97 protein-coding genes and 1 riboswitch (1 of these 98 running past the window's edge) are annotated in these 115,343 nt (G+C 49.9%); of the genes, 66 read left to right on the forward strand and 31 right to left on the reverse strand.

Going from position 1 to position 115,343, the window contains the following annotated elements; translation table 11 throughout:
- Nucleotides 1–23 precede the first annotated feature (23 nt).
- The 3 genes from typA (at nucleotide 24) to dtd (ending at nucleotide 3,442) form a co-directional block, all read left to right on the forward strand.
- On the forward strand, nucleotides 24–1,835 hold the full coding sequence (gene typA / locus ACI955_RS08790) for a translational GTPase TypA (RefSeq protein WP_415243465.1): 1,812 nt from the start codon (nucleotides 24–26) through the stop codon (nucleotides 1,833–1,835).
- 131 nt (nucleotides 1,836–1,966) lie between these two features.
- Nucleotides 1,967–2,938, forward strand: coding sequence for a prolyl aminopeptidase (gene pip / locus ACI955_RS08795; RefSeq protein WP_415243370.1), 972 nt, complete (start codon nucleotides 1,967–1,969; stop codon nucleotides 2,936–2,938).
- A 66-nt stretch (nucleotides 2,939–3,004) separates the two neighbouring features.
- Nucleotides 3,005–3,442, forward strand: coding sequence for a D-aminoacyl-tRNA deacylase (gene dtd, locus ACI955_RS08800; protein ID WP_415243371.1), 438 nt, complete (start codon nucleotides 3,005–3,007; stop codon nucleotides 3,440–3,442).
- 372 nt (nucleotides 3,443–3,814) lie between these two features.
- On the opposite strand, the gene aceK is transcribed toward dtd, so the two are convergent.
- The 5 genes from aceK to ACI955_RS08825 form a co-directional block, all read right to left on the reverse strand.
- Complete coding sequence (aceK, locus tag ACI955_RS08805) at nucleotides 3,815–5,548, reverse strand: bifunctional isocitrate dehydrogenase kinase/phosphatase (protein WP_415243372.1); 1,734 nt, start codon at nucleotides 5,546–5,548, stop codon at nucleotides 3,815–3,817.
- A gap of 114 nt (nucleotides 5,549–5,662) precedes the next feature.
- Nucleotides 5,663–6,697 (reverse strand): LLM class F420-dependent oxidoreductase, encoded by a 1,035-nt coding sequence (locus ACI955_RS08810; RefSeq protein ID WP_415243373.1) that lies wholly within the window; start codon nucleotides 6,695–6,697, stop codon nucleotides 5,663–5,665.
- Between the two features lie 56 nt (nucleotides 6,698–6,753).
- Entirely contained in the window at nucleotides 6,754–7,242 is a 489-nt protein-coding gene (gene rraA, locus ACI955_RS08815; protein WP_415243374.1) for a ribonuclease E activity regulator RraA, read from the reverse strand.
- 156 nt (nucleotides 7,243–7,398) lie between these two features.
- Nucleotides 7,399–7,962, reverse strand: a complete 564-nt coding sequence (locus tag ACI955_RS08820) for a hypothetical protein (protein WP_415243375.1) — start codon at nucleotides 7,960–7,962, stop codon at nucleotides 7,399–7,401.
- Nucleotides 7,963–8,154: 192 nt separating this feature from the next.
- Nucleotides 8,155–9,753 carry an isocitrate lyase gene (locus tag ACI955_RS08825; protein WP_415243376.1) on the reverse strand — a complete coding sequence of 533 codons (1,599 nt, stop codon included), beginning with the start codon at nucleotides 9,751–9,753 and terminating at the stop codon, nucleotides 8,155–8,157.
- Between the two features lie 328 nt (nucleotides 9,754–10,081).
- Between ACI955_RS08825 and ACI955_RS08830 the strand changes: the two genes are divergently transcribed.
- The 8 genes from ACI955_RS08830 to ACI955_RS08865 all read left to right on the forward strand — a co-directional run bounded on the left by ACI955_RS08830 (nucleotide 10,082) and on the right by ACI955_RS08865 (nucleotide 19,914).
- On the forward strand, nucleotides 10,082–12,265 hold the full coding sequence (locus tag ACI955_RS08830) for a malate synthase G (RefSeq protein ID WP_415243377.1): 2,184 nt from the start codon (nucleotides 10,082–10,084) through the stop codon (nucleotides 12,263–12,265).
- Nucleotides 12,266–12,473: 208 nt separating this feature from the next.
- Nucleotides 12,474–13,421, forward strand: coding sequence for a LysR family transcriptional regulator (locus ACI955_RS08835; protein WP_415243378.1), 948 nt, complete (start codon nucleotides 12,474–12,476; stop codon nucleotides 13,419–13,421).
- 224 nt (nucleotides 13,422–13,645) lie between these two features.
- A complete protein-coding gene (locus ACI955_RS08840) occupies nucleotides 13,646–14,110 on the forward strand; it encodes an FKBP-type peptidyl-prolyl cis-trans isomerase (RefSeq protein WP_415243379.1) in 465 nt (154 codons plus the stop codon).
- Nucleotides 14,111–14,426: 316 nt separating this feature from the next.
- Nucleotides 14,427–15,335, forward strand: coding sequence for a phosphoribulokinase (locus ACI955_RS08845; RefSeq protein WP_415243380.1), 909 nt, complete (start codon nucleotides 14,427–14,429; stop codon nucleotides 15,333–15,335).
- A 2-nt stretch (nucleotides 15,336–15,337) separates the two neighbouring features.
- Nucleotides 15,338–16,153 (forward strand): HAD-IIB family hydrolase, encoded by an 816-nt coding sequence (locus ACI955_RS08850; RefSeq protein WP_415243381.1) that lies wholly within the window; start codon nucleotides 15,338–15,340, stop codon nucleotides 16,151–16,153.
- A gap of 62 nt (nucleotides 16,154–16,215) precedes the next feature.
- The gene (locus tag ACI955_RS08855) at nucleotides 16,216–17,436 is read left to right on the forward strand and encodes a glycosyl transferase (RefSeq protein ID WP_415243382.1); all 1,221 of its coding nucleotides are present in this window, start codon (nucleotides 16,216–16,218) and stop codon (nucleotides 17,434–17,436) included.
- Entirely contained in the window at nucleotides 17,437–19,212 is a 1,776-nt protein-coding gene (locus ACI955_RS08860; RefSeq protein ID WP_415243383.1) for a sugar phosphorylase, read from the forward strand.
- 189 nt (nucleotides 19,213–19,401) lie between these two features.
- Nucleotides 19,402–19,914, forward strand: coding sequence for a DUF1993 domain-containing protein (locus ACI955_RS08865; protein ID WP_415243384.1), 513 nt, complete (start codon nucleotides 19,402–19,404; stop codon nucleotides 19,912–19,914).
- Nucleotides 19,915–19,947: 33 nt separating this feature from the next.
- Here the strand turns inward: ACI955_RS08865 and oxyR are convergent, their stop codons facing one another.
- A complete protein-coding gene (oxyR, locus tag ACI955_RS08870; protein ID WP_415243385.1) occupies nucleotides 19,948–20,841 on the reverse strand; it encodes a DNA-binding transcriptional regulator OxyR in 894 nt (297 codons plus the stop codon).
- Nucleotides 20,842–20,981: 140 nt separating this feature from the next.
- Here oxyR and ahpC point away from each other — a divergent pair, with 140 nt between their 5' ends.
- The 6 genes from ahpC (at nucleotide 20,982) to ACI955_RS08900 (ending at nucleotide 28,496) form a co-directional block, all read left to right on the forward strand.
- The gene (ahpC, locus tag ACI955_RS08875; protein ID WP_415243386.1) at nucleotides 20,982–21,551 is read left to right on the forward strand and encodes an alkyl hydroperoxide reductase subunit C; all 570 of its coding nucleotides are present in this window, start codon (nucleotides 20,982–20,984) and stop codon (nucleotides 21,549–21,551) included.
- Nucleotides 21,552–21,630: 79 nt separating this feature from the next.
- Nucleotides 21,631–23,232: an alkyl hydroperoxide reductase subunit F gene (ahpF, locus tag ACI955_RS08880; protein ID WP_415243387.1), complete on the forward strand. Its 1,602-nt coding sequence runs from the start codon at nucleotides 21,631–21,633 to the stop codon at nucleotides 23,230–23,232.
- A gap of 382 nt (nucleotides 23,233–23,614) precedes the next feature.
- A complete protein-coding gene (locus ACI955_RS08885) occupies nucleotides 23,615–24,343 on the forward strand; it encodes an HNH endonuclease (protein ID WP_415243388.1) in 729 nt (242 codons plus the stop codon).
- 381 nt (nucleotides 24,344–24,724) lie between these two features.
- The gene (locus ACI955_RS08890) at nucleotides 24,725–24,877 is read left to right on the forward strand and encodes a hypothetical protein (protein ID WP_415243389.1); all 153 of its coding nucleotides are present in this window, start codon (nucleotides 24,725–24,727) and stop codon (nucleotides 24,875–24,877) included.
- A gap of 220 nt (nucleotides 24,878–25,097) precedes the next feature.
- Nucleotides 25,098–25,577 carry a hypothetical protein gene (locus ACI955_RS08895; RefSeq protein WP_415243390.1) on the forward strand — a complete coding sequence of 160 codons (480 nt, stop codon included), beginning with the start codon at nucleotides 25,098–25,100 and terminating at the stop codon, nucleotides 25,575–25,577.
- A 621-nt stretch (nucleotides 25,578–26,198) separates the two neighbouring features.
- Complete coding sequence (locus ACI955_RS08900; protein WP_415243391.1) at nucleotides 26,199–28,496, forward strand: DUF6351 family protein; 2,298 nt, start codon at nucleotides 26,199–26,201, stop codon at nucleotides 28,494–28,496.
- A gap of 82 nt (nucleotides 28,497–28,578) precedes the next feature.
- Here the strand turns inward: ACI955_RS08900 and ACI955_RS08905 are convergent, their stop codons facing one another.
- The 4 genes from ACI955_RS08905 to ACI955_RS08920 form a co-directional block, all read right to left on the reverse strand.
- Nucleotides 28,579–29,643 carry a succinylglutamate desuccinylase/aspartoacylase family protein gene (locus tag ACI955_RS08905; protein WP_415243392.1) on the reverse strand — a complete coding sequence of 355 codons (1,065 nt, stop codon included), beginning with the start codon at nucleotides 29,641–29,643 and terminating at the stop codon, nucleotides 28,579–28,581.
- A 10-nt stretch (nucleotides 29,644–29,653) separates the two neighbouring features.
- The gene (gene rimK / locus ACI955_RS08910) at nucleotides 29,654–30,559 is read right to left on the reverse strand and encodes a 30S ribosomal protein S6--L-glutamate ligase (RefSeq protein WP_415243393.1); all 906 of its coding nucleotides are present in this window, start codon (nucleotides 30,557–30,559) and stop codon (nucleotides 29,654–29,656) included.
- Nucleotides 30,560–30,623: 64 nt separating this feature from the next.
- Nucleotides 30,624–31,076, reverse strand: a complete 453-nt coding sequence (locus ACI955_RS08915) for an ATP-dependent zinc protease (protein WP_415243394.1) — start codon at nucleotides 31,074–31,076, stop codon at nucleotides 30,624–30,626.
- Between the two features lie 138 nt (nucleotides 31,077–31,214).
- Nucleotides 31,215–32,663 carry a coniferyl aldehyde dehydrogenase gene (locus tag ACI955_RS08920; protein WP_415243395.1) on the reverse strand — a complete coding sequence of 483 codons (1,449 nt, stop codon included), beginning with the start codon at nucleotides 32,661–32,663 and terminating at the stop codon, nucleotides 31,215–31,217.
- A gap of 83 nt (nucleotides 32,664–32,746) precedes the next feature.
- Between ACI955_RS08920 and ACI955_RS08925 the strand changes: the two genes are divergently transcribed.
- On the forward strand, nucleotides 32,747–33,454 hold the full coding sequence (locus ACI955_RS08925) for an SIMPL domain-containing protein (RefSeq protein WP_415243396.1): 708 nt from the start codon (nucleotides 32,747–32,749) through the stop codon (nucleotides 33,452–33,454).
- Nucleotides 33,455–33,654: 200 nt separating this feature from the next.
- Here the strand turns inward: ACI955_RS08925 and ACI955_RS08930 are convergent, their stop codons facing one another.
- Nucleotides 33,655–34,440, reverse strand: a complete 786-nt coding sequence (locus ACI955_RS08930; protein WP_415243397.1) for a DUF2889 domain-containing protein — start codon at nucleotides 34,438–34,440, stop codon at nucleotides 33,655–33,657.
- Nucleotides 34,441–34,574: 134 nt separating this feature from the next.
- On the opposite strand from ACI955_RS08930, the gene ACI955_RS08935 reads away from it, so the two are divergent.
- From ACI955_RS08935 to ACI955_RS08955, 5 genes are all read left to right on the forward strand, one after another.
- Nucleotides 34,575–34,955 carry a DUF4345 family protein gene (locus ACI955_RS08935; protein WP_415243398.1) on the forward strand — a complete coding sequence of 127 codons (381 nt, stop codon included), beginning with the start codon at nucleotides 34,575–34,577 and terminating at the stop codon, nucleotides 34,953–34,955.
- Nucleotides 34,956–34,959: 4 nt separating this feature from the next.
- A complete protein-coding gene (locus ACI955_RS08940; RefSeq protein WP_415243399.1) occupies nucleotides 34,960–35,766 on the forward strand; it encodes a DUF4126 domain-containing protein in 807 nt (268 codons plus the stop codon).
- A gap of 220 nt (nucleotides 35,767–35,986) precedes the next feature.
- Nucleotides 35,987–36,856 (forward strand): OmpA family protein, encoded by an 870-nt coding sequence (locus ACI955_RS08945; protein WP_415243400.1) that lies wholly within the window; start codon nucleotides 35,987–35,989, stop codon nucleotides 36,854–36,856.
- A gap of 59 nt (nucleotides 36,857–36,915) precedes the next feature.
- Entirely contained in the window at nucleotides 36,916–38,553 is a 1,638-nt protein-coding gene (locus ACI955_RS08950) for a ShlB/FhaC/HecB family hemolysin secretion/activation protein (RefSeq protein WP_415243401.1), read from the forward strand.
- A gap of 363 nt (nucleotides 38,554–38,916) precedes the next feature.
- Nucleotides 38,917–40,110, forward strand: a complete 1,194-nt coding sequence (locus ACI955_RS08955; protein WP_415243402.1) for a multidrug effflux MFS transporter — start codon at nucleotides 38,917–38,919, stop codon at nucleotides 40,108–40,110.
- Between the two features lie 277 nt (nucleotides 40,111–40,387).
- On the opposite strand, the gene ACI955_RS08960 is transcribed toward ACI955_RS08955, so the two are convergent.
- Nucleotides 40,388–41,266, reverse strand: coding sequence for a LysR family transcriptional regulator (locus tag ACI955_RS08960; RefSeq protein WP_415243466.1), 879 nt, complete (start codon nucleotides 41,264–41,266; stop codon nucleotides 40,388–40,390).
- A gap of 125 nt (nucleotides 41,267–41,391) precedes the next feature.
- On the opposite strand from ACI955_RS08960, the gene ACI955_RS08965 reads away from it, so the two are divergent.
- From ACI955_RS08965 to ACI955_RS08990, 6 genes are all read left to right on the forward strand, one after another.
- Nucleotides 41,392–42,165, forward strand: coding sequence for a ferredoxin--NADP reductase (locus ACI955_RS08965; protein WP_415243403.1), 774 nt, complete (start codon nucleotides 41,392–41,394; stop codon nucleotides 42,163–42,165).
- A 306-nt stretch (nucleotides 42,166–42,471) separates the two neighbouring features.
- Entirely contained in the window at nucleotides 42,472–43,611 is a 1,140-nt protein-coding gene (locus ACI955_RS08970; RefSeq protein ID WP_415243404.1) for an alpha/beta hydrolase family protein, read from the forward strand.
- 158 nt (nucleotides 43,612–43,769) lie between these two features.
- A complete protein-coding gene (locus ACI955_RS08975; protein WP_415243405.1) occupies nucleotides 43,770–44,156 on the forward strand; it encodes an MAPEG family protein in 387 nt (128 codons plus the stop codon).
- Between the two features lie 5 nt (nucleotides 44,157–44,161).
- On the forward strand, nucleotides 44,162–46,909 hold the full coding sequence (locus ACI955_RS08980; protein WP_415243406.1) for a CehA/McbA family metallohydrolase: 2,748 nt from the start codon (nucleotides 44,162–44,164) through the stop codon (nucleotides 46,907–46,909).
- 159 nt (nucleotides 46,910–47,068) lie between these two features.
- Nucleotides 47,069–47,737, forward strand: coding sequence for an OmpA family protein (locus tag ACI955_RS08985; RefSeq protein ID WP_415243407.1), 669 nt, complete (start codon nucleotides 47,069–47,071; stop codon nucleotides 47,735–47,737).
- Between the two features lie 84 nt (nucleotides 47,738–47,821).
- Entirely contained in the window at nucleotides 47,822–48,295 is a 474-nt protein-coding gene (locus ACI955_RS08990) for an LEA type 2 family protein (protein ID WP_415243408.1), read from the forward strand.
- Nucleotides 48,296–48,348: 53 nt separating this feature from the next.
- Here ACI955_RS08990 and ACI955_RS08995 read toward each other — a convergent pair whose 3' ends face one another.
- Both ACI955_RS08995 and ACI955_RS09000 read right to left on the reverse strand, forming a co-directional pair.
- The gene (locus ACI955_RS08995; RefSeq protein ID WP_415243409.1) at nucleotides 48,349–49,146 is read right to left on the reverse strand and encodes a ParA family protein; all 798 of its coding nucleotides are present in this window, start codon (nucleotides 49,144–49,146) and stop codon (nucleotides 48,349–48,351) included.
- Between the two features lie 100 nt (nucleotides 49,147–49,246).
- Nucleotides 49,247–49,510 (reverse strand): DUF1145 domain-containing protein, encoded by a 264-nt coding sequence (locus ACI955_RS09000; protein ID WP_415243410.1) that lies wholly within the window; start codon nucleotides 49,508–49,510, stop codon nucleotides 49,247–49,249.
- Nucleotides 49,511–49,632: 122 nt separating this feature from the next.
- On the opposite strand from ACI955_RS09000, the gene ACI955_RS09005 reads away from it, so the two are divergent.
- Entirely contained in the window at nucleotides 49,633–50,247 is a 615-nt protein-coding gene (locus ACI955_RS09005; RefSeq protein WP_415243411.1) for a riboflavin synthase subunit alpha, read from the forward strand.
- Between the two features lie 46 nt (nucleotides 50,248–50,293).
- Here the strand turns inward: ACI955_RS09005 and ACI955_RS09010 are convergent, their stop codons facing one another.
- On the reverse strand, nucleotides 50,294–51,592 hold the full coding sequence (locus tag ACI955_RS09010; RefSeq protein WP_415243412.1) for a nitronate monooxygenase: 1,299 nt from the start codon (nucleotides 51,590–51,592) through the stop codon (nucleotides 50,294–50,296).
- Nucleotides 51,593–51,716: 124 nt separating this feature from the next.
- Between ACI955_RS09010 and ACI955_RS09015 the strand changes: the two genes are divergently transcribed.
- Both ACI955_RS09015 and ACI955_RS09020 read left to right on the forward strand, forming a co-directional pair.
- Nucleotides 51,717–51,917 carry a YdcH family protein gene (locus ACI955_RS09015; protein WP_415243413.1) on the forward strand — a complete coding sequence of 67 codons (201 nt, stop codon included), beginning with the start codon at nucleotides 51,717–51,719 and terminating at the stop codon, nucleotides 51,915–51,917.
- 272 nt (nucleotides 51,918–52,189) lie between these two features.
- On the forward strand, nucleotides 52,190–52,963 hold the full coding sequence (locus tag ACI955_RS09020) for a methyltransferase domain-containing protein (protein WP_415243414.1): 774 nt from the start codon (nucleotides 52,190–52,192) through the stop codon (nucleotides 52,961–52,963).
- 15 nt (nucleotides 52,964–52,978) lie between these two features.
- Here the strand turns inward: ACI955_RS09020 and ACI955_RS09025 are convergent, their stop codons facing one another.
- From ACI955_RS09025 to ACI955_RS09040, 4 genes are all read right to left on the reverse strand, one after another.
- Entirely contained in the window at nucleotides 52,979–53,440 is a 462-nt protein-coding gene (locus tag ACI955_RS09025) for a DUF962 domain-containing protein (protein WP_415243415.1), read from the reverse strand.
- 89 nt (nucleotides 53,441–53,529) lie between these two features.
- Nucleotides 53,530–53,898, reverse strand: coding sequence for a PPOX class F420-dependent oxidoreductase (locus ACI955_RS09030; RefSeq protein ID WP_415243416.1), 369 nt, complete (start codon nucleotides 53,896–53,898; stop codon nucleotides 53,530–53,532).
- Nucleotides 53,899–54,257: 359 nt separating this feature from the next.
- Nucleotides 54,258–54,383 carry a hypothetical protein gene (locus ACI955_RS09035; protein ID WP_415243417.1) on the reverse strand — a complete coding sequence of 42 codons (126 nt, stop codon included), beginning with the start codon at nucleotides 54,381–54,383 and terminating at the stop codon, nucleotides 54,258–54,260.
- A gap of 279 nt (nucleotides 54,384–54,662) precedes the next feature.
- Nucleotides 54,663–55,412, reverse strand: coding sequence for a glycerophosphodiester phosphodiesterase family protein (locus tag ACI955_RS09040; RefSeq protein WP_415243418.1), 750 nt, complete (start codon nucleotides 55,410–55,412; stop codon nucleotides 54,663–54,665).
- 163 nt (nucleotides 55,413–55,575) lie between these two features.
- Here ACI955_RS09040 and asnS point away from each other — a divergent pair, with 163 nt between their 5' ends.
- On the forward strand, nucleotides 55,576–56,970 hold the full coding sequence (gene asnS, locus ACI955_RS09045; protein WP_415243419.1) for an asparagine--tRNA ligase: 1,395 nt from the start codon (nucleotides 55,576–55,578) through the stop codon (nucleotides 56,968–56,970).
- A gap of 376 nt (nucleotides 56,971–57,346) precedes the next feature.
- Here the strand turns inward: asnS and ACI955_RS09050 are convergent, their stop codons facing one another.
- A complete protein-coding gene (locus ACI955_RS09050) occupies nucleotides 57,347–59,239 on the reverse strand; it encodes a VacB/RNase II family 3'-5' exoribonuclease (protein ID WP_415243420.1) in 1,893 nt (630 codons plus the stop codon).
- Nucleotides 59,240–59,597: 358 nt separating this feature from the next.
- On the opposite strand from ACI955_RS09050, the gene ACI955_RS09055 reads away from it, so the two are divergent.
- On the forward strand, nucleotides 59,598–60,983 hold the full coding sequence (locus tag ACI955_RS09055) for a PhoH family protein (RefSeq protein WP_415243421.1): 1,386 nt from the start codon (nucleotides 59,598–59,600) through the stop codon (nucleotides 60,981–60,983).
- A 160-nt stretch (nucleotides 60,984–61,143) separates the two neighbouring features.
- On the forward strand, nucleotides 61,144–61,392 hold the full coding sequence (locus tag ACI955_RS09060; protein WP_415243422.1) for a hypothetical protein: 249 nt from the start codon (nucleotides 61,144–61,146) through the stop codon (nucleotides 61,390–61,392).
- A gap of 2 nt (nucleotides 61,393–61,394) precedes the next feature.
- Here ACI955_RS09060 and ACI955_RS09065 read toward each other — a convergent pair whose 3' ends face one another.
- The 6 genes from ACI955_RS09065 to ACI955_RS09090 all read right to left on the reverse strand — a co-directional run bounded on the left by ACI955_RS09065 (nucleotide 61,395) and on the right by ACI955_RS09090 (nucleotide 68,528).
- Nucleotides 61,395–61,790 carry a gamma-butyrobetaine hydroxylase-like domain-containing protein gene (locus ACI955_RS09065; RefSeq protein ID WP_415243423.1) on the reverse strand — a complete coding sequence of 132 codons (396 nt, stop codon included), beginning with the start codon at nucleotides 61,788–61,790 and terminating at the stop codon, nucleotides 61,395–61,397.
- Nucleotides 61,791–61,883: 93 nt separating this feature from the next.
- Nucleotides 61,884–63,200, reverse strand: coding sequence for an ATP-dependent protease ATPase subunit HslU (gene hslU / locus ACI955_RS09070; protein ID WP_415243424.1), 1,317 nt, complete (start codon nucleotides 63,198–63,200; stop codon nucleotides 61,884–61,886).
- Nucleotides 63,201–63,225: 25 nt separating this feature from the next.
- Complete coding sequence (hslV, locus tag ACI955_RS09075; protein WP_368374661.1) at nucleotides 63,226–63,765, reverse strand: ATP-dependent protease subunit HslV; 540 nt, start codon at nucleotides 63,763–63,765, stop codon at nucleotides 63,226–63,228.
- 119 nt (nucleotides 63,766–63,884) lie between these two features.
- Nucleotides 63,885–64,484: an SPOR domain-containing protein gene (locus tag ACI955_RS09080; RefSeq protein WP_415243425.1), complete on the reverse strand. Its 600-nt coding sequence runs from the start codon at nucleotides 64,482–64,484 to the stop codon at nucleotides 63,885–63,887.
- 3 nt (nucleotides 64,485–64,487) lie between these two features.
- Nucleotides 64,488–66,242 carry an arginine--tRNA ligase gene (gene argS, locus ACI955_RS09085; protein ID WP_415243426.1) on the reverse strand — a complete coding sequence of 585 codons (1,755 nt, stop codon included), beginning with the start codon at nucleotides 66,240–66,242 and terminating at the stop codon, nucleotides 64,488–64,490.
- A 102-nt stretch (nucleotides 66,243–66,344) separates the two neighbouring features.
- A complete protein-coding gene (locus ACI955_RS09090; RefSeq protein ID WP_415243427.1) occupies nucleotides 66,345–68,528 on the reverse strand; it encodes a primosomal protein N' in 2,184 nt (727 codons plus the stop codon).
- Between the two features lie 213 nt (nucleotides 68,529–68,741).
- Between ACI955_RS09090 and rpmE the strand changes: the two genes are divergently transcribed.
- Nucleotides 68,742–68,960: a 50S ribosomal protein L31 gene (rpmE, locus tag ACI955_RS09095; RefSeq protein ID WP_368374665.1), complete on the forward strand. Its 219-nt coding sequence runs from the start codon at nucleotides 68,742–68,744 to the stop codon at nucleotides 68,958–68,960.
- A 337-nt stretch (nucleotides 68,961–69,297) separates the two neighbouring features.
- On the forward strand, nucleotides 69,298–70,545 hold the full coding sequence (locus ACI955_RS09100) for a malic enzyme-like NAD(P)-binding protein (protein ID WP_415243428.1): 1,248 nt from the start codon (nucleotides 69,298–69,300) through the stop codon (nucleotides 70,543–70,545).
- A gap of 76 nt (nucleotides 70,546–70,621) precedes the next feature.
- Here ACI955_RS09100 and ACI955_RS09105 read toward each other — a convergent pair whose 3' ends face one another.
- A complete protein-coding gene (locus ACI955_RS09105) occupies nucleotides 70,622–71,554 on the reverse strand; it encodes a LysR family transcriptional regulator (protein WP_415243429.1) in 933 nt (310 codons plus the stop codon).
- A 102-nt stretch (nucleotides 71,555–71,656) separates the two neighbouring features.
- Between ACI955_RS09105 and ACI955_RS09110 the strand changes: the two genes are divergently transcribed.
- The 5 genes from ACI955_RS09110 (at nucleotide 71,657) to ACI955_RS09130 (ending at nucleotide 76,294) form a co-directional block, all read left to right on the forward strand.
- Nucleotides 71,657–72,877 carry an acyl-CoA dehydrogenase family protein gene (locus ACI955_RS09110; protein ID WP_415243430.1) on the forward strand — a complete coding sequence of 407 codons (1,221 nt, stop codon included), beginning with the start codon at nucleotides 71,657–71,659 and terminating at the stop codon, nucleotides 72,875–72,877.
- A gap of 63 nt (nucleotides 72,878–72,940) precedes the next feature.
- Nucleotides 72,941–73,756, forward strand: a complete 816-nt coding sequence (locus tag ACI955_RS09115; RefSeq protein WP_415243431.1) for an SDR family oxidoreductase — start codon at nucleotides 72,941–72,943, stop codon at nucleotides 73,754–73,756.
- A 7-nt stretch (nucleotides 73,757–73,763) separates the two neighbouring features.
- Nucleotides 73,764–74,834, forward strand: coding sequence for a phosphotransferase family protein (locus ACI955_RS09120; protein WP_415243432.1), 1,071 nt, complete (start codon nucleotides 73,764–73,766; stop codon nucleotides 74,832–74,834).
- Nucleotides 74,834–75,526 (forward strand): histidine phosphatase family protein, encoded by a 693-nt coding sequence (locus ACI955_RS09125; RefSeq protein WP_415243433.1) that lies wholly within the window; start codon nucleotides 74,834–74,836, stop codon nucleotides 75,524–75,526. The genes ACI955_RS09120 and ACI955_RS09125 overlap by 1 nt, the downstream gene beginning before the upstream one ends.
- 21 nt (nucleotides 75,527–75,547) lie before the next feature.
- On the forward strand, nucleotides 75,548–76,294 hold the full coding sequence (locus ACI955_RS09130) for an SDR family oxidoreductase (protein ID WP_415243434.1): 747 nt from the start codon (nucleotides 75,548–75,550) through the stop codon (nucleotides 76,292–76,294).
- Between the two features lie 152 nt (nucleotides 76,295–76,446).
- Here the strand turns inward: ACI955_RS09130 and ettA are convergent, their stop codons facing one another.
- Complete coding sequence (ettA, locus tag ACI955_RS09135; protein WP_415243435.1) at nucleotides 76,447–78,108, reverse strand: energy-dependent translational throttle protein EttA; 1,662 nt, start codon at nucleotides 78,106–78,108, stop codon at nucleotides 76,447–76,449.
- 223 nt (nucleotides 78,109–78,331) lie between these two features.
- Here ettA and glyA point away from each other — a divergent pair, with 223 nt between their 5' ends.
- The 17 genes from glyA (at nucleotide 78,332) to ACI955_RS09220 (ending at nucleotide 106,081) form a co-directional block, all read left to right on the forward strand.
- Nucleotides 78,332–79,594, forward strand: a complete 1,263-nt coding sequence (gene glyA / locus ACI955_RS09140; RefSeq protein WP_415243436.1) for a serine hydroxymethyltransferase — start codon at nucleotides 78,332–78,334, stop codon at nucleotides 79,592–79,594.
- A gap of 128 nt (nucleotides 79,595–79,722) precedes the next feature.
- Entirely contained in the window at nucleotides 79,723–80,196 is a 474-nt protein-coding gene (gene nrdR, locus ACI955_RS09145; RefSeq protein WP_415243437.1) for a transcriptional regulator NrdR, read from the forward strand.
- Between the two features lie 2 nt (nucleotides 80,197–80,198).
- Nucleotides 80,199–81,344 (forward strand): bifunctional diaminohydroxyphosphoribosylaminopyrimidine deaminase/5-amino-6-(5-phosphoribosylamino)uracil reductase RibD, encoded by a 1,146-nt coding sequence (ribD, locus tag ACI955_RS09150; RefSeq protein WP_415243438.1) that lies wholly within the window; start codon nucleotides 80,199–80,201, stop codon nucleotides 81,342–81,344.
- Nucleotides 81,345–82,004, forward strand: a complete 660-nt coding sequence (locus tag ACI955_RS09155; RefSeq protein WP_415243439.1) for a riboflavin synthase — start codon at nucleotides 81,345–81,347, stop codon at nucleotides 82,002–82,004.
- Between the two features lie 60 nt (nucleotides 82,005–82,064).
- Nucleotides 82,065–83,198: a bifunctional 3,4-dihydroxy-2-butanone-4-phosphate synthase/GTP cyclohydrolase II gene (ribBA, locus tag ACI955_RS09160; protein WP_415243440.1), complete on the forward strand. Its 1,134-nt coding sequence runs from the start codon at nucleotides 82,065–82,067 to the stop codon at nucleotides 83,196–83,198.
- A gap of 58 nt (nucleotides 83,199–83,256) precedes the next feature.
- Complete coding sequence (gene ribE, locus ACI955_RS09165; protein WP_415243441.1) at nucleotides 83,257–83,718, forward strand: 6,7-dimethyl-8-ribityllumazine synthase; 462 nt, start codon at nucleotides 83,257–83,259, stop codon at nucleotides 83,716–83,718.
- Between the two features lie 106 nt (nucleotides 83,719–83,824).
- Entirely contained in the window at nucleotides 83,825–84,328 is a 504-nt protein-coding gene (nusB, locus tag ACI955_RS09170) for a transcription antitermination factor NusB (protein ID WP_415243442.1), read from the forward strand.
- 18 nt (nucleotides 84,329–84,346) lie between these two features.
- On the forward strand, nucleotides 84,347–85,315 hold the full coding sequence (thiL, locus tag ACI955_RS09175) for a thiamine-phosphate kinase (protein ID WP_415243443.1): 969 nt from the start codon (nucleotides 84,347–84,349) through the stop codon (nucleotides 85,313–85,315).
- Nucleotides 85,316–85,333: 18 nt separating this feature from the next.
- Nucleotides 85,334–85,810 carry a phosphatidylglycerophosphatase A gene (locus tag ACI955_RS09180; protein ID WP_415243444.1) on the forward strand — a complete coding sequence of 159 codons (477 nt, stop codon included), beginning with the start codon at nucleotides 85,334–85,336 and terminating at the stop codon, nucleotides 85,808–85,810.
- Nucleotides 85,811–85,872: 62 nt separating this feature from the next.
- Nucleotides 85,873–87,069 (forward strand): formate-dependent phosphoribosylglycinamide formyltransferase, encoded by a 1,197-nt coding sequence (gene purT / locus ACI955_RS09185; protein ID WP_415243445.1) that lies wholly within the window; start codon nucleotides 85,873–85,875, stop codon nucleotides 87,067–87,069.
- Nucleotides 87,070–87,253: 184 nt separating this feature from the next.
- Nucleotides 87,254–88,846: a TolC family protein gene (locus ACI955_RS09190; RefSeq protein ID WP_415243446.1), complete on the forward strand. Its 1,593-nt coding sequence runs from the start codon at nucleotides 87,254–87,256 to the stop codon at nucleotides 88,844–88,846.
- Between the two features lie 115 nt (nucleotides 88,847–88,961).
- Nucleotides 88,962–91,106, forward strand: coding sequence for an ATP-binding cassette domain-containing protein (locus ACI955_RS09195; RefSeq protein WP_415243447.1), 2,145 nt, complete (start codon nucleotides 88,962–88,964; stop codon nucleotides 91,104–91,106).
- Nucleotide 91,107: 1 nt separating this feature from the next.
- Nucleotides 91,108–92,286, forward strand: coding sequence for an HlyD family efflux transporter periplasmic adaptor subunit (locus tag ACI955_RS09200; RefSeq protein WP_415243448.1), 1,179 nt, complete (start codon nucleotides 91,108–91,110; stop codon nucleotides 92,284–92,286).
- Nucleotides 92,287–92,420: 134 nt separating this feature from the next.
- Nucleotides 92,421–92,579 (forward strand): hypothetical protein, encoded by a 159-nt coding sequence (locus ACI955_RS09205; RefSeq protein ID WP_415243449.1) that lies wholly within the window; start codon nucleotides 92,421–92,423, stop codon nucleotides 92,577–92,579.
- Between the two features lie 271 nt (nucleotides 92,580–92,850).
- Nucleotides 92,851–103,821 (forward strand): beta strand repeat-containing protein, encoded by a 10,971-nt coding sequence (locus tag ACI955_RS09210; protein ID WP_415243450.1) that lies wholly within the window; start codon nucleotides 92,851–92,853, stop codon nucleotides 103,819–103,821.
- Between the two features lie 398 nt (nucleotides 103,822–104,219).
- A complete protein-coding gene (locus ACI955_RS09215; RefSeq protein ID WP_415243451.1) occupies nucleotides 104,220–105,014 on the forward strand; it encodes a SapC family protein in 795 nt (264 codons plus the stop codon).
- A gap of 275 nt (nucleotides 105,015–105,289) precedes the next feature.
- Nucleotides 105,290–106,081 carry a SapC family protein gene (locus ACI955_RS09220; RefSeq protein WP_415243452.1) on the forward strand — a complete coding sequence of 264 codons (792 nt, stop codon included), beginning with the start codon at nucleotides 105,290–105,292 and terminating at the stop codon, nucleotides 106,079–106,081.
- Nucleotides 106,082–106,183: 102 nt separating this feature from the next.
- On the opposite strand, the gene ACI955_RS09225 is transcribed toward ACI955_RS09220, so the two are convergent.
- Entirely contained in the window at nucleotides 106,184–107,020 is an 837-nt protein-coding gene (locus tag ACI955_RS09225) for an REP-associated tyrosine transposase (RefSeq protein WP_415243453.1), read from the reverse strand.
- Between the two features lie 246 nt (nucleotides 107,021–107,266).
- Between ACI955_RS09225 and ACI955_RS09230 the strand changes: the two genes are divergently transcribed.
- Nucleotides 107,267–107,473 (forward strand): DUF6447 family protein, encoded by a 207-nt coding sequence (locus ACI955_RS09230; RefSeq protein WP_415243454.1) that lies wholly within the window; start codon nucleotides 107,267–107,269, stop codon nucleotides 107,471–107,473.
- A 502-nt stretch (nucleotides 107,474–107,975) separates the two neighbouring features.
- Nucleotides 107,976–108,101, forward strand: coding sequence for a hypothetical protein (locus ACI955_RS09235; protein ID WP_415243455.1), 126 nt, complete (start codon nucleotides 107,976–107,978; stop codon nucleotides 108,099–108,101).
- Between the two features lie 391 nt (nucleotides 108,102–108,492).
- Here ACI955_RS09235 and ACI955_RS09240 read toward each other — a convergent pair whose 3' ends face one another.
- Nucleotides 108,493–109,038, reverse strand: coding sequence for a hypothetical protein (locus ACI955_RS09240; RefSeq protein ID WP_415243456.1), 546 nt, complete (start codon nucleotides 109,036–109,038; stop codon nucleotides 108,493–108,495).
- Nucleotides 109,039–109,053: 15 nt separating this feature from the next.
- Nucleotides 109,054–110,931, reverse strand: a complete 1,878-nt coding sequence (locus tag ACI955_RS09245) for a tandem-95 repeat protein (RefSeq protein WP_415243457.1) — start codon at nucleotides 110,929–110,931, stop codon at nucleotides 109,054–109,056.
- Between the two features lie 289 nt (nucleotides 110,932–111,220).
- Here ACI955_RS09245 and ACI955_RS09250 point away from each other — a divergent pair, with 289 nt between their 5' ends.
- From ACI955_RS09250 to egtD, 5 genes are all read left to right on the forward strand, one after another.
- Nucleotides 111,221–112,234 (forward strand): OmpA family protein, encoded by a 1,014-nt coding sequence (locus ACI955_RS09250; protein WP_415243458.1) that lies wholly within the window; start codon nucleotides 111,221–111,223, stop codon nucleotides 112,232–112,234.
- Between the two features lie 297 nt (nucleotides 112,235–112,531).
- Nucleotides 112,532–112,646, forward strand: a riboswitch (TPP riboswitch).
- A 138-nt stretch (nucleotides 112,647–112,784) separates the two neighbouring features.
- Complete coding sequence (locus ACI955_RS09255; protein WP_415243459.1) at nucleotides 112,785–112,991, forward strand: hypothetical protein; 207 nt, start codon at nucleotides 112,785–112,787, stop codon at nucleotides 112,989–112,991.
- A 70-nt stretch (nucleotides 112,992–113,061) separates the two neighbouring features.
- On the forward strand, nucleotides 113,062–113,703 hold the full coding sequence (locus ACI955_RS09260; RefSeq protein WP_415243460.1) for a glutathione S-transferase family protein: 642 nt from the start codon (nucleotides 113,062–113,064) through the stop codon (nucleotides 113,701–113,703).
- A 193-nt stretch (nucleotides 113,704–113,896) separates the two neighbouring features.
- Complete coding sequence (locus tag ACI955_RS09265; protein WP_415243461.1) at nucleotides 113,897–114,748, forward strand: TIGR03619 family F420-dependent LLM class oxidoreductase; 852 nt, start codon at nucleotides 113,897–113,899, stop codon at nucleotides 114,746–114,748.
- 215 nt (nucleotides 114,749–114,963) lie between these two features.
- On the forward strand, nucleotides 114,964–115,343 hold the beginning of the coding sequence (gene egtD / locus ACI955_RS09270; protein ID WP_415243462.1) for an L-histidine N(alpha)-methyltransferase. Its footprint extends 583 nt past the window's final position; 380 of the gene's 963 nt are visible here — the first part of the coding sequence; its start codon is at nucleotides 114,964–114,966; its stop codon lies beyond the right edge, outside the window.

Consider the following 115,343-nt stretch of genomic DNA (forward strand, 5'->3'; position numbering starts at 1 on the left):
TATTCAACGATGAATTTCATTCCATGATTGATAAGCTGCGTAATATCGCCATTATCGCCCACGTTGACCACGGTAAAACCACATTGGTGGATAAACTGTTGAGTCAGTCGGGAACCCTTGACCGCCGTAACCAAGATTCCGAGCGGATCATGGACTCCAATGACCAGGAGAAAGAACGCGGCATTACTATTCTTGCAAAAAATACCGCCATTGAGTGGAACGGCTACCGTATCAATATTGTTGATACCCCTGGTCACGCTGACTTTGGTGGTGAGGTAGAACGCGTTCTGTCGATGGTCGATAGCGTGTTGCTACTAGTTGATGCGGTTGACGGCCCTATGCCGCAAACCCGCTTCGTAACTCAGAAGGCGTTCGAGCAAGGCTTGAACCCAATTGTAGTTGTGAATAAAGTCGACCGTCCAGGCGCGCGTCCTGACTGGGTTGTTGATCAGGTCTTCGACCTGTTTGACCGTTTAGGTGCGACTGACGAACAGTTAGACTTCCCCATTATCTTTGCTTCGGCAATCAATGGTGTTGCCGGTCTGGATCATGAAGATCTTGCTGAAGACATGACCCCCTTATTTCAAATGATCGTCGATAAAGTGCCTACGCCCGAAGTTGATGCTGAAGGCCCACTGCAAATGCAAATTTCGGCGCTCGACTACAACAGCTATGTTGGTGTAATCGGGGTTGGTCGTATTACTCGCGGCACCATGAAAGCCAATGATCAATTGATTGTTGTGGGTGCTGATGGCAAGAGTCGCAAATGTAAGCTGGTATCGGTGATGGGTTATTTCGGCCTTGAACGTGTTGAAGTGCCTGTCGGTAAGGCCGGCGAGATTGTGTGTGTCACCGGTATTGAAGGCTTGAATATCTCTGACACGCTGTGCACGCCGGGTCATCCTGACGCGTTGCCACCTCTTAGCGTCGATCAGCCTACTGTCAGCATGACCTTCCAGGTAAATGATTCACCGTTTGCTGGTAAAGAAGGTAAGTTTGTTACATCGCGGAATATCCGTGATCGCTTAGATCAAGAATTGATCCATAACGTTGCCCTGCGCGTTGAGACAGGCGAAACGCCAGACAAGTTTAAAGTATCTGGTCGCGGTGAATTACACCTTTCAGTATTGATTGAAACCATGCGTCGCGAAGGTTTCGAAATGGGTGTGTCTCGCCCGGAAGTAGTACAAAGATTAGTTGACGGCGTTATTCAAGAGCCCTTTGAACACGTTGTGATCGATGTTGAAGAGCAGCACCAAGGCTCGGTTATGGAAGAGCTTGGCTTGCGTAAAGCCGAGCTAAGTAATATGGAGCCCGACGGCAAAGGTCGCGTTAAGCTTGAGTTTATGGCTCCGGCGCGTGGCTTAATCGGTTTCCGTGGTCACTTCCTGACCATGACATCTGGTAGCGGCATTATGACTACCGTTTTCGATCACTATGGCGAAGTCAAAGGCGGCGACCTAGCTGGCCGTCAGAATGGCGTAATGGTGTCGATGGTTGGTGGTAAAACACTGAGCTACGGTTTGTTTAACCTGCAGGATCGCGGTCGTTTGTTTATGGGCCATGCAGCGGAAGTGTATGAAGGTCAAATCATTGGTCTTCACAACCGCAACAACGATTTGGTAGTCAACCCAACTCGGGCTAAGCAGCTAACCAACGTTCGTGCCTCAGGTACTGATGAAGCACTAACTTTGTCGCCGTATATTAAGCACTCTCTTGAGCAGGCGCTTGAGTTCATTGAAGATGATGAGTTGGTGGAAGTAACACCTAAGAGTATTCGTCTGCGTAAGAAATTACTGAAAGAGAATGAGCGCAAGCGCGCTCCTAAGTCTTAAGTCAGTAAACCCCTCGGCGGCCTCTCAAGGCCGCCGATTTTTTTCTAGCTTCTCCCCTCGATAGACTACTTACCGATACACCGATGACTGCGCTACACTGAATAGGTGTAATTCTCACCTTGGTTATCGCTATGCTTACCCTGTTTCCCGATATTAAGCCTTATGACACCCACCTTTTGCCGGTCCAATCACCGCATATTCTGTATGTGGAGGAGTCGGGTAATCCAAATGGCATCCCAGTATTATTCGTTCATGGCGGACCGGGTGCAGGTTGTGGTCCCAGAGCGCGATGCTTTTTTGACCCTGAGCGCTACCGTATTATCATTTTTGATCAGCGTGGGTCGGGTCGATCCGAGCCACATGCCTGTTTAGATAATAATACGACCCCCGCGCTGGTTGCCGATATGGAGCTTATCCGTCAGCATCTGGGCATTGAGAAATGGGTTTTATTTGGTGGTTCCTGGGGTTCAACATTGAGTCTTGCCTATGGCCAGGCGCATGCGGATCGCGTGCAAGCGATGATTTTGCGTGGCATATTTTTGTGTCGTCCAAAAGAGTTGGAATGGTTTTATGGCGAGGGTGGTGCGAGCAAAATTTTTCCAGATTACTGGCAGGACTTTAGCGACTGCGTTTTACCCCGAGATGGCGAAAACCGTATTCAAGCTTATCATCGCGTGCTCCATGGCGAAAATGAGTTGGCTAGAATGTCGGCAGCCAAGGCTTGGTCTATGTGGGAGGCGCGCTGTTCAACATTAAGACCCCGCCATGAAGATGCCGATCATCTAATGGGTGCGCATACTGCGGTGTCGATGTCACATATCGAAACCCATTATTTTGTCAACAATGGGTTTATGGCAGAAAACCAATTACTCAATAATATGGCGGCGATAGAAAATATCCCAGGTATTATTGTGCAGGGCCGTTACGATATGGTCTGCCCGCTAGAGAGTGCGATGGAGCTTCATCATCATTGGCCAAGCTCTAAGCTGCATATTGTCCGCGATGCCGGTCACTCCGCATTTGAACCCAGTATTTCTGATGCCTTAATTAAGGCGGGTAATGATATTGCCGATTTACTCAGCAACGGCGAACTAAGTTATTAGTGCTCTGGCCGGCTTGCGTACCAAAATTGCGCTAGCGACATTATGTAAAGACAAAGCAGAGAGAAAATGAAAGCATTATTACAGCGCGTGCGTTCTGCTAGGGTAGAGATAGATGGTCAATGTGTGGGCGCCATTGAACAGGGTTTGTTAGTTTTTCTTGGTTTAGAAAAAGATGATAACGAAGCGGCTGTGGCGAAACTGATGACGCGAATTTTGGCCTATCGAGTGTTTGCTGATGACGACGGTCGAATGAATAAATCGCTTTCTGATATTAATGGCGGGGTGTTGCTGGTGTCGCAGTTCACTTTAGCGGCGGACACCAAAAAGGGATTGCGCCCCGGCTTTTCGACGGCAGCTGAACCTGCCCGAGCAGAGCAGCTATACGAGTTTGCGCTGGCGCACTTAAGTAGCGAACACGCTACGGTGGCGAGTGGTCGCTTTGGTGGGTACATGCAGGTTAGCCTACTTAATGATGGGCCGGTGACATTTATACTGGAAGCATGACGAAGTAATATTCTAAAAATAGTTCGGTCTCTGCCAGTATCCTTGGCGTGATAGAGGGCTTCGCCGGCCTTGCTTAATAGTGTTTTAAGCGAGGTTTAAATATTGCTATGTAATTGACTGATACCAATGCTGATCTATTCGAATGGTTTTCATTAAATTATGAAGCTGCTGTGCGTATTTTTTCTGCCACACTTCGATCTGCATCAGCGATAAGAATAACGAAGTCTTAGCCAAAGCCCGTTTGGAAGAAAATCAGGACCCAGTCGGCGTACGCGATCAGCGGGCAGGGTATATAAAATCACAGGAATGGGGCGCTTGTTTTTGCAGGGGTGTGGCTTCATGTATAGGGGCGCCAAAGGCACCCCGGTGGAGTTAGCAAGTGACAGTTTGTTGGAAGCGTTGTTTTTTCCGGTAGGGGAATACGTCAGCCACGTAACCGTTGCGAATGGTTTGCTGCAGCCCCTGCCAGTATGCTGGGTCGTATAGATCACTGTGTAGTGAGTCAAAAACTTTTTTGGCGCGCTGGTTTCCAGAAAAGAATAAACGAAACTCCTCCGGGAAAACATCTTCTGGATTGACTTCATACCAAGGCTGAACAGCCATGGCTTGCTCGTCATTTTTGGGCTCTGGAAGCTTTCTGAAATTACAGTCGGTGAGTGGGCAAATCTCATCATAGTCGTAGAACACCACTCGACCATGACGGGTTACCCCAAAGTTTTTCAGCAGCATGTCTCCGGGAAAAATATTACCAGCGGCCAGTTGTTTAATGGCATTACCGTATTCACCCATCACGCTTTCAAGTTGCTGTTCGTCACAGTCCTTGAGGTAGAGATTGAGGGGAATCATTTTGCGTTCTATATAGACATGCTTAAGCAATAGGGCATTGCCGCGCACGCTAATCTTAGAGGGGGCCTCTTTTTCTAACTCAGCAAGGAGTTCGTCGGAGAAGCGGCGACGGTCAAATGCTAAATTATTAAATTCTTGGGTGTCCGCCATGCGTCCGCCGCGATCCCAGCGTTTAACCAAGCTGTAGCATTGGCGAACATGTTCTTGGCTCATATCTTTGGGCGGTGTGAATCGATCTTTTATGACTTTATACACATAGCCAAAGTCGGGGCGGGTAAATACCAGCATGACCATGCCTTTTATACCCGGAGCGATAATATAGGGTGCCTCGCTACTTTTAGTGTCATCAACGGCAAAGCGATAGAACTCAGTTTTACCATGTTTAGGCATGCCGATGGCGCTATAGAGTTCGAAGATTTCTTTGTTGGGCATAAGCCGATTTAAAAAGGCAATATACTCTGAGGGAATTGAGGTATCGACCATAAAATAGCTGCGGCTAAAACTAAATAGAATCGAAATATCGTCGGGGTCATGCAATACCGTATCGACGAAAATAGAGCTATTCTCACTGTGCAAAATCGGCAGCACAAAGGGCATACTAAAGTCGCCGCTAACAATGCGACCCACCAGGTAGGCGGCCTTGTTGCGGAAGAATAAGGACTCCAAAGTTTCCACAACGATTTCTTTGCTGGTGTTGCGAATTTTTGGAATTAATACCTGATTTACCACCTTCATGATAAAGCCGATATCACGCTCTTGGTCTTCCCAGGGGATATTGAATTCACAGTCGTTTAACATTGAGCGAACAATACCGGCAGCATTGTCGCCGTCAAAGCGGTAGCGTTTAAGTATCGAGTCGCTGGCAATCGGCGGGCGCTCGTGATTCGAGGTTAGTGCGAAGGTGTGAATATCACGGATTTTTTCGTGGTCAAAAACATGGCAATAGATGGAGTTGAAAAAGGACTGAGCAATTTCATAATTGTCATGATTTTGAATAAGTTCAGCATATTCTTGTTTTGCTATTTCCCAGTTGTCACGATTTTCAACACTGCCACCAGTGATAGTGTAAGCCGCTTCTGCGACGATGGCGCGCTTCTGCTTCCAGAGCACGAGCCGGTCGCGAATTGCCTTTTGGGCACCATGCCAGTCAGCGGCTTCAAAGCGCGCTTGGGCGCCAAGGGTGATGTTTTTGTATTCCGCGAAAAACGCATCAAAGCCATTTAATATGGCCATGGCAAGCCGGCGAGTATTAGTGGTCACGTTAGGCTGTCGTCCTGTTGTTACGGTGATGCGGATTGCGTCGGATAACTGATTAAGGTGGTCAGCCTAATATTTGGCGCTGATCACGTTAATCAGTATTTTAGCGCATATTGTTTAAAGGAAGCAGTCCGCCATGACTTCCATTGCTTCGGGTTGCGCGCAGTTGAGCAGCATAGAATTTATTTCGCCGCGCTGGGATGATGCCTTCCAGTCTGCGGCTCGTTCACGAATACGCGCTTCTGGCCCAACAAATGCAATTTCATCTACGAGTGCGTCGGGTATCGCCTTGCGGGCCTCATCTTTGTTACCGGCTAGATACAGGTCTTGTACTTGCTCGGCGGCATCGCCGTAGCCCATGCGTGAGGCGTAGTCGGTATAGAAATTTTTGCCCTTCGCGCCCATGCCACCAATATAGAGGGCAAGGAAGTCTTTGACAAAGTAACGGCAGCCATCAAGGTCGTCGCCCATGATAACGCCAACAAAGGGCGCAACATCGAAGTCGGTTTTAGCGCGGCCACTTTTTTGTAGACCTTTATCTATGCTGGGTTTGAGTACCGAGTATTTCTCTGGGCTCATCCAAACAGGGAATACGCCGTCTGCGACTTCCGCTGAGGCGGCAACCCCGGCTGGTGTTATTGATGCGGTATAAATCGGGATGTTCGGGTCGCCGTGCAAGATTGACTTTAGGGGTTTGCCGAGTCCAGTTGCGCCGGGACCTTTATAGGGCATTTGGTACATTACGCCGTCAAATTCTACTGGGCCTTTGCGCTCGAATATTTCCTTCATGATTTGAATATATTCGCGGGTGCGAGTGACGGGCTTACCGTAGGGCACGCCATGCCAGCCTTCCACTACTTGTGGACCTGAGGCGCCGATGCCGACAATAAAACGGCCGCTTGATAATTGGTCTAGGCTCATGGCTGTCATTGCCGCCATGGCGGGGGTGCGAGCCGGCATTTGCATGATGGCAGTGCCGACTTTAATTTTAGTAGTTTGTGCCAGTATCCACGCAGCGGGAGTCACGGCGTCTGAACCATAAGCTTCTGCTGTCCACACAGAATCAAAGCCTAGATTTTCAGCGTGTTTAACGGTGTCCATCGGCACTGTTAATTTTGCGCCCGAATAGCCGAGCAAAAGTCCAAGTTTCATATACGTTTCCCGCGGTCAGTTTTATTGTTTATTATTTAGGTTACAGAGTAGCGTAATTACAGTGCTATTAATGCCTGCGATGACACGATAATACCGCTTATATCTGCGTAGAGATACTCGCCGGCGTCAATCGTGGTGCCACCAAATTGGAGTTGAATATCGCAGCGACCATCACCCAGTTTTTCGGTTTTGCGCGGCACGCTGCCCAGCGCCATAATACCTATCGGCATGGTGGCAATTTCTTCAACATCGCGGAGATAGCCATAAATAACAATACCGGCCCAGCCATTATCGGCAGCGGCCTTGGCCAAATTGTCACCCAGTAAGGAGCGTCGCGGCGAGGCGCCGCCATCAACGACTAAGACGCGACCGTTACCGGCTTCTTTTACGCGCTCGGCTACTTTGGAGTTGTCTTCAAAGCATTTGATGGTGGCAACCGGGCCGTAAAAATTTTGTTGGCCACCGTAGTGATGAAATTGGCCTTCAATGACACGGACCTTGTCGCCGTATTCATCACAGAGATCTGGGGTGGATATATTATGCATGACTCACTCCTTGGCTTTGAATTACATAGAAATTCGAGGCGGTGTTGTTGATCATTGTTTTGTATCTTAATATTGGCGTTCAGTTTCTTTCGCAAAAAGACTGCCATTGCGTTCTGATCTTGCCTGCCGTGCCAAGCATTGAACCGATGGGTTTGGTTAACCCGTCATGATCTCTAGGTATGAAGCATCAATATCCGCATTAATATAAGCCATGCCCAATACGCTTAAGTACTTCAGGCGATCCGCTTTCATCAGGTCTATTTCAGGTATACCGAAACCATTTTCCTGATAAATACCGGCTAGATAGCCCATAAAGTCTTCGCCTTCCTTGAGCAGCAGTAAGCTCGCTGCGCCCACATCGGGTTTTACTTTGAGGTTCAATTCTTCTGGTAGTTTGACTGCAATCACCACGGGCTGTTCATTACCTTCAACTCGCACACTGCGGTCTCGCACCGTTTGCTCAGCCCAGTAAAAAGCTAATTGTTTACTTTGGCTTAAAAAAATCGGCTCAATCGACTCTGTATAGCTATTGCCTATTGTTGCCATGGTTTTCTTGGCGGCACTCTTCAGCGCTTTATCACCTGAGCGTTTCAAGCCCTGTTCTTTGATTGAATTTACTAGCGCCGATGATGTGCCGTGATACCAGATTTCACTGCTGGCAAACCCTTGTTCGCTTAGTAAATCGGTAGCATCTTTTAGAAAAGCAGGTGTAGCAGCCATATTTGACATCACTTAATCAGTTTGAGGTAGCAAGTATTGGGCATTCTAACGTAAAAATTCCTTCGTTTCTTTTGCGGGAATCTTAGAAGAATTCTGCGCATAAAAAAAGCGGCCTCTAAAATAAGAGGCCGCCTCTATGTCCATAACAGGACTGTGCCCCTAACTACCAAGGGCACTTAACACTAATTCAACTTAGTTGAATTGGTTTGACGTGTTGTTTGCGCCACCTGCTTTTAACGCAAGCTCACCAGCATAGTATTCTTTGTGGTCGTCACCCATGTCTGAACCAGACATGTTTTGGTGCTTAACACAGGCAATACCCTGACGGATTTCTTTGCGCTGTACGCCGGCAACATAACCCAGCATGCCTTGCTCACCGAAGTACTCTTTCGCGAGGTTGTCAGTAGACAGCGCCGCAGTGTGGTAAGTCGGTAGAGTGATCAGGTGATGGAATACGTTTGCTTCGCGTGCAGTATCTGCTTGGAAAGTCTTGATACGAACATCAGCGGCGGCAGCCAGCTCAGTGTCGTCGTAATCAGCGCTCATCAGAGCAGGACGATCGTAAGCAGAAACGTCTTCACCGGCCTCAACCATGGCATCAAAAGTCTGCTGACGGAAGTTCAGCGTCCAGTTGAAAGATGGCGAGTTGTTGTAAACCAATTTCGCATCTGGATGAACTTTACGAACGTCATCCATCATGCCTTTGATTTCGTGAACAGTTGGAACTGCAGTTTCAATCCACAGCAGGTCAGCACCAGCATTTATGGCTTCGATACAGTCGAATACACAGCGCTCATGGCCAGTACCTTGACGGAATTGGTATAAACCAGAAGGCAGGCGCTTAGGACGAACCAGTTTGCCGGCGCGGTTGAAGCAGACATCGCCTTCAGCCATGTCAGCGACGTCGATTTCTTCAACGTCTAGGAATGAGTTGTATACGTCACCCTGATCGCCAGATTCTTTAACAACGGCGATTTCTTTAGTCAGGCCAGCACCTTCAGAGTCAGTACGCGCAACAATAACGCCGTTATCGACACCCAGCTCCAAGAAAGCGTAACGCAAAGCGCGCAGCTTAGTGTGGAAGTCGGCGTGAGGTACGGTTACTTTACCGTCCTGGTGTCCACACTGCTTTTCATCAGCAACTTGGTTTTCGATCTGCAGGCAGCATGCGCCGGCTTCGATCATTTGCTTGGCCATAAGGTAAGTGGCTTCGGCATTACCAAAACCAGCATCTATATCAGCAACAATAGGTACGACGTGAGTAACGTGGTTATCTATTTGATCTTGGATTTTCGCTTCTTCAGCAGTATTGCCAGCTTCGCGAGCGTCATCCAGTGCGCGGAACAAGCCGCCCAATTCACGTGCATCAGCTTGACGCAAGAATGTGTATAGCTCTCTTACCAAGTCAGCAACAGAGGTTTTCTCGTGCATTGACTGGTCAGGTAAAGGACCGAAGTCAGAGCGCAGAGCGGCAACCATCCAGCCAGACAGGTAAAGGTAGCGACGGTCAGTTTGGCCGTTGAAATGTTTCTTTATAGAAATCATCTTCTGCTGACCAATGAAACCATGCCAGCAACCCAGAGACTGAGTGTATTTGGTTTTGTCAGCGTCGAACGCCGCCATGTCTGCGCGCATGATGTCGGCAGTGTACTTAGCGATATCTAGGCCAGTCTTGAATTTATTCTGTGCACGCATACGTGCTGCAGATTCGGGGTTAATGGCGTCCCAGCTGCTGCCGCCCTCTTGCTTAAGTGCGGCAACTGCTTGGATGTCTGCTTGTAGAGTTGACATATATGCTCCCTATTTTGTGGCGAGTTGGGTGGTTAACGTTGGGTATTCTACCCGCGGCGGCTAAATTTTTCTAATTTATAGTTATTATGCCGAGTATTCATGCTGAGAATGTGGCGTGATTGATCCTTTTTAAAGACTTATCTAGCGACACAATATAGGCGTTGAAGAGTTATAAGGTGGTACCAGAGTTTTAAGAAGCGCTTTGATGTAATTTTCACATTCACGTAGGAAATAGCAGTGATAGTATGGATAAATTTGCAGAATTATCCCTAGCTGCTAGGATAGCTCGTCTAATTATCGTTAAATTCTGTTTCAAAAAGGAGTGTTTATGTCCTCGGCTATTTCCAGAGTTCAGCACAGCGGTCTTCAAATTGCCGATGTACTTTATCGTTTGGTTAATGATGAAGTTGCTCCCGGTACGGGCATTAGTCCTGATGTATTTTGGGCGGCAATGGCAGATATATTAAAAGACTTGGCGCCAAAGAATCGCGAGTTATTGCAAAAACGTGAGCAAATTCAAGTTCAAATCGATGAGTGGCACCGCGCGCATGCGGGCAAATTTGACGCCGCGACGTACAAAGCGTTTTTAGAAGAAATTAAGTACTTACTGCCTGAACCCGCAGATTTCAGTGTTGCTACTGAGAATGTGGACGAGGAAATCGCCACTCTTGCCGGTCCGCAGTTGGTTGTTCCGGTCATGAATGCGCGCTACGCACTCAATGCGGCCAATGCTCGCTGGGGTAGTCTATACGACGCGCTTTACGGCACCAATGTTATAGCGGAGACCGATGGCGCCGAGAAAGGCAGGGGCTATAACCCGGTGCGTGGCGCTAAAGTTATTGCCTACGCTAGGCATTTTCTTGACCAGCACACCACTTTGAGTACTGGCAGCCATGCCGATGCCACTTTATACAGCGTTGTCGATGGCGCCCTGGCGGTTACCTTGGCCGATGGCAGCATCAGTGGTTTGCAAGACCCGTCTCAGTTTGTGGCTTACTTGGGCGAAGCTCAGGCGCCTAGTAATATTTTGCTGGTCAATAACGGCCTGCATATTGATATTCAAGTTGACGACCAGCACCCCATTGGTAAAGACGACGCTGCCCGGGTAAAAGATGTTGCCTTGGAGTCTGCCCTGACCACCATTCAGGATTGCGAAGATTCTGTTGCCGCCGTCGACGCCGACGACAAGGTCGAGGTATACCGCAACTGGGCCGGTCTAATGAAGGGTGATCTTCAAGAAGCCTTTATGAAAGGGGGCAAGGAGCTTATTCGGACCCTAGCCGCTGACCGTGTATTTACCGCGGCGGGTGGTGGCGAAACTATATTACACGGGCGCAGCTTACTGTTAGTGCGCAATGTTGGTCATTTAATGACCAATGGCGCGATTATCGACGCCGACGGTAACGAAGTGCCAGAAGGCATTATGGATGCCATGGTGACCGTGCTTGCGGCTATGCATGACCTGAAGCAAACCGGCGCATTGCGTAATTCTCGCGCTGGTAGCGTGTATATCGTTAAACCTAAAATGCATGGCCCTGAAGAAGTTGCCTTCGCCGCTGAATTATTTTCTCGCGTTGAAGACGCCTTTGGTCTGGCTCGCAATACCTTAAAAATCGGCATCATGGATGAAGAGCGCCGCACGACAGTGAATCTAAAGGCCTGCATCGCAGCAGTTCCTGAGCGCGTTATCTTTATAAACACCGGCTTCTTGGATCGCACTGGTGACGAAATTCACACCAGCATGGAAGCCGGTCCCTTTGTACGTAAAGCAGATATGAAGCAGCAGGCGTGGATCAAGGCTTACGAAGATTGGAATGTTGATATCGGTTTGGCTTGCGGTTTAAGCGGACACGCTCAGATTGGTAAAGGTATGTGGGCAATGCCCGATGAAATGGCGGCAATGATGGATGCCAAAATTGGTCACCCACAAGCCGGCGCAAATTGCGCTTGGGTACCTTCGCCCACCGCGGCTACCTTGCACGTAATGCATTATCACCAAGTAAATGTGCTGTCGGTGCAGGAGCAATTAGCCAGCCGTCAGCGTGCAGCGCTCGATGATATTTTGTCTATACCCGTTGCCCAAAATCCAAATTGGAGTGCGGAAGATATTCAGCAAGAGCTCGATAACAACGCGCAGGGCTTGCTCGGTTACGTGGTGCGCTGGATTGATAACGGCGTAGGTTGTTCCAAGGTGCCAGACATCAATGATGTTGGATTAATGGAAGACCGTGCCACTCTGCGTATCTCTAGTCAGCATATCGCCAACTGGTTGCGTCATGGTATTTGCACCGAAGCACAGGTGCTTGAGACTTTGAAGCGTATGGCCGCCGTGGTTGATGGTCAGAACGCAAGTGATGCGGAATACTCCCCCATGGCGGCTAATTTTGACGGCAGCGTGGCATTTCAGGCGGCCTTAGAATTAGTCTTAAAAGGTTGCGAGCAGCCCAGCGGTTACACCGAGCCGGTTTTGCATCGTCGCCGCATAGAGTACAAAGCAAAACAAGCGGGCTAAATAGCTTAGCTACCGTTTGCTGTAACAGTTCCTGTCAGTGAGGCTTGGCCCGGTTTTACCGGGCCTTTTTTATTTTCGGCTGTGTACTTTGGGGCTCCGCTGGGTATCTGTCGTGCGCTAGCTGGTGTTTGAGGAGCTGACTGGCAGAGTCTAGAAAAAAACCTCATAATCACTGCAAATTATAAAGTTAAGCGGAGTTATTTTTGTTATGAATCTGTCACGTGTTGACCTAAACCTGCTTGTTTACCTTGATGTCTTGCTGCGGGAAAAAAATGTTACCCGTGCCGCCGAGCAATTGGGGATTACTCAGCCGGCATTGAGTAATGGTCTGCGACGACTGCGTGACTTGTTTAACGACCCTCTGCTGGTAAGAACCAGCGAAGGTATGACTCCGACCGAGCGCGCCCTAGAATTGCAGCCGCAGGTGCGCAATATTTTGTCATCGGTCGAACAGGCGGTGTTGCCGGTATCAGATTTTGAGGTGACAGAAAGCACGCGGGTGTTTCGGATTATGGCCAGTGACTATGCAGAGTCGACCTTGCTGGCACCGCTATTATTCAAGCTGCGGGACGAGGCGCCGAATATCACCTTAGATGTTCTTACGCCCAGTGATGTTACCTTCCAGGATTTGGAGCAGGGCAAGATCGATATGGCGATTAACCGCTTTGATCGCCTGCCGCAGTCTTTCCATCAAGCCACCGTCTGGCGAGATAGCTTTTCGTGCCTAATGAGTAGTAATAATAAGGCCCTCGCCAATTTCGATATGGATGCGTTTTTGGCGGCACCGCACATCTGGGTAAGTAAGACGGGTATGGGTGTTGGCCGAGGCATGAGTCAGCGCGATAGCCAACGTCTTGGCTGGGTGGATGAGGCCTTGGCTGAGTGTGGCCACGAACGCCAAATTCGAGTGTTTACCCGCCATTATCAAGTGGCGGCACTGCTGGCTAAGCATCCAGACTTGATCGCCACGCTGCCGACCCAGGTCGCTCGCTTGTATGACGAAGACCCGCGTTTGGCGACGCGCAAGCCGCCATTTATGATTATTCCCATTGAGTTGAAGTTGGCGTGGAGTCCGCTGCTGCAGCACGACCCCGGTCATATTTGGCTGCGCCGTCGCATTGTTGAGGTTGGTCAGGAAATCACTAATCCAGATTGAGTTAGTTCAAGAATTTATCTGTCGACACGGTGGAAAACCGTGTGAGTCGTGTCTGTTCTGCCTAGGCGTCCACTAAGTCTTAGTCAGAGCTAATTTCGGTATGGCTCGTCGATAACAGTGAATACGGCGTTAATATCGGCCAATTTCTAATAATTTATGGCTCTTGCGTGACCTCGTCGGGCAAAACTGTCATGCTTAACGGCTTACTTTAACGGGAGTCTCCCATGATTATAGCGAATGATTGCGTAGTGGCATTTCACTACACCCTGACTGATGAAAGCGGTGTTGAAATTGACACATCAAAAGGTCAGGAGCCATTGGCATATATACACGGCCAAGGCGGCATCATTCCGGGACTTGAACGCGAATTGGCGGGTAAAACCATCGGTGATGCGATGAAAGTAACGGTACAGCCAGCAGATGGCTACGGTGAGCAAAATGCTGAATTGATTCAGCCAGTGCCCCGCGCTGCGTTCCAAGGTGTCGAGCAGATTGAAGTTGGTATGCAATTTCAGGCTGAGGGCGCCGGTGGTCAAATGCAAACAGTGGTAGTCAAAGAAGTCGACGAAGAGAATGTCACTGTTGATGCCAATCACCCCTTGGCAGGCCAAGTACTGAATTTTGATGTCAGCATTGAATCAGTGCGCGCTGCAAGCGAAGAAGAATTGGCCCACGGCCACGTTCATTAATTTCTTCTGATGCTATATGCGAGCGTCGCTCTGGCGCTCGTTTTTTTTAATATTTAAAATTTGGCAATAAACCTGCTTATTAGAGGTGGCTTCTCGAGCCGAAATTTTGATCTCTGCCAACAAAAAAGTGCAGTCAGTCAGTGGGCTTACCTCTATACGGCGCCGCTGGAGCGCGCTTGTTATTAGCAATAGACCGGCTTGAGCGGCGTGGTGACACAGTAAAAGAACAGTAATGTCAGAGGCTCAATTTGCTTTGGGACTTGGCGGGCAATATGATCTAAGGTAAAGATAAATACGCTCGCTTAGGAGGGATGTTTTGGCTAGCGTCACAGATAATCTGAATATATTTCTCGAAAGAGAGTGCTTGCCCGATAGCTATCGGGAGCAGGCACAAAACAGTTTTATTCCCTTTGTCGAATCGCTTCGTCCCCTGTTGGGAGTCCAGAAGCATGTCCCCGTATTGGGTATCCATGGTTCTCAGGGTAGCGGTAAATCCACCCTCGCAGAATTTATTTATTGGTATTTACATGAGGGCGACGGGCTCAATATTGCGCTGCTGTCCCTAGATGATTTCTATCTCCCTTTGGCGCAGCGCCAGCAGCTAGCCAGCAGTATTCATCCGCTATTGCGCACCCGTGGGGTGCCAGGTACCCATGACGTATCTTTAGCCTTGGCGACCATTGCCAAACTTCGCTCACTGAGCTCAGATCAAGTGTTGCAACTCCCCCGGTTTGACAAGGCCCGCGATGACCGCTCACCTAAATCTAGTTGGCCAGAGGTGCGTGGGCCAATAGATTTAATTGTATTTGAAGGTTGGTGTGTGGGCGCTAGCCCGCAAATGCCCAATGAGCTGGCGTCGGCAATGAATGACTTGGAGCAGCGGGAAGATGCTGACGGCGGATGGCGCCGATATGCGAACACCTGCTTAGCTGGTGATTATCAAACCTTGTTTTCTGAATTAGATTATTTGCTCATGTTGCGTGCGCCGAGTTTCCATTGTGTTGCAGATTGGCGGGGCGAGCAGGAGAAAAAGTTAGCTCAGCGTCAACACGATGGTGCTTCAGCGCCCGGCTTGATGGATAGTGCCGCGATACAGCGTTTCATCCAGCACTACCAGCGCTTAACAACACATTGTTTAAATACCCTGCCAGCCAGCGCAGATTGCGTGATGTCTTTGGGCTCGCATCGAGAAATTTTGACTGTGCAGTATCGAGAGGGGAAATGACGGTGGCCTTGGTAAAAAATATCATTTTCACAGACCTTGATGGCACGCTGCTGGACCATGATAGTTACTCCTTTGCGGCGGCGGGGCCAGCATTGGCAGTCATCGCAGAGCAGTCGATTATCTGGGTGTTAAACACCAGTAAAACCTGCGCAGAATTACTCCCGCTCTCGCGGCGTCTTGCCAATCCCTATCCCTTTATTATCGAAAACGGCGCCGCAGTGGTTGTTCCCCCTGGATGCGACTTTCTGGCCAATGTAAAAATGGAGGAAATAGACGGAGCGCGTCATAAGCGCTTTGCCCCCCATCGCCGCGACATTGTTGCGCTTATCCACGGTTGGCGAGAAGAGAAGGCTTACCGTTTTTCAGGCTTCAGCGATTTTGATGCTCCCGCCCTACAGGACATCACCGGACTGAGCATCACCGATGCTGAGCTGGCCTTGCAGCGCGATTACTCCGAGCCAATTTGCTGGCAGGACACAGAGGAGCAATGGCAGCGGTTTAGCGCAGACCTACAGGAAGCCGGTTTGCAGGCTCTGAAGGGGGGGCGCTTCTATCATATTATGGGGCCGGCAAATAAGGGCTTGGCGATGTCGTGGCTGGTTTCTTGCTTATACCCCACAGGTGCCAAACCACGGGTGATTGCCCTGGGTGATAGTGGCAATGACGTGGCCATGTTGGCCACTGCAGATGTTGGTGTGGTGGTGAGGTCTGATCATCACGCGCCACCAAAGATAAATGATCCGCATGGCAGCATTTTGCTTACCGAGCAGTGTGGCCCTGCAGGATGGAATGAGACCTTGCTAGCATTATTAAAGTGATACGGATTACGAGCTATGCTTAGTAATCTGTATTGAAACGATAAAAAATAAACGAGATTGTTATGGCCGACTTTTATCAGAATGGCATTGTCACTACCCTTCACAATTTAGTTGATAGGCCGATTGAAGACCTAGAAGCCGAGTTGCTAGGTTTTTCCAAGCGGCGGCCTATGGCGTTAATTTTGCCGTCATTGTTTTCCGAATTAGAAGGCTCGGCATTGCCCGCCATCATCGATGAAATTGCCAAAGTAGATTATATCGATGAAATTATTATCGGCCTCGATCAGGCGAACGAGGAGCAGTATCGCCACGCATTAAAATTCTTCAGTCGGCTACCTCAGCGCCACCACGTATTATGGAATGACGGCCCGCGGTTGCAGGCAATTGATCAGCGCCTTAAGAGTCGGAGTCTGTCACCGGCAGAGCCAGGTAAGGGCCGCAATGTATGGTTTTGTATTGGCTATATACAGGCGTCTGGGCGGGCCGAGGCAGTCGCCTTGCACGACTGCGATATATTAACGTATGACCGACGCATGCTGGCGAAATTATTTTATCCGGTTGCCAACCCGGGTTTTAACTACGAGTTTTGTAAAGGCTATTATGCCCGTGTTGCCGATGGAAAAATAAATGGCAGGGTAAGTCGTTTATTAGTTACGCCCTTGATTCGCTCACTCAAAAAAATATTTGGTTCCTTAGATTATTTAGATTATCTCGACAGTTACCGCTACCCTTTATCGGGTGAGTTTTCTATGCGCAAAGACGTTTTGAATGATCTAAGAATCCCAAGCGATTGGGGGCTGGAAATTGGTGTATTGTCGGAAATGTACCGGAATTATTCGACCAACCGTTTGTGTCAGGTTGATATTGCTGATGCTTATGATCACAAGCATCAAGAACTATCTGAGGAAGATGATGCTGGTGGCTTATCTAAAATGTCTATCGATATTGCCAAGGCGGTGTTTCGAAAGCTGGCAACTAATGGCGTAGTATTTAGTAGTGAAACCTTTCGTACTATTAAAGCAACCTACTATCGTGTGGCCTTAGATTTTGTAGACAGTTATCGCAATGATGCGGTGATGAATGGCTTGAATTTAGATTTACATCGCGAAGAGCAGGCGGTCGAATTGTTTGCTCAAAATATTGTTAAAGCCGGCAATATGTTTTTAGAAAACCCCATGGAAACTCCCTTTATTCCAAGCTGGAATCGAATATGCAGCGCTGAGCCAACGCTGCTGGACGACATGATGGCGGCCGTCGTTGCCGATAATGAGGAATTTTCTTGAATGACAGATTTATCGCCACAGCAGCATCTGCGTGAACGGCTTAGCGCCCATCTAGAGGTTTTATATCCCGGCCTCGATAAGCTGTCGCTGCTGGACGATATGATCACCCTCATGGCCTTAGATCATCGGTGTTTTATGCCTGAAGCGCATAAAAATCTGTGGACTGAAAGTGATGCCCTAGTGATTACTTATGGTGACACTATCATGCGAGACGGCGAGTGGCCGCTGCATACCTTGCATGATTTTCTTCGCAAAGAGTTGCGCGGTTTAATTAGTGGCGTTCATATTTTGCCATTCTATCCCTATAGTTCTGACGATGGTTTTTCAGTGATCAACTACGTCGAAGTCAATCCCTCACTAGGCGATTGGAAAGACATTAATGCGATTGCCCGCGATTTCGATTTAATGGCAGATCTAGTCATCAACCATTGCTCAAGTCGGAGTGTGTGGTTCGAAAACTTTAAGCAGCGCCGCGATCCAGGTATGGATTATTTTGTTGAAATGGATCCCGCTACAGATTTAAGTGACGTTGTTAGGCCGCGCACCAGTCCGCTTTTAAACGAGGTGCAAACCTTAGACGGCAAGCGTCATGTTTGGTGTACTTTTAGCCATGATCAGGTTGATCTTGATTTTCAAAATCCGACGGTGCTGTTGGAGTTTATAAAAATAATTCGCTATTACCTTGATATGGGTGTCAAGATTTTTAGGCTCGACGCCGTGGCCTTTTTATGGAAAGTGCCGGGTACAACAAGTTTGAATTTAGAAGAAACCCACGAGGCGGTGCGGCTGCTTCGAACCTTGATAGAGCATGCGGTGCCTGAAGCCATTATTATTACTGAAACTAATATTCCGCTGCGGGAAAACCTGGCCTACTTCGGCAACGCCAACGAGGCGCATTTAGTTTATAACTTTTCCCTGCCGCCGCTGTTAATTAATACTATGGTCAGCGGCAGTTGTAAGGCTTTAAAAACCTGGATGATGGGAATGCCTGCCGCGCAGGATGGCACCACTTATTTTAATTTTATTGCCTCCCACGATGGAATTGGTCTGCGCCCGGCAGAAGGTTTATTGGATGACACTGAAATTAATCAGTTAGTCACACTTATGCAAAAGAGCGGTGGTCGGGTGTCTTGGCGGGCTCTGGCAAATGGTGAGAATCGCCCCTATGAAATTAATATTAGTCTCTTTGATGCAATGCGCCGTCACCTGCACGCTGAAAACGAAAATGATGGCGAAGATGGTTTTCAGGAGCAGCGTTTTATCTGTGCGCACGCATTGATGTTAGGTGTTCAAGGTGTGCCGGCATTTTATATTCATAGCTTATTGGCAACCGAGAATGATGAAAATCGAGTGCTGCACACCAGTCATAACCGCTCGATAAACCGCCATCAATGGGTAGCCGATGATCTTGAATCGCAGTTGGGGACTAACAGTCATCACGCCCGGGTGTTCAAGGTGTTAAAGGAGCTTATTGCACTGCGCTCCGCACAAGCGGCATTTCACCCCAATGCTGCACAGTATCCTCTGCACTTGGGTGACAAAGTGTTTGGTATTCGCCGCGAAAGTCATGCCAGTGGCGCTGCGATTGTGGCGGTCTATAACATCAGCGCTGAGCCCCAAAAGATCTTGCTGACAGACTTAAATTTAGATGAGTCGGCGCACTGGCTAGACATCTTAAATGATGACGCGGATTTACGAAGCCAGGCAAGCCTTGCCCTTGAGCCTTATGGCTACTGCTGGCTACGTCGCTGCGATAAGGTAGATGCGGCTAGTTAAAATGTGAAATGTTTGGTATTAGTCCGTGATTCTGCTTTTATGCGCAGGCAAAATCACCGCCGATAGCGCTGTTGCTTTCGCGTTTTAGAAATAAAGCACTTTGGGCTATTGAATTGCGCCGTGTCTCCCCCCAACTCTTGGCTGGCGCTAGAGAATAAGAGTTCAATTCATTCCCTGAGGTGATCAACTATGTTTTACGACCTTACTGTTGTACAAGCCAGTAAAATGCTGGGCAGTTTAAAAACGATGCTGGAAAAAGCCGCGTTATTTGCCGAGGCCAAAAAAATCAACCCCGAGGTTCTGTTAACTTCGCGCTTAGCGCCCGATCAATTTTCCTTGATTCGCCAAGTACAAATTTGCTGCGACACCGCCAAGCTCGGTGCGGCAAGGCTCGCAGGAAAGGCAGAAAGCGCACCAAAACATGAGGACACCGAGACTACTCTAGAAGAATTGTATGCTCGCATTGCGTCAGTGCAGGACTATTTGGCTACCTATAAAGAACTCGACTTTGCAGATACCGCAGCACGCGAAATTAGTCTGCCTTGGTTAGATGGCAAAAAAATGCTGGGCAGTGCCTTTGCCATTAATTTTGTCGTTCCCAATCTCTACTTTCACGTCACCACCGCCTTTTCAATACTTCGCCACAACGGGGTAGACATTGGTAAGCTGGATTATCTGGGTAGCATTCCCTTCCTAGATTAAATGGCAATAGCACGGCTTGTTAAAGGGCCCGTGCTATTTTATATAGTCGGCCATTGAGGTTCTAACGGAAGCTACCATGGCTCGCACGCATTCCATGCGAGAGTAATTGGGTCGCACCAGTAAACAAATTTCTCTGCTTGGCACGGGCGCCTCAAAGTGTGTGTATCGCAGCCCGTGTTCCCCTTCTTTTATAGCCAATTCTGGTATCAAGGTGATGCCCATGCCGCTGGCGACCATATAGCGCAAAGTCTCTAAACTCGTCGCCTGAAATCGAGAATCCTCCTTTGCACCAGCAGAGAAACAATAGCCCAGAGCCTCGTCACGTAAGCAGTGCCCGTCTTCAAGTGTGAGTACCCACTGTCCGTTTAAGTCTTTTAAGGAAAGGGCATCGCCTTGCGCCAAGGGGTGGTTAACGGTCGAGGCTAATACCAAGGGTTCATCAAACAGGGTATAGCGCTCCACGTTTTCCATATTGTCTAGCCAGCTCAGAATCAACACGTCGAGCTTGCCTTCATCTAGCTGCTTTAGCAGCACATCGGTTTGATTCTCGTGCAGAAAGAAATTGACATTGGGCAGTGCGGCGCTGAGCTTGGCCATAATGTGTGGCAATAAATACGGCGCGACTGTGGGTATTAAACCGAGATGGATATCGCCGCTTAGGGGGTCGGACAATGTCTTGGCAGTGGCCTCAAAATTTTCAGCCGAGAGTAATACTTGCTGCGCGCGTATCAGCAGCGCTTCGCCAGCGGGGGTGAGCATGACTTTTTTGCGATGGCGCTCAAAGAGGGCTAAGCCGAGCTGATCTTCTAGCTTCATGATCTGCCCGCTGAGGGTGGGTTGGCTAACAAAGCAGGCATCGGCGGCCCGGCCAAAATGACCGTGCTCGGCAACAGCCTCAAAATATTGAAGATCACGAATCTTAATCACGGCATTTCCCGTCTGTCATTGGTTAATCCTATCAATATCATAATAACGATCGATTAGATATGAATATTGCCCTTCAGTAGTATCACTCTCGAGTTTAAGCCAAATCATCTTACTTTTACTAAAACGTCAGGAGTGACAATATGTTTCCAACCATCATCAATACAAAAGTACAGCCCTTTAAAGCGACGGCTTACCACAACGGCGACTTTGTTGACGTAAGTGATACCGATCTGCTCGGAAAGTGGTCAGTTCTTGTGTTCTACCCTGCTGATTTCACCTTTGTATGTCCTACTGAATTAGGCGACATGGCAGATTTCTACCCACAGCTGCAAGACATGGGCGTGGAAGTGTATTCAGTATCAACCGATACCCACTTTACCCACAAAGCGTGGCATGACACATCTGAAACCATCGCCAAGATCCAATACCCCATGATTGGTGATCCAACTGGCAAGATTGCACGCAACTTTGGCGTGATGATCGAAGAAGACGGTTTGGCATTGCGCGGCACCTTCGTTATTAACCCAGAGGGCGAAATCAAAGTTGCTGAACTGCATGACCTTGGCATTGGCCGCTCAGCTAAAGAGCTAGTGCGTAAAGTACAGGCTGCTCAGTACGTTGCTGAACATGATGGCGAAGTATGCCCAGCTGCATGGCAGCCAGGTGAGGCGACATTGTCACCTTCACTAGATCTAGTCGGTAAAATTTAACACCCCTGTTGGCCCCGGTAACGGGGTCTTTTTTAGAGTAAAAGCTTTAAACCTAATTTCAAAATTTGCGGGAGCCACCATGTTAGATGCGAAAATGAAAACCCAACTGGAGGCCTACCTCCAAAATTTAAAAACGCCGGTAGAGCTGGTCGCCTATCTCGATGACCAAGATAAATCTCGAGAACTTGAAACCTTAATGAGCGACGTATCGGCGCTATCTACCCTAGTGTCTGTTATTCAGGGCGAAGACACCGGCGCGCGCCGTCCGGCAATGGGCGTGCGCTCGGTAGCAACTGGCACAGAAATGCGTTTTGCTGGTGTACCACTTGGCCACGAATTTACTTCATTGGTATTAGCTGTTTTACACAGCGGCGGCCACCCAATGAAAATCGATAAAGACTTAATAGAGCAAGTCCGTAATCTCGACGGCGAATACCACTTCGAGACCTATATTTCATTGAGCTGCCAGACCTGTCCCGAAGTTGTTCAGGCACTGAATATGATGGCGGCGATTAACCCGCAAATCAGTAATGAAATGATTGACGGTTCACTTTTCCAACAGGAAGTAGAGGATCGCAAAGTCATGGCGGTTCCCACTGTGTTTATGAATGGTCAGCAGTTTTCACAAGGTCGAATTACCTTGGCTGATATATTGAAAAAAATTGACAAAAATGCCGGTGCACGCAGCCTTAAAAAACTCGATGAGAAAGGCGTGTTTGATATGCTTATCGTGGGCGGTGGTCCAGCTGGCGCATCGGCGGCCATTTACGCCGCGCGTAAAGGTATTCGCACCGGCGTGTTGGCCGACAAATTTGGCGGTCAATTATTAGACACCGTCAGCATTGAAAACTTTATTTCATTAACTGAAACAGAGGGCCCAATATTAGTCGCCAACCTAGAAGCTCACATTGGCGCCTACGATGTTGATATTATGCGTGGTCACAACGCATCTGCGCTGAACGTGGCAGAAGACGGCAGCATAGAAATCAGTGTTGAAGGCGGCGCAGTATTGCGCAGCCGCTCGGTGCTGCTAGCTACCGGCGCTCGCTGGAGAGAAATGAATGTACCCGGCGAGCAGGAATACCGCGGCAAAGGTGTGGCCTACTGCCCGCATTGCGACGGCCCCTTGTTTAAAGGTAAATCCGTAGCGGTAATTGGCGGTGGTAATTCAGGTATAGAGGCAGCAATTGACCTTGCCGGAATAACCGCGCACGTAACGGTATTGGAATTCGACAGCAAATTACGCGCAGACGACGTGCTGCAACGTAAGGCGCGGACAATGAAAAATATCGAAATTATCACCAGCGCCCAAACCACACAAGTGCTCGGCGACGGCCAGCGTGTTACCGGTTTGCAGTATACAGATCGCAAAACCGGCGACGTGAAGAGCGTCACCCTAGCGGGTATATTTGTGCAGATCGGCTTGATACCCAACACCGAGTTTTTAAAAGGCAGTGTGGCGTTAACACCCCGTGGTGAAATTGAAATTAACGCCCGCGGAGAAACATCGATACCCGGCGTATTTGCGGCCGGTGATGTTACTACCGTGCCTTTCAAGCAAATAGTGGTTGCCGTCGGTAGCGGCGCAACCGCGGCGCTGGGTGCCTTTGATTACCTCATCCGGCAAATCGTTGATGAGCCGGTTGTATCAGCAAGCGCTGAGGAAGGGCAGGCTGCCTAACGCGTACCCCAAAACGCTCAGGCTACAACCAATAGCGGGCCTCTCATCATGAGAGGCCCGTTTTTTTTGTATGGAGTAAACAACGCAAAGCGTCACCATCCTTAGCCCAGCCCAGCCCAGCCCAGCCCAGCCTTGCCGTATCGACGGTCATTTACTAATACAATGACTGGCGGGGCACAACGTTGCGCTAATTAATAGTACAGCGCCAGATCATCATTAATTAGTAGGCACTTGATTGGGGCGGCATTTATGGTTTTAGCATGATTGCACATGTGGGTATTGTGTGGTCTAGTTCATGCCTATTATTTGTTTGATAATAGCAAGATTTGGCAGAGCGGATTTGCCCATTTAGCAGGCTCGCTAAATAAAGGAGTATGCGGGTTTGAGTGCCGGTGATTTCAAACAGTGGTTACTACAAACTGGTAAATCCGTTAGGTCCGCGCAAAGCTACTCTGGCGCGATTAATGGTTCTATTAGCCAATGGGCAAAGGATGCTGGATTAATACAATCCAACTTGAGTGATATTGAATCCGCTATACAGTTTGTAGCTCTAAGTGTAAAAATTCAGCAACAACCTATTTTTCAGCAGAGAAATGCTACCGGCAATAATATGTACGGCTCGGCTATTAAGCTCTATTTGCGATATTTAGAGGATGTCACTGGGCAGGCTATCACTGATGATATTGATCAAATCCTTGGCGATAACAGAATTCCAGTAACAGAAAAATCTACTTTAATTAGCACCCGTATCGGCCAGGGCCAATTCCGCAAATCTTTAATCGAATACTGGAAGGGGTGCTCAGTAACGCAGCATCAGAATACGCGGATTTTGATCGCTTCACATATAAAACCTTGGTCAAAGTCTGAACAAACAGAGAGGCTTGATCCGTTTAACGGTTTATTGCTTTTACCCAATTTAGATAAAGTCTTTGATCTTGGGTATATAACATTTGACGTGTCAGGAAAAATAAGAATCTCAGCCCAACTGGAGAATGCTGCGGGTTTAGGTATACAGCCAGATATGATTGTGAATTTGACGGTGCGGCATCATGAATTTATGGCATATCACCGTGATGTTCAATTTGAGAACGCGCTAATGGGATATGTGTGAGGTAAGAAGAGCTCTGCACAACTATGGGGTTTTTGTAAAAAACAATTTTTTAATTTCATTAATCTGTAATAGACAGCATTCCGTAGCTCATTTTTGTCTGTAGGCAAGATGCTCTCTGCCTACAGATGCATCTTCCGGAGTAAGACAAATATTTTTCGTCCGCCAGTAGTTTCGTGAACGTTGAGATAACATAGACGCGATTCGTATTTTTGCCAAGCGGCGATAGTGTACTTGCCTATACCCAAGGTTGTATTTGATTGCGCATAACGGGGTTTCAACCCTCGCACGAGTACTGGCTTTTATATACTCCAGCTACTCCTGAAGGTTGTCAGTTAATATGGCGCGACTGCTTGGCTGTAAGGCAATACGGCAATCAAAGTCGTGCTCTTTAAATTACTCATGCTTGTGAATGTCGGTATAGCCCGCATCACCCTAGACACTCTCTTCTCCGCCATGAAAGAGCTGCTCTGCGGCGCTGAGGTCATGGGTGTCTACCGTATCGAAGATCACCTTGCCCAGTTTGTGGCGTTCTAGGTATGTTTGAAGAAAATGAGTCTTATCTTGCGCAATTTTAATAGACGTAAAATTAAGTCAGTCTAAATTAAGGTATTTTAATGTTGGATTAAATGTGAAGTTGCGTAGAATTTGTGAGAATGCCTCTTAAATTAATTTCCGCATATGTTATGTCCTAGATAATTACGTTATTGGGCTTCTTAAATGGCCTACGATATAAGGCAAAGATAGAGAGAAAACTATGGCACTAGCGATCATCATGATCTTGTATGTCTGCGTTGGCGTTTTGGCTGCGGTTGGTTCGATGTATTTCTCCTACCGTTTTGTGCCGGTTCGGTTCGAGGCCGCGGTGTATGGCGTGTTTCTCATTTTTATCGCTGTGTTCTATCTTGCATTCACTTCCTATTTTGGCGATGAGTCGGCATGGCGACTCGAAACGACAGCGATTTTTGCCTTTGCTATTTTGGCTTGCCTCGGCATAAAGTTTCCAATGTTGCTGGTCGCTGGCTATGCACTGCATGGCGCGTGGGATCTACTTCATGAGATTCATCAGCACAGCGGAGCAGACGTGTTCGGCGGTAGACAATCCACGCAGGTGCCACTCGCTTACGGCGCATTCTGTGCAACCTTTGATTTAGCTGTGGCGACGTATATTGTGTATCGACGCAATGACTGGCTTGCAGCTTGGGCATCATCGCCAACAAGGAATGCTACTGTATAAAAGGCTGTCGTTCCGGTATTTTTTGTCAGCGCGTTAGGTGTTAAAAGTAAAATCCCCTCGCTAAGGTAATTCTGTTTCTAATCCTATCTATGGTAGAGCAACTGCCGCTGTAAGCCTCCAGCTCTTACCAAGGCTAGTGTGATGATACATATAAAGTCGGTCTAGCTTCAAAAGACCTAATTTAGGTACTGAAGTACCCATATGGGTCTTTTGTGGGTGAGGTTTCGTGACTACTTTCGGTGATGCGTTATTTACCAAAACACAACGGCCAGTATTGGGCTTAGTTCGTAAATCCTTCGGCGCTGTTTATCTTGCTTGATATGCTTTGCAGACATTGGGTCAGCAAATTCAGTCGGCTTTTTTATGGTTTATGGGCAAAAAATACAGATAGTAAAAACGGCGATATTGATTTGATGTTGGCCAGTGATACCGCCTCGTTATTCCAATCCCTTGAATAATCAGCGCTTTCCGCTTATCGCTATGAACCCCGCTTGTTTTTCTTTCCCGTTCTATACTTCTTTAACACTATGTAAGTTGACACTGCACATTTTCGCTATAAAGTATTCTAGTGATTTTGTTTAGTACAACAGTTCGCCTGCGTGCGAGCAGAGGGTATTAGCAGTGAATAAGAAAATAATAACGGCTCTTGTTGCCTTGGCCTTGGCCGGATGCGGCGGCAGCTCCAGTAGTTCTAGTGGGTCAGCAGCTGGCCCCGGAGACGCGGCGGAAGACACGGCTCAGCTTAGGGTATTGTCGAACCGGCCTGACTTGGTGTCGGCAGGTGATGTGTTGGTGGAAGTGGTTTTAGATAATGCCGCGGCGGCGGACGAGTTGGTATTGCTGCGTAATGGCAGCGATGTCACCAGTGTCTTGCAAGCGACGGCAGATAATCCGCTGCGCTTATTGGGTGTGGTTGATGGCTTGGCCGTGGGTGACAATACCCTCAGCACCAATATTGGCAATGACATTACCGTGGTGAATCATCCCTCGGGTGGGCCGGTCTTTACAGGCCCTCATATTCAGCCTTGGACTTGCCAAGATACCGCCACCGATGAGGATTGTAATCAGCCGGCGGAATACAAATGGTTGTATAAATCGACCAATCCGCAAAACGGTGGTTTGCAGCCCTACGACCCGGAAAGCCCGCCAGACGATGTGGCGATGACCACTACTGATACCGGCGAAACTCTGCCGTTTATTGTGCGTCAGGAAATTGGCTATCAGGCGCGGGATCAATACACGATTTTTACCCTGCAAAAACTGGGAGAAGAGTGGACGCCGGTGCAGCCTCAGTCGCAGTGGAACCGCCGTTTATTAGTCACCCACGGCGGCAATTGCCGTGGTGATTACGATACCGATTCACCGAAAACGGATGATTATTCCGGCACGATTCCTGAGAATCCGCTGATCGACCAGTCTTATATTACAGCGCTGGGATCGGGCTGGTCGGTGTTGTCTACCGCGCAGTTGAATCTTGGTCATAATTGCAATCTCAGCTATCAGGCGGAATCGCTAATGATGGCGAAAGAGCGCTTTATAGAACAATACGGCGAGTTGCGTTACACCGTGGGTACTGGCTGCTCTGGTGGGGCAATTACCCAAAATATGATTGCCAATGCCTACCCCGGTCTTTATCAGGGTTTGCTAACCACCTGCACCTACCCAGATGTGATGAGCACGGCGACGCAGTTTGCCGACTACCATATCTTGCTGCGTTACTTTGCCACTAATCAGAATGACCCGGCGCCCACGGCTCGCGACGGGACCGTCTTTGCGGTGTCTCAGCAAAATGAAATTTACGGTCATCGCAATGGTATTGTGAATGCCTCGCTTGCTGACTCGGCGCTGTTTGCCGACGCGGTAAATCCGGCATCTAGCTGTGGTGGGATCACTGCTGAAGAACGTTTTGATCAAGACACCAATCCGAGTGGTGTGCGCTGTGATGTGCTGACGTTTATGCAGAATATGGTTGGTGGGCGTGAGCGCTTCCCCGCTGAGGATCAGCTGCGTGATCATTGGTCGCAAATTGAAAAAGATCTGGGCTATGGTTTTGCTGGTTTCCCGCTGGGTAATGAAGGCGTGCAATATGGTTTGCTCCCGCTGCAGCAAAGTCTGATTACCCCGGATCAATTTTTAAAGCTGAACGTCAATATTGGTGGACTTGATCCGAGCTTAAATATTACTGCCGAACGCTTAAAACCAGATTATCCCGCACTGCCCAATGCCTATCGCACCGGCATTCTGAATACCATCGTAAATATGGATACCGTGCCGATTATTAATATGACCGGGCCTGATCCGGGCGCTGCCCACGACAGTGTGCATGGCTATTGGGTGCGTTGGCGTCTTGAGCGTGAATTTGGCAACCGCGACAACTTTGTGCACTGGGGTGGTTTGGCGCCGTTGATTGGTGACCCGAGTTATATGAACCAGTCACTGTTCGCTATGGCTCTGTGGTTGGATGCAATTGAGGCAGATGGCAGCGATACACCGCTGGCGCAAAAAATTGTCGCCAATAAGCCGGCAAGTGTGCAGGACCAGTGCAGTGGTGTACCCGGTCAAATGTGTCCAGAAGAGCTTATGCTGGTATTTGGTACGCCGCGCACCCAGGCGGGCGCCGACAAGTATGGTGATCAGGTGCAGTGCCAGTTAAAGCCGTTTAGCCGCGCCGATGATTATGGTTTGGGCAATGCTGCATGGCAGGAAGCGGACTGGCAGTTGCTAGAGCAAACTTTCGCCGGCGGTGTCTGTGATTGGTCGAAACGGCCATTGGAATGGCAGCGGACGATTACCTGGCTGAAGTATCAAGACGATACCGGCGATGTAGTTACTGGCGGTGAGCAAATGACGCCGGCAGATTTTCCCGCTGGTTGGGCTAGTCCCGCCTTTAGTAAGACTTGGACACCGGGTTGGCAGTAACCGTAGTTCCTTCGTTAGAATATTAAGCAATAGAAATTGATGGGGCCCTGGTAAAAAGCCAGCTTGGCCCCATTTTTTTCACTTAGCCCGCAATGGGTGGGTGGTCGTCGTAGTCATCTGCGATGGGGTAGATTTCCGGCTCAAAGGCTTCTCTAAAGGCATTAACCTGTTCCAGCGCTTCTTCGATATCGGCCTTGTATTTGGCAATGTGGAAGAGTGCGTCGCCTTCGTAAACGAGGGGCAAAAAAGTTCGGCCAATCACGATACCGTCTTCACTGGCGAGTATTTCTACATCAGAGCTACTGTCGCCAATGGGGTCTGAAATAATAGCGAGTACCGAGCCCTTGGTGACAAATGCGCCCAGTGGAACCAGCGCGCTTAGCGTCCCGCTGCCGGTGGCCCGCAGCCATGCGGACTGGCCGGTAATCATACTGCTGCGTTTGGGTTTTTTGCTTCGCGATGCGGGTAGCATACCGATATGGCGCATGACATTGAGAATGCCGCTGACGCCGGCGCGAATGGCAACTTCGTCAAAGCGCAGGGCTTCTCCGGCCTCGTAAAGTAAGACTTGGATATTGTTTTCGCTGGCGATTTCTCGCAGCGAACCGTCGCGAGTTGACGAGTGCAAAATCACCGGTGCCCCAAAACTTTCGGCCATGGCGAGGGTGCTTTTATCTTTAATGTCGGCGCGAATTTGCGGTAGGTTGCTGCGGTGTCTCGCGCCGGTATGTAAGTCGATGCCGTGGGTGCATTTCAATACCACGTCATTGAGAAACGTGTGAGCCATGCGTCCCGCCAAGGAACTCTTGGGCGAGCCGGGAAACGAGCGGTTCAGATCGCGGCCATCGGGTAGGTAGCGGCTGTTGTTTAAAAAGCCATGTACATTAACGATGGGAATGGCGAGCAGTGTTCCGCGTATTGAGCGCAGCGCCTTGTGTTGCAATAAGCGCCTAACGATTTCTACACCGTTTATTTCGTCGCCATGAATTGCCGCGCTAACAAATAGCGTTGGGCCTTCTCGGTGGCCGCGTATCGACTTCACCGTCATGGATAACTCGGTGTGAGTATAGAGCTTGGCGACCGGCAATTCGATCTGCTGGCGAGTACCGGCAAGAATATCGACGCCGGCTATAGTTAATTTTTTCATGGTGGCGTTTTCAGCCTGTTCCTCGAGTTTTGTTTTTATTTGGGCCAGCATTTTCTTCAATGAATTTTATGATTTCAACGGCCACATTTTTCTTGCTGGCGGTTTCTATACCCTCTAGACCGGGTGAAGAATTAACCTCCATGACTAAAGGCCCACGAGAGGAACGTAAAATATCTACGCCGGCAACATTCAGCCCCATAATTTGGGCGGCTTTAACGGCGGTGGCGCGTTCGGCAGGAGTTAGGCGGGTCAACTCGGCGGTGCCACCTCGGTGTAGATTAGAGCGGAATTCGCCACTCGCGGCGGTGCGTTGCATGGCCGCAACCACTTTCTTGCCAATCACTAGGCAGCGAACATCGGCGCCGCCAGCCTCTTTAATAAATTCCTGTACAAGGAAGTCGGCCTTTAGCTCGCGGAAGGCGTCGATAACGCTTTCAGCCGCTTTAGCGGTTTCTGCCAGCACAACTCCGCGTCCCTGGGTTCCTTCCAGTAGCTTAACGACTACCGGCGCGCCGCCCACCAACTTGATAAGTTCTTTGGTGTTGTGAACGTCATGGGCGAAACTTGAGATGGGCATGCCGACGTTCTTGCGAGACAGCAGCTGCAGCGCGCGGAGTTTATCCCGCGAACGGCCAAGCGCGACTGATTCGGTGAGACTGTAGGTGCCAAGCATTTCAAATTGGCGGATAACGGCCAGACCATAGGGCGTAATCGAGGCGCCAATACGGGGGATAATGGCGTCAAAATGCTCTAATTGCTCGCCCTTATACCACACGATGGGTTCGCGAGAACTGAGTTCCATATAGCATTTCAGGGTGTCCAGTACGCGCACTTCGTGGCCCCGTTCGGTGCACGCTTCAACTAGGCGACGGGTTGAATATAGGCGTCTATTACGTGACAGTATTGCTATTTTCATATTGAGTTTATCTCGATCTTACTGCGGATATATTGGCTGTGGCGTGCTGTGATTCGCCCAAGGCCTATTTAGTTCCCGGTATTTCCGGGGGATTCTGGCTAACACAGTAGGATCGACCGGGATCTACTGTGTAGCGATTTTTCATTGCAGTGCGGCCAACCAACATGCGGAACATCATTTCAGAGCGCCCTGCCAAGGTCATTTCTGCGGTGAAATGTTGTTCGCCGATGCAAATAGTGGTTTCAATAACATAGCGCATACTGCGGTGACCGCCAGAATCGGTGACTTGGCGATAGTCCTTTACGCGCGCTTTGCAAGGCACTGTAGTGCTGTCTTCGTGCTGTAAGGGGTGGACCTTGAACTCTACCCACGGCTCGCCGTCGATGTCGAATTTTTCAATATCGAAAGCGTGAAGTGAGGAGCTGCGAGCACCGGTATCAATCTTTGCCTTGATACCGGTGATTCCTAGGTCAGGCAGGCTGATCCATTCGCGCCATCCCAATATTGTCTGTGCCAAACCGTACCCCTGTTAGAGAGAACTTAAGATGGCAAGCATAGCGGCTTGGAATGTCTGGGAATAGCATTTTGAAATGGTATTTTTGCAGAGCAGTGCTAGCGTGAGCGGGGCGCCAGCACTGCTTATGGGGCGAAGGGTTTATTTTTTGATCATGGTATTAAGGGTCTTATCACATTTTTCGCCATAGGGCGGCAGCATGCCACCTAGTTTTTGCAAGTTGATGCTGCTTTGTTTATATACAGCCTTGGCATGACTAAAGGTTTTGAAGCCGTCGAAGCCGTGGTAGCTGCCCATGCCGCTGGGGCCAATCCCGCCAAAGGGTAAGTCTTCGCAGCTAACGTGGAAGATGACATCGTTAATGGTTACGGCGCCGGTGACAGTTGAGTCCAGCACGTGGCGCTGTTCCGCGCTGTCTTTGCCAAAATAGTAGAGTGCCAGAGGCCGAGGGTTGGCGTTAACGTAAGCGATGCAATCATCTACGGTAGTATAAGTTTTGACGCAGATGATGGGTCCAAAGAGCTCTTCTTGCATAACCAGCATGTCATCGCTGGGGTTTATGACCAGGGTGAGCGGCAGTTTGTGAGTACCTTGCTGCTGACTGAAATCTTCATTAGCGGGGTTTATTTCGCGAACATCGCCACCTTTCTGGCGAGCATCCTCTAAGTAGCTCAGTAGGCGTCGGTAATGGCGCTCATTGACGACGGAGCTGTAGTCCGGGTTATCCAGAAGATTGGGGAATAAATTGCAAATATAAGTGCTCGCCTCGGTGGTAAAGTCTTCCAGCTGATTTTCCGGCACAAATACATAATCTGGGGATAGGCAGACCTGGCCTACATTGAGAATTTTACCGGCAAAAATGCGTTCTACGGCGTCTTGCAGAGGGTAGCTTTTGCTAATAATTACCGGCGATTTACCACCTAATTCCAGGGTAACTGGCGTTAAGTTGTCCGCTGCGGCCCTCAGAATATGACGGGCGATACTGGTTGCGCCGGTAAAAATAAGATGGTCGAAGGGCAGAGCTGAAAAGCTGGCGCCGACGTCTGGTCCGCCATTGAAGACGGCTACCTCGTCGCTGGAAAAGTATTTGGCGGCAAGGGTTTCTAAAAGTGCGCCGGTTTGTGGCGTCACTTCTGAACACTTGATCATGGCGCGGTTACCGGCGGCGAGTACGCCGGCCAGTGGCGCGAATACGGTGTTGAGTGGGAAGTTCCAGGTGCCAATAATCCCGATGACGCCTTTGGGTTGGTACTCGACTGAGGCCTTGCCGCCCATTAAGTTCATGGGGACTGGCGCTTTACGTCGCTCAGTCTTCATCCATTTTTTAAGATGCTTCTTACTGTGTTTTAGGCACTCAATGGTTGCATAGATGTCAGACATCAGTGACTGATGGCTGCTGCGGTGGCCAAAGTCCAGTGCCAAGGTTTCGACAATCACGTCGCGATTATCAAAAACCAGATCAATGGCGCGTGATAGCCGGTCGATGCGTACTTCGGCACTGACAGCGCCCTCTTTGATGCTGAGTGCTCGCTGGTTGTCGAGAGTGGCGCGCATGGCTGAAATCACTGAGTTTTCGTTGAGGTTAGTCATTGTATTCTCCCTGTCGTACTCGTTAATGTTATTGGTGTGGCCGTTATCGGCCAAGCGTGAAAAGATAAATAAGGAATGTGCGAGTGAAAAGTCGGATGGGTATTAATTTTATGCGCGATATTGCGTTTGTCATGTGCACTTTGCTGCCGGCGTTTGCCACAGCTGCCACCTTGCCGAACGAGCCCCATGTGGTGGTTGCTGCGCGCGGCGAAGTAGAGGCTTTGCCGGATATTGCGCGTCTGCAGTTGCAGATTTCTGAAACCCGCGCTACCGCGGTAGATGCCAAGAACACCGTGGACGAGCGCACTGCTAAAGTCTTGGCCGCAGTGCGCGAGCAGGGAGTGCAGGAGGCTGATATTCGCGCCTCGCAGATTCGCATTTATCCCGACTACGAATGGCAAGATGGTAAGCGTTTGCTGCGTGGCCAGCGAGTAGAGCGCAGTGTTGACTTGACCCTGAATGATTTGAGTCGCTACGGCGCGGTGCTTGATGGTTTGGTTCGGGCGGGGATCACAGAGTTGGGTAACGTCAGTTTTGATTTGTCCAACCGCGATGCCCTGATGGCAGAGGCTTTGCAGGCGGCGATGGCCGATGCTAATACCAAGGCAGCGGTCTTGGCGGCAGGTTTTGGACGTCGAGTTGCCGGTGTTTATCACATTGATGAGGCTGCGGCGGGACCGGTTCGTCAAGAGCGCATGCTTATGATGGACGCTAAAATGAGCGCGGCGCCGATGTTGCTGGGTAAAGAAACCGTGAGCGCGAGTTTGAACGTGGTGTTCTTGCTGAAGTAATGCCGCGCCGGCGGTCGGTCTTGAGTTGTTTAAAGGTCGTCCATAAAAAAAGCACCCATAAAATGGGTGCCAAGCGGGGGTGCTACTATGGAGACCTTTAATGATGGGGTTAGTCACTAACAGTGAAGTTAGGCTACCCGTAGTAGTGCCGCGAAAATATTCGTAATTATGCGTACACATGTGACTTCTTTCGAAGTGGCTCATCTCAATGTTGGCTCAGAGAAAGTAAGCAGTTGCGTTGGGGTGTCACTAAAGTCGCGAGTGCTGCCGGCGGTGCGCCTGGCGACCTCGATTTGCGGTGAGCTGTAGCTAAAGCAGACGCCCAGCATCACATCGCTGTGTTCAAGGGCAGAATCGCCAGCTTGGGCGTCAATGTTATAGCGCCTGGCACTGGATACAAAGTAGCCTTTTTGCAGCGCAAACGCTGCCTCTTTAGCATCCTCACTAAAGGCCTTGTTCGCCCATTTACTAAAACCTTTGTATAGCACCTTGCCCGCTAGGGCTGCGGGCTGCTGGATTCCCCAGTTTAAGGTTTGCCAGCTGTGAATTAACTCGCCGTTGGCAAAGATCTCCGCACATACGGCCTCGTCACTGGGCTGGTCCTCGATGCAAATGTCGTATAGCCACTCTGCTTGTTTCCTGCTGGCATGACGAATAGCCATAAGTGCTAAATCTAGCAGGTGAGTGCAATTGCCGCCGGTGTCGACCTGTGGAATAAGTTCTTGGATATCTTCACACAGTGCTAGGCCGATAAGATTGCGAATGGGCTTTACAGCACCGGGGCAGGTGTCAAAGGGGATGCGGATGACCTCGCTTTGAATGTCGGTGACGTGTGCGCCATCGTGGGTGATTGTGCAGCGAAATGCGTGATTGGTATCCTCAAGCTCGCCAAAAACGGAGTTGCCGGTGGTCGATAAACGGATACGGCGTCGATAGCGACCTTGACCGTAATTCGGGTTTTCGGGGTAGTCTGTTGCCGCTGGCATACGTGTCCTCCACAATAAGATACGATATTAGCGTCTTAGTGACTAAAGAGAGTGACCGTTGCGGTCTATTTCAGTGACGGTTTCGGTCATCTCGATGTCGCTCTATAACATTACACAGTGAGATGGTGACTTTCATGGTGATATTTTTAATCTATTTGATGTTGTCTTGGCTGGGTATAGGCGCATGGCTGCTATACGATCCCGGTGCCTTAGAAGCTTATGCGGGGGTGGTGGCATTAACGCCTACTGGCGTAACAGAGTTGCGGGCGATGTACGGTGGTATGGAGTTAGCCATTGGCTGCGCGACTTTGCTTGCCCTGCTGCGGCCCCACTGGCGCTGCCACGTTTTGTTTTTAAATGGCGTTATTCTCGGCGGTATTGCTGCTGGTCGCTTGGTGGGAGTTGCACTGGACGGTAATATATCGGTATATACCTCAGCAGTATTGACCTTTGAGCTGAGCGCAGTGGCGATATGCTTGCTCCTAGCTCGTGGATTGCAGCGAAGCGGAGAATAAGACAGTGGAAGAATATCAGCAGCTAATTGGGATTATCTCCCTAACGATGGGGGTGGCATGGGCGAGTGGTCTTAATCTCTATGCTGCCATTCTGGTGTTAGGTTTTGCTGGTTCGACCGGCGGTATTGAGCTCCCTGAAAATTTGCAGATTGTGCAGGACCCAGCGGTGATGTTGGCCGCGGGATTGATGTACGCGGTGGAATTTTTTGCCGACAAAATACCTGGCGTCGATACCGGTTGGGATGCCTTGCACACCTTCATTCGGATTCCGGCTGGCGCCTTGCTCGCCGCCAATACGGTCGGCGATGTTACCCCCGCGCTGCAGCTTGCGGCAGGTATCGTTGGTGGCTCGGTCACGTCGGTAACGCATGCGGCCAAGGCCAGTACGCGAGTGCTAATTAACACTTCTCCGGAGCCGGTTAGTAATTGGCTGGCGTCCATCTCTGAAGACGTCGCGGTTTTTGGTGGCCTATGGTTGGCGCTAAATCACCCGGTGTTGTTCTTGATCGGCTTTATTGCATTCTTATTTTTGCTTATTTGGTTATTGCCAAAACTGTGGCGGGGGATAGCGCGAATTTTTCGCAAGATTGGTCAATGGTTGGGCTTGGCGGAGGAGACCCGCGAGGCAATAGAAGATCCTTCTGCACCTAAGAATTCGGCGCTGTATCCGGCGTCAACAGCAGCGCTATCAAGTCAGTCGCTGGTGGATGCTCTTCAGGGGCTGCAAGCTATGCATAAGTCTGGTGCCCTGAGCGATCTGGAATTTGAGCAAGCGAAAGCGTCGGTGATTGCAAAACATCAGCTGGCATAGCGTGTTATTTTGTGATCATGGTCACAAAACACCTTCCTGAAAGACGCCCTGGCGTGAAAAGGGGCATCATCGCGAATAAACATCATGCGCTGCTGTAATAAATGCGATTTAATCTGTGCGGGGCCTGCTCATACTAATATCAAATAGTGTGATCGGGCCCTCGTTAATTTACACGCTGTATCACGGAGGTGAGGCGGCGTTCAGGGGTCGAGTTGTCGAGATGATGGAACATAAAACAAATTATTCATATATAGCGGCATTATTCTTCGCCGTGTTGCTTTTCGGCGTGCCGGCTCACGCTGGTTTGTTGCGAGACGTACTGACTCAAACCGGTATTCTTGCCATTGTGACACCGGTGACGACAGCGGTGGGAATTGAGCTGGACGATACGGTTACGACCCTAGACGGTGTGGTTGGTAGCGTCCTTGGCGGTGATGGCGCGATGACGGACTTTAGTATGTCGGCACAGCAAACCAGTAATTTATTGGCCATGGATGCGCCGGCTCTGTCCGCGGTAAGTAATGTTGTCGCAGTGGTCTTTGCGCCCGAACCCGCTGACGATCAGCCGGCTTTATTTCCCCTTGTTAACCTTGACCCAGTGTTTGTGGTGGGACAAATTCAGACCAAGACATATCGCTGCAGTGATGGCGATGGCGACGGTATTTGCGATCAAGATGATCAGTGTTTAAAAACCCCGGCAGGGATCAAAGTGCTCGGCAACGGATGTTACCTCGACGGCCCGCGCGGAGTGGCGCTAGAGGGCGTTTATTTTGCTAACGACAGCCAAGAGTTGAGTGTGATGGCGCAGCAAGTTCTCCGCAATGTTGCCGAAGTGATTCGACAGTCGTCGGCGAATCTTATTGAGGTCGGCGGCTTCACCGATAATGTCGGTAAGTCAGATTATAATTTGCGTTTGTCGGCGGCGCGGGCAATGGCTGTCCGTGATTATTTATATAGTCTCGGCATTGAGCGATCACGCCTGCAGGTTAAAGGCTACGGTGAAAACTCGCCACGAGCCGAAAACACCAGCGCAGAAGGGCGTGCTAAGAATCGCCGAGTAGAATTAAAAATAGTAGAGCGCAACCAATAGCGAATCATGATGTGGCGCGTTCTGTCGCGCCGCAGTCTAAATGTATTAGGAGAATATGAATGGCAATTGATCTGCCTCCCGTCATGCCGCCGCAATTGGCGACCTATACTCAGATTGAGGCCGCAGCCCAGACCAATGCCGAAGCGATCACCGCAATTGTGGCCGGCATTACAATGCGCGTTATGGGTAATAAATATTTATCTCCGACTCAAATCACATCGATATTAGCGTCAGCAGAAACGCCCTCTGCGGCGATCACGGCGTTAACGCGACGTTATTACAATGCGGGTTATTTGTTGGTGAGTGTCAGCTACTTTCGTGTTGATGACACCGTTACCGTTTTAGTGAACCAGTCCACGGTAAAAGGGATGCGCGGCAATGCTGCGATTACAGCGCACTTCAATGGGCTTATTGGCGACCCCGATTTAAGTTTGGCCGAATTTGATCGCGCTCGCGTTCTGGCAGATTTGCAGGCGCAGCGTGCTGGGCTAGCGTATAGCATTGCGTATGAGCAGCACTACGACAATCAGGTTATTCTCGATTTTCGCGAAGTGCCCGTTGATGATGTCGACGCCACTGATGTGGTGCTGGAAATGAATAATAAGGGCAGCCGTTTTCTTGGCCGTTACTTTGGTTTAGCGGGCCTGCGACATCGCTTTGATAGCGGCACCGAAGCGAGCTTAGCTTACAAAACTATATTCGAAGATTTGGGCGAGGCGGGTGACGGCGAAGGTTATGAGCAGCTTGATATTAGTATTGAGCATCCGTTCACCTTCGGTTTGTATGGTGTAGATGCCACGCGTATTCAATACCAACGTCAGCCAAGGGTAGCGACTACCGGGGGTGGCGGGCTTGGCTTTTGCTTACCACCATTAATTGCTTGCACGCCTGCTGCCGGCGGGACGGTGGTAAATCTTGATGCTGAAATCGACATTGTTACTCTGTCTGGTGAACAGGTGCTGTACAGCAATCCCGTTCGACGCTGGTCGGTGTTTGAGCGTCTTGAGTATGTTAACTCCGAGATCCAATCTGACGTGCAATCCCAGCCCTTGCTAGATGAGTCATATCAAACCATCGAGTTCGGGGCTAAGTATTCAGTGCGCGGTGCACTGGCAGATGCGCCCTCTTATTTTAAAGCACAGCTATCAGTAAGGGCGGGTTTTGGTGATGGCGGCAGTTTAGAAACTGATAGCAGCGATGGGGTTGGGGTAGGCCAGCGATCGGCAGAATTTTTCATGCTGCGGCCAAAGTTGGGCTATAAATTTGCTCTGGCCCCGCATTACGAATTAGCTGTCAACCTAGATGGTCAGTTCGCAGATGACACCCAGCTGCCACAGCAACAGCAATATGTCTTGGGGGGGATGAACAGTCTTAGTGCGTATTTGCCGGGTGTATTGATTGGTGACAATGGCTATTTCGTGCAGACAAGCATAACCGCCAAACACCGGGTTTGGGGCATGCCCTTGGAAGCGTCAATTTTCGCCGAGTACGGTGCGACCAGCTTCAATGGCGTGTCTGGTGAATTGGCGTCGGCGCAGGCCTTGGCGGATGTCGGTGTACGTTTGAGTGCCACACTTGCTTATGGCTTTGAAACCGAGCTCGTGGCGGCGACGCCGCTGCTGGATGATGTGGTCGATAAAGCACGTCTTGATGCCTTAAAAGCTGATTTTTTTTGGCGTTTACGCTGGACCTTCTAAGCCGCTCTTAGCTTATCAATGCTGTTACTGTTATTTATGTAAACGTATTTATTTTCAAACCGTGGTCTAATGGCATCTACTGTATGGCGCTCAAATAGCGCCGCCGAGCAGAGTGTAATTAGGCTATCGCGCCGACGATGTGATCAATTCATTATTTCTTTTCCGTGCTGAGTCTCACTAATACACAGCGACCGTGCTCGGTGCTGGCTTTGCAGTTTGAACACTGCTGCCGTTGTTGTTCATGGGCCGCCTTTCAATGAGTCTATGTCTGTGAGCGAAAGACCGGTGTTCGTTTTAGTGGATAGAGAGATTCGATCTAACATTGAAATTTCGTCTTTCGAATAATATTAATATGGAAACTTTATGACCCCCTCTCTGCCGCCGATGCGACTAATAATTTCCTTGGCGCTTATTTTTGCTCTATCGCCATTGGCTATCGACATGTACCTGCCGACGATACCCGCGATAGCGGGAGAGTTGGCAGTGCCTGTGCAAGATGTCGCTATTACGGTCAGTCTGTATATTTTGGGCTTAAGTTTCGGTCAGTTCTTTGGTGGTCCAATCAGTGACTATATTGGACGGCGGCCGGTGCTATTCATTGGTCTGGTTATTTTTGCGCTGGCAAGTCTGCTTATCGCGTATACAGATTCCCTAGAGGTGTTTTGGGTCGCGCGCTTTGTGCAGGCTTTAGGGGGTGGTTGTGCCGCCGTCGTGGTACCCGCAATTATTCGCGATCATACCGAGGGTCAGGCTACCGCCAAGCTATTCTCACAAATCATGCTGATTACTATTATCGCGCCGGCAATCGCCCCAAGCATAGGCACGTTTTTATACAGCGTGAGCGGCTGGCGTATAATATTTATCGTGCTGGCAGCGTACGCAGCGCTGGTTTGTCTTATGGGCGCTATTTTCATACGCGGCACGCCTAAGTCATCAGTGGTGGATGATACGCTGGCGCAAGATGGCTTGTTGACGCGCTACCGCTTTGTTTTGAGTAATACCACTGCAATGCGGTATTTATTCTCTCAGGCTTTAGCCTTCAGCGTTATGGTGACTTTTTTAGCGAATGCGGCGCTAGTATATATTCACCAATATGGCGCCACTGAAACCCAATTTGCGATGTTGTTCGCTGCAAATGTGGTGACATTGGGTGTTGCCAACAGGGTCAATAATTATTTATTGAATACCATTCCGGCGCCGCGAATTTTGCCTAAAGCGATGATGTTGCAATGCGTGGCCACCGCGGGATTATTGTTCATTAGCGACTTTACTCCTCCGCTGTGGATAGTTGCGCCTTTGATCATGCTGAGTATTGGTGCTCTTGGCGGTGTCATGGGTAACTCGCAGGCGAGTGCACTGCAATTTTTCCCCAAGCACAGTGGTATTGCGTCGGCCTTGCTCGGCAGTGCGCAATATCTCATTGGTGGGCTTATCAGTGGCGCGTCTACTTTATTTTTAAGTGATAAAATGTGGCCAATGACAGTTACGATGTTTGTCGCCGCCGCTGCCGCTTGGTGGATCGTGCCGAAACCTAAGCCTAGTCAGGTGTCAGCGTAAAATACTTGAGTGATAGTGATTATTTGTCAGCGACAGCAAAGATACTTGCTACTATAGGACGGTTCATATGAGTGAAAGTCGTTTTGTTTGGACTCGCAGGCGGTGGCCATAGTAGTTCTTGCGACGTCTTATGTGATAGCGAGGTCGAGGTGTTGGGCGGGTAGTCGCGACTGTTGGTATTTGGCCCAGATGCTCGCTGGTTTGATCAATAAGTCTTGAGTCACTATGCTTATTTCCCGTCCCAGTTCCCGTTGTATATCCCCATTTAATATCGCACTTAGCTATTTTGACAAAGCTCCAACCAGCGCAGAATTCCTTCGCTGCGGTATTTTTGACGGTGCAGAATAAAGTAAAAGTGGCGTTTGAAATCACGATTGGCAGCGGTGAGCGGTATTAAGCGGCCACTGTCGAAAGCTGCTTGCAATGATAACGTTGAAAGGCAGCCGATACCTAGGCCGGTTTCGACCGCGCGTTTAATTGCTTCGGTGTGCTGCAGCTCGAGGCGAATATTCAGTTCTGGTAATAGCTCATGAATGGCGCGGTCAAAGGCTTGACGGGTGCCTGAGCCGCCCTCTCGTAGAATCCACTGGGCAGAGAGTAAATCTGCATCAGTGAGATTTTTTTTGCTGGCCAGAGGGTGCAGGGGACTGCAGAAGATTTGCAGCTCATCTTCTCGCCAGCGTGTCACTTCTAAATCTGGGTGGTGCAATTCGCCTTCGATCAGACCGATATCCAAGTCAAAGTTTAAAACCTGTTGACTGATGACCGCGGTGTTGGCGACATTGAGTTTTACTTTGGCTGCGGGGTAGCGGTTTATAAATTCGGCCATGATATCGACCGCCAGGTAATTGCCAATGGTAAGCGTGGCGCCCACCTTAAGCTCCCCCACCTGATCGTGGCGGCGGAAACCCTGTTCTAATGCGAGTGCTTGATCTAGGAGCGCCTCTGCCTGTGGGCGCAGCGCGCGACCTAGTTCATTAATTTGTAGACGTTTACCAATTCGGTCAAATAGCTGTATCGAGAATTGCTGCTCAAGATCTTTGAGCGCACTAGAAGCTGCCGACTGGGACATAGAAAGCTGCTCTGCAGCCCGGGTTATGTTCTCGGTGTGGGCGGCGGCTAGAAAAACTTCGAGCTGGCGTAGGGTATAGTGCATATTTGCAAAACCGATATGAAAAATCATTATAAGTCATTTTGCCGATAGCATAGCTTTCCCTTACAGTATTGGCAAGCCAAAGAAGTAGTGGCGGATATGGCGCTAATATTGAGGAGAGGTTTGCAATGAGTAATATAGTTTCTGAGCGAGTGACCAGCGTACATCACTGGAACGACACTTTGTTTAGTTTTAAGACGAGCCGTGATCCATCGTTCCGGTTTGAAAACGGCCATTTTACTATGATCGGTTTAAAGCAGGGCGATCGCCCCTTGATGCGAGCTTACAGTATTGTGAGTGCAAATTATGAGGACGAGCTTGAGTTCTTCAGCATTAAAGTAGCCAATGGTCCGCTGACGTCTAAGTTACAGCAGATCAAGGTGGGTGATGAAATTTTAATCAGTCGTAAGCCTACCGGCACCTTGGTGGCAGCCAATTTATTGCCAGGTAAAAATTTATACCTTCTCAGCACGGGTACTGGTTTGGCGCCTTTTATGAGTATTATTAAAGACCCGGAAGTATATGAGAAGTTTGAGAAAATAGTGTTGGTGCACGGGGTGCGTTATGAGAGCGAGTTGGCTTACCAAGATTTCATTCGCAATCATTTGCCGCAGCATGAATATTTTGGCGATATGATCCGTGACAAGCTGGTGTACTACCCCACGGTGACACGTGAGAAGTTTCAAAATCAGGGGCGTTTGACGGATTTAATTCGCACCGGTAAGTTGATGCGAGATGTGGGCTTGCCCGCGCTTAATACCGAATCTGATCGGTTTATGATTTGCGGTAGCCCGAGCATGCTCAAAGACACTTGCCGCCTGCTCAAGGCGGCCGGTTTTGAAGAAACGCGTGGTGGTGAGTATGGGCATTTTGTGATTGAACGTGCTTTTGTAGAACACTAGACGTCTTTTTACGCGGTTTTTTAAATTCCTTCTTAAGCCCCTTGATAGGGGCTTTATTCTATGTGGGCGGCATGAGATTTGGTCGGGCCGCTTAAAGTAATTCCTCCTTGTTCTTCCTTGTCTGACACGTCCTTAGACGCGACTCACTATCCTGTTGCTGCCTCATCATTAACGATGCTAAATGCACAGCTATCGGCGCTAAGGTATTAATTTCATTATTTATAAGTTGATTAGGGCTTTATTGTGGAGTCCTGTTAGCAGACTTGATAACTTAGGGCTTGGAATTGGTCTGGCTACGAGAGCGCTATGTTTAAAAAAATCTTATTATCCCTGCTGGTATTGCTGCTTGCTTCCGGTGCATACCTGCAGTTTGGCAATCTGCCCCAGCCCTTATCGGCGGATACCGAGGGTAGTCGTTGGCTAGAAAAAGGCATTTACGACGTCAGCTATTTCGATGTTGAGTTGGTCGATGATACTCGTCCCACCCAGAAAAACGGCGAGTATCTCGGGAGTAATGAGCGTCAGTTGCAAACTCGAATTTGGTATCCCGAGGACTTACTTGGTGCGGCGCCTTTACTTATTTATAGCCATGGTTTTATGTCTTCGCGCACCGGCGGCAGCTATCTCGCTGAGCACTTTGCTAGTCACGGATATATTGTTGCGGCGATGGATTACCCGCTCACCACGATGGGCGCGCCTGGCGGACCATTGGTAAAAGATGTAGTTAGTCAGCCCGGTGATGTTAGCTTCTTAATCGACCAGTTTGTGTCATGGAATGCGGATTCTGGCAATCAGTTTTATGAGCGTATTGATGACAGGCATATTGGTGTTATGGGTTTGTCTTTGGGTGGTATGACGTCGACTTTGGCGACCTTCCATCCTCGCAGCGCTGATTTGCGTATTTCTGCGGCGGTATCGATTGCGGGTCCGGTCTTTATGTTTGGGCCAGCTTTCTATGATTCTAGAGATGTTCCTTTCATGATGATTGCGTCGCCGATAGATGCCATGATTGATTATCAAACCAATGCGGCGACGATTCTACCCAATGTCAAAGGCGCTGTTGTAGTGACTATGAATAACGCCTCTCATACAGGCTTTGCGTCGCCGGGTCGGTATTTGAGATGGTTTGAAAATCCGGATTCATTGGGCTGTGGCATGTTGACGCGTGGTCTAGAAAAAACCTCTGACGAAAACTGGGCCAGCGAGTTGGGTGAGTCTGAAGAAGGTATTTTGTTATCGCCGCAGACGGCGCTGTGTACTACTGATCCGCTGCCGCCGACAATGAATCCTGTGCGTCAGCAATGGTTAACTACGCTGGCGGTGTTCCCGTTCTTTGAATCACAATTTGCCTTGAGTGAGTTGCGTCGCCAGGAGGCTCGTGATTATCTCTTCAGTACTTTTTCTAGTGAAATTCCTGAAGTGAGCGTTGCGCGCGCAATAAAGTAAGGACTTGCGATGCCAATGCTGACGTCCCAAGGTTTTTGGTACCGCAGCGCGGGGTGTCAGCTTATAATGTTGACGCCGCCGCCAATATTCGAATGTGACGGCTTTGGCAATATAAAATCGAGAAGTACTAATAATAAAATACTAGGGAAAAATAGAATATGACAGTTGCGTTCTGGTGTGTGTTTATTGCATGTTTGCTTCCCATAGTAATCACCTGGGTATGTGGATATTTTCGTGCCAAACAGTTTGGTAAAGTCGATAACAAGCATCCTCGCCTGCAATATGCCCAGCTTGAAGGCCCAGGCGCGCGCGCCTACGCCGCGCAGCAAAATGCTTGGGAAGCGCTGCCAGTATTTGCGGCAGCGGTGATCATTGCACATTTGGCGGGAGTTGATCCGGCCAAGTCGGCGCTTGCCGCTCAGGTGTTTATTGTTGCGCGGGTTTTGTATCCCATTTTTTACATTGCCAATAAGGATGTGCTTCGCTCATTGGCGTTTATTATTGGTCTGGGTGCTTGCATCGCTCTATTTGTCATGGCGGCATAAAACCAATGATTGCAGTAATGCAAAAGTGGGCGAGGGTATTGTGCTTGCCTTTGGGGCTAGCTATTTGTCTCACTGGCTATGCCACAGCCCAGACTGAGGATGATACTGGTCTTGCCACGATGGAGGAGTTTTTGCCGGTAGCGGAGGCGCCGCTACCGGCATCCCTGCTTCGCGCCGAACAAATTAAGCTGGAAACCTTCGATAGTTTCCCCCGGGGTGGCCCAGACAGTATTGCTGGGCTGGGTGATTGGTGGTTGTCCAACGGCAAAATTTGCGTGGCTGTTAGCGATGTTAACCATCACGCGGGCATTGTTGCCGGTGGTGGCACGCTTATCGATGTTGCGCATTGTGAGCGCGGTAATGACCAGTGGACTTATGCGAATATTTTAACGGGGCTGGCAAAGGAAGCCGCTATTCCGGTTTCAAAAATCACTACGCTAATAGAGGGCGATCACGCCGATATTATTACTGTGGGCGAGGGCGATGGTATTCGTCAAACAGTGACCTACCGTTTGCGAGAGACTGGTGAGGAGCTCGAAATCAATGTGCAGATAGAGCGCATTGGCGAAGGTCGCCCGGTACAAATGAGCGGCTTGTTTACCCTGTATTCGCAGCGCGCATTAACGCCCTTCAGTCTGTCTAGTTATATTCCAAATGCCACCCTGGGTTTTCAGCATCCGGCCATCGACCGCAATAAAGTGTCGTCTCTGCTTGGCGGCATGATGCCCAGTGACTGGAATATTTTGGTGGGCGCCGATACCTATGACAGCAAGGTGAGTTATGGGGTGCAGCTGGGGTCTGCCGAGTTGATTAAAGCGAATGGCAGCCGCCAGCCATTGCCGCGGTTTTTGGCCGTATTTCCTGATTATAGCCTGCACGGCTGGATGACCCGTCCTTTATGGTTTCAAAGCGAGCGGCTGACTTGGCTATCACTGCTGCAAAACCAGTTTATGGATTTAGAGAAAGGCGAGCAGATGCTTGCTAAGTTCAAGGTGTTGTTGGGCGATCGTGCGGATGTGGCATCGGTCACTGATCAAATCTACAACGGCCCGCGAATACGAGGTTACGCCAATAATTTTGATGTATCGGTGGCGGTCTGGGACCAGGATGATCGACCTGTAACCCAGGGTCGAGTCGCCGCCGATGGCAGTTTTAATATTCGCCTGCCTAAACATGTGCAGTGGATAAAAATGCAGGCCACTGCGCCTTGGGGGCAAAAAATTAGTCGCGAATTGTCGCTAGCCGACGCGCGCAACGATAGCGGGCGATGGGTCTTTCGGAAAAATGGTGCGTTGCGCTTGCCGCGAGATATGCCAATGAGCCTGTATTTCTTTGGTTTTGGGAATACTGATACACCGGAGTTTGGTAATGACTTACTGGGCTTTACCGAGCAGGGGCTGTCGCTGCCTGGCATGATGCGCCGCAACCGTATTGATTTGGCCGGTGTTGATTCAGATTTAGAGCAAGTTAACTTGCCGCCTGGCCAGTATCGAGTTCTGGCTGCGCGGGGCATGGAATTCGATGTAAAGGAGTATTTGCTTACTGTTGTTGCTGGTAAAACAAGCCAGCTTCCTATCATCCCTCTAAAGCAAATTTGGTACGGCGGTGATTGGCGTTCAGCCGACTTGCACGTCCACAGCGGGGCAAGTTTTGACTCGGTCTTACCCTTTGATGAGCGCTTGCGAAGTTTTGTCGCGCAGGGCGCCGAGGTCTTGGTGGCCAGCGAGCACAATCGCTTGGTTGATCAAAGCGGGCGCGTTGCAGCGCTGGGCTTGGAGGGTAGAGTGCAGGTTATAACCGGCAGTGAACTCACCGGTATGTCGCGCACAGCCAATGCACCGACTACGGTAGGTCACAGTAATGTCTTTCCATTAACGGCTAGGCCAATGGAGTTTGCTGGCGGCACTCCGGCGGTAGAAAACCGCGCCCTGCGTGAAGTGATTGCCGGTGTTCGCGAGCAAGCGCCAAACGCACTATTCCAGCTGAATCATCCACGGGCGGCCAATCCGATTGATGCTGATTTAGCCTTTTTTGATCACCTGTCGATTGGTAGAAGTTACGATCCAGCACAGGCCTTAGACAGCGTAAATAATGGCAGTTTACTGCTTCCAGACCCGGTCTCGGGTTTTCGCGATATCGATTTTGACGTCTTAGAAGTGCTCAATGGGGCCGAGTTTTCGGTGTACTCGCAAATTCGTGATGACTGGTTTTCGATTCTGAATCAAGGCGCGCGCCGCGCCGCGACTGGGAATAGTGATTCCCACGGGATTCGCAGCGTGGTCGCCGCGCCGCGCACTTATGTCTACGTTGCCGCTTCGAATAATCAACTACCACTCGATGAGAGTGCCTTTGTAGGCGCTGTCCGAGATGGGCATAGCTTTATGACTACCGGCCCGTTTCTGGCAGTAACACTTCGCGATGATTATTCAGATGCCGGCATGGGCGATACGTTTTCGGGACGGCGTGGTGAGCTGCATATTCAGATAGATGCGGCGCCGTGGGTGACGGTTAATACCATGACGATTTGGGTTAACGGGGAAATTTATCGGCAGTTGAAGGTGGCGGTTGGTGATCACAAGGTCATTGAGCTTATCGTCGACACTGATTCCTATGTGGTGGTTGAAGTCAGTGGCGACCCTGGCGAGGTGTATCGCGCGCTCATGCCCGACTTGGCGCCGCTGGCATTGAGTAACCCTATATATATTGATGCAGATGGCAACGGGGAGTGGCAGGCACCTAAGATAATGAACTAGCCTTGGGGTGGAGTTGTCATAGTTCCCATAAAGTAAGCGTGAAGAGTTCCGGGCTGCGGATGAATTAATGCTGTGAATATTGGCATGTTTTTTTTGATAATAGCTGTGTCATGATCGTTTCATGGCACATAGAAAGATAACGGATAAGGGGATTCATCAATGAAAATGTCTATTAATATTAGTCGTTGGACGACATTGCTGACAGCAGTTGTTTTCGCAACAGCGTGTAGTATCGATCCGTATACTGGCGAAGAGAAGACCAGTAATACTGCCAAAGGTGCTGGCTGGGGTGCTTTGGGCGGTGCCGTTTTAGGGGCCGCAGTAGCAAGTAAGAAAGATCGCAAAAAAGGTGCGCTACAGGGCGCAGTAATAGGCGCGGCCGCCGGTGGTGGCTACGGTTATTATATGGATCGTCAAGAAGCAAAACTGCGCGCCCGCCTTGAAGGCACGGGTGTTGGTGTGCAGCGCGTTGGCGACACCATTAAACTCATTATGCCCGGCAACGTGACTTTCGATACCAGCAGTTCTGCTATCAAGGGTGGCTTCACTGACGTCTTGGACAGCGTTGTGTTAGTAGCCAAAGAGTTTGATAAAACGCTGATGCAAATTAATGGTTACACAGACTCTACCGGTAGTTTCCAGACCAACCAGTCACTGTCTGAGCAACGCGCAGGTAGCGTTGGTCGCTATTTCATGAATCAAGGTGTGGCATCAAGCCGCATTCGTACTTCAGGCTATGGACCGCGCGATCCTATTGCAGATAACAGCACTGCATCGGGTCGTGAGCAGAATCGTCGCGTGGAAATTGAGATGTTGCCAACTCAATAAGCAGCGACATACACCTGAAAGGGCGTCATCAGTGGCGCCCTTTTTTTGTCTGGCTACTATGTTCACTGGCTTGGGGCCTTAAAAATGATAAACACACTCTATAGATCTGGAATGGTTTTCCTTGCTGTTTTGGCACTCGCCGCCTGTGCGGGATTCAATCCCATTGAAAAGCCAAAGGTATCTATTACCAGTATCAAAATGGCGCCGGTCATTGGTTTCCAACAGAAGTTATTAGTCGGTTTGCAGCTCGATAACCCCAATGGCTTCACCATTAACCTTGCCCGATTGCGATATACCTTGGAGTTACAGGGGCAGTCTCTGGCGGGCGGCAGTTTAAATGAAGCGATCAGCTTACCGGCAAATGGTCAGACTCAACTGGTGGTTCCAGTAGAGGTGAATTTACTCAGCGGTATAGGCGTATTGAGTAAGATCTTAGGCAGTATGCAATCTGACCTTGATTACAAACTCAGCCTGACGGCGGCGGTTACCAATTTTGGCCTTGGCGATATTACAATCAACAAGGTGGGTAAGGTTGGAATCGGGACTGCGACACCCTAAAGAGGCTGGATTGATAGTCCGCGGCAGGATGGCTGCCGCTGCGAGATAGTAGCTTAAGCGCTTTTAGCGGATTTATTTTTCTTACCGCTATCTAGCGTGTCATGAAGACTGACTAGCTGCTGGGTGAGTTTATGCGACGGTGCGTAGTGAATCAGTGGTATCTGCCTGCTGCGAGACTCTTTCATCTTGACCGAGCTGCTTAGATATTGATCAAAGATTGGCAGGCCGTCAGCTTTCATACTTTCGACAAGCTGGGTCGGCAAGCTGGCTTGGGCTTGAAACTGGTTAACGATGATGCCTTCGAGCTTCAGCTCTGGGTTGTGGTCTTCGCGAATTTCCTCAACCGTTTCCATTAAACCAATCAATGCGCCCTTAGAAAAGCTGTCGCAATCAAAGGGAATGATTAGTGAGTCGGCGGCGATAAGGGCCGAGCGGCTATAAAAGTTTAAGGCCGGCGGGGTGTCGATGTAGATATGCTCGTATTCTGCTTGCAGCTTGTTCAGCGCATCGCGGAGTTTATAAATTTTGTGGCGAGTTTCTAGTTCGCGCTCGATCACCGCGAGTTCAGGGTGAGACGGCATTAGATAGAGATTGTCGAATTCGGTTTCGTAAATACAGTCGCTAGCTTCTTTGCTTTTGCCGAAGAGCGATAGCTTTTGCTTAAAGAAATCTGCGGCGTTGTCTTCAAGGTCGCGAAACTGGGGGCCGATTAAGTATTCGCTGCTATTGCCTTGGATATCAAGATCGATAAGCAGCGTTTTATGGCCTTTCCATGCGCTAATTGCCGCCAAATTACAGCTTATGCTGGTTTTGCCGACACCGCCTTTTTGATTAAAAATTACCCGCTTCATTGTGCTACCCTGACAGAGTGTTGCTGGGAAAAAGTAATCCTAGCAGCTCTAGTGCCAAGGCGCTACGACCGCAATTTTTGAGGTATCTTGGTCGGGCTATTCAGGACGTTGATGGGGGTTTTTTACGCATCCATTCGCGGGTGCGCAGAACGCCAAACAGTAATACTACAATATAGCCTTCTACTGGATTACTGTAATCACGGTGAATATCCTTTCTAAAGACTAGGCACTCAAGAACGTGGGCGACAAGTATGGCAACACCACCCCACATCAGCCACTGGCTATTCTCACCTAGCAGGGGAAACACGAAATTTACCAGAAAGGCGATCCAAAAGCCGAGTTGGCCAATTTTCAAAATTGTCATTATAAAGTGTGAATCCTTCGTTATTTTTTTGGTGGCTGCATAATGCAATATTAATTTTAGGGCTTCAAGTTTTGTTATAATCTAGTCGCGTAACTTTCCATTTAAATAGAGGCAATTGATTTATGTATACGGGAATTGTGCATGGTGCTTACCCGCTGGCGGCGGTAATCCATAAGCCCGGCTTGCACCAGCTATTTATCGACTTGCCGCCGGTACTACTTGAAGACCTCGTCATTGGCGCTAGTGTTGGTTTAGATGGCGTATGTATGACCGTGACCAGTATTGATGGCGCGCGGGTGTCGTTTGATGCCATGCAGGAAACCCTGTCATTGACGACCTTGGGCAAGCTAAATGATGGCGACATCGTTAATGTCGAGCGCTCGGCCAAACAGGGGGCAGAAATCGGCGGCCATAATATGTCTGGCCATGTCGATGGTTGTGCAGAGCTGATTGCTGTTGAAAAGTCTGAAAACAACTGTACGCTGAGCTTTCGTCTGCCTCAGACTTTAAGTAAGTACGTGTTTAGAAAAGGCTTTATCGGCATCAGTGGCTGCAGTTTGACAGTGGCTGATTACCAGCGTGACGAAGCCGAGTTCACAGTGTGGTTAATTCCAGAGACGCTGCGGGTGACCGGCTTTGCAAATAAGCGCGTGGGTGATTGGGTGAATATTGAAGTGGATCGCCAAACCCAGGTTATTGTCGATACCGTCGAGCGAGTATTGGCTGAGCGGGAATAGTATAAGGATTACCGCCAGTAAGGTTCACTGGCGGTAATTGCGCTTATTATGCTTCTTCAGGCATTAGGCCATTGATTCGCTCTAATGCGTCGACGTACTCGGTGACTAAACGGAAAATCACGGAACGGGTTGATTCAACGTGGTTGATCTGACCGACGACCTGACCGACCGGGTTAAAGGCCACTTTTTGGCAATCGCCGGCTGAGGCATAGCGTGCGGTGCGGCGAATACCATCACCACTCACCAAGCCCTGCAGTGGCATCCCGAGAGCGTCTGGTGTGTCAGTGCGTTCCCAAGCTTCGGTCCACTCATTTTTTAGCATACGGCAGGTTTTCCCTGTCCATGCACGTGAGCGCACAGTGTCTTCGCTAGAGGCGGCCAGCAGAGATTCTTTTTGCGCAGGTTCAGCGTGCGCTTCTTCAACCGTCAACCATAATGAACCGGTCCACACGCCCTCACAGCCCATGCTCATTGCTGCCAGCATTTGTTGGCCGTTCCCAATGCCGCCAGCGGCTAGCACCGGTACAGGCGCTGCAGCAGCGACGGCTTGCGGCCATAATACCACCGAGCCAACATCACCAGCGTGACCGCCGCCTTCACCACCTTGAGCGACAATAAAGTCTAGGCCAGCATCTTTGTGCGCTTTGGCTTGCTTAACACGACCGCAAAGTGCCCCGACCAGCCGGCCACTGTCTTGAATTAACTTCACTTTGTCGGCAGGCGGGGTGCCCAGTGCATTGGCAATCAATTTGCATTTAGGGCGGGTTAGCGCCTCCATAAGTAGTGGGGTGGCGGTGGCTTCAGTCCAGCCAAGCAAGCCCATGTTACTGGTGCCGTCCGGCCATTCGGGCACGCCGGCATCGGCTAATAATTTTTGAGCAAAGTCGATATGGCCTTGTGGGACCATTTTCCAAAGTTCTTTTTCAAGATCTTCTGGGCTCGTATCGCCCATGCCTTCGTATTTTTGCGGAATGACAATATCAACGCCATAGGGACGGTCACCGATATGCTCATCAATCCAGTCTAATTCGGCCTTTAGCTCTTCCGGAGAAAATCCGACCGCTCCTAAGACGCCAATACCGCCGGCTTTACTTACGGCAACCACAACGTCACGGCAGTGGGTGAACGCGAAAATAGGGTATTCAATGCCGAGCTTCTTACATATTTCGGTATACATTTTTGGCCTCTGACTTATTTTGGCGCGGAGTACACGGCGCCATGAGTTGACTTGATTAGTATTGCGGACGCCCTCGATGCCGACAATGGCGTAAGTAATCAATCGCCATTGACTAAAAAGATCAGTATTCTCTGCCTCAGGGCCTGATAATTTTGACAGTGTCGACAATCTTGAGGCTTATAAGCACTAAATTTAGGCTCTTACTTGCTTTTGAACTTGTGTGTTCGGGCGGTGCATAGTAAAAAGTGTGATTACATTCTCGTACTCTCCCTTATAGGAATTTCGCTTAAAAATGGAAAGAATGCCCTCCATAAGCGCACGTATTTTACTTTTACGAATTCGTCATCGCGCGCTGGACACGGAAATCACTGAGCTGGCTTTGAATCCCTACCAAAATCAGCTGTTGTTGCAGCGCCTAAAGAAAGAGAAATTGCGTATAAAAGACGAGATACAGTGGTTAAAAGACGAGCTTATTCCTGATCTAGATGCGTGAACCGACAACAGCAGCACACCTTGTGAGATATATCTCACAAGGTGTGCTGCTGTTGTCTTCTTTCACTACCTTGGCAGTTCGTCATAATTACCGTTGTCAGGAAGACATGAGCATTCAAAGGAATGGGTGCGACATTGGATGTCGAAATTCTAAAAGCCGGAGCCGATGCTCTGGCTTTTTTTTGTATTGAGCTTTCGCCCCTGCTTGCCTAAGCTGCTCGTCTTTAGTCCCACCCTCTGATGACGGCCATTCTATGGTCGCATGGTTGATTGATGACAGATCGTAACTTTGACGGTATCGCCGAACGCTTTAAAAAAAATATCTATGGCAATGCCAAGGGTGAGTTGCGGCTCGCCCTGTGTTGGCGCGAGCTGGTTGATAAGTTACCCGCGCTTAGCGAGGGTCGGTCAATGTCGGTATGGGACGCTGGTGGCGGCTTGGGGCAAATGAGCATCCGCCTAGCAGAACTGGGGCACTCGGTGTTGCTCAATGATATTTCAGCCGACATGTTGGAGTTGGCGCGTAAAGATATTGCCGCGGCGGGTTTAGCTCCTCAGCTTGATATTCGCAAGGCATCCATCCAGGCAATCAGCGCTGCACAGAAACAATCCTTCGATTTGGTGCTCTGCCATGCAGTACTTGAGTGGGTAGCTGATCAGGAAGATGTCATCTCGTCGCTAGTGGCAGGAATGCGCCCCGGCGCTCATTTATCGCTGATGTTTTATAACTTAAATGCGCTTATTTTGAGCAATATGGCCAAGGGCAATCTCTACAAATTACGCGATAGGGATTTTGCCGGGCATCCCGGCGGACTTACGCCGCCGGGGCCGTGTGAGCCGCAACGGATTATTGAATTATTACAGCATGCCGGCCTTGAAATTGTTGCTAAGCGCGGTATTCGTTTGGTCTACGATTTGATGCCTAGGGCGGTGCGAGCTCAGCGAAGTATCACTGATGTGCAAGCCCTTGAGTGGCAGTACGGAGCAGACGAGCCTTTTTGCTCCCTGGGGCGCTATGTGCATTTGCTCTGCCGTCTACCAGAGTAGAAGTCTAGCGGGTGGCTAGGCCTTGCGAAAGCGAATGCCGAGCTTGGTGTATAGCGCGCCTAAAATCCAAAGTGGACCAATCAATAAGAACAAAATATCAGTAAAGAATGAGGGCTTTTGTGCTTCTTCTTTGTGGCCAATGAATTGGAAAATCCACGCGACAATCCAAACGGCAGCCGCGGGAATCCATAGCGGGAATGCCACATAACTTTGGTAGGCCATAATGCCGGCGGCCAACAACACTACTAACGGCAGCATGCCCATCGCGAGTCGCCCCGACAAATAACCATAGAAGAACATAGTGCCAATCAAAATCACTTGGCCTAGATTAAATGCCGTCGCAGGTATTTGTATCAGCCACAGCAATGCAACAGTGCAAACAGCAATTGCTGGAACGCACCAATAATGAATGCGTTTATTGCGTGGATTCTGGTGGGAGTCATTATATTCGTCTAGCCATTGATTCAGGGTGCGCACAGGCAATCTCCGTTGCTGTATCAAAACGGCTACGTTAGGCGAAGTCTCAATGTGGGTCAATGACCGCAGCGACATGACAAAGGGGTAATTTAAGTCAGATCTATACGAATGAAGGCGCGCTTATTCTTGCGGCCACTAAGAGCAGAGGTCATATCTAATAGACGCATTTGAAAACCGTATTTTTTGATTAGTAGGCGGTGTGCGATTTTACTTTCCGCTGCGTCGATTAAATAGGCATTGCCATTACTAGACTCGCCAAGCGGTTTGCCGATTACCGTACACGGGCCAATTTGACACTCGCTGAAATTGCGCAGGCGCTTAACCTTACCGGCGTTCCCCGCTGAAAAAACATACAGTGTGTTGTCGTCACCGGCACACCAAACTGGTGTTGGGACAAAACTGCCGTCGCGTTTTTTAGTGCTAAATAAGATATAGCTAGATTGGTATAGTGCTGTCATGGTGATAGATCCGCGGGATATTGAACATTGCATAGTGTGCTTTGTGTGTGAGTGTCTTGCAATAATTCTGCCAGCAGAAGGAAGTCATGTTTTCGGTATTATGAGTGGTATTTGAGAGTATAAGTTTAAGCGTAGAAAAAAGAGGAATTGCCGCCGATGGTTGGCGGCAAATTGTACTTCATGTCTGGGTGTGGTGATGGGTATGTGGGTAACTCAGACGAGTGTGGCGATACAATAAAATAAGCCTGTAAGGACGATGGAAATCAGGCTAAATTTTGCGCTCTGTTGAGCAAGGTCGCTTATAGTGCACGCAGTAATAATGTGCGGTGTCATGTTGATATTCTCCTGATTGGTGGTATTTAAATTAGGCCTGCAAAGCAAGATACTATGCCTACTGTAACAATGGCGATGAAGCTGTATTGAGCTGCTAATTCTGCAACTGCGCTAGCGTCGTAGCCTTGTACTGCTTGTTGTAATTGACTCATTGTATTGCTCCATTTATAAAGTTTTGTTGGTGTCTTAGCGACGAAGTAATTATACAAACAAGCAAGAAATATTTGGGTTACATAAGCCGTGTCATAGTAGTTACTAAATACGGTTTTCCGCCATTTTTTAATCTTTTGGACAGATTTGGTAGGGAGTAAAAACAAGGACTTAGCGTATCTATTAACAAATATTTAAGCAGCGGTTAAGTGGCGGTAATGATGGCGCGTGGGTTAAATTGTTGTAATAACTAGAAAAGTTACTAGGTCGTGGCGATGTTTTTATAAGTCTGACACGGCTTTTAAGGAGAATTCTTTGAGCAGTTCGCCAATCAGAAAGCTTTCTACGGCGACCGCGCCACGTGCAAACCAATCCTCGGCCTCGGCTTTAGTGCCCACCTCGTAAATTAGGATCGGCCAAGGCAGTACGCTGAAGTCAGCGCTGCTAGGTACACAGTTGCGGTCACAGAATACAACTTCGGGTTTGAGTTCAGTCAGTGCCGCAGACTGCCAGTCAGGCCATGCGTCAAAAACGGTGCCAAAGCGCTGCCAGCCCTCGTGACGAGCAAGGTGTAGCGCATTCAATTCAAAGCTAATAAGAATGCATTGCGAGGCGACTGGGCGCAGGGTGTTAATGATGGCATCGACGACGATCTGTTCGCCAAAGTGCGTCAGGCTCTCTTCCTTGATTTCAACGTAGGCGTTTATCTTGGGCTTGGCCTGAAGTAAAGCCACAATGTCGCTGAGCCGGCACATGGGATTGTCTTGAAATGCCGCGCCTAAGCGGTCGCTTTCGGCGGCGGAGAATGTATCGAGCTCGGCGGCGGTATATTCCCAAATTAAGCCTTTGCGCTGGCACATACGCATCAAGTTGGCGTCGTGGAAGACAAACGGAACCTGGTCTGCGCTGAGTTGGATGTCGAGTTCGATATTAACGGCGCCAGCTTCAATTGCCTTTATAAACGCGATGAGGGTGTTTTCAGGGTAGTGTTGACGCCAGCCGCGGTGGGCCACAAAGTTTTCTGCTCGCATAGCGGTTTCGTCGCAAATGGAATTTTGCAGTAGTATCCAATTTATTCTGGTCAGAATAAAGCGAGGCAGGCCTAATCTGATTAAAAGACAGCGCTAGCTATGACTATTGCTATTGGCGCAGCACGCATATAATACGGCCTTAGCCTAATTTTTTGGAGAACATATGTCTGCAGTATCGATAAAGGCCTTGTTGGCGGGGCAGTGTGAACCGGGGTGCGAGGTAACAGTAAAGGGATGGATTCGGAGCCGTCGAGATTCCAAGGGTGGCTTTTCGTTTTTGGCCGTCCACGATGGATCTGCGCAGGCAGCGATACAGGTTGTCGCGCCCGGTGAAATGACGAATTACGAGGCCGAGATTTTAAAGTTAACGGCGGGCTGTTCGGTTATTGTCAGCGGCGATTTGGTCGCCTCGCAGGGCAAGGGTCAGAGTGTCGAAATCCAGGCCAAGCATATTGAGGTCTGTGGCTGGGTAGATGATCCAGATACTTATCCTATCGCGAAAAAACGTCATAGCTTCGAGTATTTGCGTACGGTGGCCCATCTTCGGCCGCGCACGAATACCTTTGGCGCAGTGACACGGGTGAGAACCGTACTCGCGAATGCGGTGCATCGCTATTTTTACGAACGGGGCTTTCAGTGGATTAACTCCCCGCTGATTACGGCGAGTGACTGTGAGGGCGCCGGCGAGATGTTTCGTGTCAGCACCTTAGATTTAATGAACTTACCTCGCACCGAAAGCGGCGGCATCGATTTCAGCGAAGATTTCTTTGGCCGCGAAGCCTTTCTCACGGTGTCTGGCCAGTTAAATGCCGAGGCCTACTGTTTAGCTATGTCTAAGGTATATACCTTTGGACCCACCTTTAGAGCGGAGAACTCAAATACTAGTCGCCACCTTGCCGAGTTCTGGATGGTGGAGCCTGAAATCGCTTTTGCTAACCTCGACGATGATGCTGCGCTGGCGGAAGATTTTTTGCGCTACCTACTGTCCGAGGTATTAGAGCACTGCGAAGACGACCTCGCCTTCTTTAATGAGTTTGTGGATCAGGGCGTGTTAGCTCGTCTCCAAAAAGTGGCCGGCACCAGCTTTGAGCGCATGGACTATAGCGAAGCGATTAAAATACTGGAGAAGTCTGGTAAGAAGTTTGAGTTTCCTGTCCGCTGGGGGGTAGATATGCAATCCGAACATGAGCGCTACCTGTGTGAAGAGCATGTTGGCGGCCCGCTGATAGTGACCAATTACCCCAAGGACATAAAAGCATTTTACATGCGCATGAACGACGACGAGAAAACTGTTGCGGCGATGGATGTGCTAGCGCCAGGCATTGGCGAGATTATCGGTGGCAGTCAGCGTGAGGAGCGTTTAGATGTGCTTGAGCGACGCATGGCGGAGCAAGGCCTGGGTGGCTTGGAGTGGTATCGGGATTTGCGCCGCTATGGCACGGTGGCCCATGCAGGTTTTGGTTTGGGGTTCGAGCGTCTATTAAATTACATTACCGGCATGGACAATATTCGCGATGCTATTCCCTTTCCTCGGACACCAAAACATGTCGATTATTAATGCGCCTATAGCTTGGTATATTAGCGTTAGCGCGCCTAATGTTCTAAAGAAATGGCCTAGGTTTCATCTGCAAGTAAATTGGTCAATGTATAGCCGGGCAAGGCTTTGAGAAAATCTGGCTGCGAGTTGGGGTAAGTGGCGATGATGTTGGTGAGGTTGCCAAAATAGCGGAAAGTGTTCGAGAAGATATTTTAAATCGCTAGGGTGTCTGACTTCTAATGGGTCCTGATTACCAGTCCTCAGGGCTTCTAGTGTTACCGCTTTCTGGTCTCAGCGGCTGGTGAGTGCAGTGAAGCAGTAACTACTCAACTGTGGGCTTTAACCAGCCCACAGTTGAGTCGTTCTGACTTATTTGAAACACCGCTTAGCGTAGTGACTACGGGACCAGCAAGAATATCAGTTTACGTTGGAAGTCATCTAACTCTGATGTTTTAACTTTAACCAGTTGGTCGAGTTGAAATACACTTTTATCGTTGAACAGCCGCAGCGTGTTTGCGTCGAAACTTAATTTTTCTGGAATAGTGCGAGCTTCAACGAAGCCGCTAATCCCATTATCAAGCAACTCAACAGTAAAGCCACCGCCATTAACGTGAGCAATGCGAGCTTCGTAAACCGTATCTGAGGTATTACTTGCCAGATATTGATACTGCAGCCATTGCTCCATTTGCTTACTGGCCTGGCGACCGTTGCGAATAGTCTCTTGCAGCTTAGTGAGCTCGGTATCGATGGGCAGACTTGGGCTCTCCTCGTCGAGCTTGGCGCGAATACAGCGCTGAACTAGCAAGTCGCTATATTTACGCAGCGGCGAAGTAAACGTAGTGTAACGTTCTAAGCCGAGTCCAAAATGCGGTTTTGGCGTTAGGCTAATATCCCCCGGCTGGAGCATGCGGGCAAAGATACTACGCAGAGGGAGTGAAGATTCACTGCTATCGCTAGCCTTAATAAGCGCCTTATAGCCCGGCAGTGCGCTTAAGTCGCAGTCAGCCAAGCTGGGTATTTCTTTGTTGATGACCGCGCGTATATTGTCGTAGCGGTCTTCTCGCAGGCCGGCATGACAGATATACACCGCCGGCGAATCTGCTAGCCATATCGCGGCGCTGCGATTGGCGGCCAACATACACTCTTCAACTAGGCGATGCGCGTCATTGCGCTCGACCTTAGTAATACTCTCAATTTTGCGTTGCTCGTTGAGCTGGAAATGAAAGTCCGGCTGCTCCGGCATAATGATATGGTGTTCGCTGCGATATTTCCTCAGAGCTAAGCTCGCCGCGTATAAATCTTTTAGACCGTCTTGATTTAAATCCATCTCACCGTGAAGGTGGGCGTGTACATCGTTGTAGGTCAATTTGGCGCGCGAGCGAATACGCGCTTCGCTGAACTGAATGTCGCTGATCTCACCATCGGCGCTTACCTGAACGCTACATACAATCGCAGCGCGGTCTTCATTGGCCATTAATGAGCAGCTTCCCTGCGATACCGGGTTTGGCAGCATGGTTTGGGTGAAGCCGGGTAAATAGACGGTGTTGGCGCGTTGCTTGGCGGCAATATCTAGCGGGCTATCTGGGGTAATGAAGGCGCCGGGATCAGCAACCGCGATATGTAAAGTCCAGCCATTATCGTTGGCTTGTGCCCAGAGTGCGTCATCGATATCACGGGTTTCTGCTGCATCGATGGTGACGAAGGGGATATCGAGCAAGTCTTTGCGGGTGTCGGCGCGAATATCGTCGCCAATACTGCAGTCTTTAGGCCAGTCTCTGGGTAATTTGAACTTACGTTGAATGTACTTGCCTTCAATGCCGACGGTATCGGGGCTGCCGATGTTCTCTAAAACTTTGACTTGAGACTTGCCATCTTTGAACGGGTGTTGGGCAACTTGGCAGTAAAGGAAATCACCCTCGCTGCATTTTTTACGCTGTGACGGCGGAATAAAAAGCAGCTTATTGAAACGGGGTAAATCCGGTTCGATAAAGTGACCCTGGCCGCGAACGACGTAGCGACCAGTAAAGCAGTCTAAGGGGCTCTCTAGTAGCTTTTCTAGCTCAGCCTTGAACTTACCTTTGTCATCGGTAATAACCGTGATTTTAACGCGGTCACCGGGGAAAACCCGCTGCATATCATCTGGAGCGAGAAATACATCGCGGCCATCATCGAGGCGGACAAATCCAAAACGTCGCTGGCTACCGCGAACTTCGCCTTCACCTTGGTCTTTAGATTCTATAATTTTGGATTTCAGCTGATTTAGCTGCTGCAGGGCATTTTTGTCGAACATGAATCAATGTTACCTGTATTCGGGGCGCGAAAAAGGGGTACAGGGTAGCGGAAATATGAAGCCGAGTCTTCCGATATAAGCGCGATAACGGTTGACAATGATGGCCATCGCTTTTAATAATTAGGCTACGTTGTGTTGTATGGATCGCTATATTGCCGTCACACGTTCAATGCCTTCGGGCATACAGTCACCATACTTTTGCGCGCGGCATCCACTCAAGCTCGCGACCATCGCCCTGCGCTCCGCGACATGGCGGCCTCTTTCCCCTGATACCTCCCTTGTCTGGTTTCGTAAACTTGCTTTTTTATGGCAGTAGCTGGCGCCAGCTTTCTTTTATGTTGTTAACAGAGAGTGCCCTATGGAAAAAGTCTATGTGCTTGATACCAATGTTTTACTGCATGATCCAATAGCGATAAATGCCTTTCATGAGCATCGGGTGGTGATTCCGATGACCGTGTTGGAGGAATTAGATCACATTAAAGACCGGCGAGACAAAGACGTCAGTCGCGAGGCGAGGATAGCGATCAATGCTATCGATAAAATTCTATTTAATGCCAGCCCCAAGGCGATTCAGGAGGGGGTGCCAATTCCCAGTGCGCTCGGTGGCGAAGAGACCGGTACTTTGGCCATTTTTCCTGATCAATTAATTGACCACAACGTACCCGCACCCTACCTTGATGGCAGTCAGCATCAAGCAAACGATAACCGTATCATCAATGTCGCACTGAATTTACAAGTGAAAAACCCTAATGCCTATGTGTGTTTGGTAACTAAAGACATCAATATGCGATTGAAGGCCAAGGGTTCGGGGCTGGAAAATGTAGAGGATTATCGCAAAGACCGCGTACTTGAAGATATTCAGTACATGGCAAAGGGTTACGAGCATTTGCCCGGTAGTTTTTGGAGTCAAGTAGACAAGGTGGACACTCTTAGAGATGGCGGGCAGACCTTGCATGTATTGAACCGGGAGGTGCTCCCTAAGGTGCACATCAACGAGTTTCTTTATGATGATAGCGGCTTCGTCAGCATGGTGCGGTCGGTAGATGAAGAAAAGCTAGAACTGCTGGACTTAAGTCGAGACCAGCTGATGAATCAGCGTATGTGGGGGCTGAGTCCGCGTAACTTTGAGCAGGCCATGGCTTTCTTTTTAATTTCTCGACCGCACATAGATATGACCGTGCTAACTGGGCCTGCGGGCTCTGGTAAAACCCTAATTGCGCTCGCCTATGGACTGCACGCGATTTTAGAGGAAAAGCGCTTCGATAAAATGATTGTGGCGCGGTCTACGCCGCCTATAGCCGAAGATATCGGCTTCCTGCCCGGCACGGAGGAGGAAAAAATGGCGCCTTGGTTGGCGGCGTTTGAAGACAATCTTGAAGTCTTACACGGCACTGATGAGTCACCCTATAGCAGTATTGAGTATGTTAAAGACAAGGCCAATATTCAGTTTAAGTCCTTGAATTTTATGCGCGGCCGCTCCTTCAATAATGCCTATATCGTCATTGACGAAGCCCAGGGGCTGACCCAATTTCAGCTTAAATCTATTATTACCCGGGTCGGGGTGAATTCTAAAATTGTGGTCTTGGGTAATCTCGCCCAGATTGATAACCAATATATATCGCCATTAACTTCGGGGCTTACCTATCTTGTTGAAAAGAGTAAGAACTTTGAGCACGCGGGGGTGATGCATGTGAACGGTATCGAACGTTCGCGTTTAGCTGCATTTGCAGAGGAAAATTTGTAGGGCAGTTTCGATATCTTAAAATGGTGGTGGCAAGGCGCTTCGCGCTCTTGCTGCGTAATCGCACTTTTCCCGTCTGTCAATACGGTGATATGCGCCTGTTCCCAATCATGGTCGTGGCGTATGTTTGTAGTTTTATAACCTTGGTGGCGTCGGTGAGACTATGAGATTTATTCAGGGGCAGCGTGAAGCGCGTCCGGCGATTCCTGACGATGCGCTTGAGTTGCTAACATACATGCAAAAAGCATCCTTGCGCCGTATAGAAAACTTTGGGTGGACGCTTAAATTTATTCGTCAGCCGAGTTTTGAGCCGCCGCTAGTGGTGGTCGAGAATTCAACGGGTGTGAATATCGGCGTATTAGAAGAAGACGGCGGTGTGAACCTCAGTCCGCGGATTATTTTGCGTGATTAAGCCTAATTGAAAAATTTGACGACCTGCTCATCGGGGTCGCGACTGGCATTATTTTTCTCGAGCTTTTGCAGATACGCCTTCCATAGAGCCTCTTGCTGATCACACAATTCCCGCAAATACGTCCACGAAAAAATCCCGCTGTCATGCCCATCACTAAATACTAATTGCAGAGCATAATTACCAACTGGAATGAGTTCAGTGATCTCTACCTTAAGCTTGCCAGTCTGCAGCGTTTCTTGACCCGCGCCGTGACCGCGCACTTCCGCAGATGGCGAGTGTACGCGAAGAAATTCGCTGTTCAGTGAGAACTGCTCGCCATTGGCGTAGCTGAGTTCTAACTGTTGAGACTGCTTGCGAAATTTTATATTAGTCGGATTAGTTTGTGGCAGGGCGGTCATATCGATTTACCGGGGTCGACAAGAATTAGGTCTAAAGAGCGATGCGCACCACATAGGCCTGGGGTGCAGCATCGCCAAGTGTAAAGCCGCAATTTAAAGAATAAAGCGACTCAAGTCTTCGTCTTTTGCTAATTCACCGAGTTGTTCAGAGACATATTCTGCGTCTATGGTGACCGCTTGTTTGTCACCGGCATCGAATGAAATAGTTTCTAATAAGCGTTCCATAATCGTATGCAGGCGGCGGGCGCCAATATTCTCGGTGCGCTCGTTTACTTCCCATGCAGTTTCAGCAATACGCCGAATACCATCTTTAGTAAAGTCTATTTTCAGACCCTCGGTGGCGAGTAGTGCTTGGTATTGCTCTGTAAGTGAGGCGTATGGTTCGGTAAGAATACGCTCAAAATCTTCAGGCGTGAGTGCCGATAGCTCTACTCGAATAGGCAGGCGACCCTGTAGCTCGGGTATTAAGTCTGAGGGTTTGCTCAGGTGAAATGCGCCGGAAGCCACAAATAAAATATGGTCAGTGCGGATGATGCCGTGCTTGGTGCCAACGGTGCAGCCCTCTATTAAAGGAAGTAAATCTCGTTGCACACCTTCGCGGGAAACATCGCCGCCGCCAGCTTCTTGGCGTTTGGCCACTTTGTCAATTTCGTCAATAAAGACAATACCCGTTTGCTCAACGGCTTCCAGAGCACGTGTTTTTAGGTCCTCTTCATTGACTAATTTTGCCGCCTCTTCATCTTGGGCCTGCTTTAACGCTGACTTGACCGTCATGCGTCGGGTTTTCTTTTTTTCACTGCCGAGTTTAGAGAACATACCCTGCAGTTGGCTGGTCATTTCTTCCATACCCGGTGGAGCCATGATTTCTACGCCAAGCGGTGTTGCGTTTAGCTCGATATCGATCTCACGCTCATCTAGCTCACCCTGACGCAGCTTTTTACGGAAAAGTTGGCGGGTATTGTCGCTGCGGTCTTCGCCACTGCTGTCGCCTCTAGCCGACGGGAGCAGGATGTCGAGTATGCGCTCTTCGGCAGCATCGGCGGCCCGGTGGGCTACCTGCTCCATCGCTTGCTCGCGGTATAGCTTTATTGATACATCAACTAGGTCGCGAATAATGGATTCGACATCGCGCCCAACATAGCCAACCTCGGTAAACTTAGTGGCCTCTACTTTGATAAAGGGCGCATTAGATAGCTTAGCCAAGCGGCGGGCGATTTCCGTTTTACCGACCCCGGTGGGGCCAATCATTAAAATATTTTTGGGGGTGATTTCGTCGCGCAGTGATTCTTCCAGCTGCATACGGCGCCAGCGGTTGCGCAGGGCAATCGCCACAGCGCGTTTAGCGTTGTTCTGGCCGATAATATGTTTGTCTAGTTCGTGAACAATTTCACGGGGTGTCATATTTGACATCAGATACTCCGAGGGCGCCTTGGCGCTAGTATTCCAGTGATTCGATGGTGCGACTGTGGTTGGTATAAATGCAGATGTCGCCGGCAATAGTCAGGCCTTTTTCTACAATATCACCCGCACTTAATTCGGTGTTGTCCATCAGCGCGCGCGCCGCCGCAGTGGCAAAGGAGCCGCCAGAGCCGATCGCAATCAGGTTGTCTTCTGGTTCGATAACGTCACCATTGCCGCTTATGACGAGGGTGGTTTCTTTGTCCGCGACAATTAACAGCGCTTCCAATTGGCGCAATGAGCGTTCGCTACGCCATGCTTTGGCGAGTTCTACGGCTGCTCGCACTAATTTACCGGAGTGCTTTTCAAGCTGGGCTTCAAATAATTCAAAGAGCGTAAATGCGTCAGCAGTGCCGCCGGCAAACCCTGCTAGAACTTGGTCTTTATAAAGGCGGCGGACTTTGCGGGCGTTGCCCTTCATAACCGTATTGCCCATGGTGACTTGGCCGTCGCCGCCGATGACAACGTGATTGTTACGGCGAACGGAGAGAATTGTGGTGCCGCGAAACTGTTCCACGCGGGACTCCTTATCATTAATAAAAGGTGGATTTTTTAGGGGACGGTGACATTTCATCCCTACAGGGATGTGGGGGCGCCCCTGACTATTTCAAGGGCGCCTTGCCTGGATTGGAGTCGCTATTTTTTCTGGCGAATAACCAGGGTATCAATGCTTTCGTTGATGAGTTTGCTACGTGCATCGGTGAGGGTGTTGTGGGATTGAAAGGGGCCGACATACACACGGTGCCAGCGATCGCCGTTGGCTTCTACAGATTCCACCTTAGCGTCTAGGCCAAGTAGCAGGATTTGTGCTCGGCGGCGATCTGCATCGGCGCCTTGCCGAAACGAGCCGGCCTGCAAGATGTAGCGGTCGCCGCTGATGTCGGGCTGATCTACTGGGGGCTTATCGGCTTGCTTTACTGAGCTTTTAGGTTTGGGCGCGGAGCGTGCTTCGTCGGTCACAATCACTTCGCGTTCGGGCAGCACCGTGAAAAAATCAAATTTGGTATTGGAGGTCACATCTTTGCGGTCTTGCTGGGCCTTTTCCTTTGCCGCAGCAGCTTTGCTCTCGGCCAACTTAGCCTCGCGCTCAGGGTGTTTACTGATGATGGTGGAATACACCAGCACCGAGCAAATAATACCGGCGATAAAGCCAGTGCCTAGCAGGACAGAGGCGGGAAGCCCCTGCCGGCTGGGGCTGCGAGTTGCGCCTCGGGTGGTCTTTTTCTGTGTTGCCATGCCTTACATTTCCTCTGGGGAGGATACCCCCAGCAGTGTCAATCCATTGCGTAATACCTGCTGTACGGCGCAAGCCAGCGTAATCCGGGCATCTCGTACAGCGATTTCCTCACCCAGCATCTTGTGGGCATTGTAATAGGTGTGGAATTCACCCGCTAATTCTCGCAGGTAGTGCGCGAGTGCGTGGGGCTCAAATTGCTCAGCCGCACTTTTTAGTATTTCTTGATAGCGCGATAATTTAACCAGTAAATCTTTTTCAACATCGTGACTGAGTGCTGATAATTGCTTAAGCCCAGTTTCAGCGGTCCAGGTTTCACCCTGATCCTCTAGCTTGCGCAAAATGCTGGCAACCCGCGCATGGGCATATTGAATATAATAAACCGGATTGTCTTTGCTTTCTGACTTAGCCAGCTCTAAATCGAAGTCGGTTGCTTGGTCGGCCTTACGCATAATGTAGAAGAAGCGCGCCGCGTCATTACCCACGTCCTCACGCAATTCCCGCAGGGTGACAAACGAGCCCGAACGCGTAGACATTTGCAGTTGCTGGTCACCGCGATACAGCGACACGAACTGAACCAGCCGCACGACCAATCTGTCAGGGTCTATATTCAAGGCCTGCAAGGCAGCTTTTACACGGGCGATATAGCCGTGATGATCCGCTCCCCAAATATTGACCACGGTGTCAAAGCCGCGCTCAAATTTATTCAGATGGTAGGCGATGTCAGAGGCGAAATAGGTGGTTTGGCCGTTGTCGCGTTTTACCACGCGGTCTTTGTCGTCGCCAAAGCGAGTGGACATAAACCACAGGGCGCCATTGCGCTCTTCAATAAAGCCGTTTTCTTGCAGCTTGCTAATGGCGCGTTCAACTTGATCCGGCGCTTGAGTAAGACTGCGCTCAGAAAACCACTCTTGAAATTCAATGCCAAACTCCGCGAGATCACTGCGGATGTCACCGATAATAGCGTTTAAGCCTTTGTTAAAGACAATGCTGTAATTGTCACCGAGCAGGGCTTTGGCGTTTTTGATAAAACCGTCAATGTGCTTCTCTTTATCACCGTCGGGGCCGTCCGCGCAGACATTGGCAAGGGCATCGCCGGCGCTGTGGTGCAAAATTTTGCCATGTTCGGCTAATAGGTCGCGGCCGTAATCGGCAATGTAGTCGCCCTGATAGCCATTGCTTGGGAAAGTAATGGCTTCACCGCAGGCCTGCAAGTAACGCAGCCATACGCTGGTGCCCAGAATGTCCATTTGGCGACCGGCGTCATTGATATAGTATTCGCGGCAGACGTCATAGCCTGCAGCTTCGAGCATATTGGCAACACTCGCGCCGTAGGCCGCGCCGCGACCGTGGCCGACGTGGAGTGGGCCGGTGGGGTTGGCCGAAACAAATTCTACTTGTACTGATTTGCCGCGCGATGCTTGGCGCCCAAAATTATCGCCCTGCTCGAAAATATCGTGCAGAACATGGAAGTTACTCTCTTCAGTGACGAAGAAATTAATAAATCCGGGGCCGGCGATTTCTACTTTGACGATATCGCTATTGTCGGGCAGTGCCTCAACAATTTGCTGGGCGATCACACGGGGGTTGGATTTTAATGGTTTTGCCAGCGTCATCGCGACATTGCAGGCGAAATCGCCATGGGCTTTATCGCGGGTGTGCTCTATTTGAATGGATGCCACCAAGTCGTCTGGCCAAGACTGAGCCGCACGCAAGGTCTGCAGGGCCTGTTCAATATATTGGGCGACTTTCTCTTTCATCGTGTGGCAGCAGCTCTTTGGTCAAAACAAGGCCGCGTATTATCACCGTTTACGAAGCTCGCCGCCAGTGCTGGGGGCGCTTGCAGTGGTTTTGATTGCGCTTTAAAAGAGATCGATAGGGTCTACGTCGACTGACCAGCGCAGATTTTGCGGTTTGCTTAATTGGTCGCCAATATGACAGGCGGTATGTAGCTGCCTGTGTAGCACGCTGCGACGTTCGGCCTGCAAAATGAGTGCGGCTCTAAACCGACCCGCTTTTCGGGTCATCGGCGCCGGCAGTGGGCCGACGATACTCCAGCCGGTGTCGCCCGGAGCTAGCGAGGCTCTAAGGCGTTCTAAAAACGCTTCGGCGCCCTCCAGAGAAGTCGCATCTGCGCGGATCACGGCACTGAAGCTAATGGGTGGCAGTGAAAATAGTTGGCGCTCGGCCAGTAATTGGCGGGCAAAAGGTTGATAGCCATCGTTGACTAAGGCTTGCAGCGCCGGATGTTCAGGGCAGTGGGTTTGAATGTAGACGGTACCGAGTTTATCTGCGCGCCCGGCGCGCCCGGCAACTTGCACGAGTAGCTGCCCGCTTCGCTCTGGGCCGCGAAAGTCGGCACTAAATAAGCCGCCATCAATATCTACAATGCCAACCAAAGTGACATCGGGGAAGTGGTGGCCTTTGGCTAGCATTTGCGTGCCCACCAAAATACAGGGCTTGCCGGTGCGAATATCATCTACCAGTGATTGCATGCTGCCTTTGGCAGAGGTGGTGTCGCGGTCTATGCGAATAACAGGCACCTCTGGAAAATGCCGCTTCAAGCTAAGCTCAAGACGTTCGGTGCCGGGGCCTTGGTAGATAAGTTGGTGATGGTGGCACTGAGGGCAAATAGTCGGCAGGGCTTCGCTAGCATCGCAATGGTGGCAGCGGAGTTCGCGGCGGCCAAAGTGGACCGTCATTTTGGCATCGCAGGCTTTGCAATTTGCCAGCCAGCCGCAGCTATGGCATTGCAGCTGGGGCGAAAATCCCCTGCGGTTTAAAAAGATAAGCGCTTGGTTACCGGCGGCTATTGTGCGAGTGGTGGCGTCTAGCAATGATTTGCTAAGGCCTTCATCTAGTGACTCATTGCGAATATCGAGTAGGCGAATTGCGGGGGCGCTGGCACCGCCGGCACGCTCTCGTAATTCCAATAATTGGTAGCGATTTTGGGCGACGTTATGCAGGCTGTCTAAGCTGGGCGTGGCGCTGCCCAGGACTACGGGGCAGTTATGATCGGAGCCGCGTTTTACGGCAATGTCTCTGGCGGAATAGCGCCAGCCGTCTTGTTGTTTGTAAGAGGCATCGTGCTCTTCATCGACAACGATTAGCCCCAAATTATTAAAAGGGGTAAAAACTGCCGAGCGAGTGCCGAGCAAAATTTGATGTTCGGCTGATTCGATTTTGCGCCAATTTTGAAACCTCTCGCCGTCACTTAGCCCCGAGTGCAGGGTGCTGACGCAGCCGGGAAAGCGTTGTTCAAAGCGCTGTAGCGTTTGCGGTGTGAGGCCAATTTCAGGAATAAGCACCAGTGCCTGTTCGCCGCGCGCGAGGCAGTATTCAATAGCCCGCAGGTAAACTTCCGTTTTGCCGCTGCCGGTTACGCCATCGAGTAAAAACCGGTCGAAGTGGCCAAGTCGTGCGGAAATGGCGTTAACGGCCGCATCTTGCTCACTATTTAAAATCGGCTTATCCGCATGCATATAACTGCCGTCGGCAACTGGCGCATTCGCCTTGTTCAGATAGCCGCCGTTAATGAGGGGGTTGAGAATATTATTGCTATAGCCTAAGTCTTTGATCTGGCGTCGGGACAGCTGCCCCGACTGCTGGATGACAGCAAGTAGACTCCGCTGCTGGTGCGCGCGTGCCGAAAGCGGCGGTAATTGCTTAATCTCCGCGCTGCACTGCCAATATTGAGCTGGTTTTTCTTTGGCTTGCTCGGCTTTGCGCAGGGTGACGGGCAGCATCTGTTGAATGCAGTCGCCAACCGGGTGGTGATAGTAGTCGGCCGCCCACTGCCCAAGCTGAACAAGGTCTAAGGGCAGTGTCGGTTTTTCGTCCAGCACTCTCAGTACGACTTTCATCTTATTAATAGGAATATCGTTGCTTGAATCGGTGGCAATAATCACCCCCACTAAGCGTCGTGGACCGAAGGGTATGCTCACCCTCATACCGATCGCGGGCTCCTTTCCTAAGCTCTCTGCCCACAGATAGTCGAAGCCTCGGCGCAGGGGGCAGGGGACGGCAACAGTGACAAATCTTGGCATGGCAGAGCGGTTTCAATGCAGTAAAGAGTCACAGTGTATAAGAAATAATGGGCGGGTAAGAGTAGCGATTTTTTCCTAGGTCGCGGCGTGCTTGCTTATTGAACAATTTCTGTTAATATTCGCCGCCTGAAATTCAAGCTATTTTTGAGGCTTGTCAGCCCTGCGCGGTGCCCGGCAAAAGATCGGGTGGCGGCGACCATTGAGGAAAGACCCATGAAAGCAGATATCCATCCTAATTATGTTGCTATCAACGTAACGTGCAGCTGCGGTAACGCCTTTGAAACGCGTTCTACCCTCGGTCAGGCACTTCACGTTGACGTATGTGCATCGTGTCACCCGTTCTACACTGGTAAGCAGAAAATGCTAGATACCGGTGGCCGTGTTGATAAGTTCCGCAAACGTTTCGGCAGCCGCGGTACCGCTAAAGCGTAATATCGCCTTAGTGCTTGGTGGTCTGCGATTGCAGCCACGCAAAGAAAGTGCCCGGTTAAGAATTTGACCGGGCATTTTTGTCTACAGCTTTTGGTTTTTTGGCATCTAGATTGGATGTCGCGATAGCGGCGAGTATACTTTCGCGTTATTGGATCGCTAGTGCAAGGCATGACCCTGTATCTGCGCTTTTTACAGCGCGGCTAAATGTTGTCTGAATACTCGAATCTTCTTATTTAGCTGTAATGCAGCGTTGTCACACTCCTGCTATGGTAGGCGACGATACTTTTACAACCGCTTTTGCACCCTTCTGTGAAAAGCGAAAATCGGGAAATAAAGAATGTCCAAAGATGTGAAGCAAGCGGCTCTGGATTACCACTCTCTCCCCACGCCGGGCAAAATTGGCATTATGCTGACCAAGCCGGCTGAAACCCAGTACGACCTGTCGCTGGCATATAGTCCAGGGGTGGCGGAGCCTGTGCGTGAAATCGCAAGAGACCCTATCAATGCCTATAAGTACACCAGCAAGGGTAATTTGGTCGCGGTAATTTCTAATGGCTCGGCGATTTTGGGCTTGGGTGATCTCGGTCCGCTGGCAAGTAAACCGGTTATGGAAGGCAAGGCGCTGCTCTTTAAGCGTTTTGCTGATATAGATTCGATTGATATCGAAGTGGATGCCGAAGACAGCCAGTCATTTATCGATACCGTTAGGCGTATTTCAATCACCTTTGGCGGCATTAATTTAGAAGATATCAAAGCACCAGAATGCTTTGAGATTGAGCGCGTTTTGAAAGAGCAGTGTTCCATTCCTGTTTTTCATGATGATCAGCACGGCACTGCCATAGTGACGGCGGCGGGTTTGTTGAATGCCTTGGAAATTCAGGGCAAAGATATTGAAACGGCAAAAGTTGTTTGTCTGGGCGCGGGTTCTGCGGCCATTGCCTGTATGAAATTGCTGGTTAGCTTGGGTGCGACCTACAAAAATATATATATGATCGATCGTAGTGGTGTAATTTATCCCGGTCGCGCTGGCTTGAATAAATACAAAGAAGAATTTCAAAACGATACCAATGCGCGGACCTTGAGCGATGCGATTAAGGATGCGGATGTGTTCGTCGGGCTTTCTGGTCCCAACTTGCTAAGCGCCGAAATGCTGTTGTCTATGGCGCCAAAACCCATAGTGTTTGCGTGTTCAAATCCCGACCCTGAAATTGAGCCGGAGTTGGCCCTGTCAGTGCGCGATGACTTAATCATGGCGACCGGTCGTTCTGATTACCCGAATCAGGTTAATAATGTATTGGGCTTTCCGTTTATTTTCCGTGGTGCTTTAGACGTACGTTCAACGGCGATTAACGAGGAAATGAAAATTGCGGCAGTTCATGCAATTCGTGAACTGGCAAAAGAAGACGTACCGCAGGTGGTTCTCGATGCCTGTGGCGTGGAAGAGCTTATTTTTGGCCCGAACTATATTATTCCCAAGCCGGTTGATCGCCGTCTATTAGGCCAAGTTTCTGCTGCTGTTGCTCAGGCTGCTATTGATAGCGGTGTGGCACAATTACCGTATCCTGAGCATTACCCCTTAAGCTAAGCGTCACTAGCGTAAAGTAAAAGCTGTCCAGCATAGATGCGGGCGGCTTTTTTTATGCCCTTAGATTGGGGCTTTCTCAACGGGTTATCTTATTGCCGTTTTGGGAAATAATCGTTTGAATGCACGCTCTCAGCCATTCATGTGCGGCATCGTTATTAGCGCTGCTATGCCAGTACATCATCATCTCTAGTGCCGGAATTTTAAGGGGCAGCGGCATGATGTGCAGCGGCAAAAATTGTTGGAAGCGCTGGGCTAAATGCTGGGGCAGGGTCAGTAGTAAATCAGATGTGGCAGCAATATGGCTCGCCGAGTAATAGCTTTGGCCGCGTAAAATAATATGCCGATTTAATCCTTTGCGGTTTAGGGTGGCGTCTTCTAATACCGTGCCGCGGCTGCGTCCCGACACGGTGATATGCCCTGCATTTAAATACTGTTTCAAACTTAGAGGCTGCTTCGCCAGTGGATGATCTTGGCGCATTAGCACGCATAAACTATCTCTAAATAAAAATTGCTGTTGGATGCCGCTGTCCACCGGCTGTGGAATATCTATCGCCATAGACACTTCGCCGCTGATCAGTTGGCGGCTTAACTGATCCCGCACCAAGCGCTGACTTTGCAGGGTAATAGCTGGGGCGTGCTGCTGTAGTAGGGAGATTAAATCGGGCAATGCCACAAACTCGATGGGATCGCCCATGCTGACAATGAACTGACGCTTCGAGGTGCTGGGGTCGAACTCTTGCCCTTTGTGCAGGCTTTCTTGCAGGGTCATTAGGGAGTTGGCAATATCTGCGGCGATGCTATCAGCAAGTGGGGTTGGTGCAATGCGGCGGCCACGACGCACAAATAGCGGGTCGTCAAAGTGCTCGCGCAGTCGTGACAGAGCGTTGCTCACCGCGGGTTGTGTAATGTGCAGATCTTTAGCCGCCTCGGTGAGAGAGCTGGCGCGGTAGACCGCGTCAAAGACTTTAAATAAGTTTAAATCCATAGCCAAAATTACCACTAGAGCCATTCAATACATTCATACTCGTGATTATAGTTCATTTATAAAATAAATTAGACTGATGTATTGTGGGGCGCTATCTTTAGCCGGATAACTACAGGAGAGCCAATCATGGATTTTAGCCATAGCCCGCGTTGCCAAGAATTGATCGATCAAGTCCGCGCCTTTATAAAAGACCGCGTAGAACCCTTAGAAGCCGAACTATTGCCGGCAATGCTCGCTAGTACCAATGGCGGGGATTGGACAAAGTGGAAAGTTGATCCAAGAATTGAAGAGCTCAAGGCTGAGGCCAAGGAGTTGGGCCTGTGGAATTTCTTTTTGCACGATGCCGAACGCGGTGCTGGCCTGTCCACCCTAGAATACGCGCCCCTGGCAGAAGAAATGGGCCGATCGCATATAGCGGCGCAAATTTTTAACTGCAGCGCGCCAGATACCGGCAATATGGAAGTGTTGTGGAAGTACGGCAGTGAAGAGCATAAACAGCGGTGGTTAGAACCCTTGTTAGAAGGCAAAATTCGCTCAGTATTCTTTATGACTGAGCCCGATGTCGCTTCTTCAGACGCAACGAATATGGAGGCCTCCATTATTGAAGATGGTGACGACCTCATCCTCAATGGTAAAAAATGGTGGTCATCCGGTGTCGGCGATCCGCGTTGTGAAGTCGGTATTTTTATGGGAGTGAGCAACCCTGAAGCGGCGCGCCACAGCCAGCACTCAATGGTACTGGTGCCCATCAAAACCCCGGGCGTAGTTATAAAGCGCATGTTGTCGGTCTTTAATGCCTATGACGAGCCAGAGGGTCACGGCGAAGTCTGGTTTGAAAATGTACGGGTTCCCAAAACAAATATGATTCTGGGTCCCGGTCGCGGTTTCGAAATTGCCCAAGGGCGTCTTGGGCCCGGCAGAATACATCACTGCATGCGCGCGCTGGGCGCGGCAGAGAAAGCCCTAGAGCTGATGGTTAAACGCGGCATGTCGCGAGTTGCCTTTGGTAAACCGCTGATTAAATTGGGCGGCAACCAAGAGCGGCTGGCTAATTTGCGTATTGCCATCGACCAGGCGCGTCTGCTGACACTGTACGCGGCATGGAAAATAGACAATGTTGGCGCGCTGGCGGCTTTAACTGAAATTTCAGCGATCAAAGTCGTAGCGCCGAATGTATTGCAAGACGTGGTTGATGCGGCTATTCAAATGTACGGTGGCGCTGGGGTATCAAACGATACGCCGCTGGCTGGTATGTTGGCTATGGCGCGAGTGCTGCGCCTCGCCGATGGCCCAGATGAAGTCCATCGCGGCTTAATTGCCCGAAGGGAATTAGCTAAATATAAATAGCAAAATTAGCTAATTTGGTAGAAATAAGCCTTACAACAAACATAGCGCGGGAGCAGGGTAGCAATGGGGTCTAAACGAGTTTTTATCACCGGTGGTGCGTCGGGTTTAGGGCGCGCCCTAGCGAATCGCTTTGCAGATGCCGGATACTCGGTATGCATTGGTGATGTTGATGATGGTCGCGGCGCAGAGGCACTGGCCGAATTAAAAGCCAAAGGTACGGCGCATTATGTAAATTGCGATGTGACTCATGAGAGCGCCCTGCAAAGCGCAGCAGATTGGTTGCAGAGTAATTGGGGCGGCGTAGATGTTGTTATCAATAATGCCGGCGTCGCATCTGCGGGTGGTATTGGCGAATTTTCTATGGACGACTGGGAGTGGATTGTAAACATCAATCTGCTCGGCGTTGTGCGCGGCTGCAAAGTGTTCACAACCTTGATGCGTGAACAGGGCAGCGGCCATATCGTTAATATCGCCTCGCTCGCGGGCTTGATTTATCCGCCCAAAATGGCCTCTTACTGCGCTACCAAAGCGGCGGTCGTGGCGCTGTCTGAGACCATGACCTTGGAGCTAGACCCCGACAATATAAAAGTCTCGGTGGTGTGTCCAAGTTTCTTTAGAACTAATCTCGCCGAGTCGGTGCGGGCCTCTGACCCAGACAGCCAAGCTGCAACCCAGCGCTTGGTAAACAAGGCCAAGCTCGGCGCAGAAGAAATTGCCGGACGCGTTTTTAACTCTATAGAGAAAGGTGAATTCTATATTCTGCCTCATCCTGAAGGTCGTTCGATATGGCGTTTGAAGCGCTTACTGCCGTTTAAAATCTATCGCGCCAGAATGTTGAAACAAACCGCGCGAATGATGACCAAACGGCGCAGGAGCTGAGTGCGAAATGGCGAACAAGTCAGTGATCGACGTCGCGGGTAAAGTGCGCAGCGGAGAAGAGCTTGATATTGCAGCAGTAGATGCATGGCTAAAACCGCGCATTGATGGCTTGTCTGGCGAGCCCCTAGTAACGCAATACAGTGGCGGGGCCTCTAACTGGACCTACCGTTTGGAATACCCCAGTCACGATCTTATTTTGCGGCGACCGCCCAGGGGCACCAAGGCAAAATCTGCCCACGATATGGGGCGGGAATTTAAGGTGCAATCAGCCTTGGCGCCGGTCTTCCCTTTTGTGCCAGAGATGCTCGCCTTTTGCGATGACTCTTCTGTTATCGACTGCGATTTTTATGTCATGCGCCGCATTGAGGGCTTAATTCCCCGAGCCAATATGCCAAAGGGTTTAGAGCTGTCTAGCAGCCAAACGCGCGACTTGTGTTTGTCGGTGGTTGATAAGTTAGTGGCCTTGCATCAAGTCGATTACGATGCCGCCGGCTTGGCATCACTGGGCAAGGGCGACGGGTATTGCGAGCGCCAAGTAGGTGGTTGGAGCGGCCGCTATCAAAAATCTAAAACCTGGAATGTGCCTAGCTTTAAAAAAGTGATGGCGTGGCTTGCTGAGAACACTCCGCAGGATGTGCGCAGCTGTGTTATCCACAATGACTTCCGCTTCGACAATGTGGTGCTTAATCCGGAGCAGCCCTCAGAGGTGCTGGGTATTCTAGACTGGGAGATGGCAACCCTTGGCGATCCGCTGATGGACTTAGGCAGTGCCTTGGCGTACTGGGTGCAAGCCGATGATGATAAATTGTTGCGCAGCACCCGGCGCCAGCCCACGCACTTACCGGGCATGTTAAGCCGTGACGAAGTGGTAAGTTATTATTGCGACAAAATGGGCTTAAGCACTGACAAGTGGTGCTTCTATGAAGTCTTTGGTCTGTTTCGCTTAGCGGTCATCATTCAGCAAATTTACTATCGCTACTACCATAAGCAGACTAGCAATCCGGCCTTTAAAAACTTCTGGTTAATTGTGTGGTATCTAGATCGTCGCTGTCAGCGAATTATTCGGGAGCAGCGCTAATGCCCGCCCTGTATTTAATTCGTCACGGTCAGGCGTCATTTGCCGCAGCAGATTACGATCAACTTTCCGAGCTCGGTGCCCAGCAGTCGCAGCACTTGGGTGAGTACTTTGGCGCCCAAGGGGTGAGCCCGGATACCGTCATTTGCGGCGGCATGAAGCGTCACCGTCAAACGGCAGAGCACTGCCTAAAGGCTTTGAAACTCGCGCCTACGGCGGTCTCGTGGCTGGAAGACAGTGACTGGAATGAATACGATCACACTGGTTTGCTAGAGGCCTATACCGTATTGCCTGGCAAAGCTGATGAGTTAATGACTGATATGTCGGGAGAAAATCCTCGGGCCGGATTTCAGCGCCATTTTGCTGCAGCCATGACGCGCTGGGTTAATGGTGGTCATGATCAGGACTATACGGAATCTTGGAGTGAGTTTTGCCAGCGAGTGGCGCGCGGATTGATGGCTGCGGCGGAGGGGCGCAAGGGGAATGTCTTTGTGTTCACCTCGGGCGGCGCGATCTCGGCAGTGTGTCGTGATTTGCTGGGTTTAAGTAACAGCAAGACCGCAGAGTTGAGTTGGCAGCTGGCCAACGCCGGATATACCAAAGTGCTGGCCGGTTCAGCGGGAATAAAATTAGCCAGTATTAATGAACACAGTCATTTTGATGGCCGCCATCGCGAGCTATTAAGTTATCGTTAAATTATTATTCCAGGAATTCTTATGCGTAAAAATATACTCATTACCGGTGCCAGCTCAGGTCTAGGTGAGGGCATGGCTCGCGAGTTTGCAGCCAAGGGCTGTAATCTAGCACTTTGTGCAAGGCGCTTAGAGCCAATGCAGTCTTTAAAGGCTGAATTAGAGGCGTCGAACCCGAGTATTAAGGTGTTTATTCGCGAACTAGATGTGTGTGACTATCCGCAAGTCTTTGAGGTGTTTAACGCTTTTCGCGAAGACCTTGGCAGTCTCGATCGGGTTATTGTCAACGCCGGTATGGGCAGGGGTGCGTCCTTCGGTACCGGCTATTTTGAGGCTAATCGCAAGACCGCAGAAACCAACTTTGTCGGCGCGCTGGCCCAGTGTGAGGCGGCCTTGGAAATCTTCCGCGCTCAAAATAGCGGTCACCTAGTAACGATATCATCCATCAGCGCAGTGCGCGGTATGCCCCGCGCCATCAATATATATGCGGCTACCAAGGCCGGCTTGCGCACCATGACCGAAGGTATTCGCGCCGATTTATTGGGAACGCCGATTAAGGCTAGCTGCATATTGCCGGGCTTTATCCTTACCCCGATAAACTCTGATTTGAAAAAAGCGCCTATGCGGGTAGATTTGAAAACCGGTTGTAAAGCGCTGGTGAAAGCCATAGAAAGAGAACCCGCCGAAGCCAAAGTGCCGGCTTGGCCTTGGGTGCCGGTGGCCCTGGCAATGAAGTATTTGCCGCTGTCAGTTGTCGCCAAGATGACCTAAGTGGTTATGGGTTTTCGCAGTTTTGTGCGGGCGGAGAGACCGTTAAATACCCGGATAAGTTTGGTCTTGTCGTCTTGCAGAAATAAGCAAATCTCAGGCATTAAAAAAGGCGGGGGCACCTAGTGCTTCCCGCCTTTTTATTGGCTAATTTATTATTTTAGCTTTTTATATTTTACCCGCTTTGGTCCCGCGTTCTTACCTTTACGAGCCACAAAATCTTCGTGGTATTCACTGTAATTACCCTCAAAAAACACAATATCGCTATCGCCTTCGTAGGCCAGAATATGAGTCGCAATGCGGTCGAGGAACCAGCGATCATGGGATATCACCAACGCGCAACCGGGAAAGTCCAATAGCGCGTCTTCTAAGGCGCGCAGGGTTTCAACGTCCAAATCGTTTGAGGGCTCATCGAGGAGCAATACGTTGCCGCCTTCCTTGAGTGTGCATGCTAAATGCAGGCGGCCACGCTCACCACCGGATAGCTCACCGACTCGTTTTTGCTGGTCGCTGCCCTTAAAGTTAAAGCGACCGAGATAGGCTCGTGAAGGTACTTCGTAGCTGCCTATGCGCAACATATCTTGGCCTTCAGATACCGCCTCCCATACAGTTTTCTTGTCGTCGAGGCCGTCGCGCATCTGCTCGACCGAAACCAGTTTGACTGTTTCGCCAAGGTCGATGGTGCCGCTATCTGGAGATTCTCTGCCGGTAATCATGCGCAGCAAGGTCGATTTACCCGCACCGTTGCCGCCGATAATACCGACGATGGCGCCTTGAGGAATCGACAAGCTCAGATCGTCGATCAGCAGGCGGTCACCATAACTTTTGCTAACGCCGTTAACCTCTATGACCTTATCGCCAAGACGCGGTCCGGGTGGAATATAAATTTCATTGGTTTCGCTGCGGCTTTGGAACTCCTGAGAATTCATTTCTTCAAAGCGAGCTAGGCGCGCCTTGCTCTTGCTTTGGCGACCTTTGGCGTTGCTGCGTACCCACTCTAATTCTGCCGCGATGGTCTTTTTCCGCGAGGCGTCAGATTTTGACTCCTGCGCTAAGCGCGCATCTTTGGCTTCAAGCCAGTCAGAGTAATTGCCTTCGTATGGAATGCCGCGACCGCGGTCTAATTCCAAAATCCAGCCAGCCGCATTGTCGAGGAAATAGCGGTCATGCGTAATAGCGACCACTGTGCCGGGAAAATCACATAAGAAGCGCTCTAGCCAGTGCACTGACTCGGCGTCCAAATGGTTGGTGGGCTCGTCCAATAACAGCATGTCGGGGTTGGAGAGCAGTAATTGGCATAGTGCGACGCGGCGGCGTTCACCGCCAGACAGGGTGGATACGGCGGCATCCCAGGGTGGCAGGCGCAGTGCGTCGGCGGCCACTTCCAGTTTGTGGTCGAGATTGTGGGCGTCGGTGGCCTGAATGATGTCTTCTAGCGCCGCTTGGCGTTTGGCCAATGCGTCAAAATCCGCATCCGGCTCGGCATAATCTGCGTAAACCTTATCAAGTTCGGCGAGTGCATTTATAGCCTCAGCCACACCTTCTTCGACGTTGCCGCGCACATCCTTGCTGTCATCTAAAGGTGGCTCCTGCGAGAGGTAACCTATTTTAGTGCCAGGCTGGGGCCGAGCTTCGCCGTTAAATTCGGTGTCCAAGCCCGCCATTATTTTTAGCAGGGTAGATTTCCCAGACCCGTTTAGGCCGAGTACACCAATTTTGGCGCCGGGGAAGAAAGACAATGAAATATCGTGCAGAATTTCGCGCTTGGGCGGGACAACCTTGCTTACACGGTTCATGGTAAAGACGAATTGCGCCATGCTGACTCCTGACAAAGCACTAAGTCGCCGAGACTCGGCGACAATTAAATAGGCGAAAAGGTACCGAAAGTGGCGCTATTGCGCAATGTTTTGTCGAGTTGAAGCTCGGCTCATCAAAAATTAACGTTTGAGTATGCGCGAATGGCATTAAACGGTGCCGAATGCGCGCATTTATTGTACAATGCGCGGCTTTTCAAAGCCTGTGTATGCCTCGGGGGTAGTGATGTTTAGCAAAGAGATGACAATTGCCGGTTTCGACGAAGAAATCTGGTCTGCGATTCAAGAAGAAGAAGTGCGTCAAGAAGAGCATATCGAGTTAATCGCATCTGAAAACTACACCAGCCCGGCCGTTATGCAGGCGCAGGGAACAGTGCTCACCAATAAATACGCTGAAGGTTATCCCGGCAAGCGTTATTACGGTGGTTGCGAATTCGTCGACAAGGCCGAAACACTGGCTATCGACCGTGCAAAAGCCCTGTTTGGTGCAGATTACGCCAACGTTCAGCCACACTCTGGCTCACAGGCCAATAGCGCGGTGTATCAGGCGCTGATGTTGCCAGGTGAAACTGTGCTCGGTATGAGCCTAGATGCCGGCGGTCACTTGACCCACGGCGCCAAGCCGAACTTTTCGGGCAAGACCTACAACGCTGTTCAATACGGTTTGAATAACGAAACCGGTGAAATCGACTACGCCCAAATTGAAGCTTTGGCGCTAGAGCATAAGCCCAAAATGATCGTGGCAGGTTTCTCTGCTTATTCCGGTATTGTCGACTGGGCTAAATTTCGTGAAATCGCCGACATGGTCGGCGCTTACTTATTGGTCGACATGGCCCACGTTGCGGGCTTGGTTGCTGCAGGCGTGTACCCAAATCCCATTAAATATGCCGACGTGGTTACCACCACCACCCACAAAACCTTGCGGGGCCCCCGTGGCGGTTTGATTTTGGCCAAGGCCAATGAAGCCATCGAGAAAAAACTTAACTCGGCGGTATTCCCCGGTGGCCAGGGCGGCCCGCTGATGCACGTGATTGCGGCTAAGGCTGTGAGCTTTAAAGAAGCCATGTCGCCTGAGTATGTGGTTTACCAGAAGCAGGTTATCGTCAATGCTAAAGCCATGGCTAAGAGATTTATCGAGCGCGGTATTAATATCGTCTCTGGCGGTACTGAAAACCACCTAATGCTAGTTGATCTGATTGGCAAGTCGTATACCGGTAAAGATGCTGATGCAGCGCTGGGCGCGGCGAATATTACCGTTAATAAAAACGCCGTACCCAATGATCCCCGCTCGCCGTTTATTACCAGTGGCCTGCGTATTGGTACGCCTGCGGTAACCACCCGTGGCTTTAAAGAAGCCGAGTGTGTTGAGCTGGCTAACTGGATGTGCGACATTTTGGAAGCCTTGGAAGCTGGCGATGCCACTGCCAAGATTGACGAAGTGAAAGTCAAAGTATTAGAGGTCTGTAAGCGCTTCCCCGTTTACGCCTAAGGAAAGATGGTCGAGGGGCGGCGCTGTGCGCCGCCCTTTTTTAAAGCGAGAAATCGCGTGCTGGAATATCGAGTTTAAAAGCGCGTGTGCTAGACTTCGACCGAGTCCCCAGCCCTTGAGGCCAAATCATGCGTTGTCCGTTTTGCAGTTTTGACGATACTAAAGTTATCGACTCCCGGCTAGTAGCTGAAGGTGGTCAGGTTCGTCGTCGTCGCGAATGTCTGTCGTGCGCCGAGCGCTTTACAACCTATGAGAGCGCAGAGCTGTTAATGCCTAAAATTATCAAAAGTGATGGCTCACGCGAACCGTTTGACGAGGTAAAGCTGCGCTCAGGTGTTTTAAAAGCACTGGAAAAACGGCCGGTTAGCGTTGAACATATCGAAGCTGAAGTTAGCGGTATCAAGCGTCGCTTACAGGCCACTGGCGAGCGCGAAATTGATAGTCGCGACGTTGGTGAGCAAGTTATGGAGGCATTAAAAGCTTTAGATCATGTCGCCTATGTTCGCTTTGCCTCGGTCTATCGCAGCTTCCAAGATTTAGACGAGTTTCGTGCTGAAATTGACCGGCTATCTGCAGAGCCGCGTGCAGAGCTTAGTGAGTAGTCGTGACCTTTAGTGATGTTGATCGGCAGATGATGGCGGCGGCCTTGCAATTGGCCGCGCGCGGTCGTTATTCCACCAGCCCCAACCCTCGCGTGGGCTGTGTGATTTGCCGTGACGGCAAGATCATTGCCCAAGGTTGGCATCAGCGCGCAGGCGACGGTCATGCCGAGGTGAATGCCTTGGCACAGCTAAGTGATACCCGCGCGTCCACCGTCTATGTCACCCTTGAACCCTGTAGTCATCAAGGGCGCACGCCGCCCTGTGCAGACACCTTAATCAACGCCGGCGTAAGCCGCGTTGTAGTCGCCTCTGAAGATCCTAATCCACTGGTTGCCGGTCGCGGTATTGCACGTTTGCAGCAAGCCGGCATTCAGGTCGATGTCGGATTGATGAAGGTGCAGGCAGAGGCATTAAATGTTGGTTTTATGCGCCGTATGCGCGGTGGTTTGCCGTGGTTGCGTTTAAAGTCGGCCAGTAGCATTGATGGCAGAACGGCAATGGCTTCCGGCGAAAGTCAGTGGATCACCGGTCCCGAGGCGAGAGCCGATGTGCAAAAATTGCGGGCTCAAAGCTGCGCGATTCTGAGTGGCATAGAAACCATTTTGCATGACGACGCCGCGCTCACAGTTCGGCCACAAGGCTTTTTAGCAGATGACCCGGCGGCACTAACGTCAACAGAGCCATGGCGCCAACCACTGCGCGTGATTGTCGATTCCGCCCTGCGCACACCGCCAACGGCAACCCTGTTTGCGACCGGCGGCGAGCTGGTGATTGCCACGCGGGTGACAAATATTAAACGTCACAAGCCACTGATTGCGGCGGGGGCAACTATTATTGTTATTGACGATGACGGGCTCGGCAAAGTCTCGTTGCCTGCAGTGATGAAGTATTTGGCTGCGCGCAACTGCAATGAAGTGTTGCTAGAGGCGGGCGCGGTCTTAGCCGGTGCCGCGCTGCGAGCGGGCCTGGTTGATGAATGGTTTTTGTATATGGCGCCGTGTTTAATGGGCAGCAGCGGTCGTCCATTAATAGATTGGCCGATGACGGCGATGTCAGAGCAGCAGGCCATCGACATCGTAGATATTCGCGCTGTCGGTAAAGATTGGCGAATACAGTGTCGCGTTCCTAACCTTTTAGAGCTGCCGTAAATGTTCACTGGCGTTATAGAAGCGCGCGGTACTATCGCCGCCACTGAAATGTGCGGTGGCGATATGCGCCTGCGAATTAGCAGCGCTAGCCTGCCGATGGTCGACGTCAAGCTCGGCGACAGCATTGCCACCAATGGCGTGTGCTTAACGGTGGTTGCCATCGTGGGCGATGGTTTTTGGGCCGACGTGTCAAACGAAACCCTATCGCTGAGTACGTTCGCCACAATTGAGATCGGTCAAGCGGTAAACCTAGAGCGGGCGATGTCGGCGAGCAGCCGTTTCGACGGCCATATTGTTAGTGGTCATGTTGATGGCGTAGGGCGCGTGTTAAGTTGTAGCAAGGATGCGCGCTCTATTCGGCTGAGCATCGGGGTACCGGCTAATATTTCGCATTATATTGCGACCAAGGGCTCGATCTGCGTGGATGGTGTTAGCCTGACCGTGAATAAGGCCACCGGCAACGTATTTGAATTAAATATTGTGCCGCACACTGCAGCGGAAACTATTATTCAGTACTACCGTGTAGATGCAGAACTTAATTTAGAAGTCGATGTGATCGCGCGTTATCTTGAACGATTATTGCAGGCAGACAAGCCTGCGGGACGCGGAGTTTCAATGGCCAGTTTGGCCGACAATGGGTTTTTGACAACGCGGACATAAACGCGTCAAATATTTCTAATTCTAGCGGCTCATTTAGCGCTACGAAAAAGGCAAGACAGCATGGCAATGAGCAAAATAGAAGATCTCATTCAGGATATCCGTCTGGGTAAGATGGTTATTTTAATGGACGATGAAGATCGCGAGAACGAGGGCGATCTGGTGATGGCGGCTGAGTGTGTGCGCCCACAAGACATTAATTTTATGGCCAAATTTGGTCGCGGCTTGATTTGCATGCCAATGACTCGCGAGCGCTGCAAGCAGCTTGCGCTGCCCCTGATGGTAGATTGCAATGCCTCGGGTTTTGGCACCAAATTCACCCTCTCTATAGAGGCTACTCACGGCGTGACCACCGGTATTTCTGCCGCCGATCGCTCCCACACAGTAAGAACCGCAGCGGCGCGCAATGCGGTGGCAGCTGATATTGTTCAGCCCGGTCATATTTTCCCGCTGATGGCCGAGCCCGGTGGGGTTTTGAGTCGCGCCGGTCACACTGAGGCCGCCTGTGATTTGTCGCGCTTAGCGGGCTTTGAAGCGACGGGTGTTATTTGCGAAATCATGAACGAAGACGGCACCATGGCGCGCCGCGCAGATCTGGATATTTTTGCTGAAGAACACGATTTAAAAATGGGTACCATTGCTGACCTGATTCACTATCAGGTGTTAAACGAGCAAACCATAGAAAAAATTAGCAGCGGCACAATTGCAACTGATTTTGGCGACTTTGTCCTGCACTCCTATAGAGATTCAGTAGCGGGTGAAATACATTTTGCAGTTCAAAAAGGTGACGTCAGTGCCGACACGCCAACATTGGTGCGGGTGCACTTGGGCTCGTCGGTGCGCGACCTTTTGCAAACGCAGTCGCCGGGTTCTACCACGGGCTGGAATATGCATCGCAGCTTAGAAACTGTCGCTAAACACGGTGGGGTAGTGGTGTTACTGGCAAACCGTGAAACCCCAGAATCAATCTTGGCCGAACTAGGTATTGCTCAGGGCACCAAGGCGCCGCTGCAGGGTGATAGCATTCAGTATAAAACCACGTATTTTAATATCGGCCTAGGCTCACAAATCCTGCGTGATGTTGGCATAGGCAAGATTCGCTTGATGGGTGCGCCGGTGAAATATAATGCAATTTCTGGGTTTGACTTAGAAGTCGTTGAATTTGTCAGTCCCGATAATGTTGTCGCCAACAGTTGATTGAATATTATGAGTCGTCGACGCTGTCGATGGCTGTAAATGAGAAAGGAAATAAAAAATGAAAACTATCGAAGGTAATTTTGTTGCGGTAGCCGGTAAATTCGCCATTGTAGTAGGTCGCTGGAATAGCTTTGTAGTTGAAAGTTTATTGGACGGTGCACTAGACACGCTGCGTCGTCACGGTGTGGCAGACGATAACATCACTATTGTGCGTGCACCGGGTGCGTTTGAAATTCCGCTGATATGTCAAAAAGTGGCAGAAAGTAAAAACTATGACGCCATTATTGCGCTGGGCGCTGTTATTCGTGGCGGTACGCCGCACTTCGAATATGTTGCTGGCGAATGTGTCAAAGGGCTAGCGCAGGTGACTATGCAGCACGGTGTGCCGGTTGCATTTGGTGTGCTGACCGTAGATACCATTGAGCAAGCGGTAGAGCGTGCAGGCACCAAGGCAGGTAATAAAGGTGAAGAGGCGGCGATGTCCGCTATTGAGATGGTTAGCCTTCTCAAACAGTTATAAATTTTGTTAGAAAGCTGAGCGCAAGTTCAGTATTGTTTCGTACTGCCCTCAGGCGGTAGTACGGTTTTTTAAGTGTGGTTTTATCCACTAAGCATGAGAATATTTTGTGGCAAATCGTCTTCAGAACCCATCCCGAAATCAGCTAGCGGCAGACCGGCGCAAGGCGCGCCATTATGCAATGCAGGCTTTATATCAATGGCATATGGCCGGCCAGGCATTGAACGAAATCGAAGCGCAGTTCCAAACTGACTACGATATGACTCATGTCGATAAAGAATTTTTTCACGACCTAGTACATAATATTCCCGCACAGTTAACGGTATTGCATGAGCTCTTTGATAAGCACTTAGATCGTAAAGTGACTGATCTAGATCCTATCGAATTGTGCTTGCTGCGCATGGGCTCCTATGAATTACTGCGCCGTATTGATGTACCTTATAAAGTTGCCATTAATGAAACTATTAATCTTGGCAAGCGCTTTGGTGCCACCGACGGCCATCGCTATTTGAACGGCATACTTGATCGTGTCGCAATGGAGTGCCGCGCGGTTGAAGTGGCGGCAGAAAAAGGCAAATCCCCAAAAGTTAACAAGCCGGACGACGCAGAATAGTCTGCGGATACAGCTATTATGCCGGCATCAGAATTCGACATAATTCAACGTTACTTTGGTGAGGGCGCCGGTAAAATTATTGGCGCCAGCACCGATGCAGTTCGCTGTGGTATTGGCGATGACTGCGCGGTGTTATCCCTACCTGTTGGCCACGAGCTGCTGCTGTCGGTAGACACTTTGGTCGAGTCGGTTCATTTCCCTGTTAATTATTCGTCGGCATTACTCGCCCGTCGCGCACTTGCGGTCTGCGCCAGTGATCTAGCCGCCAGTGGTGCATCACCGCTGGCTTTTACTTTGGCGCTAACGCTGCCCGCTGTTGATGAAGATTGGCTAGGTGCTTTCTCGGTATCGCTAGCTGACGCCGCTGCCGAATTTGGCATGGTCTTAGTGGGTGGAGACACGACCCGCGGCCCCCTGTGTTTAAGTTTGCAGGTAATGGGTTCGGCCCCTGCTGGCCAAGCTCTATTGCGAAATGGCGCTCAAGTGGGAGATGTCATTTTCGTGTCTGGTAGCCTAGGTGACGCCAGTGCGGCCTTGGCATTTTTAAATACCGAGCCTGCCGAGCTGCAGGCAGATCAAGCTGATCTTTTAGCGCGCTACCACGCGCCAGTACCGCGTTTGGTCTTGGGCCAGAACTTGCGTAATCTTGCCACTGCCGCTATCGACATTTCCGATGGTTTAGCGGCAGACTTAGGGCATATTTTGAAGGCCAGTGGTGTTGCCGGCGTTGTGCGCATGCAAGACCTGCCCTTGTCGGCGGCGCTGCTTAATCATGGCTCCGCACTTGACGCTGCACTAAGCGGCGGTGATGACTACGAACTTTGTTTCACGGTGCCGGCATCGCGTTGTGCAGATGTGGCACTGTTAAGTGTTAGTTTAGGTTTGGCTTTAAGCGAGATCGGTTATATTGAGGCGGGTCATGGATTGCGCTGCATAGATGCGCAAAATAAAATATATACACCCGCTACTGGTTACCAACATTTTTAAAACTCGGCTCCTTAAATTATGGCGACAAAAATTCCAGTTTCACTATTAAAAAATCCCATACATCTACTTTCGATAGGCTTTGGGAGCGGCTTGGCCACAAAGGCGCCGGGAACCTTTGGTACTCTAGCGGCGCTGCCGTTTTGGTTTTTGCTTCAGCACTTGTCACCAGCCAACTACATTATTGCGCTGCTATTAGCGTTTGCAGCGGGGGTCTATTTTTGTGGCGAAACCGCAAAAGCCCTAGGTGTGCACGATCACGGCGGCATTGTCTGGGACGAATTTGTCGGCGTGTGGATCGCCTTGTTTTTAGTTCCGCCCAATATTTTCTGGGTCGCTTTAGGCTTTGGTTTATTTCGCCTATTTGATATCTGGAAGCCCTGGCCGATTCGAGTATTAGACGCCAAAGTACACGGTGGCTTCGGTATTATGATCGACGATGTATTGGCCGGCGTTTACGCATTTTTAATTTTGCAGTTGTGCTTTGTATTAACTTAATCCCAGATCTTTTTCGCGAGGGCTGCTGAAGCGCGGCGTCATCGAATGTTAAGAGGAATAGTATGATTACTTTAGGCACGCCATTTAGCAGCAAAGCATGCAAGGTTTTACTTTGCGGCGCAGGTGAGTTGGGTAAAGAAGTCGCGATTGAATTACAGCGCCTAGGGGTAGAAGTGATTGCCTGCGACCGCTACGAGAACGCGCCGGCCATGCAAGTGGCAGATCGCAGTTACACCTTTTCGATGTTAGACGGCGCCGAATTACGCCGGGTGATCGAATTGGAAAAGCCTGATTATATCGTGCCAGAAATAGAAGCCATCGCCACAGACACTCTAGTGGAGCTAGAGCGCGAAGGCTTCAATGTGGTGCCAACCGCACGCGCAGCGCAGCTCACCATGAACCGTGAAGGTATTCGTCGTCTAGTCGCAGAAACGCTGGAATTACCGACCTCTAGCTACCGCTTTGCAGACAGCAAAGAAGAGTTTGATATCGCCATTGCCGAAATCGGTTTGCCCTGCGTTATCAAGCCGGTTATGAGTTCTTCAGGCAAAGGTCAAAGTTTAGTAAAGCGCTTAATTGATGTTGATGCGGCGTGGAGTTACTCACAAGAAGGCGGTCGCGCCGGTGCGGGCCGAGTTATTGTTGAAGGCTTTGTAGATTTCGATTACGAGATCACCCTCTTAACTATTCGCCATCGCGGCGCGCATGAAGACACCGACACCAGTTACTGCGCGCCTATTGGCCATTTGCAAAAAGACGGCGACTATCAGGAATCTTGGCAGCCACAGCTTATGTCTGAAAAAGCCCTGCAGCGTTCAAAAGAAATTGCCGAACAAGTCACCACCGCGCTGGGCGGCTGGGGTCTATTTGGTGTTGAGCTGTTTGTTAAAGGCGATGAGGTTATCTTTAGTGAAGTCTCGCCGCGGCCGCATGATACCGGTCTGGTCACTTTGATCTCCCAAGACCTCTCAGAATTCGCACTTCATGTCCGCGCTATTCTGGGTTTACCCATCCCCAATATTCATCAAATCGGTCCGTCCGCTTCCGCAGTTATTTTGGTGGAAGGTGAATCTAAGCAACTCACCTTTGGCAATTTGGAGTTTGCCCTTGAAGCGCCAGATACCCAGCTGCGCTTATTCGGTAAGCCAGAAGTGAGCGGTAAGCGCCGCATGGGCGTGGGCTTGGCTCGGGGAATAGATATAAAAGAAGCAAGAAAAAAGGCATTAGCCTTGGTAGGCGCGGTGACACTCATTCTTTAATTCTTCGATATAGCCTTTTGCCCTGTTAAATAGTGGTTCCTTGCCTGCATATAGTGTGTCTGCTATCATCCGCGGCTTTATTTTCAAGCTAATTCATTTAAGTTAGTCCTTGGTCAATAGCGCAAAGTATCAAGCCTACTCTTTATGGTTATGGTGTTTCTCCCCACGTTATAAGGGCACTTTTGTGTTGCATAAAAAAGGGAAGTTCGCATTGAATATTTTGGCAATGATCAATGGCCGAGGCGCATCAATCAGCAAGACCTCCCTAATTCTCAGCGTCCTTATTCTGGCTGCGTGCTCTACTACCCGGGATGCAAATATCGATCGAGACGGGTTGATACAAAGCGAGCTAGTTCGTCCAAATTCAGCCTCACAAGAAGCGTTGCCCGCGCCGGTCTCTGGTATAGAAAACACAAAATCCACCTACTATTATTCAGACATTGTCGGTGCGGACGCGATAACTGAGGCCGCTGGGCTCACTGACACCGCGCCCGATGGGTCGTCAGAGCCAGATATATCGCTGGGCGGTTTAGATGACGGAATACGGGTTCAGGGCGTGCGCAGCGGGCTGGGCGACACTCTCACCTTTGAAGAAGCGCTATCAGTTGTCTGGCAGGATCACCCCAAAGTGATTAAGGCGCTAACTGAACTGGAAGCAACAGATTACGATCTTAACGGTGCAAAAACAGGCTACTACCCCTATTTGTCGGTGACCTCGACCGAGGCCAGTAATGATGCCTCCAGTACGCAGGTAAATCTTGTCCAGCCAATTTGGGATGGCGGGCTAACGACTGCTCAAGTAAGTGAGTCGAGGGGCTTGCAAAAGGCAGCGATTGCCAGCTTAAATCAAGTGCGTTTGGATCTTGCTGTTGAGACCTCAGAGGCCTATCTCGGCGTCTTGTTGGCTGAAGAACAGGGGCGCCTTTGGGGGCGTTACATGGCGAGCTTAGAGGGCCTGCTTAACGCGATCAAGCGCCGGGCGGATATGGGCGCATCGCCAATGATTGATATACAAACCGCGGTTTCTCGTCTCAGTCAGGCCAAGGCCGGCTTTGCTGCCAGCAAGTCAACACTGCTGACGAATCGATTACACCTGTCCTCGCTATTACACATTCCTTTCGACGAACTGCACTGGCCCGGCGGTTCTTACCGTTTGACAGACGCTGAGGTAGGGCTTGCTAGGCAGCAACTTAACTTTACTGCACACCCTGCGGGGCAGGCGGTGCTGGCAGATATCGAAATTCAGCGCGCCAGAGTCAAAGCCTCCAAGGCGGCATTATTCCCAACTGTCAGCCTGCAATACAGCAATCAGCTGGATCAGTCTGCTGGTGATTTCACCCCAGATTCTTCCACCCAGTTAGTTTTGCAATATAACACCGGCAGCGGTTTGCGCGGTGTATCAAGCTATCAGGCTGCTGAGCATCGTCTGCGTGGCGCTTTTCAGGATTTGGCGTTTGCACGTCGCGATGTCGGCGATATTATCTCGACGGCCTACGCCGAGCGCGAAGTTAGTTTGCAGCAGTTTAGTGCTCAAGTAGAAGCGGCCGAGTCTTCGGTTCAGCTGGTAGATAGTTTTTTGCGACAGTTCAAGGTTGGGCGTAAGCAGTGGATCGAAGTGCTCAATGCCCACCGCGAAGCACACGAAGCTCTGCTACAGATTTCCGTTATTAAAAGAAGCTATTGGTCTGCGAATATGCGGCTGGCGATCCACGGCATGGTCTGGGGTCGGATAAGTAATTTGGTGCCGCCAACAGATATTGATTTTGAAACACAGTGATGTTGCTCTAATCGGCCGAGGGTATGTCGATTGCTCGCCGTACTCGCTTCGGGTCTTCATTGGTTGCCAGCGTTCAATAAATACAAATAGATAATAAAAGAGGTAGCTGCGGCTTATGTCAGATCAAGACGCTAATGCACTGAACGAAAGCTTGGGTATTCGGGCTTTGATCGCTATGGCAGAGTCGCGAGGCCTGCATGCCTCGCTGCATGAGGCTGAGCAGGCGTGGGGTGGCGTCACGGTCAAAGAAGACGGCAGTCGTCTTGCCGCCTGTTGGGCCTTTTTATACAAAGGGTATACCGCAGCATTTAGCCCGGTACGCCTGCTATCCAACTCGCAATTGCCTGCGTGGATTATTGGCGACACGTGTGTCGGCTTACTTAGAAAAGTCGCATCGGGCGATGAGCCTGCTCAGGTAGAGTGGGTGGACGGCTCAGTAGTGCCTAGCGACTTTGAGTTTGACCTTGCCTTGGTGCCCGTTGCGCCGCTTTTGGGTGCGGGCGAATCGTACCTACCCAAAAAAGAAAGAGGGCCGGCAACCAAGGCTATCGTAGAAGGCCTCAAGGCCCACAAGGGCATATTTTGGCGTGTCGGTATAGCCTCAACCTTTATTAACCTCATTGCAGTATTGTCATCGCTTTTTGTGATGCAGGTGTATGACCGAGTGGTACCAAACTTTGCCTACGCCACTCTGTGGTTTTTGGCTAGCGGTGTGGGCCTCGCTTATCTTATTGACCTAATGTTCAAGTTTGCTCGTCTAAAATTGATGGATGCCTCAAATAAGCAGTTAGATGAGGCAATTTCGCTTTACATATTTGAAAAATTGCTCAGTCTTAAGCTGGATCGTCGCCCCTCTCGCCTAGGTTCGCTGGTGGCGCAGGTGCGCGACTACGAATCCATCAAAGCGTTTTTTTCGTCTACCACCTTATTCGCCATTGTAGATTTGCCGTTTATATTCCTGTTCGTCGGGGTGATCTACTTGATCGCTGGGCCGGTCGCCATTGTGTTGGCTGTGTTCATATTGGTGTGTTTGCTCGTTGGCATTATTTCATACAAGCCAACGGCGCGCCTTCAGCAGGAAAACAACGACGCCATCGTGCGTCGTCAGGGCATGTTATACGAGGCCGTGGCCGGTGGCGAAGTGATTAAGAGCCAAGGCGGCGAAGGTAAATTTGCAGATGCTTGGCTGGTTGCCACGCGGGAAACCAGTGATCGTGCAGAGGCATTGAGTGGTGTTACCGGCACCGTGCAAATCGTCACCTCCTTTTTTCAGCAAGTTTCTTACGTGTGCATCGTTATTATCGGCGTCTACGTCATCGAGACCGGCGAACTCACCATGGGTGGTCTGATTGCCTGCTCTATTCTTGGTGGGCGTGCATTGGGAACTATCTCCAATATATCTGGCGTTTTACTGCGCTGGCACCATGCTAAATACTCCCTCACTATTCTAAATCAATTACTGTCGTCTGAGAGTGATGATAGTCCTACGCGCCAGTCCAATGTTAAGTCCGAGCCGTTGGGCTTGTCTATGCATGACGTCGTATACGCCTACCCCGGTTCACAGCTTCCTGAACTGGTAGTGCCGGGCTTAGAGATTCCCGCGGGCTCTCGCATCGCGGTATTAGGTCGTAATGGCAGCGGTAAATCTACCCTGCTTAAATTGCTAGCTGCGGTCGCTACACCCTCCAAGGGCGATGTGCGAATTGCGCATATGGACTACGAAGAGTGCCGCCCAAGCTGGCTGCGTGAGGTGGTAGGCTATTTGCCTCAGGAGCCTCGGCTGTTCTCCGGCTCGCTGCTAGATAACCTTGCCTTAGGTATGAGCACCCCGTCGGAAGAAGAGATTTTTGCCGCGCTAGAAAAAACCGGTTTAGCTGACGCAGTAAATGCTCACCCCATGGGTTTGCAACTACAGATTTCTGAAGGTGGTATGGGTATGTCTGGCGGACAGCGCCAGCTTGTGGGCTTGACCCGTATGCTGCTGCAACAACCCAAGATTTGGCTGCTTGACGAGCCCACCGCCAGCCTCGATAGCCGTGTTGAGCGAAAAATCGCCGACGCCGTACAGTCGCTGCCCAGCGATGTGACTGTGATTTTCACTACCCATAGCCAGTCATGGCTGCGCTACGTTAGTCGCGTAATACTGTTAGACGAAGGTCAAATCAAGCGCGATGTCAGCATAGAAGAGTTTCAGAAGATAACAGAGCAGGCCCGGCGGGCTAAGCCTAAGAGCAATGTAGTCAACGTGGGAGAGGTGTAAAGTGCGTAAGGAAGATCTGTTTGCCCGTGCTAGGCCGCTAGATGTGGGCCGGTTTGCCAAAATGACCATCATGCTGTCGGTTGTCGTTGTCGCGGTTGGTGCGTGGGCCAATTGGGCGCGCTTAGATGAGCAAGTGCGCGCTGTGGGTAAGGTTATCGTATCCAGTCGATCTCAAATCATTCAGGTTGTGGATGGTGGCGTGTTGCAGGCATTGCACGTTAAAGAAGGTGACCATGTGCAAGCAGGGCAGCTATTAGCAGAGCTTGATCGCGCCCGCTTTGCCGCCAGTGCACAAGAGACGCGCTCCAAAGCCCTTAACCTGCGCGCTAACTCCGAGCGTTTGCGCGCAGAGTTGGCCGGCAATCTTAAAATCACTTTTAGCTCAGAGGTGCTAGAGGACAATCCCTTGGTTGGTCGCCAGACTAGCCTTCATCAACGTCGTCTTCAGCAGCAGCGTGAGCAAGAGCAAAGCTTAAGAAAGTCACTGGCTTTGGCGAGCGAAGAGTTAAATTCACTAGAAGAGTTGTCTAAAACCGGTGATGCGGCTCAAAGTGAGCTATTATCTGCTAGAAGACAGGTAGTTGATTTGCAGGCGGAGTTGGCCAACAACAAAAATGAATACCGGCGCGACGCCCAAGAGCAGCTAGCCAGTACCCAGGGCGAGCTTGAGCAGGTTGTGCAAGTGTTAAAGCAGCGCGACGAAGCACTCGAAGCTACCTACATTACATCGCCAATGAATGGCACGGTAAAAAACGTGCAAATCACCACCATGGGGGCAGTGTTAAAAAGCGGTGACGAAATAATGCAGATCGTCCCAGCGGACGAGCCTTTTTTGGTGGAGGCGCGGGTGTACTCAAAAGATGTCGCCTTTGTGCGTCGCGACCTGATGGCTAATGTGAAATTAGATGCCTACGACTTCACTGTCTACGGTGGATTGCGGGGCAAAGTCATCTATGTAAGCCCAGACACCATAGAAGAAGACCTAAAGCAGAACGAAGATCCGTATTATCGTGCGCTAATAGAGATTAGTGAGGTGCCGGAGCACGCCAGAGAAGAGCAGATTGAGATTATCCCCGGTATGACCTGCACGGTAGAGATTATTACAGGTAACAAAACGGTTGCTCAGTATATTATGAAGCCATTGCTTCGCGGCAGTGCTGCAGCCCTTACAGAGCGATAATTGGTGATCGTCTAGCCCCTCTATTTAGTTAGAGGGTAGTTAAGAACAGAGTAAAATAAGAAAGAGTAACAAATGCGCTATTGGTGAGTGTTGGTCCTTTTTAGTGCGCGCTTTAATAGTGCTGTAGCATAATAATGCTAAAAAATGGTGCAGGCGGTTCTGATGTTGGGCTACTTTTTGCAAGGGCTCTGCTGGGGCGCCGTAAGTATTTAATCCCTAATAAATTGAATGGTTTTATCCAGTCGGATGCTGCGGCTGAATTGCTCACGCCTGAACTTAATGAAAGTTATTAACGTTTGGTGGTAAGGGTTTGTTGAAAAAAAGGTGGTGATTATTAGCAAAAGTTCAAAAAAGGTCTTGACGCTCATTAAGGCCTGACGTAAGTTTGAGAAAAATTCTTGGAATAACGAGAGTGTACAGTCGTTGTTTTTGTGGGGAAAAAAATAATAATTGAAAGACGCAGTAGCCAGTAATCTTATAAAAAAAATAGAGCATGGAGCTTTTTAGAATATGAAAAACGAAACCGCTCGTCCAACAAATAATAACGGTAGCCAGGAGAAAAAAATGAAAGAGCTTGACAAGAATGATGTCATCGTAAGTGGTGTGGACGGGAATGCTGTTGATTCATTATCTACTGACTTGGCCGACCTAGTTGCAGCCCAAACAGACAGCGCAGAAGAAATTCAGCTAAGTTTGGACAAAAAAGAGAAAGAGCTGGACGACAGCAAACAAGTTGATGCTAAAGATGGCGTTGACGTTGCTGCAGCCGATAGCGGTCTAGCTGCTATGATTATGGCAGAAAGCGCGGGCTCGCCTTCTGTTGGCGGCGGCGGCGCAAGCGCGGACGGCGGTCTAAGCACAAATGGTAAATTGCTGATGGCAGCTGGCGCAGTGGGCGCCGCAGGTATAGCCGCAGCGGTTAGCGACGGTGGCGGTAGTGGTGGCGGTTCAGCAACGGATGGCGATAGTGGCCCGGTTGTAGACCCAGCGCCAGCCACTCCAGAAAAGTTCACTTTAAGAGAGGCATTCACTGCTTCTGAAACGATCGATGTTGAGCCAATTACTAAAAATATCACTTATATTGGCTTTAATCCCCATCTTCACGGTGAGTCTGGTGTCGACAATCAAGACGGTAACAATGCGTCTGACGCATTCCCTGATGAAGATGCAAATGCGCAGGGCAATGACAATAATCTGACCAACGAAGGTCCACTTGACGGCGGTATTCCGCTGTATGACCTCGATGCGAATTTCAACCCTGTTCTCTCAGGCCAGTCTTCGGCTGCCGTTGTGCAGAAAGGGCTCATGTCTTACATCACTGATTTGACGGGTGTAGACTTTGTACAGCTTGGACTAATCAATGTTGCCAATGGTGAAGATGCCGGCAGCACAGATCTCTTCCCTGATCTTTCAGATATCACCCTGAGAAACAATGCCAACGGCACTCAAACCATCACTGTTGTGTTGTCTGACGGAACCGAAAATACCGCAGAAGTTCAAATCAGTGATCAGTATTTCACACTGTTAAGCAACTTGCTGTTCGACTCTGAAAATAATCTTCGCCTGTACGAGCAAGAAGTTACTTTTTATCCGCAAGTACCGGTTACCGTTGACGGTGTTACTTTCTATCAAAATCTCGTCCAGTACGAGAGTGGCGGCGGCGTAAGAATGCCAATCATTCTTACTACCACCCAAAATAATGGTGGTACCGAGGAAAGTGGTCTGACCTCAGCGGGCGACGACCTGATTGAGGTAGGTCGTCTTGACCTGCTGCATGGCGCATACATTGATGGCGGCGCTGGCAACAACACCTTGGAAATCGACGCCAAAGGCTACTATGCGCAGCCTAAAGAGCTGTTGAACATCCAGAATATCTCTATTGAAAATCTGCCTAATGTTTACACCAATGGCCCAAATGCAGATGACACCACTTATCCTGATCTCGCTGACGTAAGTAACGGCTACACAAACTCGATTGTCGATCTGTCTCGTGCAGGCGGCCTTGAGTCTTTAACTATCAGTGAAAGCAACTTCCAAGGTCTTAGTGATAGCAGTCTCACTGCTCTTGCGGGTGACCTGACGGTTGCAGGTATTAGTGGTACTGCAACGCTGAACTTAGATGGCGCGTTCAGCAGCAATGATTACGCATTCCATTTCCGAGATACGCCTGATGAAGGTGTAAATCTGATATTGCACAACGTTAACTTTGACGATGGTGATCTGATTTTGGCGCATAATTCGCCAACGCTGAACATCGAGTCTGCTGGTGCCGGCAACGTGCTTGAAGGCACTGATTTGTCTGGTGATGGCGTCAACAGCGCTAACCTGACTACCTTGAATATCTCTGGCAGTGCGAAGCTGTATATCAGTGAATCAATTGCCGATGCCTTCGCAGAAGGTACTCCTGCAGTCATCAACGCCGCTACAAACACGGGCGGTGTTGACCTAAGTATGAACGGCTTTACCGATGAGCTAGTCTTCACTGGTACTGCTGAAGCGGATGATCATCTAACTGCCATCAGTTCATCTGGGGGTCGCAATGTATCCATTACCGGCGGTAATGGCAGCAATGAATTCAATGTTGAAACAGCTGGTGATATCACTATTACTACTGGCGACGGCGCTAACGAAGTTCGCGCTCTCTCAGCTAGCAACGATAGTACGAGCGGCAACGAGCTGGAAGGCACAGTAACCGTAACCGCTGGCGACGGCCAAAACGACATCTCAGTATCGTCTTCAGACGCGTTTGTAATTACTGCCGGCAATGGCGACAACCGCATTGAGGCTCAGGGTGGCACAAATGATGACGTAGCCGCCCTTCCAGTAACGGAGATAGACTTATCCGCTATCGTGCTGGGTGATGGTCATAACGAAGTTACAGCTGCGGGTCGATTGTTGGCAATCACAGCCGGCAATGGCGGTAATGAAATTGAAGTCCTCGCCAATAATCTGGAAATTAATTCAGGAACCGGCAACGACGTAATTTTTGCAGCTGCTATCCCTGTGTTCGCTGGGGTAGGTTATAAAAGCGCAGTAATCCGTATCGCTGACGGCGATAACCAGATAACTGTTGGCGAATATGAAAGCGTTGATGTCGTAACCGGCGCAGGCGATGATGCCCTGACCGTTGAGGGTGGCAACATCAACTTCGGTGAGAATGGCAGCGAACTGAGCGGCGCAACTGGTACCGAAAACGGCGAAGAAACCCTGATCGTTATCGACCTAGGCTTGGGTAACAACACCCTAACTCTGGGTATCGATGGGCGTACCGGAGGCGTAACTGCGGTTGATGGCTCGAGCATCACCGGTGAAAACATCACCCTGGTTATCAACAACAGCAGCGACCTAATGCGCGCAGACATCTCCGGTGTCACCGCGGTGCAAATGGGCGACAGCGATGTTCTAACTTTGAGCGTTACTCAGTTCTTGGCCATGGGCGGCTCAACAGCTTTCAGCTCCATTGGTTCGTCTTTCGGTGCTAATTCGGTTATTAACCTGGTTGTAGATCAAAACACCTCCCTAGATGCCTTGAATGTAGACGCTTTACCGCGCTCCTTTGACTTCTCCTTTGAAGTTATGGACGGCGTGACTCTGGTCATGACTGCCCAGCAATTGCATGAGCGCGTGACTAATCAAGGTGTTACCGCATTTGTAGATGCGAATGGCGATTTTGCCGAGGGTACTGTTCGTATCAATGATGGTGCTTTTAACTTCGACGAAAACGATGCTATGAAGGGTGGTTCTATCCATCCCGTGGCTCAAAATACGCTGAATGTATTCGTTACTGAGGGACCCAACGGTTATGCTCGTCCTGCGGACGTTGTTTACTTAACTCGGGCTTTAGTTGATACCGATACTGATGGCCCTGTGCTGAACCCATTCGCTACCGAAAACACTTTCCTTCGGATCACGGGTAACGCAGGTATAACATTTGAGGCTGTTGCCGGTGCGGTAGACGAGTTTGGTCAACCGAAGCCTAATGCGGGTGATTCAATCTTGCTGGGTGACTCTAATGGAAACGGCATAGCCGACCTTAGTGATGCTGAGTTCCTTATCGACTTCTCAAGTGTTGGCGGTGTAGTCCAAGGTCTAACCTTTGATAACTTTAACAACGTAACGGCTATTTACGGTAACGGCGGCGCTCGCGTTGATGTGAAAATGCTCGATGACGTGGCGACTAAAGGCGCAGGCCTCGTTTCTCAGGGCGTAAGCACCTTTGTAGTTGTTGATACTGTCGGCGACAATACTTTCTGGACTTGCTCAACCACGCAAGATCTGGAAGTCTTGGGTATCCAAGGCATGTTTGGTGACACCGTGACCTTCGGCAACACTGAGCGCGGCGTAGACTTCTTGATGGAAGTAGAATACGACAAGCAGGAAGGCTACGTGGTCGGTACTCTGAACGGCGAATTCGCACGACCAGGCGCAGACGCAGTAGTGAACGTGGTTGGTTTGAGTGCCTTGCCAGCTGGCGAAACTCAAATGGTCGCCGGTATTGATCTCGAAAATGCTGATAGCGTTACCGTCAATGTTACCGGTGGCAACACAGAGATTCTGACCTTCTCTAGCGACAACGGTTCTGATGCAACCTTGTCTTTAACAATCAATGCAGATGCCGATCTTGACTTCCCAGAGCTGTCAGCAGCGGTGGAATCTGTTAATGCTTCTGGCGTTGCTGGTGTGTTGACCACCTCTATTGATGCTCTTACCACCGATGCTGGTCTTGATTTCGTCGGTGCAGCGGGCGGCACTAACTTGACTGTTGAGAACGCTGGCGTTGATGCTATAGATAGCATTGGCGGTGTAGGTCCAATTGCACTGACTATTATTGATTCAGTTGATCTAACTGAAACTGCATTGACCAACGTTACTTCTATTACCTTGAGCGATGCCTCTGACCTGGCGCTGACTTTTGACCAGGCGGAAGCTATTGACGCAGCGAACTTTGCTGTTGCTGAAGGTGACGCAGCCGACCTGATGTTGGTGGGTCTATCTGACCAACTGTTTGCTCTGGCCAGCTACGATGTTGACGGCACCCTAGCTATCAGCCTGACTTTGGCCGATGACCCAGTGGTAACGCTAAACCCAGGTACAGATCTAACCGGTATTGCAGCGCTGGAGATTCCAGAAGGCACTACTCTTAGCCTGACCATGGAGCAGTTCCAGCAGCTGAACGGTAGCGGTACTCTGACTGGCCTTGGCAGTGTTGTTATTACTGACGTCACCCAAGCTTCTGTTGGTGTAAATGGTGAAGATTTAAATCTTGATGATGCGGATCTTGGTGTCGATAGCACCGTTACTCTGAATCTGGCTGAGTCTGTCGACCTGTCTGATGCTGATCTTATCGATGGTGTTTCACCTGCTCCATCTGTTGATACTTTCAATATCGGTGCTTTCGAACTGACGTTGGGCGACATTCAGGATGCTGACGGCGTTGCTGTTATCGGTGGTGTAGATAGCATCTTGAAATTTACCGACACCTCAACCGCTCCGTTCGAGTCTATCGATGCGTCGGGTTTCTCTGTTGACTTCTTGTTTTACACCAACACGATCACGGACGGTGGCAACCGTAACATCGATGACATTTTTGCTGGATTGGCTGGCAGTATCGAAAAAGTCAGTTACTTCGGTGAAGGCAATGTTGTAGCGATAGATCAAGTGGCGACAATTCAAGAAACTGTTACCGTTACAGACTCCTTGGCTTTCAACCCATCATCGCCAGGTGTTGAGCTGAATAGCCTGACTCTGAATATGCAAGGTGGTACTGAAATTGCCGGTAACCTGCGTGTTTCGACTGGTGATAAGTGGGGCGATACCGACGGTGATGGTTCTTTCGATGCGGACGAATTCGAATTGGTTCGTACTTACCTGCGCGAATTGACTATTAATTCAACAGGTGCGGTTGATGTAGAAAACCTGCTTTCTGGGGTTGCTGCTAACGTAATCACGGGTCACATCACGCCAGATAGCTTCATTGGCGGTCAAGATAACAATCTGTTAAGTCTGACCATCAACGCGGCGCAAGACTTTATTCTGGAAGGCGATGTTGTTCTTAACTCCAATGTTGGTGCTGACGGCGATAGCTTTGAGTCAAATGACATCGAAGACGCGACTGGAACTATCACCATTACAGGTACAGCAGACGTTACCCTGGGTGGTATTGACTCCTCCGATGTCGATGTAGTTTCAGTAGTTGTAAATAACACAGGTGCTGGCAACGTCTTTATTACTCTAGACGATGGCGATATTGACGCAACTGATGCACTGGCCTTCACTGGTTCTAACATCAATCTGACAATGGCGGGTGTCTTCGATCTGTCTAACGATGATCTGTCGGGTGTCAACACCATTACTCTTGGGGCTGGTTCAGACTTAACAGTATCGTTCAGCCAGCTTGTGGCTATCGGTGCTGCTAACATCCTGGGTGGATCAGGTACTGAAACACTGACTATCAATGGTTACGATGGCACGCTTTTCGACTTCACCAGTATTGATGTTGCTATCGAAAATGTTGCGCTAGTCTCCGACGGCAGTGATGTCACAGTGGATGCGGCTACCAACCTGACCGGTGTCGATAGTATTGATGCGAACGGCGGCAGTCTGACAATGACAGCTGCGCAGTTCCAGCAACTGGATGGCGCGGGCACAATAACCAATGCGGTCAATGTGACTATCACTGGTCTGACTCAGGCTGATATAGATGCTGGTAGCTTCGACCTTTCAGACGTAACCGCAAGTGCCGATGTTAGGGTTGAAGTGGCTGAAGATGTCAACTTGAATATAACTGACGATATTGAAAACGCGACTCGGGTTACTATTTCTGACTTCCACCTAGGTTTGGCATCACACGTCCAGGCTGATGATTTGGTAGTGAGTGGTGGCGCCACTTCTATCGTGTCTTTGCTGTTTGATATCGACTTCGGTGTAAACGGTGAAATCGAAGCCGCTGGTTACACTATTGGCACATTGCGCGCCATTGCTGAAACTGTGGCTGGGCTGGATGTTGAAGTCGTGTTCGATAACCTTGCTAGCAGCGTAACGCTAAGCCTCTTCGAAACAGCTGAAGAAGTGGGCTACGTTTCTGCAATTAACCGTATGGTTGTGATTGAAGATGGTGTTGCTGTACCAGGCAACCTGATCTTTAACGGTCAAGACGACAGCCGCGAAATCCGTAACTTGACGATCACCTTCGAAGGCGATGCCAACGATGGTCGTACTGCGGAAGAAGATCAGGACGGTAATCTGTTGGGTTCTGTGATTGAGGGCGACCTTATTCTTGATCGCACTCAGGAAGATCCTGATTTGACGCCGATCAAACTCAAGACGCTGACCCTGATCTCTCAAGGAGCAGGTGATAGCAATGGCATCGAGGGTGATATCAACCCATTCGATACCGATGGTGTAGGTCCAAATCTAGACAACAATCTGCTGAACGTTATCATTAATGCAGATTCTGAGTTCACCATTGGTGGCGATATCCTGTTCAGCTCGACTGATGCAGACGATGATACGGCTACCGTGACTGTAAACGGTGATGCCGATGTCTTTGTTCAGAAGTTAGATGTTTCTGACGCTGAATTGACTGACTTGGTTATCAACGTCAACGGTGCAAGCACACTGACAGTTACTGGCGCTTCATCAGCTATTGTTGGCTCCGCTGAAACTGTGACTATTAGTGGTACCGGTAATGTGGTGCTGGGCACAGTAGGTGAGGGTGTTACCGACGACACTATCTCGACTGTTGACGCCTCCGGCTTGTCAGGTGATCTGACAATGGATGACGTCACCGACGTCGACGATGCCGACTTCACCTTTACCTCAGGTACTGGTGTGACCACCATGACCTACAGTGATGCCGATCCTATTGTTGGTGGTGGTGAGCCCGGTATTACGCTGGACTTCACCAATGCCGCTGCGGGTTCAGAACTGCGTCTTGATGCGGGAATAAATGGTGCCGCTGCAGATTCGATCTTCAACGTGCTCGCTGGTGCGAATACCACCATCTACATTGATGCAACAATGGATCTGTCAGGCTTTGCAGCTTCACTGCCAACGGGTTCAACCATTGTGCTAGCCGATGGCGCTACGTTAACACTGACTGCTGACCAAGCTAATGGCCTGACCATTATCGCGGGTGATGACACAGGTGTGGCTGGATTCAACGGTGTTGTGAACATTGTTAACCTCACCAATGACACAAACCCAGATGATCCAAGTGACGCCTTTGATCTGAGCGGTATCAGTGCAGATGTTGCCGGTACCATCACTCTGGATCCAGTCATTGGCGATGCAGACGTTACTCTTGACAAGGCTACCGACCTAGGCTTCTTCAGCGTAACGCTGTACGACGAAAGCGGTGCTAACGATTCTCTAGCTGGTCAGACCATTCGCTTCCAGAATGTCGATCAGGCCGAGCGTGCCATTATTGTTACTGACACTGGCTCTGCCGCGTCTAGCTCTACCAATGTGGTATGGCTGTTCACCGATGATCTACTAGGCACGCCAGTCAACACAGATGATTACGATGGGTTGTTGGGCCGTTTGTTCCTAATGGCTGACTTTATCGACAACAATGGCGGTGACGTAGAAGATACCTTCACTACTTTGCCAAGCGCCATACTGCGTGTGCCTGCAGACAATCTGAATGCAGTGAACGTATTGCTTCTGTCGACTAGCATCTTCCGTACAGTTGAGATTGAGCATTTTGAAACTGTCGGTGACTTGATCTTTGATGACTCAGGCATCGATCCTGAAGAGCACATCCAAAGCGTTACCTTGCGCCTCGGCGGTGAAACAACGGTTGGCAACATCGTAATTGATGATGTCTTTGGTGCTAACGTAGATCCAGCTTCTGTGTCTTTCGACGGTGTGACCATTGTGTCTGAGCGCGCGGTGACAACAGACGATGCACTGGCAAATGAGAACTTCGTTAATGACAATGACGGTATCAACGAGTTAGGTGAATTTGTTCAGCCAGACAACATCAACACTGTTGGCAACATCAGTGTGGGTGGTGGCGCAGCTGAAATCGACCTGTTGACAGTGACGCTCGATACTGGTGATTTGACTGTGCTGGGTGACTCGTCCGCTGGTGAAGGTGCAGACCTAACCGTTGGCAATATTATCTTCGATAGCGAAGTGGCAGGTTCAACCGCCACTTTGGTGTTACAGGGTGCTAACAAAATCACTGCCGGCACCATCGACTGGTCCGACACTGAAATCACCACATTCACCATGAACGTGGGTAGCTTCACTGGCATCTTCGACCCAGTGCTCAATGCGGGCACCTTGGGCGAAACCTTCATTATCGAAGAAGGAGGGCTCTCAGCTGGCGTCGGTACCATCATTTATGATGATGTGACCGGTGATGAGTTGAGTGTGATCAACGCGTCAGGCAGCAATGAAAACATTACCATGAAGATATCCAATATCGACGGTAGTGATGACCTCATGAATGACGCCTTCACTTACCGCGCCTCAACTGGTGTCAATATCATATCTGTTGATGGAGCAACATTGGGAGACGGCGGCGTTTGGCACTTCGACTTTACTGGTGCTGCTACTCCAGATAGTACGCTGACGATCACTGACAGTACGGTCTTCACCCCAACCGCTGATCCGGCGGATCCGACCACGCTGCGACTGACTAACGTCAATCTTGTGATTGAAGGTGATTTAGACTTGAGCCAAATCACTCTTGATATCACTGGTGGAACAATTGTTGTGCCAGCGGGCCTAACGCTGACTCTATCAATCGACCAGATTGCTGATCTTCTTGCTGACGGTGTATCTGTAACCGGCAGCGGTACAGTCGTTGTCGAAGGCGAAGTTAATACCGATGTTGATACCAACCCGGATCTGGATTTAAACTTTATTCGAACGGTGGGCATAGATCTGTCGAATCTGACGGATGCCGGTGTAGCTCTTACACAATCCTTCCTAGTCGATATTAACTTGAATATCTCTGGCGCGATCAATGATGGTGGTTTCCTTGTAGGCTTTAACGTGGTCGGCTCTGACTTTAGCGACGACATTTACGGTAGTATTCTAGATGATACCTTCACCATGGGTCTCGGTGATGATGCTATTTTTGGTTTCAACGGTGATGACACATACATTGTTGATGCTGGGGTTGACAAGACCTCAAATTTGGGTGCTGGAGCTGATGTGCTGATTGTCCAAGCAGGCGCTGAACTTGACGCATTGGTGTCTGGCGTTAACTCCTTTGTAGCAACAAATGAAACTAGTAATGACGGTATCGCGACGATCACTGCTCGAGCTGGTCATGGTGATGCTACTATCGATGTATCGCTAGCAGGTGGTGCTAACGGCTTTACGCTGGTTGGTAACCCTGATGATGCCTCTACTTTGGTTGGTAGTGATCAAAACGACGTGATTGTTGATGGTGACGATCCAACTGTTGCTCAAACAACTGTAGATATACTCACAGGTAATGGTGGAGATGATACATTCCAGTTTGCTGTTAACTTGGGTAACACTACAGTGTTGGCGCAAAACACAACTCAGGTGAACGTCGACCAAGAAACAATTACTGTTACTACGGCAGAAACAACAGTTACTGGTGATGAGGTGTTGGTGGTTGCATACACCATCAATGGCGCAACATTCAGTGTTTTTGTTGATCTGACTGCTGGCTCTGGCTTCGACCCCACGGTTGATACAGATATTGCTGATGCAATTGCTGCTGCGTTAAACGGCAGTGGCGCCTTCATAGGCTCGGCGACTAGGGTTGGTAATGTGGTTACAGTTACGGCTGATGGTATCCGCAACTTGGAAATCACTGGTATTGACGCAGGTAGTAGCACCAATATTGATGAGATTGTATTGACTCCGGGCGAAGGTACTGACGTTGCGCAGGTCACTGAGTTGACTTCTACGGGTGACCCAACTGATTTTGACCAGTATTCTGTTCTGGCAACTTTGGCTGGAGGCGGTACTACGATAGCAGGTGCAATGATTGCGTTTAATGACATTGAGACAGATGTTGTGAACGAAATAGCAGTTGACTTCAATAGCAATGCAGCTCCAACCACGATCGGTGTTACTGATTTTCTGGATGCCGATAGTCTTGTGCTCTTTAGTGATGAAGATGCCGATAATGGTGGCTTCACACTTGAGCTCGACAGCACAGCGGCCTTTGGTGGTTCTAGTTCAACGGGTGTGATTGCTGATTATCAAACCTTAGACATCATCACTGACTTTACTAGCGGAGAAGATTCTATCTCCTTCGGTCTATTGGTCGGTCCGGGTAATTATGCAGAAGCTGCTGAAGAAGCTAATTACGCAGATGCGCTTACAGCAGCAAACTTGGCATTTGATGGCACCCTACAGTACTACTTGACCTCGGCAGCTGAGTTGGATGGAGATAGTGATCCTCTAACTGGACTTGTTCAAGGTCAAGAAGGAGCCGGTATCCTGTTCGTTGATGCTAACCTTGATGGATCAGCTGATTTAGCGGTTCTGATGTTAGGTATTGAAAACACTAGCTTCATAGGGACTGACATTGTTGCATAATTGCTAAACTAAGTAGTCTGACCGCTGTTAAGGCGGTCAGATAAAACATAACCCTCAGCTTGTGCTGGGGGTTTTTTTTAGACTTTTTCCGGGAAAAGAAGGGAAAGCGGAGAAGAGTTCGGTCGGAGAAGGGGTCAGGTCTATGATTTGTGGTTGTGAGTTCGTCGCAGCGGATATCATTGCCTGATTGTAGAGCCTAGTATTCTGACCGCTCACAAGGCGGTAAGACCTAAAGATTCCAAGCCTCTGCCTATGAGGAGGCTTTATTTTTCGATGTTTCTCTGTTTGGAGTGGCTTAAATAATATGAGGCCAACCTTGATTGTCCTATTGTGTGCAAGCCTCTTCGCTATGCCGTTATAATACTAGAAGACATTTCATTGCGTAGTAAGGAATCATCGTGCCACAGCTGCAAGCCGTAAAATCTTCCCTACATAGCCAATTTAGCTGGTTACCCTTTAGCCACTATCTCTTTGCCGCCGCCGACAACGTTGTGCCGCTACTGGTAAATGAATTTAAGCAAGCAAGTGCGGTGTCGCCTATTGCTTTCAGCAAAACTAAAGAGGGATTTAACCCCGTTTTGATGATGGGTTTAAAAGAAAAAGACAATTTATTGGTTACCGCTCAGGGAGAGTGGCTGGGGAGTTATGTGCCGGCTTACTACAGAAGTCACCCTTTTTGCATGGCTATAAATCAACGTGGAGAAGCGCTGCTGTGTTTCCACCAAGATTCAGAATGTGTGCTAGATTACCTGCCGCCGGAAGGGATGGGTAAGCACTTTTTGGTGGAAAAAGAGTTGTCGCCGGAGCTCAGTGAAATTAAAGATTTTTTACAGACAGTAGAAAATACCCGCATGGCGAGTAATGCGTTTTGTTCCAGCTGTGAGGACTTGGGTTTATTCATCCCCTGGAAAATAGAGCCCAAACCCGATGCCGAACCGTTAGCAATCAATGGTCTTTACTGTATCGACGAAAACAAACTCAAGTCCTTACCGGTCGGGCAAACAAAATCTTTAGTAGATAGTGGTGCAATGGGTGCAATGTATTACCACCTAAGTTCTTTGCATCTTATCAATCACCTAGTACTGTTAAAGGCAAAGCATGAAGATGCTGCTGCCAAGGAAATAACTTCTTCGGTATCCCCAGATCTCTTCACCAGTGCCAGAGATAACGATCTCGTCGACTTAGACTGGTAAGCATAAAATTGAAAGCGGGCGGGAAGAGCGGTGCGGGAAGAACTCCGGTCTATGATTTGATTGTTAGGTGAGCCGGTTGAGCGCTAGCGCTGGGGAGAAAACGCGCGGGCGTTTGCTTGCGACAATTACGATCTGCGTAGCCGTACCGCAGGCTGCCGGATCAAATTACATTGCTCGAAACGCTGCTAAACTTGCAGCTAGAATAAGGCGTTAGACTCAGTCGCAACGCCTTATAATCTGTGCTGATTTATTCATTTTTAAATTGGGTATTGCCCGTGCCGCAATTACATGCCGTTATTTCTTCTTTGCATAAACAACATTACTGGCAGCCCGTTAGCCATTATCGCTTTGCAGCAAAAGATATCTACGCCCCGCTTACCATCAATGAATTCAAGCGAGCGGCGACTGTCTGCCCCATTCTTTTTTTGAAAAAAGACGGCATTTACCAGCCGGTGATGTTGCAGGGGCTGGATAATCAACAAAATCTTTTGGTAAACGACAGCGGTCAATGGATTGCCAGCTATGTTCCAGCCTACTATCGCAGCCACCCTTTTGCTTTTGCGAAAAACGAGGCCGGTCACTCCGTGCTGTCTTTTTATCATGACTCGGAATTTGTCGACACCTACTACACGCACGGTAGCGCGGCTCACCCGTTTTTTGATGGCACGACTCTGAGCGCAAAAACAGAAGAAATTTGCGACTTTCTTATTAAGATTGAGTCCAATTGGCTTACCACTAAGGCCGTGTGCGAGTCGCTTCAAAAAATGGATTTGTTTCGGCCCTGGTCCTTCAGCGCTGTGATGGGTGAGGAAAAACGTCAGATATCCGGCTTGCATTGCATAGATGAGACAAAGCTTCGAGCGCTGCATGGCGATGCTTTGTATGAATTGCAATCGACAGACGCGCTTCGTGCTATTTACAGCCATCTACTTTCCACACAATTGACTGACCGATTATCAGAACTGTACCAGTCTCGCCGCAGCCAAAGAGACGCCCCTGCAGATTCGGTATCCCCAGATCTCTTAAGCTGTGTTAGAGATAACGGCCTCATCGACTTAGATTTGTAAGCACCAAATTGAATGAAGCTGGAAGGGGTTAGGTCTATGATTTGAACTGGAAGGGGTCAGGTCTATGATTTGTGGTTTCGAAGAAACTGGAAGGGGTCAGGTCTATGATTTGTGGTTTCGAATAATCCCGCCTATTGTTGAGTAATGTAACCCAAAATGGTCGCCGATTGTCTTGAGAGTAAATGCACCGGTTTTGTGAGCCATTATGATAGCCTCATTGCGGCAAGATGCAGGTTTGTCGATGTCCTCTAAGGAAATGGGCACTGGCTGGTGCTGCGGGGCGGGAATTTCAGGACTCTTTGCGCTTTCGTGTATACGCACTTTCATTTCCGCGACAAACACGTCGTCACCGAGAAAAACCTGTCCTTGAAGCCCTTCCCACAGTTTTTCAGATATGCCTGCCCCTACAAACTGCTTGTATCGCGCCACCGCCAGGCTCGCCTTAGCGGAAAAAGCATTGAGTAACTGCCGAGTCTCCAGATATTCCGGGGCGACCGCATTACCGCAAGTGCCGTGATAGCTGCTCCATGGCCAGTCAGTCACTTGCGCCACCATTTTGGCGCGGACCGGGTTTAAGACAATATAGCGAGACACCTGAAGAAAATAAGCGTTCTTGTCCACCAAGATGGCTTTAAAGTGCCCTTGAAAAACGTGGCCCACTCGCCCATGTGCGCGATTGAGCCGTTGGGTATATACGCCGTTAAGCTGGCGCATACCCTGTGAAAGGGTGGCATCAATGGTTTCAATCAACAGGTGGTAGTGGTTACTCATTAGACAATACGCGTGGCAACGCCAGTGATATCGCTGGCAAACGTCGCCCAGCAAGGCCAAAAACATCTCCCGGTCGTCATCGGTTTCGTAGATATTTTCGCGGCGATTACCGCGAGAAGTAATGTGATAAAAAGCGCCTGCAAACTCAAGCCGCAAGGGTCTAGACATCAGCGACAACCTCCGTGTTGGTCACTATTAAGCTCAGCATAGCAAAGCAATTTGGACTCGACAAAACCTACTCTTGTCACAAATCATAGAACTGACCCCAATCCCTGCACTTGACTTCAATCCCTGCACTTTTAGTTTATAATGGCCTTGATAAATTAGGCTCTGACCCCATTCTTAATTATAGGGCCGGTTTGTGGCGATATGCTGGCGATCTCGGATTCAATGTAACCTTTTATGGAAATGCTCATGACTGATAAAGCACAAATGGCAACGATAGACGGTAAAGAATACGCCTTAGATTCTCTGACTGATGTGGCTAAGAATCAATTGATGAATGTGCGTGTTGCAGACCAGAAAATTGCCAACCTGCAGCAAGATTTGGCGATGTATCAAACGGCGCGCAACTCCTACGCTAAAGTGCTTAATGAAAATCTGCCTAAAGATTCAGAATAAATTCAACGGCGCGGGGCGGGCAACACTGGTTTGCCCATCGCTTCCCTCAATACTGCCGCCTACCTCATAATTCTTGTTATTGCCTTCTGGCCCGCTCCCCTGTCTTGAGGGATGTTCTAGCGATCTAAATCACCTCGCCTAATGCGATTCTGTTGCTCGTTAAAAACGAGCGCAAGCTTGTTAAATTGATATCGCATAGCGGCATCGATTGGGCCGCAATTAGCTGGATTTAGAATAAAGACATTTACCAAACTGGCGATCCCCTAGCCATCAGTGCGGCTCTACTGGCCTGTGACGATGACGGGAGTTCTAAATCTCCTATCCCTTTCCCCGTTAGTGCATCAATAAACTATTTAGGTCTCTGTCGTTGGGCCAAATACTGAATGCACTGGTTACGATTTCTGCGGCAGACGGCGTAAGCTAGCTAGCGACAGGAAATGTCGGGGGCAGCGGGTTTACAAGCCTGTGTGATGTCACGGTAACCTATTTGGGGCGCGAGCAAGTGACCGTGCAACCCGGGACATGCGAAACATATAAATCCCCTACCGCCGAAGGCAATGGAGTGTCGATGCAGTGGATGGGGGTGGGCAATGGTATACCGGTGATGGTGATGAAAGCGTTTTGGTAAGCGCGTCTGCCAACGCGAGCCCTGTTTCCGGACTCAAATGGTATTTGTCGTCGAATAAGCCCCGATTCGGTGCTGTTTTATGCCTGAGAGTAGAGTGCGAAGACACGTCTGAGCTTTATGTGATTCGGCCTTGGATGAGTAAACGGGGCGAGCGCAACATTTGACAAGACGTCAATATTGCTAAGATCTAACGGGGCTGTTGCGTAAGAGGTCACCAGTTACTTAATAAGGTGTTATGAAGTAGTGATGCTAAGTGAGTTCCAAATCTTTCTGAGCACTATAGTCTGCTTGTACAACCCACATTGTTAAAACGCTGCGGATGCCTCGCTAAATAATGCAATACCGAATCCAGCTTTGGTGTGCAAATAGGTGTTCTGTTTTCTGACGGCACTTAGTGTATAGCCAGCGACGGCTTTGCGCGTGTGCTGGCGTCAGCGGGGTCGACCCACGGGGGAAAGGGAGTTGTTGGCCAAAGTGCTATTTGATAGCAACGCAGCAGCACACATAGCCACTGCCTGATCATGACGCTGGGGAGCGGCAGAGCGATCAAATTGTGTTGATGATCGACAAAACGGAGTTCTAGGGCATTGCCGTGGTGGCTGATGTTAACAGTTTCTGGTAAGACGTATGCGTTGCTATTGGGCCGCGCAATAGGAGTTTCTGGTGGGTGTACCGCATCCTGCGCTGCAGACTGGGCAAAACTGTGCAAGGCGTTGGCGTGTTCTGACCCACGGTATTGTGGGGCATCGACAGCTTTGATTAGCTCTGGTATTAGCTGCTTGAGTAGGCGCTGGGTTAGCCATATTGCGGTGGTGCTCCGCGCCTTGTCGCGCGGTTCACCAATAAGGCAGAGGCGGTCTTCAACTGGCCTAAACTCGGTTGTGAAGCGACCAATCTTTAGGGCGGTTTCGGGCATGTTGACCACATTGATGCGCATGGCTATACCAGTAATTTAAACCGTAATGGCATTGGGGTCGTCCATAAAGTCAAAGCCGGCTAAGAGGTTGCCTGCTAGGTCGGCAACGCTGTTGTCGGCGATTGCCAAGTCAATGAGGCTGCCATCAACAAGGTCTGCCTGAAAGCTAAAGGTCGCGGTATTGCCATCGATGCTGTCTAGTATGGCCGCGATACTGTTGTCGTCCTGTAAGAAAGTGATGCTGGTGGCATCTAAGAAATCAATGGCCTCAGAGAAGGTGAGGGCGACAGTGTCGTCGTCAGCGTTGGCGATAAATTCCGTCAGCGTGGGACTGCTAAGGTCAACAGTGACCGAAAGCGGGAGTGAGCTTGCCAGTATGCTCCCGTTTTGACTGGCGGTGGCGCTAAACTGGTAGCTGCCCTCATCTAAGTCGCTTGTTAGGAAGCTGTATGTGCCAGAGTTTTCACTGTCCTCGGTCGCCATGCCTAAGGATTGCTCTCCCGATAAAATCTCTACGTCAGCCCCTGTAGCGCTAGTGACAATTAATGTCATGGCTTGCACTTGGGTAAGGCCGTCGTCGTTAGCGGCACCGCTGTCATCGGCGGCGCTCAGTGCCAATGTGGTTTCGACGTCGTCGTCAATAATGGTGCCGGTGACGATGAGAGGGGCGGCTAGTTGCGTGCTGTTGAAGGTCAACTCAATCGTTTCATCGCTTTCACTGAGAATGTCGCCAAGTATATTGACCACGTAATCTACGGAGGTTTGTCCAGCGGTCAGTGTGACGGTTTCGGCTAGGGGCGAAAAATCTTCTTCGGCGGTCGCGCTGCCGCCACTCTGGCCGACGCTCAGTATCAGATCCTCTGGCTGGGCGCTGTCGATAGTGAGGGTAAATACCATGGCGGTGGTATTTTCTGCGCCTTCATCAACGCTCACATCATTTGCGGTCACGGTTAGTATGCCTTTCACATTGACGGTTACGGTTTGTGTGCTTTCGCTTTCACCGTCGCTGACGATGATCTGAAAGCTGTCTTCGCCGGTAAATCCGGCATCGGGGGTATAGGTAAAATCACCGTTTGCATTCACCGCATCCACACTGCCGTTTTGCGGGGCGTTGCCACCCTCACCGACGCTAAAGTTGAGAGTGTCGTCGTCAATATCGGTGGCCTCAACATCAAATGCCAAGGCGATGCCGGTTTTGGTGCTTAGTTCGCGGTTGGCGGCAACTTGGGGGGCGTCATTCTCTGGTGTGACTGTAACGTTGACTGTAAGGGTGTCAGTGGCGCCGGAGGGGTCGCGAACTGCGATGATAAACGAGTCGTCGCCGAAGAAATTGTCTTCAGGCGTGTAGATGAATTGCGCGTCTTCGTCACCTTGGGTGATGGTGCCGTTGGCGGGGTCGCTCCGGCTAAAGCTGAGTGAGTCTCCCTCGGCATCCTCTACGTCGACAGTAAAAGTGCTGCTGCCATCCTCGGCCACCGAGTCCAGTGTCAGGGTGTCGGTACTAAACTGCGGCGCGGTGTTGTTGGGTGTGTTGTTGCTATTACCCTCACTGTCGTCGTTGTCAAGGGCATCAAGCCCTGTAATCAGGGCAACGCCGCCGAGCGTCCATACCCATCCCGGCAAGCTGTCGTCATCTTTTAGGTAGTCGGTCACCGGGCGTGGGCGTGCGAACCCGTTGTCGTCTAGTTGCTCGACGTTGGCATCTGCCGCCGGACTTTCTGCTGCGCTGTTGGCTGCAAGCGTGTCGGGAGTTTCTTCGGGTTCTTTATCGTCCTGCTGCTCTTGCTCTTTTTTTTGCTTTAGCGGATCGATGTTGTCAGTATCAGGAAGATCGGCCTGAGCGGCTGCGGCGACGTCCAGTGGCATGCCTTTCGCTGTTTGTGGGCTGTGTTGAGTGTTTGCTGGCGTGTCCATAGTGTCTCCGCTGGGGCGTAAACCGGCGGGCTGCGTGCCTAGGTTGCCTATTTTTTACGCCATTTTAATTGCGGGAGATAGTAGCAAAAAAACTGTGATAATGCTTGCCGAACCCCGTTTAGATCGCCACTTCTCCCTTTGGACAAGACACTGGATGTGGGAATGCGCTACTAATTTTAGGGATTATTAACTAAGATATGGAATATGTTGCTGATACTAGCAGGATAAAGTGTAAGGTTAGGCTCGATATGGAATTTTAACGCATTAATAAATGATAAAAAGGGATGCTATGCGATATTTAGGACGTGTCTTACTTCTTTTGGGGTCGCTAGCTGCGGCATCAGGTTTAATAGCTCAGGAGCGACAGTGGTATATTAATGGCGGAGTTGGTTATCAATTTTTTGATAATGATCGGGATTTCGACGACACCTCTGCTGCAGTGATTGGCGTAGAAGCTAAGCTTACTGATAACTGGGGTGTGGAGCTGGCGACGATTTACAGTGAGCCAGACAACAAAAATAACAACAGCAGTTTGGATGGCCAGTTTGTTTCAGGTAGTTTGAGCTTACTTCGCTATTTCAACGTTAATACTAACTTTGTACCCTATTTGGCTACGGGAGTGGGGTCGGCGGTTATTCAGTACGATAACAACCCTGTTGATGACGAAGATGAGTACACTCAATATAACTTAGGCGGTGGTTTTCGCTACGCCTTAAGTGAGAGTTTATCGCTGCGTACTGATGCTCGCTATCTGCTAGACGACGATAATGACTATACCGGCGGTTTAGTTTCGATAGGCTTAAGTTATGCCTTTGCATCTGATAGTAGGCCTGCTGTTGCGCAAGTAGATACTGATGGTGATGGTGTCATTGATCGCAATGACCGCTGCCCTGAAACACCTGCTGGTCGTCAAGTAGACGAGTTTGGTTGTGAATTTGTGCTTAAGCAAGCTGAAAGCATTAAGTTAAAAATTAACTTTGCTTACGACTCTGACGTGGTTCCTGCCGCGTATATAAGTGAGCTGAAAAAAGTGGCTGACTTCATGAGGAAGTTTGGGGGTGTTAGTGCTGTAGTTGAGGGGCATGCCGATAGTACTGGTTCTGATGCGTACAACAAGAAGCTTTCTCAGCGCCGCGCTGATGCTGTTCGAAATGCTTTGATCGGTAACTACGGTATTGCAGAAAACCGTTTGAGTGCGGTGGGTTACGGCGAGGAGCGTTCGATTGCCGACAATAAAACAGATGAGGGTCGACTTGCAAACCGTCGTGTTATTGCGGTAATGCAGTCTAAAGCGGTTGAGTAAAGTCTGAGTATGAAGGCGGCTTTCGGGTCGCTGTATCGCTAATAAACCCCAGTGTATGCTGGGGTTTATTGTTTCTGCTAGGTGCAATTTCTTATTGCTCTTGTTTCTTAATTCACACTTTATTAATAAGCTTGCCCATCACTGATGGTGTTACGTTAATCAGTGCGTATTTATGTTTATTTTATCGGCGCCGCAGCTATTCAATTTACCAACTGTTGAATCAAGACCGTTAGAGTCCTTGGTAAGAACGCTCTACTTTATACTTCTTGCTAGCCTATTCCCTTAACCGTGCACTATGCATTCTTGTCGGGGTGTCCGCGCAGGTTTTTTGCGCAATGTGGCTGAGATCGTTTTGAATCGCGTATTACCTGATCTGGATAATGCCAGCGTAGGAAACAAGGTCTTTTCAATATGAGGCTTGCTGCCTTGCGTTGATTTTGGCGCCGATCTGAATTTCAATCTACGCACCGATCTTATTTTCTCCCTTTGGTTTTATTCTTCAAATCAATCGTTTAAACGTTTTACGTTTCTGCGTGAAGAGGGAAAGATTATGAGTTCATTGGACTATCCATTACTACGTGATACCGCGCGTGTAGACGCCGCTTCTGTAGAGCCGTTGCCTGGCTCATGCAAAATCAATGTTCAAGATAGTCGGGCTGATATTAGAGTAGAGGCGCGTGAAGTCAAACTTACACCGGCGGCAGTAGAGTGTGCGCTAATCGGCGGTAAATCTGGTAGCCCGCTGTCTGCGTACTGATTATTCCGATCGTTCCTCGCGTACTATAATGTATGTGTCCGGGCGAAAATAAATAACAGAGTAGAGTTTTATGCTAAAAATTCACCACTTGGGTATGTCTCGTTCAGATCGCAGTATCTGGTTGGCAGAAGAGCTGGGTTTAAAATACGAGTTGGTAAACCACACTCGCAATCCAAAAGCCTTTCGAGCACCGCAGTCTTTATGGGATGTCAGCCCCATGGGTAAGGCGCCAGTGATTGAGGATCGGGGTCAGACTATTCCTGAGTCTGGAGCCATCGTCGAGTATCTTCTCGATAATTATGGTGAAGGCCGTTTGCGACCTGAGCGCGGTACACCGGCGCACATCGATTATTTACACTGGATGCATGCGGCGGAGTCGACCTTAATGCTGCCGGTAATGATCGATATGCTCAGCGGTATGACGGCGGCAGACTCACCGGGCTTAACAGGCTTTTGTGACGGCGAGTTTAAAACCGTTTTCACCTATATGAACCAGCTGCTTGCTGCTCGCGATTATATTGCCGGTGAGTTCTCTGGTGCCGATATTATGGTGGCCTTCCCATTAATGATGGCGGAATCACCCATGTTTGCACCTCCCGGCCAGGACAAGGGTCAGGCGTTTATTGCCTACCCTTCGATTCAAACGTATTTAAATCGTCTGCGTGCTCGGCCCGCTTGGGTGAAAGCCGCAGCGGTTTTTAAGGCCGCTTAAATCTGCGTCACAAATTAGAATGCCGCCTAGGGAGCGATAGTAAAGTATCCCGGCGGCCTTTTTTATTAAGCCGCCTAAGTGTCTTGTCTCCAGTTAGTTGGTGCATTATTAGCCTCATCAAAGTGGGGTATATAAGCGGTTACAGCGGTGTTTTAAACTCTAAGCATATGAAATAACAAGAAGAGGCGATCATATGCATCTCGGCTTTAGCTCAATGAACACCGTCAATGATCAAGATCCGGCAACGCTGGCACGAATACTGGAAGACGCGGGCTTTGAATCACTTTGGTATGGTGAGCACAGCCATATCCCCCGCTGTCGAACCACAGCGTACCCCCCTGGCGGTGAGTTACCTGAACCCTATAAAGAAATGATGGACCCTTATATTGCGCTGATGGCTGCGGCCTCTGCTACGTCTACCTTAAAATTGGGAACCGGTATCGCCCTCTTAATGGAGCGGGAGCTATTTTCTCAGGCCAAGACCATCGCAACCCTCGATCGGCTGTCGGGTGGCCGAGTCATTATCGGCACCGGTGTGGGCTGGAATCAGGAGGAGTTTGAAAACGTTACCAGCCTGCCGTGGCAGCGTCGCTATTTGGCCATGAAGGAAACCGTGGCGGCAACGCGAGTATTGTTTAGCGACGCCGCCCCAGAATATCACGGCGAATTCATTGATTTTGATCCGGTGTGGTTTGAACCCAAGCCCCTGCATGTCCCCGCCATGGTGTTCGGCGCAATGGGCCCCTTGGGCGTAAGACATGCCGCGCAATGGGCGGATGGCTGGATGCCCGTTGACGTTGCCCTGCCTGACGTTGCCGCATCCATTAAAGACTTCCGCCGGCAGGTGAGTGACTTTGGCCGCGATCCAGATTCAGTTGAAATTACCTTAGTGATCATGGCAGAAGTCACCCCAGACTTACTTAAATACTATCGCGACTGCGGTGTCAGTCGTTGTAATATTGGCGTAGGTATGCAAAATTGGAATAAGCCAGACATTGTTACGCCGATGATTGAGCAGTACGCCAACATCATTAGCGAGCTATAAATAAGATTATCAGCGCCTGCCAATGCACACTCAAAGCGCCGTTTTAGGCGTGGACAGATGCTGTGGCGCAGCGGTTCTTGTTTGAGCCTGGCGGCTCATATTCGCTTTACTTAGCGAATGTTTCTCTATCTGCGTGATAGCCGGCAATGCTCTGACAATAAGCTAGCCGCGGATATTTATCTCTACTATTTTATGCGTCAGGATTAATATTTTTTATGAATTTATTTACTGCCCAGAAAATTGAACAGCCTTTCGATGAACTCACTCAGGTTGCGCAAGAGGTCATCGCCGGGCTGTCGCAGTCGCCCAAACAGGTCTCACCGAAATATTTTTACGATGAAAAAGGCTCCGCGTTATTCGACGCTATCACCGAACTCGATGAGTACTATGTGCCGCGGGTTGAGAAGGCCATATTGGTGGATAATCGCGCCGAAATTTGTGCCGCTATCGGTTCTGGCATGACGCTGGTCGAACCCGGCGCCGGCTCCTGTGAAAAAATTCGCTGGTTATTACCTGAACTTGATCTGGCCGCATATATACCCATGGACATATCGGGTGAGCATCTGCAGGCCAGTGCGGTATCACTGGGTGACGA

It is taken from the genome of Zhongshania sp. (assembly GCF_047636175.1).
Taxonomy (GTDB): Bacteria; Pseudomonadota; Gammaproteobacteria; order Pseudomonadales; family Spongiibacteraceae; genus Spongiibacter.

Bases quoted from the DNA above. Each gene is read 5' to 3' on its own strand.
- ACI955_RS09030 (WP_415243416.1), bottom strand. From the start codon at position 53,898: ATGACAGCACTATACCAATCTAGCTATATCTTATTTAGCACTAAAAAA.
- thiL (WP_415243443.1), top strand. From the start codon at position 84,347: ATGCCGGCATCAGAATTCGACATAATTCAACGTTACTTTGGTGAGGGC.
- hslU (WP_415243424.1), bottom strand. From the start codon at position 63,200: ATGTCAAATATGACACCCCGTGAAATTGTTCACGAACTAGACAAACAT.
- ACI955_RS08930 (WP_415243397.1), bottom strand. From the start codon at position 34,440: ATGCCAGCGGCAACAGACTACCCCGAAAACCCGAATTACGGTCAAGGT.
- ACI955_RS09240 (WP_415243456.1), bottom strand. From the start codon at position 109,038: ATGCGCATCAATGTGGTCAACATGCCCGAAACCGCCCTAAAGATTGGT.
- ACI955_RS09260 (WP_415243460.1), top strand. From the start codon at position 113,062: ATGCTAAAAATTCACCACTTGGGTATGTCTCGTTCAGATCGCAGTATC.
- ACI955_RS09225 (WP_415243453.1), bottom strand. From the start codon at position 107,020: ATGTCTAGACCCTTGCGGCTTGAGTTTGCAGGCGCTTTTTATCACATT.
- pip (WP_415243370.1), top strand. From the start codon at position 1,967: ATGCTTACCCTGTTTCCCGATATTAAGCCTTATGACACCCACCTTTTG.
- ACI955_RS08830 (WP_415243377.1), top strand. From the start codon at position 10,082: ATGTCCTCGGCTATTTCCAGAGTTCAGCACAGCGGTCTTCAAATTGCC.
- ACI955_RS08990 (WP_415243408.1), top strand. From the start codon at position 47,822: ATGATAAACACACTCTATAGATCTGGAATGGTTTTCCTTGCTGTTTTG.
- ahpC (WP_415243386.1), top strand. From the start codon at position 20,982: ATGTTTCCAACCATCATCAATACAAAAGTACAGCCCTTTAAAGCGACG.
- ettA (WP_415243435.1), bottom strand. From the start codon at position 78,108: ATGGCGCAATTCGTCTTTACCATGAACCGTGTAAGCAAGGTTGTCCCG.
- ACI955_RS09050 (WP_415243420.1), bottom strand. From the start codon at position 59,239: ATGTTCGACAAAAATGCCCTGCAGCAGCTAAATCAGCTGAAATCCAAA.
- ACI955_RS09020 (WP_415243414.1), top strand. From the start codon at position 52,190: ATGACAGATCGTAACTTTGACGGTATCGCCGAACGCTTTAAAAAAAAT.
- rimK (WP_415243393.1), bottom strand. From the start codon at position 30,559: ATGAAAATAGCAATACTGTCACGTAATAGACGCCTATATTCAACCCGT.
- ACI955_RS08980 (WP_415243406.1), top strand. From the start codon at position 44,162: ATGATTGCAGTAATGCAAAAGTGGGCGAGGGTATTGTGCTTGCCTTTG.
- ACI955_RS09110 (WP_415243430.1), top strand. From the start codon at position 71,657: ATGGATTTTAGCCATAGCCCGCGTTGCCAAGAATTGATCGATCAAGTC.
- ACI955_RS09015 (WP_415243413.1), top strand. From the start codon at position 51,717: ATGGAAAGAATGCCCTCCATAAGCGCACGTATTTTACTTTTACGAATT.
- ACI955_RS08810 (WP_415243373.1), bottom strand. From the start codon at position 6,697: ATGAAACTTGGACTTTTGCTCGGCTATTCGGGCGCAAAATTAACAGTG.
- ACI955_RS09255 (WP_415243459.1), top strand. From the start codon at position 112,785: ATGAGTTCATTGGACTATCCATTACTACGTGATACCGCGCGTGTAGAC.
- ACI955_RS09060 (WP_415243422.1), top strand. From the start codon at position 61,144: ATGAGATTTATTCAGGGGCAGCGTGAAGCGCGTCCGGCGATTCCTGAC.
- ACI955_RS09005 (WP_415243411.1), top strand. From the start codon at position 49,633: ATGTATACGGGAATTGTGCATGGTGCTTACCCGCTGGCGGCGGTAATC.
- ACI955_RS09180 (WP_415243444.1), top strand. From the start codon at position 85,334: ATGGCGACAAAAATTCCAGTTTCACTATTAAAAAATCCCATACATCTA.
- ACI955_RS08960 (WP_415243466.1), bottom strand. From the start codon at position 41,266: ATGCACTATACCCTACGCCAGCTCGAAGTTTTTCTAGCCGCCGCCCAC.
- ACI955_RS09195 (WP_415243447.1), top strand. From the start codon at position 88,962: ATGTCAGATCAAGACGCTAATGCACTGAACGAAAGCTTGGGTATTCGG.
- ACI955_RS09080 (WP_415243425.1), bottom strand. From the start codon at position 64,484: ATGGCAACACAGAAAAAGACCACCCGAGGCGCAACTCGCAGCCCCAGC.
- ACI955_RS09245 (WP_415243457.1), bottom strand. From the start codon at position 110,931: ATGGACACGCCAGCAAACACTCAACACAGCCCACAAACAGCGAAAGGC.
- ACI955_RS09090 (WP_415243427.1), bottom strand. From the start codon at position 68,528: ATGCCAAGATTTGTCACTGTTGCCGTCCCCTGCCCCCTGCGCCGAGGC.
- argS (WP_415243426.1), bottom strand. From the start codon at position 66,242: ATGAAAGAGAAAGTCGCCCAATATATTGAACAGGCCCTGCAGACCTTG.
- ACI955_RS09130 (WP_415243434.1), top strand. From the start codon at position 75,548: ATGCGTAAAAATATACTCATTACCGGTGCCAGCTCAGGTCTAGGTGAG.
- rpmE (WP_368374665.1), top strand. From the start codon at position 68,742: ATGAAAGCAGATATCCATCCTAATTATGTTGCTATCAACGTAACGTGC.
- dtd (WP_415243371.1), top strand. From the start codon at position 3,005: ATGAAAGCATTATTACAGCGCGTGCGTTCTGCTAGGGTAGAGATAGAT.
- ACI955_RS09205 (WP_415243449.1), top strand. From the start codon at position 92,421: ATGCTAAAAAATGGTGCAGGCGGTTCTGATGTTGGGCTACTTTTTGCA.
- ACI955_RS08935 (WP_415243398.1), top strand. From the start codon at position 34,575: ATGGTGATATTTTTAATCTATTTGATGTTGTCTTGGCTGGGTATAGGC.
- ACI955_RS09035 (WP_415243417.1), bottom strand. From the start codon at position 54,383: ATGAGTCAATTACAACAAGCAGTACAAGGCTACGACGCTAGCGCAGTT.
- ACI955_RS08855 (WP_415243382.1), top strand. From the start codon at position 16,216: ATGGCCGACTTTTATCAGAATGGCATTGTCACTACCCTTCACAATTTA.
- ACI955_RS08945 (WP_415243400.1), top strand. From the start codon at position 35,987: ATGATGGAACATAAAACAAATTATTCATATATAGCGGCATTATTCTTC.
- typA (WP_415243465.1), top strand. From the start codon at position 24: ATGATTGATAAGCTGCGTAATATCGCCATTATCGCCCACGTTGACCAC.
- ACI955_RS08950 (WP_415243401.1), top strand. From the start codon at position 36,916: ATGGCAATTGATCTGCCTCCCGTCATGCCGCCGCAATTGGCGACCTAT.
- ACI955_RS08835 (WP_415243378.1), top strand. From the start codon at position 12,474: ATGAATCTGTCACGTGTTGACCTAAACCTGCTTGTTTACCTTGATGTC.
- ACI955_RS09155 (WP_415243439.1), top strand. From the start codon at position 81,345: ATGTTCACTGGCGTTATAGAAGCGCGCGGTACTATCGCCGCCACTGAA.
- nrdR (WP_415243437.1), top strand. From the start codon at position 79,723: ATGCGTTGTCCGTTTTGCAGTTTTGACGATACTAAAGTTATCGACTCC.
- ACI955_RS08825 (WP_415243376.1), bottom strand. From the start codon at position 9,753: ATGTCAACTCTACAAGCAGACATCCAAGCAGTTGCCGCACTTAAGCAA.
- ACI955_RS08975 (WP_415243405.1), top strand. From the start codon at position 43,770: ATGACAGTTGCGTTCTGGTGTGTGTTTATTGCATGTTTGCTTCCCATA.
- ACI955_RS09065 (WP_415243423.1), bottom strand. From the start codon at position 61,790: ATGACCGCCCTGCCACAAACTAATCCGACTAATATAAAATTTCGCAAG.
- ACI955_RS08955 (WP_415243402.1), top strand. From the start codon at position 38,917: ATGACCCCCTCTCTGCCGCCGATGCGACTAATAATTTCCTTGGCGCTT.
- ACI955_RS08965 (WP_415243403.1), top strand. From the start codon at position 41,392: ATGAGTAATATAGTTTCTGAGCGAGTGACCAGCGTACATCACTGGAAC.
- rraA (WP_415243374.1), bottom strand. From the start codon at position 7,242: ATGCATAATATATCCACCCCAGATCTCTGTGATGAATACGGCGACAAG.
- ribE (WP_415243441.1), top strand. From the start codon at position 83,257: ATGAAAACTATCGAAGGTAATTTTGTTGCGGTAGCCGGTAAATTCGCC.
- ACI955_RS09000 (WP_415243410.1), bottom strand. From the start codon at position 49,510: ATGACAATTTTGAAAATTGGCCAACTCGGCTTTTGGATCGCCTTTCTG.
- purT (WP_415243445.1), top strand. From the start codon at position 85,873: ATGATTACTTTAGGCACGCCATTTAGCAGCAAAGCATGCAAGGTTTTA.
- ACI955_RS09100 (WP_415243428.1), top strand. From the start codon at position 69,298: ATGTCCAAAGATGTGAAGCAAGCGGCTCTGGATTACCACTCTCTCCCC.
- ACI955_RS09250 (WP_415243458.1), top strand. From the start codon at position 111,221: ATGCGATATTTAGGACGTGTCTTACTTCTTTTGGGGTCGCTAGCTGCG.
- ACI955_RS09105 (WP_415243429.1), bottom strand. From the start codon at position 71,554: ATGGCTCTAGTGGTAATTTTGGCTATGGATTTAAACTTATTTAAAGTC.
- ribBA (WP_415243440.1), top strand. From the start codon at position 82,065: ATGGCAATGAGCAAAATAGAAGATCTCATTCAGGATATCCGTCTGGGT.
- ACI955_RS08860 (WP_415243383.1), top strand. From the start codon at position 17,437: ATGACAGATTTATCGCCACAGCAGCATCTGCGTGAACGGCTTAGCGCC.
- ACI955_RS08920 (WP_415243395.1), bottom strand. From the start codon at position 32,663: ATGACTAACCTCAACGAAAACTCAGTGATTTCAGCCATGCGCGCCACT.
- ACI955_RS09055 (WP_415243421.1), top strand. From the start codon at position 59,598: ATGGAAAAAGTCTATGTGCTTGATACCAATGTTTTACTGCATGATCCA.
- ACI955_RS09120 (WP_415243432.1), top strand. From the start codon at position 73,764: ATGGCGAACAAGTCAGTGATCGACGTCGCGGGTAAAGTGCGCAGCGGA.
- ACI955_RS08970 (WP_415243404.1), top strand. From the start codon at position 42,472: ATGTTTAAAAAAATCTTATTATCCCTGCTGGTATTGCTGCTTGCTTCC.
- ACI955_RS09125 (WP_415243433.1), top strand. From the start codon at position 74,834: ATGCCCGCCCTGTATTTAATTCGTCACGGTCAGGCGTCATTTGCCGCA.
- ACI955_RS09230 (WP_415243454.1), top strand. From the start codon at position 107,267: ATGACTGATAAAGCACAAATGGCAACGATAGACGGTAAAGAATACGCC.
- glyA (WP_415243436.1), top strand. From the start codon at position 78,332: ATGTTTAGCAAAGAGATGACAATTGCCGGTTTCGACGAAGAAATCTGG.
- ACI955_RS08905 (WP_415243392.1), bottom strand. From the start codon at position 29,643: ATGAAAAAATTAACTATAGCCGGCGTCGATATTCTTGCCGGTACTCGC.
- ACI955_RS09040 (WP_415243418.1), bottom strand. From the start codon at position 55,412: ATGCGAGCAGAAAACTTTGTGGCCCACCGCGGCTGGCGTCAACACTAC.
- ACI955_RS09115 (WP_415243431.1), top strand. From the start codon at position 72,941: ATGGGGTCTAAACGAGTTTTTATCACCGGTGGTGCGTCGGGTTTAGGG.
- ACI955_RS08820 (WP_415243375.1), bottom strand. From the start codon at position 7,962: ATGGCTGCTACACCTGCTTTTCTAAAAGATGCTACCGATTTACTAAGC.
- ACI955_RS08865 (WP_415243384.1), top strand. From the start codon at position 19,402: ATGTTTTACGACCTTACTGTTGTACAAGCCAGTAAAATGCTGGGCAGT.
- ACI955_RS08840 (WP_415243379.1), top strand. From the start codon at position 13,646: ATGATTATAGCGAATGATTGCGTAGTGGCATTTCACTACACCCTGACT.
- ACI955_RS08995 (WP_415243409.1), bottom strand. From the start codon at position 49,146: ATGAAGCGGGTAATTTTTAATCAAAAAGGCGGTGTCGGCAAAACCAGC.
- ACI955_RS09210 (WP_415243450.1), top strand. From the start codon at position 92,851: ATGAAAGAGCTTGACAAGAATGATGTCATCGTAAGTGGTGTGGACGGG.
- ACI955_RS08895 (WP_415243390.1), top strand. From the start codon at position 25,098: ATGGCACTAGCGATCATCATGATCTTGTATGTCTGCGTTGGCGTTTTG.
- asnS (WP_415243419.1), top strand. From the start codon at position 55,576: ATGTCTGCAGTATCGATAAAGGCCTTGTTGGCGGGGCAGTGTGAACCG.
- ahpF (WP_415243387.1), top strand. From the start codon at position 21,631: ATGTTAGATGCGAAAATGAAAACCCAACTGGAGGCCTACCTCCAAAAT.
- ACI955_RS09265 (WP_415243461.1), top strand. From the start codon at position 113,897: ATGCATCTCGGCTTTAGCTCAATGAACACCGTCAATGATCAAGATCCG.
- ACI955_RS08985 (WP_415243407.1), top strand. From the start codon at position 47,069: ATGAAAATGTCTATTAATATTAGTCGTTGGACGACATTGCTGACAGCA.